Genomic DNA, 111,104 nt, shown 5'->3' with positions numbered 1-111,104 from the left:
TAGACGGCGCCGCCGAGCCCGCCGCCGCCGACCATGCCGGCGATGACGACCATGGACAGGCCCAGCATGATGACCTGGTTGACGCCCGCCATGATGGTGGGCAGGGCCAGCGGGAGCTGGACGCGGAAGAGGGTGTCACGGGGGGTGGTGCCGAAGGCCTCGGCGGCCTCGACGAGTTCGCCGTCGACCTGGCGGATGCCGAGCTCGGTCATCCGGACGCCCGGCGGCAGCGAGAAGATGATCGTGGCGATGATGCCGGGGACCACGCCCACGCCGAAGAAGATGATGCCGGGGATCAGGTAGACCATGGCGGGCATGGTCTGCATGAAGTCCAGGACGGGCCGCAGGGCGGCGCTGACCCGGTCGGAGCGGGAGGCCCAGACGCCGAGCGGCAGGGCGAAGACGAGGGTGACGAGGGTCGCGACGAGGACCAGCGACAGCGTCGACATGGCCTCGTCCCACAGGGCCACCGAGCCCACGAGGGCGAACCCGGCGAAGGCCAGCAGGGCCGCGAGCAGTCCGCGCAGCCACCAGGCGGCGACCGCGAGGATGCCCGCGAAGAGCAGCGGGGCCGGGGCGGACAGCACCGCGTCGATGCCGTCGTAGAGGCCGGTCACGACCGTGCTGATGGCGTCGAAGAGCCAGGACAGGTGGCGCTGGAGGAAGTCGACGGCGCTGTCGGCCCAGTCGCCGAGGTGCAGGCGGGGCATCAGGCGGCCACCTCCGCGCACGCGCAGGCCATCGGGGGCCGCTGTTCGTCACCGATGAAGGCGACGAGCCGGTCCTTGGGGACGGAGCCGACGACGGCCCCGTCCGCGTCGGTGACGGACACCGGGTGCGGGACGCGGGCGCTGACCGCGCACAGGTCGGCGAGCGGGGTGTCCGCGCTGACGGTGGGACACGCACAGCCGTCGGCGTCCTCGGGGACCTCGTCCATGACGGCGTCGGCGGTGAGCACGCGCGAGCGGTCCACGTCCTGGACGAAGGAGGCGACGTAGTCGTCGGCGGGGCGGGTGAGGATGTCCTCGGCGCTGCCCTGCTGGACGATGCGGCCGTCGCGCATGACGGCGATGGAGTCGCCGAGGCGCATGGCCTCGTTGAGGTCGTGGGTGATGAAGACGATGGTCTTCTTCAGGGTCCGCTGGAGTTCCAGGAGCTGGTCCTGCATGTCACGGCGGATCAGCGGGTCGAGGGCGCTGAAGGACTCGTCCATCAGGAGCAGGTCGGCGTCGGTGGCGAGGGCGCGGGCGAGGCCCACGCGCTGCTGCATGCCGCCGGACAGCTCGTCGGGCCAGGACTTCTCCCAGCCGCCGAGCCCGCACAGCGCCAGCGCCTCGGCGGCGCGCCGTTCGCGCTCGGCCCGGGGGACGCCCTGGACCTCCAGGCCGTAGGCGGCGTTCGCCAGGACGTCGCGGTGCGGGAAGAGCGCGAAGTGCTGGAAGACCATGGATATCTTGGTGGAGCGTACGTGGCGCATCTCACGCGCACCGAGTGCGGTGAGGTCCTCACCGTCGAAGAGGATGCGTCCCGCCGTGGGTTCCAGGAGGCCGTTGAGCATCCGCAGGAGGGTGGACTTGCCGGAACCCGACAGCCCCATGACGACGAAGATCTCGCCGGCCTCGACGCGGAAGGACGCGTCGATCACGGCGGCCGTCGTGCCCTCGGCACGCAGCTCGTCGCGGTCGGCGCCGCGTTCGAGGTCCCGGACGGCTGCCTTCAGCCGGTCGGGTCGTCTTCCGAACACCTTGTAGACGTGTTCGGCCTGGAGCGTGGACACATGTACCTCGCGGGTCGTACGGGGTCCGGGGCACCGCTGGCGGCGGTGGCCGGGGAGCGGGGCGGGATCGGCCCGCATGATCCACGCCTCCCGCCCCAAGGGCCGGAAGGCGTGGTTCCGCTCCAGCCGCGCGTTTGCCCGGTCTTCACCGGGGCAAACGGCGACGTGACCCGGATCACCGTGCGCGGCGTGCGGAGGCGGCTGCCGCGGTGGGGGCGGAATCGTCCAGCATCGAGGCCCGCAGGTGGGCGAGCAGCCGGGTCAGCAGCCGGGAGACCTGCATCTGGGAGATGCCGAGGGCGGCGCCGATCTGGGCCTGGGTCAGCTCCTCGCCGAAGCGCATCCGCAGCATGCTGCGCTCGCGCTCGCTGAGCTGCTCCAGCAGCGGGGCGAGGGTCTGGATGTCCTCGACCAGCTCCATGGCCGGCTCCTCCTCGCCCATGACGTCGGCGAGGGTGTGGCCTTCGGCGGGGCCGTCGCCGTGCTCGCTCTGCGGGGCGTCCAGCGAGCCGCTGGTGTGGCCGTTGGCGGCGACGAGGCCCTCGATGACCTCTTCCTGGGTGAGGTCGAGATGGGCGGCGAGGTCGGCGACGGTCGGCGAGCGGTCGAGCCGTACGGTCAGCTCCTCCTTCGCCTTGGCAATGTCTATGCGCAGCTCCTGGAGCCGGCGCGGAACGCGGACGGCCCAGGTGGTGTCGCGGAAGTGGCGCTTGATCTCGCCTGTGATGTACGGCATGGCGAGCGTGGAGAACTCGTTCTCACGGGCCGGGTCGAACCGGTCGATGGCCTTGATGAGGCCGATCGTGCCCACCTGGACGATGTCCTCGATGTCGCCGTTCTCACCCCGGCTGCGGAAGCGGCGCACGGCGTACTGGACGAGTGAGGCGTTCATCTCAATGAGCGTGTTGCGGACGTACTGGTACTCGGGAGTGCCCTCGGAGAGTTCGCGCAGGCGCTTGAAGAACGCCTTCGACAGCTCGCGGGCATCCGCCGGAGCCATCTCGCGGGGCTCCTCGATACGGGGGAGCCCGGCGATGTCGGCGATGTGAGCGGCACGCGGGCCGGGGACGGCGGGCGCCGGGACACGGGCGTCCATGACGTCCGTGACGGCGGTGCGGGCTGAAGTGGGTACCGGCATGGGTTCGCTCCCTGGGCTGGTCGGCTTGCGGCGCGGGGACCTTCGACTGGGTAGATGCTGGCCCTCTTTCGCTCGTACGTCAAGAATTACCGGAAACTGATTTCGCGTCTTGCGTCACGTGAATCATGTGACGCATCATGAACACATGGGGAGCATGACGCGTCGACAAAACTGGACATTCCTTACAAATCACGCCCGAGTTCTGGTGACCATCGCCCGGGACCCGGCGGCGCGGTTGCGGGATGTCGCCGTGGCGTGCGCGCTCACCGAGCGCACCGTGCAGACGATCGTGACGGACCTGGAGTCCGACGGTTACCTCCAACGGGTGCGGGACGGCCGGCGCAACCGGTACGAGATCTCGGCGAACGCGGTGTTCAAGCACCCCGCGGAAGCCGGCGTCCAGGTGGCCGGCCTGCTCGCCCTGCTCACCGGAGTCCCCGCGGCGGACCCCGGTCCCGATGACCCCGATGACGTGGACGAGGACGACGCCGACCCCGACGGGGCCCCGGAACCGGGGGCGCGGCACAGACCGGACGCGTCCGCCGCCCCGGGGCACGAGCGCACCGCGCCCCCGGCCGCCCTTCTGACGCCCGACCGCACCCCGCACGCGGGCGCGACCTCCGGAGCTAGCTGACGAGGAAGCCGGCCGCCTGCGGGTGGCGGTCGAAGGTGAGCCGGTCCCAGGTGGGGAAGGCCAGGTCCGTGACGGCGACCGGCCGGCCGGAGGCGTCGTGCAGGAGGCGGCGAACGGACAGACCGCAGGAGGGGGCCGGGGCCGCGGGATGGCTCGTCCGGGTCATCGTGATGGTCTCGGAGGTCCGGCCCCGCACGGCGGCCCGCTCCAGCCAGTGGTGCAGCGGCCGCAGGTCCTCGTCATGGACGGCGGCCGTCCGGTCGAGGTAGGGCGCCAGCTCCGGGGTCCGGGCGGCGGTGCGCGGGCAGAAGTACGTGACGGCCTGCCGGCGGGTCTCGCCACCCGGGCCGAGGAGGCGGTGGTGGTGGACCAGGGTGCGCGTGCCGCCGCTCATGCCGAGCAGCGCGGCCAGTGAGGGCGGCACCGTCACGACGGCGAGCCGGTTCACGGTGGTCCCGGCCGGGGTGCGGCGCGCCGTCGGCGCGCCCGGTGCCGGTCCGGCCCCGGCGGCGCCGCTCCCGGCGACCCGGGTGCCGCGGCGGCCGGTGACGATCAGTCCGTCCGCGCGCAGCTGCTGGAGGGCGGCGCGGACGGTCTGGCGGTTGACCCCGTAACGGACGGCCAAGGTGCGTTCGGACGGCAGCCGGCCGCCGGGGCCGAGGGGGGCGCGGTCGAGATCGTCCCGCAACGCTGCGGCGATCCGCTGGTACTTGGGCATGGCGGCCGGGCCGCCGCCCCGCGAAGGGGAGGGCATGGCTTCTCCTCTGACGGGTGGTCAAGAACTGCGCGGTCTGCCCGGACAACCTAACATTGGTCTATACCTTTCGGTACGGCGGTTCCGCGGCCCGGATCACCTTGGCCGGATCCCGTCCCCGGCCTGTGCCCGGAGCGGATTGGGCAGCGGCAGGTACCGGGCGGCGGCGCCGTCCGCCCGGGTCCAGCGCAGCAGCAGGTTCGTCTTGGCCGGGAGGGCGGGGGCGGTCAGCAGGTCCGCGATCTCCGGCAGGCCGTACGCGGTGTCGTAGCGCAGCAGCTCCGCGCGGACCGCCGGCCAGAGCGCCTCGGCGTGCTCCGGATGGTGATCGGCCAGCGTCGCCGCCACCTCCGCCAGGTGGTTGACGACCAGGCAGTACACGAGCCGCTGCCAGCCCTCCTCGCGCGGCACGTCATCCGGGAGCTTCACGCCCTCGGCGTCGCGGAAGAGGGCCTGCACCGGCATGCCCCCCTCGTCCACCGCGACCAGGCAGTTCTGGAGGTGGGCCTCCAGCACGATGCCGTGCCGGGCGAACACGTCCAGGACCGGCGGCACGACGTGGCGCAGGTACGCCCGCCACCAGCCGGCCGGGTCCGCCGCGGCCGCGAGGGGGCTGCCGGGGAAGCTCTCGGCGAGCGCGGCCGCCAGCAGCGGGGTCGCCCCCTCGGCCACCCGGGTGCGCAGGCCGTCGCGGACCAGGACGGCGAGTTCCTCGAAGGCGAAGGCGGCGGTGCGGTAGCCGCGGTCGCACAGCCAGACCGCGCCGGAACCCGTCCGGCGGCGCAGGTCGGCGAAGGCCTCCTCGACGGCCGCGTCCGTACGGCGCAGCTTCAGCAGGTCGTGGCGCCACAGCCGGCGGATGTCGTTGGTGATCCGCACGTCGAGGCTGAACTTGGCGAACAGGTCGGCGCCGGCGCCGGGCACGTGCACGGTCCGGATCGAGGCGGTGGGCCACACCGGCAGCCGGGTCGGCCCCAGGTGCAGCAGCCGCCCGTCGGCGAGGGCCTCCCGTAGGGCGGACCGTCCCGCGAGCAGTTCGAGCTGCCAGGGGTGGGCGGGCAGCGCCCGGTACCCGGCGGGCGGGCGGGGGCCGTCGAGCATCCCGGTCAGCGCGTCGAGCGCGTCGGCGGCGGCCCGGCCACCCTCCTCGGCCACCTGGTCCTCGCGCAGCCCGAGGACGGCGAGCGGGAAGCGGGCGTACGCCTCCGGGGCGTACGGGAGCCAGCTCGCGGCGGGCGCACCACCGCGGGCCTTGGGCGCGGGATGGTACGGATGCCCGGTGACCAGGGCCTGTTCGGAGCGCAGGTACGGATCCCGCGGCGGTTCGGCGGTGGCGCGCGCGGCCAGCAGCACGGCCACGGTGTGCCGGCTGTCGGCGATCTCGCCGGGCAGCTCGTCGTTGCCGACCCCGGTGTAGCGGAGCAGTTCGTCGGAGGTCAGTTTGACCAGTTCCGCGTGGCTGAGCGGATGCCAGCCCCGCGCCGTGCGCAGGTCCGCTCCCGTGGGCCGGTGCCCGCCGCGCACCCGCAGCAGCCGGCCGCTGCCGCGCAGCCGGTGGACGCCGTCCCCCTCGGCGTCGGCCACCTCCCGCAGCAGGCAGTTAAGGAGCGGGGCGGCCGCGCGGGCGTCGGCGGCGGAGGTGAGGTCCACTGGTTCCATTCGGTCCATCCGGAGCGCCGGAGGTCCGCGGAGGGGACCACCGGCCGTGATCTTCAGTATCCGCGATGATGACAGGACCGAAAACTGAAGCGACCTGAAAGGAACGGGACCCTGGACCGCAGCACGCACGTTCCCGACCCCGGCGCGGGCCCCGCGCCCGGCCCCGCCTTCGGCTCCGCCCCCGGGGGCCCGGCCGCCACCGCCGCCGAGGAGGCCGTCGCCGCCGCGCTGGCCGGCGTACGGCCCGGGCTCGGGTCCGCGTACGAGGCCTCGCTGGACGGGGCGCGGACCGCCGTGCTGAGCCGGCTGTGGCGGGGCCTGGCCTTCGAGCCGCTGCCGTGGGTGGTGCGCCGGGAGCACGGGCCGGACTCGCTGACCCTGGTGCTGGCCGGGGGCCGGCGGCTGGAGGGGCCGCCGGTGGATCCCTACGCCACCGGCGCCCGGGTCACCTCGCTGCGGCTGGACGGGCGCGCCTACCGGCAGGCCGCGCGGCTGGTGGCGGCGCTGCGGGTGCCGCACGGGGACGCGTTCGCCGCCGAGCTGGACGACAGCACCGCTTCCCTGGCCCTGTCCCGGGCCGGACAGCCGACGGGCCGCCGGGAGGAGCCGCGGACCGGCTGGGAGTGGGAGCAGCGGGTGGTCGACGGCCACCCCTACCACCCCAACTGCCGTTCGCGTCCCGGGTTCTCGGTCGCCGAGCAGCTGGCCTACGCGCCGGAGCACCGGCCGCTGGTCGGGCTCGGGCTGGTCCCCGTACCGGCGCGGGAGTGCCTGGTCGCCGGGGAGTGGCCGGAGCACCTGCGCGAGGGGGACCGGATCCTGGTGCCGGTGCACCCGTGGCAGGCGGAGCACGTGCTGAAGGGTGAGGGGGTACGGCCCGACGCGTTCGCGGCGCATCCGCTGATGGCGCTGCGCACGCTCGCCCCGGCGGCGGGCGGTCCCCATGTGAAGACGGCGCTGAGCACCCGGCTGACCTCGTCCGTACGGGACATCTCCCGGTACTCGGTGGAGACGGCCGCCGTCGTCTCCGCGTTCGCGCACGCGCTGACCGAGCGGCTCGACGGGCGGCTGCACATCACCCGGACCCTGGGCGCGGCCACCGCGTACGGCCCGGACCTGGCGGCGGTGCTGCGCGAGGCCCCCGAGGCGTACGCGCGGCCCGGCGAGCGGGTGGTGCCGGTGGCGGCGCTGGCGGGCACCGCGCCGGCCCGGTCGGCCGCCTGGCAGGCCGCGTTCGCCCGGCTGGCGCTGTCGGTGTGCCTGACGCTGCTCGACCTCGGGGTGGCGCTGGAGGCACACGGCCAGAACCTCCTGGTGGTCCTGGCCCCGGACGGCGCCCCGCTGCGGCTGGTCTACCGGGACCTCGCCGACATCCGGATCAGCCCGGCCCGGCTCGCCCGGCACGGGCTGGCGGTGCCCCCGCTGGCGGGGCGGCTGGTCACCGACGACGTCACCGTGCTGCGGCGCAAGCTCTTCGGCTCTCTGGCGGCCGGGGCGCTCGCCGCCACGGCGGGTTCGTCGGCGGTGTTCGGGGAGGCGCTGGCCGCCGGGCTGGACGGCATGGCGCCGACCGCCGACTCCGGGCTGCTGCGCAGCGGGCCGCTGCCGGCGAAGGCGCTGACCCTGATGCGGCTGAGCCCGGGGACGCCCGGCGACCAGTGGGCGGAGCTGCCGTCCCCGCTGACCGGCGGCTGACGGGAGGGCCGCCGGGGACGGAACGGGTGCGGAACAGGCGCCTCCGGGTCCGGGCCGGGGGTGAGGGCGGCGGCCGGGCGGGCTACTGTTCAGGGGCATGACAGAGACCTCGCGCCTGAGTGCCGTACGGGCCTCCTACGACGCCGTCGCCGCCGACTACGCCCGGCTGCTGACGGGGGCCCTGGAGGCCGAACCCCTGGACCGGGCCATGCTGGGCGCCTTCGCGGAGTGCGTACGGGCCGCCGGTGGCGGCGCGGTCGCCGACCTCGGCTGCGGTCCGGGCCGGATCACGGCGTACCTGGACGGTCTCGGCATCCGGGCCTTCGGCGTCGACCTGTCCCCCGCGATGGTGGCCGTGGCCCGGCGCAGCTATCCGGGGCTGCGCTTCGAGGTGGGCCGGATGGCCTCGCTGGACGTGGCCGACGGGGTGCTGGGCGGGGTCGTCGCCTGGTACTCCACGGTGCACACACCGCCCGGGGAACTGGAGGGCGTCTTCGCGGAGTTCGCCCGGGTGCTGGCGCCGGGCGGGTACGCGCTGGTCGCCTTCAAGGCCGGGGACGGGCGGCGCGTCCTGGAGCACGCCTACGGCCATCCCGTCGACCTCGACGTGTACGAGGCCCCGCCCGCGCTCGTCGCCGGCCTGCTGGCCGGGGCGGGCCTGGTGGAGACGGGCCGACTGGTGCGCCGGCCGGGCGAGGACGAGAAGGGCCCGCAGGGGTTCCTGCTGGCGCGCAAGCCGCCGACGGGGTGAGGGCGGCGGGGCCGGCGGGCTTCGGGGGGCTGGGGAGCTTCGAGGGGTTGGGGGGCATCGGGGGGCGCGCGTAATCTGTTTGGCTGACAAACGGGGCCCGGCGGGCCCGCCTTCGCCGCGATCGGGCCCGGCAGTGGCAGGAAGGGGGGATGCACCTCCCACGCCGCCGGGTCCTCGCCGGTACCGCGGCCGCCGTCCTGGCCTCCGTCGGAGCCGGCCCCCGGCCGCCGCGGACCGCCCCGGACTTCGCGGCGCTCGCCCGCGCGACGGACGGGCGGGTGGTCCTGCCCGGCGACGGGGACTACGCCGAGGCCCGGCAGCTGTTCCAGCCCCGCTACGACACCGTCGCCCCGGCCGCCGTGGCCTACCCGGCGCACGCCGGGGACGTGGCCGTCTGCCTGGACTTCGCCCGCCGCACGGGCACGCCGGTGGTGCCGCGCGGCGGCGGCCACAGCTACGCGGGGTGGTCCACGGTGGCCGCCGGGCTGGTGGTCGACACCGGGGCGATGGCGGCGGTGACGGTCGAGGGGGACGAGGTACGGGTCGGCGCCGGGGCCCGGCTCGCCGACGTGCACGGGGTCCTGGCCGCGCGCGGTCTCGGCGTCCCCGCCGGGCTGTGCCCCTCCGTCGGCATCGCGGGCCTCACCCTCGGCGGTGGCCTCGGCCTCTCCACGCGGGCTTACGGTGCCACCTGCGACCGCCTCTCGGGCGCGCGGGCCGTGACCCCGGACGGGGTGGTGCGCGAGCCCGGACCCGACCGGGACGCCGAGCTGTACTGGGCGCTGCGCGGGGGTGGCGGCGGCAACTTCGGGGTGGTCACCGAGCTCCGGCTGCGCACCCATCCGGTGGGTGACGCCGCCTTCGCCGAACTGCACTGGGCGCAGGCCGACTCCCCGGCGGTGCTGCGCGGCTGGCAGCGCTGGCTGGGCGGGCTGGCGGACCCGTTCTGGAGCCAGGTCGAGTTCACGGTGGAGTCCGGGGGCGAGGGCGGCCCGGCCCCGGTCGTGCCCGCCGTCCGGGTCGTGTGCCTGGACGGGCGGACGGAGCTGGAGCGGGAACTGTCGCGGCTCACGGGCCTCGTGGGCCGGGAGGCGCGGGACAGCTGGACCGTCGTACGGAGCTACGGCGACACCGTGCGCGCCATGGCGGGCTGTCTCGACCGCACCCCCGGCCAGTGCCGGCTCCCGGGCCTGCTGCCCGGCCGGGATCCGCGGGGCCGCCTGGGCCGGGACTGCTACGCCGCCCGCTCCGACTTCTGGGGCGCGGACGGGCTGCCGGAAGCGGCGGCCGGGGCCGTCCTGGAGGCGGTCCGGCGCTACGCGCGGGAGGCTCCGCGCGGGGGTGTCGGGGTGGTCCAGTTCGACGGGGTGTGCGGGGGCGCCCTGAACCGGGTGCCCGCCGCCCGGACCGCGTTCGTCCACCGGGACAGCGCCTTCCTGGCCCAGTACCTCGTCTCCTGGCCGTCGTCCGCGCCGGGTCCCGAGGTGGCCCGGCACCGGGCCTGGCTCGACGGGCTCTGGCGGGACCTGCGCCCCTGGGCGGCCGGCGGCGCCTACCAGAACTACGCCGACCCGGCTCTCGCCGGCTGGCGCGCGGCCTACTACGGCGCCAACCTCCCCCGGCTGGAGGCGGTCCGGCGGACGTACGACCCGGGCCGGCTGTTCCGTTTCCCGCAGGCCGTCTGAGCCGTCCGGCCCCCTACACCACAGGAGCGATGCATGCGACGTACGTTGACGGTGGCGGCGGCCGTGGCCGCCGCGACCCTGCTGTTGCCCGGCGGGCCGCTGCCCGTCACGGAGCCGGGCGGGGCGCAGGCGGCGCCGGGCCGTTGGACCGCGCGGGAGGCCACCGCCTTCTGGACCCCGGACCGGATGGCGGCGGCCCTTCCGGTCCCCGCCCCCGCCCTGGCCGTCTCGGCGACGGCCCCCTCGGCGGCCTCCCCGACGGGGCCCGGCCCGGCGGCGGCCGGTGCCCCGGGAGCCGCCCCCGCGCCGGCCGCTCCCGCGCCCGCCGGACCGTCGACGGTCCGGCCGGTGGCGGCCGTGCCCTCACCGAAGGGCCCCGCACCCGGCGTTGACGTACCCGCCGTTCCGGGGACGGCGACGGGGACCGGGACCGGGACGGGCGCCACCACCGGCCCCGCGCCGGCGGCCGACGCCCCGGCGCCCCCCGCTCCGGCCCCTCCCGCCCCGGAACCGGCGAAGGAACCTGCGCCGGAACCGTCGGCCGACCCGACGCCGGACCCGGCCGGGACGCCCCCCACCCGCGCGCCCGCCGCCGTACCCGGCACGAGCGGAGTCGGCCGGGACTTCGACGGGATCCCGGTCGTCGGGCGGATGTACGCCATGAAGGGCTCCGGCTCCTACTTCTGCACGGCCAGCGTGGTCTCCTCCCCCGGCGGCAACATCGTCCTCAGCGCCGGGCACTGCCTGCTCGGGTCGGACACCCGCCAGGTGGCCTTCGTACCGCGGTACACCCGCGCGAACCCGCGGCCGTACGGGATGTTCCCGGTGCTGCGCGACTCCGACGGGCACTCCGCGGTGTGGATCGACCAGCGGTACAAGGCCCAGGGCGCCGAGCGGGCGGCCACCCTGGACGTGGCCTTCGCGGTCGTCGGCCCGAACGCCGACGGCCTCCGGGTGGAGGAGGCGGTCGGCGGCAACCGGCTCGTGACGGGAGCCGCGTACGCCCACTCCGGGGTGACCCTGATCGGCCACCCGGCGTCGGCGCCCCGGCCCCGCGTGTGCGTCAACCGGACGACGAAGTTCACCAGCACCGACCCGGACAGCCCAGGCTCGTTCCTGCGCATCGACTGCACCGGCTTCCCGGGCGGGACCAGCGGCGGCCCCTTCATCGCCCACTACGACGAGGGCTCCCGGACGGGGGAGGTGATCGGGGTGATCGGCGGCTGGAAGACCGGCGGCCCGACGGCCGACACCTCCTACAGCCCCTACTTCGGCGCCGAGGTCAGGAAGCTGTACCAGGAGGCGGTTGCCGGGGCAGAGCAGTGGTGAGCACCCGCTCCCACCGGGTGCGGCGCGGGTTGCCGACCGTGCGCGGGGTGGCCGGCACCTCGTCGGCGGTCAGCGGGTCGGCCGGGGCCAGCTCCAGCTGACGGCGCAGGTCGGCGAGGGCCGCGTGCACGGGCGCCAGGATGACCTCGGCGCGCGGGTGGATGTGCGCGAGGGCGTGCGCGGTGGTCTCGATCGTCTCGGCGGCGTCCTCGGCGGCGGTCCGGCTCCACCCGCCGGGCTCGCCGCCGCCCCAGGGGACGACGGCGTCGTAGAGGTCGCAGGCGGCATCGGCCGCGGCGTCGGCCCGTTCACCGACACCCGGCGCCGCGATGGTCGGCAGCAGCTCCATGCCGGGTCAACGAGCGGAGCCCGCCGGAGGAACGAAAGCGCTTAGGGTGGGGGGATCATGAGCCTCAAAGCCCGTACCCCGGCCAAGGAGAAGCGCGGGAAGCGACGCGGGCGCGAGCCCGGTGCGCCCGCGTCCGAGCGGTTCGCCGTCGTCCTGCGGACGCCCGCCGGCCCGGGTGAGGCCCTGTTCGCGCGGGCGCCCAGGCGCTGGCAGCGGGCGCTGCCGTACACCGTCGTCGCCGTCTTCGTGATGTCGCTGCTGCCAGTGACCATCGCCGTCCTGACCAACGACTACGCGGCGGGCGGCGGCTGGGCCGGCGCGCTGGGCGTGGCGCAGACGGTGCCGCTGCTGCTGGCGGTGACCCGGCCGGTGCCCGCCTGGGGCATGGTGCTGGCGGCCGACACGGTGGGGGCGTTGCTGCTGCTGGACGCCGACCGGCTGGGCGGGCATTCCTGGCCGTGGCCGCCGATGGTGATCGTCGGGTACCTGGTGCTGATGATCTGCCTCGGGCTGCGCGAGCCGGTGCGGACCCTGATCGGGGTGTGGCTGGCCACGGGCGCGGCCGGGGTGGTGCTGGGCTTCTTCCAGCCCGCCGGGGTGACCAATACCGTCGCGCTGCTCTTCGTCCTGAGCGGCGCGGTCCTGGCCCTGACGGGCGCGCTGCGGCAGCTGGGCGACGCCCGGCAGCGGATCGCGGAGCAGGAGAGCATCAGCGAGGCGGAGCGGTCGCGGCGCACCCTGCTGGAGGAACGGGCCCGGATCGCGCGGGAGTTGCACGACGTGGTGGCCCACCACATGTCGGTGATCACCGTGCAGGCCGATTCGGCGCCGTACCGGCTGCCGGGCATGGAGGAGCCCGTACGGGAGGAGTTCGCGGCGATCGCGGCCGCCGCGCGCGAGTCGCTGGGCGAGATGCGGCGGCTGCTGACGGTGCTGCGCGGCGACGGGACGAACGGCGGGGACGGCGCGGGCGGCGAGCGGGCCCCGCAGCCGGGGATCGACCGGATCCAGCAGCTGGTGGAGGCGACCGTACGGGCCGGGCAGCCGGTGGAGTTGTCGCTGGCGCTGGGCGCGGGCGAGGAGGTGCCGCCGGCGGTGGACCTGTCGGCGTACCGGATCGTGCAGGAGGCCCTCGCGAACGTGGTTCGGCACGCCCCGGGGGCGCGGACCCGGGTCTCGGTGACGCGGTCCGAGGGGACCGGCGACGTACTGCTCCTGGTGGTCAACGGCCCGGCGCCGGACGCCGTGGTGCCGCTGGAGGCCTCGGGCACGGGCCACGGGCTGGTGGGCATGCGCGAACGCGTACGGTTGACCGGGGGGAGCCTGGACACCGGCCCGCTGCCCGATGGCGGCTTCCGCGTCGCCGCGCGGCTGCCCCTGACCGACGCCGACCGCGACGCCGACAAGGATTCCCGTTGACCATCCGTGTGATCATCGTCGACGACCAGGCCATGGTGCGCGCGGGGTTCGCCGCGCTGCTCTCGGCGCAGGCCGACATCGACGTGGTGGGCGAGGCTCCCGACGGCCGGGAGGGGGTGCGGGTGTCGCGCACCCTGCACCCCGACGTGGTGCTGATGGACGTACGGATGCCCGAGCTGGACGGGCTCTCGGCGGCGCGCGAACTGCTCGACCCGCCGCCGGGGGTGGTGCACCGGCCGAAGGTGCTGATGCTGACGACCTTCGACATCGACGACTACGTGTACGAGGCGCTGCGCGCGGGCGCGTCCGGGTTCCTGCTCAAGGACGCCCCGCCGGCCGACCTGATCGCGGCGGTCCGGATCGTCGCCTCGGGCGAGGCACTGCTGGCCCCGTCGGTGACCCGGCGCCTGATCGCGGACTTCGTCCGGCAGCGCCCGGCCCCGCGCAAGGACCCGGCGCTGCGCCTGAACGGCCTGACCCCCCGGGAGACGGAGGTCCTGGAACTGATCGCCCGGGGCCTGTCGAACCAGGAGATCGCCGCCCATCTGGTGCTGGCGGAACAGACGGTGAAGACCCACATCGGCCGCGTCCTCGGCAAACTCGACCTGCGCGACCGCGCCCAGGCCGTCATCTTCGCCTACGAGGCCGGCCTGGTCCGCCCGGGCGACACGGGCTGAACCCTCCGGCCGTCCGCCGCGCGGCCACGACAGCGGGCGGCTTCTCGGGTCTCCCGGCCGAGCGCGTCTCCTCCACCCCCTACCGGGGTATGACCTCGGACTTGGCTCCCCGGTGCGACGTGCGCGCGGGTGCCGGCTTCTTACCTTCCTCCTCGTCACGAGGAGAGGAGAAGGGGCATGCGCCGCTTCGCAAGGACGTTGGCCGCGGTCGTGCTCGCGGGGGGTGTGGTCGGGGGGACCGCCGGATGGGCTTCCGGGGACGCGCAGCGGGCCGTGACCGGGCCGCCGCCCGGGAGTGCCGCCTGGCGGGCCGATGCCGTGGACGGGCGGGCGCTGCCCGATCCGGCCGACTCCACGCCGCGCGAGGTGGCCCGGTTCTTCGCCGGGCTGGACGAAGGGGCCCGGCGGGAGCTCGTCCGCAGGCATCCGTCCGTCGTGGGCGGCCTGGACGGCGCTCCCGTGGCCCTGCGGTACGAGGCCAACCGGCTGGCGGTGCTCGCCACCGGGGAGGCACGGTTCGCCTCCCTCGCCTCTCCGGGGCGGCGGATCCTGGCGTTCGACCCGCGCGGGCGGGGGCAGGTCGTCGAGGTGTTCGGGGATCTGGAGCACGCGGAGCACGTCTCGGTGATCGTGCCCGGGTCCGACAACGACGCCGCCTCCTACGACGCCCCGCGCGCGCCCGGCACCGGGCCGGCCGGGATGGCCAGGGCCCTGTGGGCGGCCGCGGGCGAGGGTACGGCCGTCATCGCCTGGACGGGATACACGACGCCGGTCGGGGTCGGCCTGGACGCGGCGGACGGCCGGCTCGCCGAGGCGGGGGCGGTGCGCCTCGCCCGGTTCGCGGCCGGGCTCGACGCCGTCGGGGTGCCCGATCCGGCGCTGTTCTGCCACAGCTACGGCTCGGTGGTGTGCGGGATCGCGGCCCGGCGGACGGACGCCGCCGACATCGTGGTGTTCGGGTCGCCCGGGATGCGGGCGGACAGCGTCGCGGGGCTCGGTACGGGGGCCCGGGTCTGGGCGGGCCGGGGGCCTTCGGACTGGATCGCCAACGTCCCGAACGTCGAGTTCGCGGGGCTCGGACACGGCGCCGACCCCACCTCCGCCGCCTTCGGCGCCCGCCCGGTCCCCGCCGCCGACGTGCGCGGCCACACCGGCTACTTCGCCGCCGGCACCCGGTCACTGGCGGCCTTCGCCGCGATCGCGAAGGGAGAGGCCCGATGAGCGTCCTGGACCTGGCGCGGGAGAGCGCCGTACGCATCGACCGCGAGACCCCCGTCCACCGTGACCGGGCGATCGACGGGCTGCGCGCCGTCGCCCTGCTGGCGGTGCCGACCGGGCACTGGCTGCTCGGCGGGTTCACCCTCGGCCCGGAGGGCGCTCTGCACAACGCCAGTCCGCTGTCCGCCTTCGGCGCGCTGGCTCCGGCGAGCTGGGTGCTCCAGATGCTCGGCATCTTCTTCCTGGTCGGCGGTTACGCCTCGGTGCTCTCCTTCCACCGCCGCACCGGCTCGACCGGGGCCTGGCTCAAGGGACGGATGGTGCGGCTGGGGCGGCCGGTGCTCGGGGTGACGGCGGTGTGGGCGCTGGCGGCTCCGGTGCTGTACGTGGCCGGGGTGCCGGAGACCACCCTGCGGACCGGGGCGACGCTGGTGGTCCAGCCGCTGTGGTTCGTCGGGGTGTACGCGGCGGTGACGGCGCTGACCCCGTACTGCGTGCGGGCCGCCCGGCGGCTCGGCGGGTGGGCGGTGGCGCCGCTGCTGGCCTCCGTCGCGGTGGTGGACTTCCTGCGGTACGGGCCGCTGTCGGACGCGGTGCCGTCCTGGCTGTCGGTGCTGAACGTGCTGCCGGGCTGGATGTTCGCGTACCAGCTCGGCGTGGCCTGGGGCGAGCGGCGGATCGGGCGGCGCGGGGCGTGGCTGCTGCTGGTGGGCGGGGGCGCGCTGTTCGCGGCGCTGCTGGTGGTGTTCCACTACCCGGCGTCGATGGTCGGAGTGCCCGGCGCGGCGCGCACCAACTCGCACCCGCCGTCGCTGCTGGTGCTGGCGCTGGCCTCGGCCCAGTCGGGTGCGGCGATGCTGCTGCGGGACCGGCTGGCGCGGCTGCTGGCGCGGCCGGCGCTGTGGGCGCCGGTGGTGGTGGTCAACCTGAGCGCGATGACCGTGCTGTGCTGGCACCAGAGCGCGATGCTGGCGGCGGCCGTGCCCGCTTCGTTCGCGGGGCCGGTGGCCGGGCTGACGACGGCGCCCGTCACCGTGGGGTGGCTGGTGGCGCGGATGGCGTGGATGCCGGTGTTCGCGCTGCTGCTGGTCGCCCTCGCCCGCTACGCCCGCCGGTTCGAGGCTCCGGCGCGGGAGGGCCGGGGGGCTCCGGCGCTGCGGCGGACCGTGGCGGGGCTGCTGGCGGCGGGGTTCGCGGTGTTCGCGCTGGGGCTGGCGTAGGCCCCCACGCGCGGAGGGCGCCGCCCCCGAGTGGGGAGCGGCGCCCTCGTCGTACCGTACGGGCCCGCCCGGATCAGGCGATGGAGGCCGCCACGATCGCCGCGACGGCGAGGTTGCAGGAGGCCGTGACCCACACGGCGGGGTGCGGCTCGGGGTCGACCACTATGGCGCCGAGCTTGCCCGGGGTCACCAGGTCCAGCACCAGGAAGGCGACGGCCATCAGGACCAGGCCCAGCACGCCGAAGGCGGCGGTGGACAGCAGTCCCTTGCCGAAGTCGTCGTACGTCGTCCAGATCGAGGTGAAGACGATGCCGCCGATGCCGAGGAGCGCGGAGCTGAGCAGGAGGGCCGCGTTGCGGTTGCGCTCCTCCCAGATCTGCTTCGGGAGCTTCCCGGGCGTCAGCACGTCCACCAGGACGATGCCGAGGATCAGCAGAACGAGACCGAGGGCGCCGTATGCGCTCGTACGGCCGAGTCCGTTGACGATGTCGCTCATGGAGAAGAGGCCTGCCTGGGCGTGGTGGGGATGGGAAGGTGTGCCGAGCACGTGCGGTGGGGAGGCCGAATCTATCGCACGGCCCGGCCGCCGACCATGGGCAGGTCAGGACAGGGCAAAGGCCGGGCCCGCGCGGGACGGTGAGGCCGGGCGTGGACGCCGGTCCACCGCCCACCACTACGCCGGGCTCGCCGCCTTGTGCAGCCCCCGCCCGGCGGTATTGGTCTGCCCAGGTCCGTCCCGCCGGGGCGGGGATGGTGAACTTCCTTTGGCGGTCCCGGAGTTCCGCAGCCGTGTGGAGTTCCGGAAGCGGTTCCTTGACCTGGAGCCCGGTTGAGGTTCTAGCGTGGGGCCCATGGACATGGAAGTCACCGCCTGGCATTCGCTGCACAGCGCGATCAACGCCCAGCAGGACCGGCGCCCCCTCTCGCGGGCGAGCCTGCGCCGGATCGCCTCCTTCGCCCGCCCGCACCGGCGCGGGCTGACGCTCTTTCTGCTCCTCAGCGTGGTGGGCGCGCTCTTGGCGGTGGCCACCCCGCTGCTGGCCAGCCGGATCGTGGACGCGATCGTCCGGGGCGGCGACGACGGGCAGGTGACCCGGCTGGCGCTGCTGATCGCGGTGATCGCGCTCGCCGAGGCGGGGCTCGGTCTGCTGACGCGCAAGCTGTCCGCGACCCTCGGTGAGGGGCTGATCCTCGACCTGCGGACCGCGGTCTTCGACCACGTGCAGCGGATGCCGGTGGCCTTCTTCACCCGGACCCGGACGGGCGCGCTCGTCAGCCGTCTCAACAACGACGTGATCGGGGCGCAGCGGGCCTTCAGCAACACCCTGTCCGGGGTGGTCTCCAACACCGTGACGCTGCTGCTGACGCTGGGGGTGATGCTGAGCATCTCCTGGCAGATCACCCTGCTGGCCCTGGTGCTGCTGCCGGTGTTCGTGCTGCCGGCCCGCCGGATGGGCGCCCGGATGGCGGCGATGCAGCGGGAGGCGTCGGCGCTGAACGCCGCGATGGGCACCCAGATGACGGAACGGTTCTCCGCTCCCGGCGCCACCCTGGTCAAGCTGTTCGGGCGGCCCGCCGACGAGTCGGCCGAGTTCGCGGCGCGCGCGGCCCGGGTGCGGGACATCGGGATCCGTACGGCGATGGCCCAGTCGGCCTTCATCACCGCCCTCACCCTGGTCTCCGCGCTGGCCCTGGCGCTGGTCTACGGCCTGGGCGGCCACTTCGCCCTGCGCGGGACGCTCCAGGCCGGCGCGGTCGTCGCGCTCGCCCTGCTGCTGACCCGGCTGTACGCCCCGCTGACCGCGCTCGCGGGGGCCCGCGTCGAGGTGATGAGCGCGATGGTCAGCTTCGAGCGGGTCTTCGAGATCCTCGACCTGGAGCCGCTGATCGCCCAGAAGCCGGACGCCCGCCGGGTGCCCGAGGGGCCGGTGGCGGTGGAGTTCGACGGGGTGTCCTTCGGCTACCCGTCCGCCGACAAGGTCTCGCTGGCTTCGCTGGAGGAGGTCGCGACCCTCGACGCCCGGGGTGGCGCGCAGGTGCTGCACGAGGTGTCCTTCCGGGCCGAGCCGGGCCAGATGATCGCGCTGGTCGGCTCCTCCGGCGCCGGAAAGTCGACCATCGCCCAGCTGCTGCCCCGGCTGTACGACGCCGACGCGGGCGCGGTGCGCCTCGGCGGGATCGACGTACGCGACCTCACGGCCGACTCGATCCGCGAGACCCTCGGCATGGTCACCCAGGACGGCCACCTCTTCCACGAGTCGGTACGGGCCAACCTGCTGCTGGCCCGGCCGGACGCGGGCGAGGACGAGATCTGGGACGCGCTGCGCCGCGCCCGCCTCGACGGGCTCGTCGCCGCGCTGCCCGACGGGCTGGACACGGTGGTCGGCGAGCGCGGCTACCGGCTCTCGGGCGGCGAACGCCAGCGCCTGACCATCGCCCGGCTGCTGCTGGCCCGGCAGCGGGTGGTGATCCTCGACGAGGCCACCGCCCACCTGGACTCCACGTCCGAAGCCGCGGTGCAGGAGGCCCTGGCCGAGGCGCTGGCGGGCCGGACCGCCGTGGTGATCGCGCACCGGCTCTCGACGGTCCGGGCCGCCGATCAGATCCTGGTCGTCGAGGAGGGCCGGATCGTGGAACGGGGTACGCACGAGGAGCTGCTGGCGGCGGGCGGCCGCTACGAGGACCTGTACCGGACCCAGTTCGCCGCGCACGACACGCGAACCCCCGACGCCGTCGCGGGCGGCGCGGCCACGGGAGCATGATGCCGAAGGGCCCGGCGCCCCGGCGGGGCGCCGGGCCGGCGGATCCCGTCCGGTGGCCGCCGTTTGACCTTCGAGTGGGATGAGAGCCGATCATCGGCTCCATGGACGACACCCCCGAACTGATGGGCATCAGCGCCTTCGGCCGTCTCACCGGCCTCGCGCCGAGCGCCCTGCGCTTCTACGACGACTGCCGCGTACTGCTCCCCGCCCACGTCGACCCGGTCACCGGGTACCGGTATTACGCCGAGCCCCAGCGGGCCCGCGCCACGCTGCTGCGCGGGCTGCGCGAGACGGGGCTGGCCCTGCCCGACGTGGTCGCCGTCCTGGACGGGCCGCCCGAGCGGGCCCGGAGGGTGCTGGAGCGGCACCGCCTGGCGGTGCGGGAGTCGGGGCGGGCCGCCGACGCGGCGGTGCGCGCCGTCCTGGACACCCTCCCGGCGGCCCCCGGCCACACCGAGGTCACCCTCGGCGGTCCGGAGCTGGCGAGCGCCGTCCGGCAGGTGGCGCCGGCGGCCGGGCGGGATCCGGACGACCCCGTACTGGGCTGCGTGCTGGTGGAGTTCGACGAGGACGAGGTCCGCTTCGTGGCCACCGACCGCTACCGGCTCTCGGTGCGCACCCTGCGCCCCACCGCCGTGACCGGACCGCCCGGGCGGCTGCTGGTCGAGGCCCGGTCCCTGGCCGGGCTGGTGGTGTGGGCGGCCCGGGCGGACCGGGTGACGCTGACGGCGGGAGCGCCCGGCGCCCCCTTGGCCGTCAGCCACCCCGGCGGCACGCGCGAACTGCCGGTGACCGACGGCTCCTACCCCGCCTACCGGGACGTGCTCTCCGCGCTGGAGGCACCGCCGGTCCCCGCCCACCGGGTCATCGTGGACCGGCTCGCGCTCCTCGCCGTCCTCGACGCGCACGGGGAGGAGCCCGCCGTGGCCCTGGAGCCCGGCCCCGACCGGCTGCGGGTGGCCGGCATCGAGCTGCCGGCCGTGTGCGGGGTGTCCACACCGGTCCGGATCGGCTTCGACCCGGTGGTGCTGGGCAGCGCGCTGGAGGCCGGCGTGGGCCCGGACGTCCTGCTGGACCTCCCGTCCTGCCCGCGCCCCGCCCTCGTCCGCTCCGCCGACCAGGGCAGCTTCACCACCCTGGTCATGCCGGTCGCCCTGCCGGACGGCGCTCGGGACTGACGCCGTCCGTCCGGGTGGGGGCGGCCACGGCGGGCCCGGCCGCGGCCCCGCGCGTCCGGGACCTTCAGGGCGCGAGGACGTCGAGTTCCTCCAGCGCGCCCAGGGCGATCTGCCGGGTCAGGGCCTCGGCCGCGACGGCGTCCCCTTCCCGGACGGCCTCGGCGACCCGTATGTGGAGGGTGACGGCGGCCGGGTCCGGGTCGGGGAACATCACGGAGTGCTCGGTGCGGCCGGTGAGCACCTCGGCGACGACGTCGCCCAGCCGGGCGAACATCTCGTTGCCGGAGGCGTTCAGCACGACGCGGTGGAAGGCGACGTCGTGGTGGAGGTAGCCCGCCAGCTGGTGGCCGCGCGAGGTGCGGACCATGCCGAGGGCCGCTTCGGTGAGCTGCGCGCACTGCTCGGGGGTGGCCCGGGTGGCCGCGAGCCCGGCCGCGACGGGTTCGACCGCCGAGCGCAGGACGGTCAGGGAGCGCAGCTGCCGGGGCCGGTCGGGGCCGGCGAGGCGCCAGCGGATGACGCGCGGGTCGTAGACGTTCCACTCGTCGGCGGGGCGGACGGTGACGCCGACCCGGCGGCGGGATTCGACGAGCTGCATCGACTCCAGGACCCGGACCACCTCGCGGACCACGGTACGGGAGGCGTCGAAGCGGACGGCGATCTCGTCGGTGCGCAGCACGCTGCCGGGCGGGTACTCCCCCGCCGTGACGGCGAGGCCGAGGGTGTCCAGTACCTGGGTGTGGAGTCCTGGGCCCGGACTGCCTTCGGTGGTCATGGCGTAAGCGTACGGTGACGCCCCGGCGAACCAATGGTGTGATGTTTTACCGTCAACCTCTTGAATAAGTACTACTTAATGAGGTTCAGTGGGGGCCGCCCCGGGCTCCCCTGCCGGGTCGATGTCAACGAGGACAGCGAGGTACGACGTGAGCTCCCAGCGCGTCATTGTGGTGATGGGCGTGGCCGGCACGGGCAAGACGACCGTGGGCCGGCTGCTCGCGGAGGCCCTGGCCCTCCCCTACGCGGAGGGCGACGCCTTCCACCCGGCGGCGAACGTGGCGAAGATGTCGGCCGGCATTCCGCTGGACGACGCCGACCGCGGGCCCTGGCTGGACGCCATCGGCGCGTGGATCCGCGACCGGGCGGAGCGGGGCGGCGGCGTGGTCGCCGCCTCCAGCCTCAAGCGCGCGTACCGCGACCGGCTGCGCGCCGCGGCCCCCGGGACCGTGTTCGTCCACCTCACCGGGGACCGGGCGCTGATCGGGGAGCGGATGGCGGGGCGCACCGGCCACTTCATGCCCGCCACCCTGCTGGACTCGCAGTTCGCCACCCTCGAACCGCTCGGCGCCGACGAGGCCGGTGTCGCCGTACCCGTCGCCGGCGCCCCCGAGGAGATCACCGAACGGGCACTGGCCGCGCTCCGCGGCCTCTGACGGCCCGCCCGCCCCCCTTCCCCCACCCCTCCGCACAGTCAGGAACCCCACCGTGACCGGTCTCAGCGTCGAGACACTGGCAGCGGCCGCCCCCGGACCCATCACCTCGGCCGGTAACGCCCAGTTGGGCATCGCCGTCCTCTTGGGCATCGCCGTCATCGTCCTGCTCATCACCCGGCTGAAGATGCACGCCTTCCTGGCCCTGACCGTCGGTTCGCTGGCGCTCGGATCCTTCGCGGGCGCCCCGCTGAACAAGACGATCGCCAGCTTCACGGCCGGCCTCGGGGCCACGGTCGCGGGCGTCGGCGTCCTGATCGCCCTCGGCGCGATCCTCGGGAAGCTGCTGGCCGACTCCGGCGGCGCGGACGAGATCGTGGACACGATTCTGGCCCGCGCCAAGGGCCGGGCCATGCCCTGGGCCATGGTGCTGATCGCCTCCGTGATCGGACTGCCGCTCTTCTTCGAGGTCGGCATCGTGCTGCTGATCCCGGTGGTGCTGCTGGTCGCCAAGCGGGGCGGTTACTCGCTCATGCGCGTCGGCATCCCGGCACTGGCCGGCCTGTCGGTGATGCACGGGATGATCCCGCCACACCCCGGCCCGCTGGTCGCCATCGACGCCCTGCACGCCAACCTGGGGGTCACGCTCGCGCTCGGCGTCGTCGTCGCGATCCCGACCGTGATCATCGCCGGGCCGCTCTTCTCCCGTTACGCGGCCCGCTGGGTGGACATACCGGCGCCTGAGCGGATGATCCCGCAGCGTCCGTCGGCGGAGCTGGAGCGCCGCCCCCGCTTCGGGGCGACCGTCTTCACCGTGCTGCTGCCGGTGGCCCTGATGCTGGTCAAGGCCCTCGTCGACATCGTCGTCGACGACCCCGCCAGCGGGGTGCAGAAGGTCACCGACGTCATCGGCTCGCCGCTGATCGCCCTGCTGACGGCCGTGCTCGTGGGCATGGTCACCCTCGGCCGGGCCGCCGGGTTCACCCGGGAGCGGCTGTCGTCCACGGTGGAGAAGTCCCTCGCCCCGATCGCCGGCATCCTGCTGATCGTGGGAGCGGGCGGCGGCTTCAAGCAGACCCTCATCGACGCGGGCGTCGGCCAGATGATCCTGGACCTCTCGAAGAGCTGGTCCATCCCTGCCCTGCTGCTGGCCTGGCTGATCGCGGTGGCGATCCGGCTGGCCACGGGCTCGGCGACGGTCGCCACCATCTCGGCGGCCGGTCTGGTAGCCCCGCTCGCGGCGGGCATGTCCACGACGGAGACCGCGCTGCTGGTGCTGGCGATCGGCGCCGGTTCGCTCTTCTTCAGCCACGTCAACGACGCCGGGTTCTGGCTGGTCAAGGAGTACTTCGGGATGAGCGTCGGCCAGACCCTGAAGACCTGGTCGGTGATGGAGACCCTCATCTCGGTGACGGGCCTCGGCTGCGTGCTGCTCCTGTCACTCGTCCTGTGACACCCCCGTGCACCCCGTCGAGCTGGGCGGCGGCGAGCGCGAAGCCGTCCGCGGCCCGGGCACAGCGCTCCGCGACGGCGGCGACCTCGGCGCGGAAGGCGTCGGCCTGCGGGCCCCGCCAGTCCAGCGCGGCGGCGCCCGCCCGCAGCCGGCGGGCGTGGGAGCGCAGGGCCGCGCAGTGGCTGCGCAGGCCGTCGGAGGGTCCGGGCGGGGGCAGCCGCGGGGTGTCGCTCACGGGTGGCTCCAGGAGTCCGGGGCCGACGGGCGGCCGGTGTCGTCGCCGAGCGGGAGCAGCCGGCTGCCGGTGACCCGCCCGGCGACGGCGAGCGCATCGGCGTCGACGGCGCGGGCGGCTGCCGCCGAAGCCAGTACCCGCACCCGGGTGCGGGGGTCGGCGGGGGTCCGGGCGCCGGCCGGGGCGCCGGCCGGGGCGCCGGCCGGGGCGCCGACGGCGAACAGGTGGGTGACCGTATAGACGGCCGTGAACTCCCGGTCGGCGGCCAGGTCCACTGCGGTGCCGGCGCCCCTGCCGTGGCCGACCAGGACGAGTGCGCAGCCGGAGGGGACCACCGCGCGCAGGGCCCGGGCCACGTCCCGGGCCCGCGGCGCGTCCCCGTCGGCGAGCTGGACCACGTACCGGGTCGTGTTCCCGGGGCCCGTCAGCCGCTGGACCAGCGGGGTGTCGGCCGCGCCGGGCCGTGCCGCGTTGCGCAGGTACCCGGCGAGGGTGCCGGTGGTGTCGAGTGGGCCTGGCCGTCCGGGCGCCGGGCCGGGCTCCCCGTCCGGGCGGGGCCCCCGGGAGAGGAAGGCGCGCAGCGCGGCGCCGAGGCCGAGGAGCGGCTCCGGGGTCCGCGCGCGGCCGGTGGCGACCTGCCAGCCCGCGTGGTCGTTGAACGGGTTCTCGTCGGTCAGGGCCTGCCAGGCCAGGATGTCGGCGAAGGCCGGCGCCAGCAGGGTGAAGGCGTGCGCCGGGCCCCGCTCGCGCAGCATGCTCCGGAAGGCGCGGGCCGCCTCGTCCTGCCGGCCCTCCGCGACCGCCGCCAGGACGGCGGCGCAGTAGGGGTCGGCGAGCAGATCGGGCCGGTCCGCGCCGGCGACGCGGATCCGCGCCTTCAACCCGCAGACGGCGGTGGTCACCGCGAGGCTCTCCCGGCCGGCCAGGATCCCGGCGAACCACCCCGCCCGGGCCACGCCCCGCCCGCGCGGGGCCCAGCCGAGGCCCGCCGGGTCGGTGAGCGTGCGCAGCAGGGTCCGCCAGGCCCGGCGCCGGCGGCCGCCGCGCCCGACGAGGGCGGCGACGGGCAGGCGGGCGCCGAGGGCGATCCCCGAGGCGTACCGGGCGGCTTCGCCCACGGCGTCGGCGGCCTCGGCCAGCTCCCGGCACAGGGCGTCGAGCGCGTCGACGTCCGGGTCGGTGGCCGGCACGGTCACGGCGTCGGACATGGGCTCCTCGCGGGGGTGCGGAAGGGCTGCGGCCGGTGGGACCGTCCACGGGCCACGGCCCGGCCGGGCGTCCGCGTACGGCGACTTCGGCATCACCGTACGACGGCCCCTGCGGGCGCGCGCTCCGACTGCGCTACGGGAGTGGGTCGAGGCCCGTGAGCAGGGCGGCGGTGTCCAGGCCGGTGGCCAGGTAGTCGGTGAAGAGCAGGTTGTGCAGGGCCCAGCGCGAGCGCCTGCTCCGGATGAGGCCGACGGCCTCGGCGGCGGCCGCACCCCGGCCGACGAGGCACTGGGCGACGACGAGGCCGGAGCGGTTGTAGCCGTGGAAGCAGCGCACCAACGTCTTTCGGCCGGACTCCAGGGCTTGTGCGGCGGCCTCGGCGAGCTCGCGGACGGTGCCGAGCTGGGCGGCCGTGAGGGGGCCGTCGGGCATCTCGCCGACGAGGTGCTCGGCGGCCGGGCCGGGGCCGTGTCCGGGCCGGGTGTAGAGGCTGATGACGAGGTCGAACTCGTCGGTGACGACGGCGGGGCGCAGTTCTCCGGCGGCGACCGCCCAGACGTGGCCGCCCATCCAGAGGCCGGGGGTGATCTCGTCCCAGGGACTGGTGGGGACGGGCGCGTCGGGGTTCTTCCCGCGGGGCTTCGTCATCGTTCCGGGATCGTACAACGGGCTTTCAGGCGACGGGGGTTGCGGCGAAGACGGCCTCACGGAAGGCGGTGCGCAGCGGGGCGGCGGCGGGGTCGGGGGCGGACGCGGACGCGGGGTCGGGGGCGGTCGTGATGCCCGGCAGGAGGGCCGCCCAGAGGTCGTGCCGGGGTGAGATCCACAGGGCCGGACCGGTGGGGGCCGGGGGGTGGTGGGTCCAGACGCCAGCGGGGGCCGGGTGCCAGAGCAACCCCCGGGCGGGGGTGAGTTCGCCGGTGCGGATGCGCAGGGATTCCGCCGTCCAGGACCGGCTGATGGGGTGGTCGGCGGCCGAGAGCAGGTGGCGCGGGAAGCGGACCAGGTCGGCCAAGGGCGCGTAGAGGGTGCCGTCGGCGAAGCGGGTGCGGGTCATGCCGAGCGGGCGCCAGATCCGGGCGGCGGCGAACTCGGCCAGCGGGGTGCCGGTCAGGTGTTCGGCGAGCCGGGTGAGGGCGGCGAGGGCGGGCGGGCCGTCGCCGCGCGTGAGCAGGTGGTGGGCGGTGGCGCCGCCGGGGAGTCCCGCCGCGGCGGCTTCCCCGTAGGCGGTGAGCGGGGTGTGGAGGGCGAGTTCCCCCTCGGCGACGAGGTGGCCGAGGACGGGCCAGAGCGCGAGCACCGCCGTGAGGCCGCCGACGTCGAGGGGGGTGTCGCGGTCGCCGGGCGAGCCCGTGTGGACGGCGTCCGCCGACCCCGCCGCCCAGACGGCGTCCGGGTCGGCGGAGCGGACGAGGGCCTCGATGGCGCCCTCCGGCAAGCGGTACGGGGTCATGCCCGGCACGCTACGTCGCCCCGCGCGGCCTCCCGGGCGCGTCGCGGCCCTGTCGCGGGCCGCCACCCGAATGCCGGGGGCGGGTGACGCGGGGGCCGGCGGATGGTCGGCCCTGGCCGGGGCGGTCGGTCACCCGCCCGGAGTTGACCAGGGGCTTGCCATAGCCGTGGCGCGTGACGAAGCGGGCGTCGAGCCCGCCGTCCGTGATCCTGGGGAGTCGCTTTCGCGCCACGGGGCTGCGGCCGCGTCCGGGCGCCGGCTGGCCCTTCCGGGCGCGGCGCGCCAGCCTGGGGACATGACCGATCCCGCCTCCGGCGCCGCCGTGCCCCCGCCCGACGCAGGCAGCTCCAGGCCGTCCGGCGGCACGGACGGGCCGCCGCCGGGGGCCGGTGGGCGGCCTCCCGGGGCCGGTGCGCCGCCGCCGGGAGCCGGTGGGCCGCCGCCCGGGGCCGCCAGTCCCCCACCGCCCGGCGGTGGTGCGTCGCCGGGCGGGGCCGGTGCGCCGCCATCCGGAGCGAGTGTGCCGTCGCCGGGGGCGGGTGCGCCGTCGCGGGGGGCCGGTGCGCGGTCGCCGGGGGCCGGTGCGTCGCCACCGGGAGCTGGGCCGCATTCCGGGGCCGCCGGCACGCCACCGCCTGATGCCGGTACACCACACCGCGGAACCGGTGCGCCGCCACCCGGAGCCGGTGGGCCGCATTCCGGGGCCGCCGGCACGCCACCGCCCGAGGCCGGCACGCCACCGCCCGGGGCAGGTGTGCCGCCACCGGGAGCCGGTAGGACGCCGTCCGGGGCCGCCGGTCCCCCAGCGCCCGGGGTCGGTCCCCCGCCGCCCGGCGCGGATCTCGCGCCCGGGGTTCCGTTGCGGTCCGCGCGGGGGCGGTGGATCGTGCTCGCCACCGTGCTCGGGTCGACCATGGCGCTGCTGGACTCGACCGTCGTCAACGTGGCGCTCCCGCGCATCGGGCGGGATCTCGGTGCCGACCTGGCGGTGCTCCAGTGGACCGTCAACGCCTACCTGCTGACCCTGGCCGGCCTGATCCTCGTCGGCGGGGCCCTCGGCGACCGGTTCGGGCGCCGCCGGATCTTCGTGCTCGGGGTGCTGTGGTTCGCGGCCGGCTCGCTGCTGTGCGGGCTCGCGCCGACCGAGGGCGTGCTCATCGCCGCCCGCGCCCTCCAGGGCGTCGGCGGAGCGCTGCTCACGCCCGGCTCGCTGGCGCTGATCCAGGCCTCGATCCACGCCGAGGACCGGGCCCGCGCGGTCGGCCTGTGGTCCGGGTTCGGCGGAGTGGGCGCCGCCGTCGGGCCGTTCCTGGGCGGCTGGCTGGTGGACGGGCCGGGCTGGCGGTGGGTGTTCCTGATCAACGTGCCGGTGGCCGCGGTGTGCGTGCCGGTCGCGCTGAGACACGTACCGGAATCTCGGGATCCGCACGCGCACGGGCGGTTCGACGTGCTCGGGGCCGTGCTCGGCGCCGCCTCCCTCGCCCTGGTCACCTACGCCCTGATCGAGGCCAGGACCGGGTCGTGGCTGGTCGTGGCCGCCGCGGTCGGCGGGATCGTGCTGGGCGGCGCGTTCGTCCACGTCGAGCGGCGGCGGCCGGATCCGATGGTGCCGCCGGACATCTTCTCCTCCCGGCTGTTCACGGCCGTCAACCTGGTCACCCTCTGCGTGTACGCGGCCTTCGGCGGGTTCTTCTTCCTCGTCGTGCTCCAGCTCCAGGTGGTGGCCGGGTACTCGGCGCTGGGGGCGGGCGCCGCGCTGCTGCCGACCACCGTGCTGATGCTGCTGCTGTCGGCCCGTTCGGCGGCGCTCGGGGAGCGGATCGGGCCGCGCATCCCGCTCACGGTGGGCCCGCTGCTCTGCGCGGCCGGGATGCTGCTGATGCTGCGCGTGGGCCCGGCGGCCTCGTACGTACGGGACGTGCTGCCGGCCCTGGTCGTGATGGGCGCCGGGATGGTCACCCTGGTGGCTCCGCTGACCGCGACCGTCCTGTCCTCGGTGGACCCCGGCCGGGCGGGCCTGGCCAGCGGCATCAACAACGCGGCCGCCCGCGCCGCCGGTCTCCTCGCGGTGGCGGCGCTGCCGCTGCTGGCCGGGATGGGCCCGGACGCCTACCTGTCGGCCGATGCCTTCGACGCCGCTTTCGGGCGGGCCATGCCCTGGTGCGCGGGAGTGCTGGTGGTGGGGGCGGCGCTGGCCTGGGCGACCGTACGCTCCCCCGCGCCCGGCGAGCCCCATCCGCACCAGCAGTGCCGTACCCAGTGCGGGGTCACGGCGCCGTCCCTGGAACCCCCGGCCACGGCCGACGGGTGAGACGGCTCCGGTTCCGGAAGGCCCTCGCGTGTGCTGGAGCACGGCCGCGGACCTGACGGCGGGCACGGTGGTGTCGGCCGTCGGGGTGGTGTGCCTGGCCCGGGTGCGGCGGGCCCGGGACCTGCCCGTCGCCGCGCTGCCGCTGCTGCTGGGCGCGCACCAGCTGATCGAGGCCGCCGTCCGGCACACGGGCGGCGGCTGCGGTCCGGCGACCACGGCCTGGGCGGTGATCGCCCTGCCGCTGCTGCCCGTGTGGGTGCCGCTCGGCGTGCTGCTCGCCGCCGGGCCGGGGGCCGGGCGGCGGTTGTGGGGGACGGCCGTCGTGGGTCTGGCCACCGCCGCCGTGCTCGCGGCCTGCCTCGCGACCCGGCCGGTGACCGCCGAGGTCCGGGGGCGGCTGGTGGGTTACGGGGTGGACGTGCCGTACGCGCCGCTGGTCGTGGCGGGCTACCTGTACGCCACACTCGGCGCCCTGCTGCTCGGCCGTGACCGCCGGCTGCGGCTGCTGGGCGCCGTACTGACCGTGGGGGCGCTCCTCTGCGCGGCGCTGTGGCGGCTGGCGTTCGCCTCGACGTGGTGCGCCTTCGCCGCGGTGGCCTCGGTGCTGGTGCTGGGCTGGGTGCGGCGGCCGGTGGATCCGCCCGGCGGCGGCTACTGGTTCCGGCCGCCCAGCACGAAGAGCAGGTACACGAAGAAGGCGAAGAGGTGGCCGACGAACAGGTAGGCGACCAGCCGGATGACCAGCCCGCGCGGGAACCGCGACTCGACGCGTCCCAGCAGCCCCTTGGCGTCGTCCGCGGGCACCTCCACGGTGGCTGCGGTCGCCGCTTCGGCGGCGGGTCCAGGCGCGGCCTCGGCGGGGGAGGTCTCGGCTCCGGCTCCGGCGGCGACGGCCGTTTCGGTCTCGGCGGCGGCCCCGGTGGCGGTCTTCTCGGCTGCGGTCGTCTCGGCTGCGGTCTTCTCGGACGTGGTGGACATGTTCTCCCCCTGGGTCATGGGTACGGTTCCTCGACTGTCTCGGCTGTCAGGGCCGCGGCGCGGCGGAGCCGCCGAGGCACAGCCCGGCGAGGCTGCTCTGCAGCAGGGTGTGGACGAACAGCAGCTCGGCTCCGCCGTGTCCCGGCGCTCCGATCCGGTGCGGGGTCAGCGAGTCGAAGTGCGCGCTGTCCCCCGGCTCCAGCAGGTACGCGGTCTCCCCCAGGCGCAGCCGCAGCTGCCCGCCGAGCACGTACAGCCACTCCTCTCCGGGATGTACGCGGACCAGTTCGCCCTGGCCGCTCCCCTGCGGGACGTGCACGCGCAGCGCCTGCATCCCCCGCCCGGGGGCCCCGGCCTGCCAGTACGTCCAGCCGTCGGCCTCGCGGGCCCCGGCGCCCCCGGCCCGTACGATGGGGTCGGCGACGGCCTGGGTCTCGCCGAGCAGCTCCGAGACGGTGGTGCCGTAGGTGCGGGCCAGTCCCAGGAGCAGCGGCAGCGAGGGCTGGCGGCGGCCGGTCTCCAGTCGGGACAGGTGGGCGGGTGACAGCCTGGCCCGGGCGGCGGCGGCCTCCAGGGTGAGGCCGGCGCGGCGGCGCAGCTCGCGCAGTTGCGGGGCGACGGCGGGCAGCTGGTCGGCGATACCCTCGTCGGGGCCGTCCGGCCCGTCGGCACTGGGGTTCATACCCCGATTGAGCCAGAATCTTGCCCGAGCGGCAATTTTCTTGCCTCTGAGGCAAAATCACCCGGCGTCCGGGTTGCCCCGGCCCCGTTCGCCGCCCGCGAACCCGCCCTGTTCCAGCACCGCCTGCACGGTGTCGGCTTCCCCGGCGTTCTTGTCCGGGCGGTACCGCAGGACGCGGGCGAAGCGCAGGGCGACCCCGGCCGGGTAGCGCGGGGAGCGCTGGAGGCCGTCGTAGGCGATCTCGACGACCAGTTCGGGCCGGACCCGGACCGTGAAGCCGTCGTCGTGTTCGGCGAGTTCGCCCAGCCGCTCGGTCTGCCAGCGCAGCATCTCGTCGGTGAGCCCCTTGAAGGTCTTGCCGAGCATCGCGAACGTGCCGTCGGCGGCCCGCGCCCCGAGGTGCAGGTTCGAGAGCAGGCCGGTGCGGCGGCCGTGGCCCCGTTCGGCGGCCAGCACCACCAGGTCGAGGGTGTGCACCGGCTTGACCTTGAGCCAGCGCTTGCCGCGCCGGCCCGCCGCGTAGGGCGAGTCGAGGGCCTTGACCAGGACCCCCTCGTGGCCCCGGGCCAGCGACTCGGCCAGGAACTCGTCGGCGGCGGCCCCCTGGGCGGCCGGATCCTCCACCGCCAGCCGGCGGACCCGGGCCTCCTCCGGGACGAGCCCGGCCAGGGCCTCGTACCGTTCGCGGACCGGCAGGTCGAGCAGGACCCGGTCGCCGAGGGCCAGCAAGTCGAAGAAGTGCGCGCTCACCGGCAGGGTGCGCCGGGCGGCTGCCACGTCGATGCGGGAGCCGACGCGGGAGGCGATCTCCTGGAAGGGCACCGGGCGGCCGTCGGCGCCGTGTCCGATGACCTCGCCGTCGAGGATGAACCGGTCCCCCGGCAGGCTCCGGGCGAGTTCGGCGACCTCGGGCAGCCGGTCGGTGATCTCGTCCAGCGACCGGGTGTACACGCGGACGTCGTCGTCCGCCCGGTGGACCTGGACGCGGATCCCGTCGAGCTTCTCCTCCACGGCGCACGGCCCCAGCGCGGTGAGGGCGTCGGCCACGGACCGGGCGGTTCCGGCGAGCATCGGCTGTACGGGCCGGCCGACGCGCAGGGTCACCCCGCGCAGCGCGGCGGCGCCCTCGGCGAGTACGGCCGTCGCCACCCGGGGCAGCGAGCCGTCCAGCATCACGGCCCGGCGCAGCTCGGCGGCGGGCACTCCGGCGGCCTGGGCGACCCCGTCCAGGGCCACCGCGTCGAGGGCGCCCTGGCGCACCTCGCCGGAGAGCAGGCTGCGCAGGAAGCGCTGTTCCTCGGCGGTGGCGGCGCCCAGCAGGACGTCGACGATGCGGTCGCGGGCCGCGCGGGCCCCGGGGCCCGCGACGGCGGCCAGTTCGGTCACCGCCTCGTCGACGGCCCGGACGGTCAGGGAGGGTTGCGCCGCCGGGGGCGCGTCCCGGCCCAGGGTGCGCCAGCCGACGCCGGGGCGCCCCTGCGGGAGGCGTCCGGAGAGGTAGGCGATGACCAGCCCCGCCTCGTCGGCGGGGGCGGCGGCGAACAGCTCCGCGAGCAGGGCGGTCTTGCGTGAGCGGGCGGTGGTCCCGGCGACTTCCCGGGACACGCGCGCGACCTCGGCCAGCAGCATGCCGCCCATCCTCCCGCCGTGCGGGCCCGCGCGCAGGTCGGCGCGGGCCGGGCGTACCGCGGGCGCGGTACGCCGGGCGGGAAGGAGTACGCCTGGAGAAGGGGGGAGGCTCCACCTGGGGGATCCCGCGTACGGCGATCACCGGCCGTAAGGTTCCCGGTATGAAGCCACGACTGCCCCGGCGGCGCCGCGACCGCCTGCTCGCCGGCGCCGCCGCCCTCGCGGTCCTGGCCGGGGCCGGAACCTGGACGGCGGCCGCCGCGTCCGGGGACGCCCCGGCCGTGCACCGCGAGGACCGGGTCCTGAACCTGCCGGGCCCGGATGCCGCCACGACCGGGATCGACACCTCCTTCTTCACCGCCGGGGACGCCGGCTCGCGCCGTCCGGCGGTGCTCCTCGGGCACGGTTTCGGCGGCAGCAAGGACGACGTCCGGGCGCAGGCCGAGCGGCTGGCCCGCGACGGGTACGCCGTCATGACCTGGTCGGCGCGCGGCTTCGGCCGCTCCGGCGGGAAGATCGGCCTGAACGACCCCGAGCACGAGGTCAAGGACGTCTCCGCGCTGATCGACTGGCTGGCCCGCCGGCCCGAGGTGCGCCTCGACGCGGACGGCGATCCCCGCGTGGGCGTCGCCGGAGCCTCGTACGGGGGCGCGATCTCACTGCTGGCCGCCGGGTACGACCGGCGGGTGGACGCCATCGCCCCGCAGATCACGTACTGGAACCTGGCCGACGCCCTCTTCCCGCAGGGTGTCTTCAAGAAGCTGTGGGCCGGGATCTTCTTCACCACCGGCGCCGCGGGCGGCCTCCAGACGGCCCCCGCGCCGGTGCCCTCGGCGGCCCCGACGCCGGGCCGGGCGGGGCCGCAGGCCGCCGGCTGCGGGCGGTTCGAGGACGAACTGTGCGCCATGTACGAGCGGGTCGCGGTCGCCGGGAAGCCCGACGCGGAGGCCCGCGCGCTCCTGGAGCGGCGCAGCCCCTCGGCCGTGGGCGACCGGATCAAGGTGCCCACCCTGATCGTGCAGGGCCAGGACGACTCCCTCTTCCCGCTGGACCAGGCCGACGCCATGGCCGGGGCCATCGCGGCGAACGGTGCTCCCGTCTCCGTGGACTGGGCGGCCGGCGGGCACGACGGCGGCATGCGCGAGTCCGGCCGCGTCGAGCAGCGGGTGACGGCCTGGTTCGACCGCTACCTGAAGGGGGACGAGGGCGCCGACACCGGCCCGGCCTTCCGGGTCTCGCGCTCCGGCGGCCTCGACTCCACCGACGGCCTGGTCAAGCTGCGCGGGGCGAGCGGCGACCGCTACCCCGGCCTGACCTCCTCCCCGCGCGCGATCGCGCTGAGCGGACGGGAGCAGACCTTCGCCAATCCGGCGGGCGGCGCCCCGCCCGCGCTGTCCTCGCTGCCCGGCATCGGCGGGCAGTTCGCCTCGCTGGGAGCCGGGCTGTCGCTGGACTTCCCCGGGCAGAACGCCCGCTTCGAATCGCAGCCGCTGACCGAGGAGGTACGGGTCACCGGGACCCCGACCCTCACCCTGGACGTGAGGTCGACGGCTGCCGACGGGGCGGCCGTCCTGTTCGGCAAGGTGTACGACGTGGGGCCCGACGGCCGCCAGCAGGTGCTGCCGAGCCAGCTCGTCGCGCCGGTACGGGTGGAGGACGCCGGGCAGGGCCGCACGGTGCGGCTGCGGCTTCCGGCGATCGACCACTCCGTCCAGGCCGGACACCGGCTGCGGGTGATCCTCGCCGCGACCGACCTCGGTTACGCCTCCCCCGCCGCGCCCGCCGCCTACACCGTCTCGGTCCGGGGGCCGCTGGACGTGCCCGTCGCGGACGGGGTCCGCACGGCCGCGGCCGGCCTGCCCGGCTGGGTGTGGTGGCTGCCGCTGGGGGCGCTGGCGCTGGCCGGGGGGCTGCTCGGGGTCCGGCCCGCCGGCCGGGGTCGCGGGGCGGTGCGGCCGGGCGCAGCGCAGCCCGAACCCGCGCTGGCCGACGTACCACTGGACATCACCGGGCTGACGAAGCGGTACGCGAAGGCGCAGGACCGCTACGCCGTGCGGGACCTGTCCTTCCGCGTGGAGAAGGGCCAGGTGCTCGGTCTGCTCGGGCCGAACGGGGCCGGGAAGACCACCACCCTGCGCATGCTCATGGGGCTGATCACGCCGGACGCCGGGGAGATCCGCGTCTTCGGGCATCCGATCCGGCCGGGCGCTCCCGTGCTGTCGCGGGTGGGGGCGTTCGTGGAGGGCGCCGGGTTCCTGCCGCATCTGACGGGCCGCGCCAATCTGGAGCTGTACTGGCAGGCCACCGGCCGGCCCGCCGAGGACGCGCACCTGGCCGAGGCCCTGGAGATCGCCGGGCTCGGCGACGCCCTGGAGCGGGCGGTGCGCACCTACTCGCAGGGCATGCGGCAGCGGCTCGCCATCGCGCAGGCCATGCTGGGCCTGCCCGACCTGCTGATCCTCGACGAGCCGACCAACGGTCTGGACCCGCCGCAGATCCGCGAGATGCGCGAGGTGATGATCCGTTACGCGGCGGCCGGGCGAACGGTCATCGTCTCCAGCCACCTGCTGTCGGAGGTGGAGCAGTCCTGCACCCACCTGGTGGTCATGGACCGCGGGCGGCTGGTGCGGGCGGGTGAGGTCGCCGAGATCACCGGCGGCGGGGACACCCTGCTGGTCGCCCTGGAGGGCCCGGTGTACGGGATGACCGTCGAGAAGGTCGCCGCCCTGGAGGGCGTGGCCTCGGCGGTGGCCGGGGACGGCGGGATCCTCGTACGCCTCGACGGCGCGACGCCCGCCACGCTGATCGCCGAACTCGTACGGCTGGACGTGCCGGTGTCGGCGGTGGGACCCCACCGCCGGCTGGAGGACGCGTTCCTCACCCTGATCGGAGGTACGGCATGAGCGCCGACCAGGAGACCGCGGTGGCGGCCTCGACCGCAGCGGCAACGGCCTCGGCCGCACCCGGCGGTGAGACGGCGCCGGGTGGTGAGACCGCGCCCGGCTACCGGGCGGGGCGGACGCTGCCGCTGCGCGTGGAGGCGCTGCGGCAGTGGCGCAGGCGGCGGACGCTGGTGATGGGCGGGGTGCTGGCCGCACTGCCCTTCGTCATGATCATCGCTTTCGCGGTGGGCGGCGGGCCTGACAACGGGCCCGGCGGGGGCGGCAACGGCCGGATCAGCCTGATCGACTCGGCGACGGCCTCGGGCGCGAACTTCGCCGTGACCTGCCTGTTCGTGTCGGCCGGGTTCCTTCTGGTGGTGCCGGTGGCGCTGTTCTGCGGGGACACCGTGGCCTCGGAGGCCGGCTGGTCCTCGCTGCGCTACCTGCTGGCCTCGCCGGTGCCACGGGCGCGGCTGCTGTGGAGCAAGCTGGTGGTGGCGCTGGGCTTCAGCCTCGCCGCGATCGTGCTGCTGCCGGCCGTCGCGCTGGCGGCGGGGACGGCCGCGTACGGGTGGGGGCCGCTGAAGCTGCCGACCGGCGGGGTGCTCCCGGCCGGGGACGCCCTGCCGCGCCTGGCGCTGGCCGTCGCCTTCGTCTTCGTATCGCAGCTGGTCACGGCGGGGCTGGCGTTCTGGCTCTCGACGCGGACGGACGCGCCGCTGGGCGCGGTCGGTGGCGCGGTCGGGCTGACCATCGTGGGGAACGTGCTCGACGCGGTGACGGCCCTGGGGTCGTGGCGCGAGTTCCTGCCCGCGCACTGGCAGTTCGCGTGGGCGGACGCCTTGCAGCCGCAGCTGGAGTGGGGCGGGATGATCAAGGGCACGGTGGTGTCGGTGTCGTACGCGGTGGTGCTGTTCGCGCTCGCCTTCCGCGGGTTCGCCCGCAAGGACATCGTGTCGTGAGGGGGGAGGGCGCCGAGGGCCCGCTCGGCGCCCATCCCGCCTCGGGGTGCGGCGCCGGTTACGCCGGGATGCCCGTCGCGGCGTCGATCTCGGCCAGCAGCTCCGGCTCCAGCGGGCGGTCGGCCACCGCCGCGTTGGTCCGTACCTGCTCGGCGGAGGTGGCGCCGGCGATGACGGAGGCACAGCCGGGCTGCGCGGAGAGCCAGCCGACGGCGAGTTCCAGGAGGGTGCGCCCGTACTTCTCCGCGAGGGCGGCGAGGGCCTCCACCGTGTCCAGGCGCTCCTCGGTCAGGTAGGAGTCGCGCCCTTCGAGGCGGGAGCCCGCCGGTACGGGGGCACCCCGGCGGATCTTGCCGGTGAGGAGGCCGTTGGCCAGCGGGAAGTACGGCAGGACGCCGACGCCGTAGTGCACGGCGGCGGGGACGAGTTCCCGCTCGGCGGAGCGCTGGAGCAGCGACCACTCGTTCTGCGCCGAGACGAAGGGGACCGCGCCGGTCTCCCGGGCCACGTGGGCGGCTTCGGCGAGCTGCCAGCCGCTCAGGTTGGAGTGGCCGATGTAGCGGACCTTCCCCTCGGTGACGAGTTCGGTGAGCGCAGCGAGGGTTTCGGCGATGGGCGTGGCGGGGTCGGGGCTGTGCAGCTGGAAGAGGTCGATGTGGTCGGTCTCCAGGCGGCGCAGGGACTCCTCGACAGCCCGCCGGATGTACGCCCGGCCGCCCCTGGCTCCGGCGGCGGGCCCGTACCCCATGTCGACGCCGTCGTAACCGAACTTGGTCGCCAGCACCACCTGGTCCCGGCGGCCCTTGAGGGCCTGGCCGAGGTGGCTTTCGGAACCGCCCGCGCCGCCGTAGATGTCGGCGGTGTCGAGGAGGGTGATGCCCGCGTCGAGGGCCGCGTCGACCACGGCGCGGGTGGCCGCGGCGTCGAGGCGGCCGCCGAAGTTGTTGCAGCCGAGGCCGACGGCGGAGACCTGCAGACCTGAACTGCCCAGCGGGTGATAGCGCATGCGTTCTTCCTCCACGCTCGTCCGTTACATGATCACTCCATCGGGGGGAGTCTAGGGGGCAGGGGACGGGTATCCCGGCACCTCACAGATCCAGGGTGACGACCGTGGGGTGGCCGAGGTCGGGCCGGTCGCGCAGCGGCAGGGTGGTGCCGGGGCGCTCCAGTTCGAGCAGGACGATCTCGTTGTGGCCGGCGCGCCAGAGGGGGGCGGGTGCGTACAGGGTGCGCTGGGGGCCGCGCGGGGTGTCGTAGTGGCCGAGGAGGAATCCGTTCAGCCAGACGAGGCCGGTCCCCCAGCCGGAGACGTCGATGAAACCGTCGGCGGGGGTGAGGTCGGTGGTGTGGGTGAAGCGGTGGAAGGCGGGGGTGAGGGCGGGCGGCCGGTCCGCCGTCCAGGCGAGGGCGGTGAGGGGCGTGAGGTCGGCGAGGGGCAGCGGCCGGATCTCCCATCCGAAGAGGTGCTGGTGGCCGTGGCGCACCGCGCGCCAGATGCCCTTGCGGTCGTCGAGCAACGGCCCGTAGTTCACCCGCCCCTGGGCCCGGACGAGCAGGTCGAGCACCATGCCGTCCTCGCCGACGGCCAGGTCGAGCCCCTCGTCGGGGGCGTTGCGGTCGAGGACGCCGAGGGGGCATCCGCCGGCGAAGACGTACGCCCGGTCGCCGAGCCCGTCGATCCGCAGGGGCATCGCGGGGCGCGGGCCCGTGAGGGTGGTGCGGTAGTGGATCAGCCCGTGCGTCTGGCCGAGCTTCTCCATGGACTCGGGCGCGGGGCGCAGGTGGGGCGGGCCGCCGAGGAGGCCGAGCGCGGGCAGCAGGGGCGTACTGCCCGCCGGGGTCGCCTCGGCGGGGGCCATCCGGGGGCGCGGGCCGGGCAGCGGGTCCGGCGGGAGGGGCACGTACCGGCCGATGACCTCGCGGAAGGCATGGAACTTGGGGGTGAGTTCGCCGGCCTCGCCGATCGGGGCGTCGTAGTCGTAGCTGGTGACGGTGGGCTGGTAGCCGGGGTCGCAGGGGCGGGAGCCGGTGTGGTTGGCTCCGGCCCAGAAGCCGAAGTTGGTGCCGCCGTGGGCCATGTAGAGGTTGACGGAGGCTCCGGTGGCCAGGAGTTCGTCCAGCGCGGTGGCGGCGTCCCCGACGGAGCGCACGTGGTGGTCCTCGCCCCAGTGGTCGAACCAGCCGATCCAGAACTCCATCGCGGTGAGCGGGCCGGTCCGCTGGTAGCGGCGCAGGGCGGCGAGCCGTTCGGCGGGGCGCGCGCCGAAGGTGGCGGTGGCGAGGCGGCCGGGGACGGTGCCGCCCTGGAGCATCGCGTCCTCGGGACCGTCGGCGGTGAAGAGCAGGCAGTCGACCCCGCGTTCGACCAGGGCCCGTTCGATGTGGGCGCGGTAGGGGCGGTCGTTGCCGTAGGACCCGTACTCGTTCTCGATCTGTACGGCGACCACCGGGCCGCCCCGGCTCGCGAGGTGGGGCAGCAGTTCCGGGACGACGAGGTCGAACCAGCCGTCGGCCTCGGCCTGGAAGCGGGGGTCGGAGCAGCGCAGGCGCAGGCCGTCGACGGCGAGGAGGCGTGCGGGCAGGCCGCCGAAGTCCCATTCGGCGCAGATGTACGGCCCTGGGCGGACGATGGCGTCGAGGCCGAGGTCCTGCGCGGTGCGCAGGAAGCGGCCGACGTCGCGCCAGCCGGTGAAGTCGCCCTTGCCGGGGGCCGTCTCGTGGAAGTTCCACGGGACGTAGGTGTCCACGGTGTTCGCGCCCAGGGCGCGGAGCCGCCGGAGCCGGTCCTCCCAGAGGTCGGGGTGGACCCGGAAGTAGTGCAGGGCGCCCGAGACGATGCGGTGGGGGTGGCCCGCGCGGCGGAATCCGTCCTGGTCGTACGTGAGCATGAGCTGACTCCCGGGGAGGGTCGGTCGAGCCGCCGTGAGGTGCCGGACGCCGCCGAATATATGAACGGGCCGTCCGAGCCGTCAATGACCGGTTGAACGCAATCGATCGAATCGATCGTCCGGGCTGTTTATGATGGGCGGCGATCGACCGGTGGCCGGCTGAGCGGCTGAGACCGGCTGACCGACTCCAGGGGGCGACGTGCGACCACATGTGGACCAGCGGCAGGCGCGGGTGCTCGCGCTCGTGCGGGAGCGGGGCAGTGTGCGGGTGGCGGAGCTGGCCGTGGAACTGGGCATCTCCCCGGTGACGCTGCGGCGGGACGTCGAGGCGATGGCGGCCCGGGGGGAGATCCACCGGATGCACGGGGTGATCAGCCGGGTGGCGGAGCCGCTCCCGGGGCGGGGCGCGGCCACCGGGCCGGCCGTCGGCGCGGGCGCGGGTCTGGTGGTCGGCATGGTGGTGCCGACCACCGAGTACTACTACGCCGACGTGGTGCGGGGCGCCCGCGAGGTGGTCGAGGCGCGGGGCGCACGGCTGACCGTGGGCCTGACCCGGTACCTGCCGGGCGAGGACCGGACGCAGGCCGGGCGGCTGCTGTCGACCGGCGCCGACGGGCTGCTGCTGACCCCGAACTGGGAGTCCGGGGCGGCGGCCCCCGGGGAGGGCGCCTGGACGGCGGAGCTGCCGGTGCCGGTGGTGCTGGTGGAACGGTGGGCTCCGCCGGGGCATCCGGGGGCGGCGCTGGACCGGGTGGTGTCGGACCACGCGCACGGGGCGGCGGGGGCGGTGCAGCACCTGGCGCGGCGGGGACACCGGCGGATCGCGCTGGCCAGCCAGGAGACGCCGACCTCGGCGCGGCTGCGGGCCGGGTACGAGGCGGCCGTGGCCGCGCTCGGGCTGGAGCCGGCGCCCGCGTGGCCGCCGGTGGAGACGGCCGCGCGGACGGGTACGGATCCGGCGGACCCGCAGGCGGGCGCGGGCGCGCTGTCGGTGGCCGATCGCTTCGCGCGGACCCTGGACTACCTGTACCGGGCCGTGACGGAGGGCGGCGTGACCGCCGCCCTGATCCACAGCGACACGGACGCCATCATGCTGATTCCCCGGCTACAGGCGCTGGGCGTGCGGGTGCCGGAGGACCTGGCCGTGATCACGTACGACGACGAGGTGGCCGGGCTGGCCGACGTACCGCTGTCGGCGGTGGCGCCGGCCAAGCGTGAGGTGGGCGCGCGAGCGGCGGCCCTGCTGCTGGACCGGCTGGCGGGGGACGAGAGCCCGAGGCAGCATCTGGAACTGCTCCCCCGCCTGAGCGTGCGGTCATGACGGTCGGCCGCGAACTGATCGTTTCGATCATTTCGCGCGTTCGCTCTTGACGCTCGGTGGGCCGGCACAAAAGATGGGCCTCCTTCCGCCACCGCACCCGGTCGTCCGTAGGAGCCGAATGATGTCGCGCAGCTTCCGCACGCCCCGTTTCGCCCTCACCGCTTCCGCGTCGCTCGCCTCGCTGGTCTCGCTCGCCCTGCTCGCGACGGGGTGCGGCGGGAAGGGCGGAGGGGAGGCGGCCGGGGCCCCGGCGCCGTCGCAGCCGGTCACCCTCACGTACTGGTCGTCCTCGGCGGGGGCGCAGCAGACGGTGGACGCGTTCAACAGGACGCACCCGAAGGTCCAGGTGCGGTTCTCGGCGGTGCCGGGCGGCCCGGACGGGGCGGCCAAGCTGGCGAACGCGGTCAAGGGCGGCAACGCGCCCGACGTCGCCACGATGGACTACTCCGCCCTCCCCGAGTTCGCGAGCGGCGGCAACCTGGAGGACCTGAGCGCGGTCGCCGGCGGGCTCGTCTCCGAGAAGTTCCCGGAGGCGGTCCAGTCACTGGTGAAGCTGGGCGGCCGGACCTGGGCGGTGCCCTTCGACGTCACTCCGCTCGAACTCTTCTACCGCAAGGACATCTTCGAGAAGCACGGGGTGGCCGTGCCGAGGACGTGGGAGGAGTACAAGGCCGCCGGAGAGAAGATCAAGCGGGCGGATCCATCGGTCCGGATCACCAACTTCGGCGGCGGTGACCCGGCGTTGCTGGCCGGACTGGCGTGGCAGGCGGGCGCCAGGTGGTACGGGACCGAGGGCGACGGATGGAAGGTCGCCATCGACGGTCCGGCGTCGCGGAAGGTCGCCGCCTACTGGAACGGGCTGATGGCCTCGGGCGTCGCTTCGAAGACGCCGCTGTGGGGCGAGGGCGAGGCGAAGGAGCGCGGCTCGGGGCAGGTCGCGACGGTGATCGGCGCGGCGTGGACGGCCGGCACCCTGGTGGCGAACTACCCCGACCTCAAGGGCAAGTGGGGCATCGCCCCGCTGCCGACCTGGGACGGCAAGCCCGCCACCGGTATGTACGGCGGCACCTCGTATGTCGTGCCGAAGGGCAGCAAGCGGACGAAGGCGGCGGCGGAGTTCATCCGGTGGGTCACCACGGATCCGGAGGCGGTCAAGGCCCGGCTGAGCTCTCTGAAGGCGCCGAGCAGCGCCCTGCCCGCCAACCCGGCGATGCGGGCGGAGGCCGCGAAACTCTTCGACGCCTCGTACTTCGCGGGGCAGGACCCGTATGCCCTCGCGGACCGGGCTGCGGGGACGGTCCTGCCGGGCTGGACGTGGGGGCCGGTGCAGCTCCAGGTCAACGCGGCACAGAACGCGACCGGCGCCGACCTGGCCGCGTCCCTCCCGGCGGGTCAGTCGGCCGCCGAAAAGGCCATCCAGTCCCGCGGCCTCACCCTGGCCCGCTGATGCGCCCCCACCCGGCACGCCCAATCCCTGAGGCCAACGCCCCCGCCCACCCCGCCCCACGCTCCGGCACCGCCCCACACACCGCTCCCCACCGAGAACCCCCGCCCACTCCCAGGCGGGGCCCGGCACCCGGCCCCGGCGCGGCGCCCGATCCCGTCCCGGCGCCCGGTCCCGACACGGGATCCCCGACCGGCACGGAGGCCCGGTCCCACACGGCGGCTCGGTCCGACGCCGGGTTCGGCGCCGAGTCCCCGGCCGACACGGAGGCCTCCTCCGGCCCGAAGGCCGGGTCCGACGCGACGGCCCGAGCGCGCCCCGGCTCGCCAGTCGGGGCCCGAGGCGTCGTGGCGGCCGGGTCCCGGACGGGCAGGGCCGCCGGGTGGTTCATGGCCCCGTTCTTCCTGCTGTTCGCCCTCGTCACCGTCGCCCCCATCGGCTACGCCGGCTACCTCAGCCTCTTCCACGACGAGCAGTCCGGCCTCGGTTTCGGCGGCAGCCGCAGGGTCTTCCACGGCCTCGGGAACTACGCCTCCGCGCTTACCGACCCCCTCTTCCTCGCCTCCTTCCGCAACATCGCCGTCTATTGCGTCCTCTACGTCCCCCTCATGGTCGGCGGCGCTCTCCTCCTCGCCCTCCTCCTCGATTCCGCTCTCGCCCGCGCCCGCCGTTTCTTCCAGATCGCCTTCTACCTGCCGCACGCCGTCCCCGGCCTGATCTCCGCCTTGCTGTGGCTCTACCTCTACACACCAGGCCTCAGCCCGGTCCTCTCCGCGCTCGATTCCGCCGGCCTGTCCTGGAACTTCTTCGGCCGCGACGAGGCCCTCCTGTCGGTGGTCAACATCTCGGCCTGGCAGTGGCTCGGCTACAACATGATCATCTTCTTCGCGGGCCTCCAGGCCGTCCCCCGCGAAACCCTCGAAGCGGCCGCCCTCGACGGCGCCGGCGCGCTCCGCACCGCCTTCCAGGTCAAGGTGCCCGCCATCCGGCCCACCCTCGTACTGACCGTCCTGTTCACCTGTGTCGGTGCCGTCCAGCTCTTCGACGCCCCGCAGCTGCTCCAGCTGCGCGCGACCGGGATGGGCGAGTCCTGGTCCCCGACCATGTACATCTTCAGCGCCGCGTTCAAGGCGCACGACTACGGGCTCGCCGCCGCGAGCGCCCTGCTCCTCGCCCTGGTGGCGGGCGCCGCGTCCTACGTCGTCACCGCCCTCGGCAACCGCTGGAGGTCCGCATGACCACCGCCACCGATCCCCGCACCGGACAAGGCACGGCACGCACCACCACCACCACGCGCGCGGCCGCGCCCCGCACCCGCGCCCTCCTCTCCCGCACCGCCGTCAACGCCGCGCTCGTCCTCGTGGCCGCGTACACCCTGCTGCCCCTCGCCTGGCTGGTGCTCGCCGCCACCAAGAGCCGCCGCGACCTGTTCGCCACCGCCCCCTACTCCCCCGGCGCGTTCCACCTCCTCGACAACCTCGCCGAGCTCTTCACCTATGGCGACGGCATCTTCGGACGCTGGCTCGGCAACAGCCTCCTCTATACCGTCGTCGGCTCGACCGCCTCCGCACTCATCAGCGTGGCCTGCGGGTATGCCTTCCACGCGTACGAGTTCCGGCACAAGGAGGCGCTCTTCGCCGTCGTCCTCGCCGGAGTCCTCGTCCCCGCCACCGTGCTCCAGCTCCCGCTGTACCTGATGGCTTCCGCCGCCGGCGCCGTGAACACCTACGCCGCATACCTGGTGCCCGCCCTCGTCAGCCCCTTCGGCGTCTACCTGGCCCGGGTCTTCGCCGAGGGGTACGTGCCCGAGGAGGTACTGGCCGCCGCGCGGGTCGACGGTGCGGGTGAACTCCGCGTCTTCACACACGTGTCGTTCCCCATGCTGTGGCCGGGCTTTGTGACGATCTTCCTGTTCACCTTCACGGCCATCTGGAACAACTTCTACGGCGCGCTGACCATGCTGAACGACGAACGGCTCTACCCCGTGAGTCTGGGCCTGTTCATGTGGAACCGCAGCGTCTACCAGCAGCCGGAGCTCTACCCCCTGGTGATCACCGGTTCGCTCGTCTCCGTCGTCCCGCTGGTACTGGCCTTCCTCGGCCTCCAGCGCTTCTGGCGCTCGGGTCTCACCGCAGGAGCCGTCAAGTGACCCACCCCGCCCCGGACCTCAACCACCGGCCGGCCACCCTGCTGGCCATGAGTCCCGGCACCCGGGACGCCGTCCTCGGCCAACGGATCCTGCCCGCCCTCCTGCGCGTCGCCGACCTGGACCCCCGCCTGCTGCTCACCGCCTTCGACGACCGGGACGACACGGAACTCGACGGCGTGCTGGCCCGCGCGGAAGTCCTGCTCACCGGCTGGGGCTGTCCGGCGCTGGACGAGGAGGCGCTGCACCGCATGCCCCGGCTGCGGGCCGTCGTGCATGCCGCCGGAAGCGTCAAACACCATGTGACGGCGGCCTGCTGGAAGCGCGGCCTGCTGGTCTCCAGCGCCGCCGCCGCCAACGCGCTGCCGGTCGCCGAGTACACCCTCGGCGCCATCCTGTTCGCCAACAAACGCGTGCTGGAGTCCGCGCACGCCTACCGCGCCACGCGGGGCCCCGTCGACCTGCTCCGCCGCTACCCGGAGATCGGCAACTACCGGCGGACCGTGGGCCTGGTCGGCGCCTCCCTGATCGGACGGCGGGTACTGGAGCTGCTGCGCCCCTTCGACCTGCGCGTCCTCGTCAACGATCCGTACGCCGACCCCGCCGAGGTGACCGCCCTCGACGGGGAGCCGTGCTCCCTCGACGAACTGCTGCGCCGCAGCGATGTGGTGAGCCTGCACGCTCCCGCCCTTCCTCAGACCCGCCACCTCCTCGACGCGTCCCGGCTGGCCCTGATGCACGACGGAGCCACGCTGATCAACACGGCGCGCGGCTCGCTCGTCGACACGGCGGCCCTGACGGAGGAACTGGTCGCCGGGCGGCTGCACGCCGTACTCGACCACACCGAACCCGAGGTACTGCCGGCCTCCTCCCCTCTGTTCGACCTGCCGAACGTCCTGCTCACCCCCCACGTCGCGGGGTCCCTGGGCGGTGAGCTGGACCGCCTGGCGGCGACCGCCGTCGAGGAACTGGAGCGGTACGCGCGGGGCCTCCCCTTCCGCCACCCCGTGGACCCGGACCGCCTGTCCTACTCCGCCTGACGCCCACCCCCCGCCAACCCCTCCAGCCGCTCCAGCCGCTCCAGCCGCTCCAAATACTCCCGCCCTCGCGCGAGCTGTCCGGCCAGCCCGGCGGCCTGCGGATACCAGCGCTTCTCGTACTCCCAGCACAGCCACCCGCCCCGCGGCGCCTGCGCCACCGCCTCGGCGAGCGGTAGCACTCCGGCCCCGAGCCCGAGCGGGGTGAGGTCCCGCGCGGACGCCACGTCCTTCACCTGGAGGTAGCCGAGATGCTCTCCCAGCCGCCGTCTGGTCACGTCGGGCGGCTCGGCGCCCAACCAGCTGTGCAGCACGTCCCACAGCGCGCCCGCACCCGGATGCCCGACCCCGTCCAGCACCCGGGCGACGGCTGCTCCGGTCCGGTGGGAGTCGTGGGTCTCCAGCAGGATGCGCACCCCGTGCCCGGCGGCGAACGGCGCCGCCTCGCGCAGCCGGCGGACCGCGCGGGCGTCGGCCTCGGGCGCCGGCGGATCACCTCCCCCGGGGAAGACCCGGACGAACGGGGCTTCGAGGTCGACGGCGAGCCGGACCAGGGCCCGCAGCTCCTCCAGGATCGGCCCGTCCTCACCGGGCCCCGCCACCCGCGCGTAGCCCGCCACCGCGAGGACGCCCACCCCGGCGCCGCTGACCTCCCTCAGCCCCGCCACCCGTTCCCCGTACGGGCTGCCGGGGTGCAGCGGTTCCTCGGGGTGCGCCCGCAGTTCGAGACCGTCGTATCCGTGCTCGGCGGCCAGGGCCGCGCTGCGGGCGAGCGGGGTGCCCGGCAGTCCGAGCGTGGAGAAGGCGTACCTCATGGTCTCCTCCGTCCGGCCGCTGGCGGGGCCGTGGAGCCGCGCACCATGAGCTCGGTGGGCAGGGTGGTGATGCCGCCCGGGGGCAGGGCCCGGCGCCCGGTCACCAGGTGTGCCGCGAGCACGCCGGCTTCGCGAAGCGGCACCCGTACGGTGGTCAGGGCGGGAGCGGTGTCCACGGCGAACGGCAGGTCGTCGAAACCGGCGACGGAGACGTCCCCGGGGATCCGCATGCCCGCTTCCCGCAGCGCGGCCGCCGCACCGGTGGCCACGGTGTCGTTGGCCGCGGCGACGGCGGTGAAGGGTCTTCCCCGGCGCAGCAGTTCGCGGGTGGCGTCATATCCGGCGGTGCGCTCGAACCCGGCGTGGACGGTGAGCGCGGCGCAGGTGTCGGACGCCTCGGGTCCGTGGCGGCGCAGGGCGGCCCGGTGACCCGCGAGCCGCTCCCGGGTGGTGCTCAGTCCCGGCGGGCCGGCCAGGTAGGCGATGTGGCGGTGGCCGAGTGTCAGGAGGTGCTCGGCGAGGCGGAAGGCCCCTCCGTGGTCGTCGAACACGACCGTGGCGACGGGGGGTCCGTCGCGCACGGGCAGCGGGGGCCGTCCGCACAGGACCACGGGTGCTCCGGTGGCCGCTATGCGGGAGATCCGGGCGGTGAGCGCGGTGGTGTGGTCCGGTTCCTCGACGGCGCCGCCGGTCAGCACCACGCCGCCGGCCCGCTGTCCTTCCAGCAGCCCGAGGTAGGCGAGTTCGGCGGCGGGGGCTCCGCCGGTGTTGCAGACCACGGCCAGCCTGCGCGCCTCGGTGGGGCCGGTGGGGTCGAGCGCGCTCTGCAGGGAGCCGGCGAGGATGCCGAAGTAACTGTCGGCGACGTCGTGGACGAGGACGCCGACGAGATCGGAGGTGGCGGCGGCCAGTGCGCGGGCGGGGCCGTTGGCGATGTATCCGAGCTCCTCGACCGCGCGTTCCACTCGGGTGCGGGTGCCGCCCGCGACCGGGTATCCGCCGTTGAGTACGCGCGAGACCGTGGCGGGCGACACTCCCGCGTGTGCCGCGACCTCGGCCAGGGTGACTGCCATCTCGAACCCCCTCTTCCCGGGCCCTGTTGCCGGTCCCGGTCATCGTCTCATCCGTGCGTGGATCTCCATTCTCCTCGCTCAGGAAAGCGCTTTCTATCCCTCGAACGGGTGTTGTGCGGGCGGGAGTCGCCGACCTAATCTGATGGACAGTAAGCGCTTTCTATCGAAGAGGACAGGCGACCGGACGGAAGGACGTGGACACCGTGGAGCGCAGGACGATCAAGATCGCGATGAACGGCGTGACCGGGCGCATGGGGTACCGCCAGCATCTGGTCCGCTCGCTGCTGGCCCTGCGCGAGCAGGGCGGCCTGGACCTCGGCGACGGGACGGTGCTGTGGCCCGAACCGGTACTGGTCGGACGGCGGGAGGATGCCCTGCGGGCCATCGCCGAGCGCCACGGCCTGGAGCATGTCAGCACCGACCTGGCGGCCGTACTGGCCGACCCGGATGTGGAGATCTACTTCGACGCCCAGGTGACCTCCGCCCGGGAGACGGCCGTCCGCCAGGCCCTTGCGGCCGGGAAACACGTCTACTGCGAGAAACCGACGGCTCTGACCTTCGAGTCGGCGCGGGAGCTGGCCCGGCTGGCGGCGGCCTCCGGGGTCAAGCACGGCGTGGTGCAGGACAAACTGTTCCTGCCGGGCCTGCTCAAGCTGCGGCGGCTGATCGAGGGCGGGTTCTTCGGCGAGATCCTGTCCGTGCGCGGTGAGTTCGGCTACTGGGTCTTCGAGGGCGACTGGCAGCCGGCCCAGCGCCCGTCATGGAACTACCGGGAGCAGGACGGCGGGGGCATCGTCGCCGACATGTTCCCGCACTGGGAGTACCTGCTGCACGAACTGTTCGGCCGGGTGCGCACGGTGCAGGCGCTCACCCGGACGCACATCGGCCGCCGCTGGGACGAGGAGGGCAAGCCCTACGAAGCCACGGCGGATGACGCCGCCTACGGCATCTTCGAGCTGGAGGGCGGAGCGGTCGCCCAGATCAACTCCTCGTGGGCCGTGCGGGTGCACCGTGACGAGCTGGTGGAGTTCCAGGTGGACGGGACGCACGGTTCGGCGGTGGCGGGGCTGCGCGGCTGCCGGATCCAGCACCGTGCGGCGACCCCGAAACCGGTGTGGAATCCGGACCTGGCGCAGACCGAGCCGTTCCGGGCGCAGTGGCAGAAGGTGCCTGACAACAGCCCCGCCGACAACGGCTTCAAGGTCCAGTGGGAGCTGTTCCTGCGCCATGTCGTACGGGACGAACCCTGGCGGTGGGACCTGCTCGCGGGTGCGCGGGGAGTACAGCTGGCACAGCTCGGACTGCGCTCCTCGGCCGAGGGCCGCAGGCTGCCGGTGCCGGAAGTGACACTGTGAACGGGATCCGGCTCCCCTCGGAGGACGGCGGTTTCCGCCTGCACCGCCCCTCGGCCGACCCACTCGGCCCCCTCAGCTGCGGGCCGGCCCGCAGCCGCACCTTCTACTCGGCCGCCCATGTGGCCGCCGCACCCTCCTCCGCTGCCGGCGCGGGTGGTCCGGTGGTCGACTGGGAGGCCACCCTTTCCTTCCGTCACCACCTCTGGGCGCTGGGGCTCGGGGTCGCGGAGGCGATGGACACCGCCCAGCGGGGCATGGGGCTGGACTGGCCCGTGGCGGCGGAGCTGATCCGCCGCTCGTCCGCCGAGGCCCGGGCGGTGGGCGGCCGGATCGTCTGCGGCGCCGGCACCGACCAGCTTCCACCGGACCGCGCGCCTTCCCTGGCGGAGGTCACCGCCGCCTACGAGGAGCAGCTGGCCTTCGTCGAGTCCTGCGGCGCGGGGGCCGTCCTGATGGCGTCCCGGGCCCTGGCGGCGACGGCCCGCGCACCCGAGGACTACCTGGAGGTGTACGGCGGGCTCCTGCGGCAGAGCGCGCGGCCGGTCGTACTGCACTGGCTGGGGCCGATGTTCGATCCGGCGCTGGCCGGCTACTGGGGGCACGACGACCTCGACGACGCCGCCGACCTCGTCCTGAAGCTCATCGGCGACCACCCGGGAAAGGTGGACGGCATCAAGATCTCCCTGTTGGACGCGAACCAGGAGACCGCGCTCAGACGAAGGCTCCCGGCGGGTGTCCGCTGCTACACGGGGGACGACCACCACTATCCGCAGCTGATCGCCGGAGACGGGGAGCTGGCCAGCGACGCCCTGCTGGGCGTCTTCGACCCGATCGCACCGCTCGCCGCACGCGCGGCGCGGGCTCTGGACGCGGGCGATCCCGCCGGGTTCCGGGAACTGCTCGATCCGACGGTGGCGTTGGCCCGGCACCTGTTCGCCCCGCCGACGCGGCACTACAAGACCGGCATCGTGCTGCTGGCCTGGCTGGCGGGGTACCAGGAGCACTTCACCCTGCTGGGCGGCCTGGAGTCGGCCCGGTCGCTGCCCCACCTGGCGACCGCGTACGAACGGGCCGACCTGCTGGGCCTGTTCCCCGATCCGGAGCTCGCCGCCGACCGGATGCGCCGGCTCCTCACGGCGTACGGAGCGGCCTCGTGAACGGGCCGGCGGCGCCGGCGCGGCTGAGCCTCAACCAGGAGACGGTCCGGCAGTGGTCGCTGCCCGAGCTCGTGGCCGGGTGCACCGCCGCCGGGGTGGGCACGGTGGGCTTGTGGCGGGATCCGGTGCACCGGTTCGGAGTCCGGAAGACGGCCAAGCTGGTCGCGGACGCCGGGCTGCGTGTCAGCTCCCTGTGCCGTGGCGGGTTCTTCACGGCCGCCGACCCCACCGGGCGGGCGGCGGCCGTCGAGGACAACCGGCGAGCCGTCGAGGAAGCGGCCGTACTGGGGGCGGACGTGCTGGTCCTGGTCTCCGGCGGTCTGGCGCCGGGTGAACGCGACCTCGCCGAGGCGCGGCGCAGAATCACCGGTGTGCTGGGCGAGCTGGCGCCCTGGGCGGCGGCGCACGGCGTACGGCTGGGGATCGAGCCGCTGCATCCGATGTTCGCCGCGGACCGCTGCGTGGTCTCCACCCTGGGCCAGGCCCTGGACATCGCCGAGCAGTTCCCCGCGCACCAGGTGGGTGTGGTGGCCGACTCCTACCACCTGTGGTGGGACGAGCGGCTGGAGGCGGACCTGCGGCGGGCGGGCGAGGGCGGGCGGATCGTGTCCGTGCAGGTCGCCGACTGGGTGACTCCGCTGCCCGAGGGCGTGCTGCTGGGCCGCGGGCAGCTGGGGGACGGCTGCGTCGACCTGCGGGCCTTCCGCGAGACGGCCGACGCGGCGGGTTACCGGGGGCCGGTGGAGGTGGAGATCTTCGCTCCGGCGCTCTGGGCCCGGAACGGCGGGGAGGTCCTGCGGGAGGTGATCGACCGCTACCGCGAGCACGTCGAGTGAGGAAGCCGGCGACCGGGCCGACGGGGTCGGCTGGGCCGACAGGGACCAGACCAGATAAGGAGCATGCGATGACAGAAGCGTGGAGTCGGCGCGCCTTCCTCTCCGCTGCCGGCGGAGGCGCCTTTCTGCTGGGCACGCCCGCGGCCCGGGCGGCGGCCCGGCCCGTCGAAGGGGAGTACGCGGCCCTGCGTGCCGTCTGGCGGGGCCTGGTCCTGGGGGGTGGGTTCTCCGCCACCGCCGAGCCGTTCCGTTCGCGGCTGGCCGAGCTCGGCGAGCAGACCCGGGCCTGGGTCGCGGCGATGGCCCCGGCACCCGGTTCGCTCTGGCCCGGCCTCGGCTTCGCCACGGATCCGGAGCAGCTGATGCAGAGCTACTACCGGCTGCGGACGATGACGGAGGCCTACGTCCGGCCGGGTACCGGACTCACCGGTGACGGCGCCCTGCTGTCGGCTTTGCTGACCGGCCTCGACCACCTGCACGCGCAGGCCTACCACGCGGGCCAGGTCCGGTACGGCAACTGGTTCTGCTGGCAGATCGGCGTCCCGCAGGCCCTGCTGGACGTGTGCGTCCTGCTGTACCAGGAGGTGCCGGCGGCCCGTCTCGCCGACTACTGCGCCGCCGTGGACCACTTCGTACCGGACTCCGCGGTGGCGACGTACGGCGGGACCAGCACGGGGGCGAACCGGGTCGACCTGTGCCGGGTGCTGGCGCTGCGCGGGGTGGTCGGCGCGGACCCCGCGAAGCTCGCCCTGGCCCGGGACGCGCTCGCGCCGGTCTTCCCGTACGTGACCGCCGGGGACGGGCTCTACCGCGACGGGTCGTTCGTCCAGCACACCTGGGTGCCCTACACCGGGACCTACGGCGCGGTGCTGCTGGCCGGTCTGGGCCTGCTGTTCGCACTGCTGAAGGGGACGGCGTGGGAGGTCACCGATCCCGGGGCGCAGATCGTCTTCGACGCGGTGGAGCGGGCGTGGGCGCCCTTCCTGTTCAACGGGCTGGTGATGGACTGCGTGTCCGGGCGGGCGGTCAGCCGGGGCATCGCCGTCTCGGACGCCCTCCAGGTGCAGCAGGACGACCACACCCGGGGACACGCCGTCCTGGCCGGGATCCTGCTGCTCGCCGAGGGGGCGAGCGCGGCCGAACGGGCCCGCTGGCGAGGGCTGGTGAAGGGGTGGGCGGCGCGGGACTACTACAGCCGTCCCCTGGCGGACCGCAGTCTCGGCCTGGCCGCGCTCGCTCGGCTGGCCGAGCTGGACGCCGACGCCTCGGTCGCCGCGCTGCCCGAGCCGGTCGGCCACCGGCTGTTTCCCGCGATGGACCGGGCCGCGCACCGCAGACCGGGGTGGGCGGCGTCCCTCTCCCTGGCGTCCCGGCGCATCGCCCATTACGAGACGGGCAACGGCGAGAACCTGCGCGGCTGGCACACCGGCAGCGGAATGCTCTCCTGGTGGGGTGCCTCGTACGGCAACGGCCAGTACGCGGACGCCTTCTGGCCCACGGTCGACCCGTACCGGCTGCCGGGCACCACCGTGGTCCGCAAGGTGCTGGCCGACGGCGCGGGCGGTGACTGGGGGGCCGCCCGGCCCGACGCCGCCTGGGTCGGGGGGAGCACGGACGGGGAGTTCGCGTCGGTGGGCCAGCATCTGCGGGGCATGGGCAGCACCCTCCAGGCGCGGAAGTCCTGGTTCTTCCTGGCCGACACGGTGGTCTGTCTGGGCGCCGGGATCCTTGCCTCGGATGGCGCCGTGGTCGAGTCGGTCGTCGACAACCGCAATCTGGGCCCGTCCGGCACCCACGCCCTGACCGTCAACGGTGCCGTGCAGCCGACAGCGCTGGGCTGGTCCCGGAGCATCCCCGCGCCCGGCTGGGCGCATCTGGCGGGGTTCGGCGGCTACGTGCTGCACGGGCCGGGCACGGTCGGGGTCCTGCGCGAGGCGCGCACCGGCCGCTGGAGCGAGGTGAACCGGTCCAGCTCCACGACCGCGCTGACCCGGCGTTACCTCACCCTCTGGTATGACCACGGCACGGATCCGGCGGGGGCCACGTACGCGTACCAGATGCTCCCCGGGGCCGGCGCGGCGCAGACGGAGGCGCGGGCGGCCACGCCGGGGTGGTTGTCCGTCCTCGCCAACGGGGAAGCGGCCCAGGGGGTGTCGGTGGCCTCCCTCGGGTTCACCGGCGTCAACTTCTGGCAGCCGGGAGCGGCCGGCCCTCTGGAGGCGAGCGCCGGGTGCTCGGTCACGGTGCGGGCGAGAGCCGACGGCACGGCGGTGCTGTGCGTGGCGGACCCGGCGCGGACGGCGACGGCGCTGACCGTGACCTGGAACCGGCCCGTCGCGGCGGTCCTGTCCCGGCCGGCGAGCCTGGTCTCCGCGGCGACGGGGGCGCGGCTGCGGCTGGACTTCGGTGACCTCACCGCGACCGCCGGGGCGGGCCAGGAGGTGGTGGTCCGGCTGGGGTGAGCCGAGGGGTGAGCCGGCGGCGGGGGGCGCCTCGGGGCGGGCGTCGAGGTGGTTCCGAAGTAAGGGGTGAGCATGACATAGCGTGCCCGTATGGATCAGGAGCACATATCCGGCGGAGCCGAGGGTGCGGGCAGGCGGCGTTTCCTCGCCCTCGCGACGGGCGCGGCCACGGCCGCCGGGCTGGGCGCGGTCGCGGGCTGCGGGGCGGGCGAGGGCGACGGTGACGGCACGCCGCAGCGGTCCGGGGCCGGTGAGCGCTCCGAGCCGGGCGGCACGCCGTCGGCGTCCGGGCCGCCGGCCGGCTTCGACGTCCGGGCGGAGAACGCCCGGCCCGGGAACGCCGACTGGCGTGTGACCAAGGCCGGTCCGGCCCGCGCCATCGAGGGGTTCGCGGACCGGGTGAGCGTCCTGCCGGGCGAGGCCTTCGGCCTGCACGTGTCGACCACCGCTCCGCGTTTCACCGTCTCCGCCTACCGGATGGGCTGGTACGGCGGGGCGCGGGCCCGGCTGGTGTGGCGTTCGGAGTCGTTGCCGGGGGTCAGCCAGCCCGGGCACACGGTGGACTCCGGGACCAGGATGGTCCGTACGAGGTGGCCGCGTACCGCCTCCGTCGACACCAAGGGCTGGCCGGAGGGCTGCTACCTGCTGCGGCTCGACGCGCAGGGGGGCGAGGGCCAGCGGTTCGTCCCGGTCACCGTCCGCTCGGCGGCGACGGCCGGACGCACGGTGGCCGTCAACGCGGTGGCGACCTGGCAGGCGTACAACCGCTGGGGCGGTTACGGCAGTTACGACGGGCCGAGCGGCGGTTACGCGTCGCGCTCGCTCGCGGTGACCTTCGACCGGCCCTACGAGTACGACGACGGGGCCGGCCTGTTCCTCGTGTACGAGGCACCGCTGATCGCGCTGGCCGAGCGGCTCGGGATACCCCTGGCCTACGCGACGACCACCGATGTGGCGCGGGAGAAGCGGCTGCTGGAGGGAGCGGCGGCAGTGCTCTCCCTCGGCCACGACGAGTACTGGTCGCCGGAGCAGCGCGAGCACATCACGGCAGCCAGGGACGCGGGCACCAACCTCGCGGTGCTGGGCGCGAACTGCTGCTTCCGCCGCATCCGGCTGGAGGCCTCCGACCTCGGGCCGGACCGCACGGTGGTCTGCTACAAGTCCTCCTACGCCCAGGACCCCGGCTTCGCACGGGGCCACCCGGCCACGGTCGACTTCCGCTCGGCGCCCGGCGCCGACCCGGAGAGTGCGCTGCTCGGCGTGATCTACGACGGCTACCCGGTGGACGCCCCGTACGTGGTGACGAACCCGGGACACTGGCTGTTCGCGGGGACGGGCGCGCGGGCCGGCGACAGCTTCGCGCACCTGGTCGGCGTGGAGTACGACAAGGTCGACACCGGTTTCCCGACGCCCCGCCCGATCGAGATCCTGGCCCATTCACCGGTGGTCTGCGAGGGCCGGCCCAGTCATCAGGACTCGGCGTACTACACCGTGCCGAGCGGGGCGGGGGTCTTCGCGACCGGCACGATGCGCTGGGTCGAGGCCCTCGACGCGGCCGGCGACGGGCACGGCGGCGCCGGCCACGGCCTGGACGCGCGGGCCGGGGCGCTGACGAGGCGGGTGACGGAGAACCTGCTGCGGGTCTTCTCGGCGGGCCCGGCCGGCCGGACGCACCCGGCACGCGACAACGTCGGGGAGGTCTACGGGACACGGTGACGAAGATGGCGACATATCGGTGGCCTTCCCCTGACGGGCTGTTTAGGATCACCTGCACGGCATCGCGTGCCGGTCACCGGCCGGGTGAGGCATGGAGGTGCCGTGACGTGCCTTGCGGAGGCATCCACTCATGTCGATCCAGCTGAATCACACGATCATCCACTGCCGTGACAACCGGGAGTCCGCCGCCTTCCTCGCGGAGATCCTCGGCCTCGAAGCCGGCCCCGCGTGGGGTCCCTTCGTCCCGGTGACCACCGCCAATGGGGTCACCCTGGACTTCGCCACCAGCCCGGACGGAACCATCGCGGCGCAGCACTACGCGTTCCTCGTCTCGGAGGCCGAGTTCGACGCCGCCTTCGAGAAGATCCGGTCGGCGGGCATCCCGTACTTCGCCGACCCGCACGGCAAGCTGCCGGGCGAGATCAACCACAACGACGGCGGCCGCGGGGTGTACTTCCCGGACCCGAACGGGCACGGGATGGAGCTCCTCACCCGCCCGTACGGCGGCTAACGGGGCACTCCCGGGGAGCCGGGGCCGCCCGGAACGGCTGCCCCGGCTCCCGGTCGCGGGTCGATCGGGGTGAGGATTCCGAGCCGGTCCTCGACGGCCTGCGCCGCGGCCAGGCGCAGGTCCTCGCGGAACGCCCGCCCGACGATCTGCACCCCGGTCGGCAGCCCGTCGGCGGCCCGTCGGCGGCCTCGCGGGCTGAACGCGGAGCCTAAGCCCGACCCCACCGGCGCGGGGGACGTCAGGGCAAGTAGACGATGCTGGGAGCGCCCGTGGTGGGGTGGACGCCGACGTGCGTACGGACGCCGTAGACGCGGGCCAGCAGTTCCTCCGTCAGCACCTCGCCCGGCGCTCCCGCCGCGACGATCCGGCCGGCCTCCAGCACGTACAGCCGGTCGCAGAAGGACGCCGCGAGGTTGAGGTCGTGCAGGACCAGCAGGCTCGTCGCGGGGAGCCGGCGCACCAGGCCGAGCACCTCCAGCTGGAAGCGGATGTCGAGGTGGTTCGTCGGCTCGTCCAGTGCGAGCAGGCCCGGTTCCTGGGCGAGCGCCCGGGCTACGAGCGCGCGCTGGCGTTCGCCGCCGGAGAGCTCCTCGAAACGGCGCCCGGCGAAGGCGGACGCGCCGACGGTCTCCAGCGCCGCGTCGACGCGCAGCGCGTCCTGCGGCCCGTCCTGCTCCCAGAACCGCTTGTGCGGGCTGCGGCCCATGGCGACGACCTCACGGACCGTCAGCCCGAGGGTGTCGGCCGCGTCCTGCGGGACCGCCGCCACCCTCCGGGCGCGCGCCTTGACACCGAGCGTGCCCGCGTCGGTGCCGTCGAGCAGCACCCGTCCGCCGGAGGGCCGGAGGGTGCCGTAGACGCACCGCAGCAGTGTGGTCTTGCCGCTGCCGTTCGGCCCGACCAGTCCGACGGTCTCACCGGGGCGGGCGGTGAGGTCGACGCCGTGCAGCAGGGTCTGCCCGTCGGTCTCGTAACGCACGGCCTCCACGGCGAGTTCCACCGGCCGCCCGACGGTCTCCATGGGCCCCGTCATCCGGCCACTCCTTCGCTCCGGCCGGACCTGCGCAGCATCCACAGGAAGAACGGTCCGCCCACCAGCGCGGTGACCACGCCGACGGGTATCTCCTCGGGCGCCGCGGCCGTACGGGCGACCAGGTCGGCCAGGGTCAGGAACACCGCCCCGCCGAGCGCGGCGACGGGCAGCAACGCCCGGTGCCCGGCGCCGACCACCATCCGGGCGGCGTGCGGGACCATCAGCCCGACGAAGCCGATCGCTCCGCTGTAGGCCACCAGCACCCCGATGACGAGGGAGGTGAGGACGAAGACGGCCGCCCGGAACCGGCCGGTGTCGAGCCCGAGGGTCCGCGCGCCCTCCTCCCCCGCGAGCAGCAGGTCGAGCGGCCGGGCCAGGGCGACGAGGACCGCGGTGCCGACGAGCAGCGCGGCGACGGGCAGCGCGAGTTCGTCCCTGCGGGCCCCGCCGAGGCCGCCCAGCGTCCAGAAGAGCACGGAGCGGATCTGGTCGGGGCGCGCGGACAGCACGAGCACCAGGCTGGTCAGGGCGGACAGGACGTACTGCACGGCGACTCCGGCCAGGATCAGCCGGCCGGTGGTCATCGTGCCGCCGCGCCGGGCCGTCGCGTAGACGGCGACGAGCGCGGCCATGGACCCGGCGAACGCGGCGAGCGGCACCCCGGGCCCGCCCGCGAACCCGGCGGCGCCGGCGCCCGCGGCGCTGCCGAAGACGATGACGAGTACGGCGCCCGCCGAGGCGCCCGAGGAGGCGCCGAGCAGGAAGGGATCGGCCAGCCGGTTGCGGACGAGGGCCTGGAGCACGGCGCCCGCGACGGCGAGTCCGGCGCCGACGACCGTCCCGAGGACCACCCTCGGCATGCGGACGTCCCACACGATGGAGGCGAAGGCCCCGCCGCGCGCTCCGGGTCCGGCGAGCACGAGGTCGAGGACCCTGCCGGGACCGATGCGTACGGGGCCCAGCGCGAGCCCCGCCACCGCGGACGCGCCGAGCAGAACGGCGAGCAGGACGAGGACGGCGGCGGTCCGGCGCCGCTTCACGGGGCGTCGGGGTGCAGCTGGCGGCCCAGGGACTCGACGGCGTCGGCGACGCGTACGCCGAGGACGGCGGAGGACAGCGGCAGCACGACGAACCGGCGGTCCCGGATGGCGGGAACCCCCGCCAGCGCCGGGTCGTTCACCAGGCGTTGCTTCTTGGACTCGACGGTGGTGCCGCCGTAGTCGTAGATGAGGACCACCTCGGGCTTGCGCTCGATGACCTTCTCCCACGACACGTCGCCGAAGGTGTCCTTGAGGTCGGCGAAGACGTTCGTCCCCCCGGCCAGGGAGACGATCTCGTTGCCTATGCCGCCACCTCCCGAGGTGAAGGCGGAGCCCTCGCCGGAGTCGTAGACGAAGACGGACGGCTTCGGTCCGTCCTTCACCCGTGCGGTCACGGCGTCGACGCGGCGCTGCTCGTCGGCGATGAGCGCCGCGCCGCGTTCGGGCACGCCGAAGGTGCGGGCGACTTCGGTGATCTCGGTCTTCAGCTGGGCGAGGCCGACGGGCCCCTCGGTGCAGTACTCCACGCTCAGGCGGGAGTCGATGCCGGACTTCGCCAGTCCTTCGCGGTCGCGGCCCTGCGCCTTGTCGAAGGCGCTGGCGTAGCCGCCGTACACGAAGTCGGGGCCGGCGGAGAGGAGGACCTCCCTGGAGGGGTACTCCTTGGCCAGCACCTTGGTCTTGTCGTAGGCGGCCCGGTAGGCGGGGAGCACGGAGTCGTCGAGGTAGGCCGTGCCCGCGATCCGGTCCTGGAGCCCGAGGGCGAGCATGATCTCGGTGGCGTGCTGGTTCATGGTGACGGCCCGCCCCGGCGGGGCCTGATAGGTGCTGGTGACACCGCAGTTGGTGACGGTGTACGGGAACCCGAGCGCGGCCTTCGCGCCGGAGTCGGGCCGGTCCGCCCCGGCGGGTCCGCCGCAGGCGGCGAGCGGTAGCAGGCAGGCGAAGGCGGCAGAGGAGCGCAGGGCGGCGCGGGAAGAACGCGACATGGGAAGGCCTCTCCGGGGGATCCTCGTCCCCGGTCGAAGTGAAGAGGCGGCGCGTCAGTGTCTGACTCCCGGGATCCCGCGGACGGGATTCCGGTCACAGTGGCGGGACCGCACCGGATTCGCACCGGTTTCCTGTCCTGCGCCGCCCGGACAACCCGGCCAAGTCTGCCAGAGGCCGCCTTTCACCCGTAACGCCGGTCGCTCCCCCGATCGCACCGGGCCCGAATACGCCGGAGGCCCGGACCGGGTTCCGCAGGGCAAGGGCGGCAGGGCTCGAAGGCGCGACGATCCACCGTTTTCGCGGCCGCAAGTTACCTCGCCGTATGTAGTGACTTGTTTCGCGGTCGCCGTTAGAACTTGTTCTCACTCCATCGAGAGTGAGGAAGGTCACATGCGTGACAAAAGCCTGCACAGCAAGGTTTCCAAGGGCGTTTCGCGTCGTGGATTCATCGCTGGAACCGGTTCCATTCTTGGAGCCATGGCCCTCGCGGTCAACACGACACCGGCCCAGGCGAAAACCGTCGTCGGTACCGCCGCCGCGAACGCTCCGATCGACTCCGGGGCCCACGTCCCGGCGCTCGTGATCGGCACCGGCTACGGCGGCTCGGTCGCCGCGCTGCGGCTCGCCCAGGCCGGGGTCGACGTCCACATGATCGAGATGGGCATGGCCTGGGACACCCCCGGCAGCGACGGCAAGATCTTCGCCAACACCACCAAGCCCGACTACCGTTCGTACTGGCTGCGCACCCGGACGAAGGCCCCGCTCAGCAACTTCCTCGGCTTCCCCATCGACAAGGACGTGCCCCGGTACACGGGCATCCTCGATGCCGAGGAGATGGGCGGGATCATCGTCTACCAGGGCCGCGGGGTCGGCGGCGGCTCGCTCGTCAACGGCGGCATGGCGGTGACGCCCAGGCGGCAGAACTTCCCGGCCATCCTGCCCTCGGTGGACGCCGACGAGATGTACTCGACCTACTACCCGCGCGCCAACGCCGGGCTCGGCGTGGGTCTCGTCGACCCCAACTGGTTCGAGACGGTGGACTGCTACCAGTTCGCCCGGGTCGGCCGCAAGCACGCCCAGCGCTCCGGCTTCCCCTTCGTCTTCGTCCCGGACGTCTACGACTGGGACTACATGAAGCAGGAGGTCGCCGGGACCGTCCCCAAGTCCGCGATCGACGGCGAGATCCTCTACGGCAACAACGCCGGCAAGAAATCGCTCCAGAAGACCTACCTCGCCGCCGCGAAGGCGACCGGCAAGGTCGCCATCTCGCCCCTGCACCGGGTCACCACCGTCTCCCCCTCGGGCGGTGGCGGCTACGCGGTCGTCATGGAGCAGCTCGACACCACGGGGGCGGTCGTCGCCACCAAGACGGTCACCGCCGACAAGGTGTTCTTCGCGGCGGGCAGCGTGGGCACCAGCAAGCTCCTGGTCGCGCTGAAGGCCACCGGCGCGCTGCCCAACCTGAACGACGAGGTCGGCAAGGGCTGGGGCGACAACGGCAACGTCATGTGCGGCCGCGCGAACCACCTCTGGGACCCCACCGGCAAGGTGCAGGCCTCCATCCCCTGCGGCGGCATCGACAACTGGGACGCGGGCGGGGCCTTCGCCGAGGTGGCACCGCTGCCGACCGGGATCGAGACGTACGCCTCCTTCTACCTCTCGATCACGAAGAACCCCAACCGGGCCCGGTTCAGCTGGAACGCCGCCACCGGGAAGGTCGAGCTGGACTGGCAGACGGCCTGGAAGCAGCCGTCCATCGACATGGCGAAGACCATCTTCGACAAGATCAACGCGAAGGAGGGGACGATCTACCGGTCCGACCTGTTCGGAGTCAACAAGGTCTGGGGCGACCACCTCACGTACCACCCGCTCGGCGGCGCGGTACTGAACAAGGCCACCGACAACTACGGCCGCCTGCGCGGCTACACCGGCCTGTACGTGATCGACGGAGCGCTGATCCCCGGCAACACCAGCGTCAATCCGTTCGTGACGATCACGGCCCTCGCCGAGCGCAACATCGAGAAGATCATCGCCACGGACCTCTGAGCGGGACGGGGCCCCGGGGCCGGACGGAGGGCGACGATCCCCCGTCCGGCCCCGGGCCGTGTCAGCCGCCCGGCAGCACACAGACGCTGTCGAGGCCCAGGACGTGGTTGAGCCGGCCGAAGGCGAGCCAGGAGCCGATGCTCATGCTCAGCTCCACGATCTCCAGCTGGCTGTAGTGCGCGGTCATCCGCTCCCAGAACTCCTCGTCCAGGTGGTGGTGGTCGAGGGCGTAGCGCTCGGCGTACTCCGCCGCCAGCCGGGTGCGGTCGTCGAAGGCGTCGGTGGTGCGCCACTGCGTCACGGCGTCGGCGAAGTCCTCCTCGACCTTCTCGCCGTCCCGGTCGGTGCGCCAGTCGAGGCAGAAGACGCAGCCGTTGATCTGCGCGATGCGCAGCCGGGCGGCCTCGAACTCGCGCAGGCCCAGGGTGGTGTGGGCGTAGACCGACAGGGAGAAGTTGGCGGCGGCCATGCCGATGCCGGGGACCATGTCGCCCCAGACGTATTCGATCGGGTGCTGCCCTTCGGGGACGTCGATCCTCATGACTGCTTCCTTCCGAGTTTGCCGACTGCGGGTCGCAGCGGGACGTCGAGCGCGTCGTAGAGCCCTGGCTCCGCCTCGACCAGCCAGTCGATGGCGCCGACCAGCCGGCCGACGGCGGTGGCGTTGCCCCCGGCCGAGCGGTTGTCGTCCTCGTCGGTGCACTCGACGGTGACCTCGATGCGCGGGCGGCCCTCGATGACGACGCGGTGGGCGCCGGTCCCGTCGGGCGGCGTGGGCCAGTCGGGGGCGCAGGAGGGGTGGATGCGGGTGACGTGTTCGATGACGATGCGGGGTTCGCCCTGGACGATGCCCTGCACTTCGAAGCGGATGGCGCCCTGCGTGCCGGCTTCGAAGGTGCCCATGGTGCGGGTGGTGACGGTGGTGTCGAGGGCGCGGCGCTCCGAGGTCTCGCGTATCTCGTCGAGTTCCACGCCGAGGGCGCGGGCCATCATGCGGACCTGCCCGCCCCAGACCATGGTGGGGATGGACGGCATGAGCATCATCGGCTCGTCGTCCATGGGCTGTCCCATGCCGACCAGGTAGCGGACGGAGTCCGGCTGGTCGTACGTGGAGTAGTCGAAGATCTCCTGGCAGCGGATCACGTCCACCCGGGTGCCGAGGCCGCTGAGCAGCAGCGGGAGCACGTCGTTGCCCCAGCCGGGGTCGACGCCGGAGGCGAAGAGGGAGCCGCCGCCCCGCTCGACGGCCGCGAGCACCGGGTCCCGGAACTCCGGCGGGGCGTTGCGGTGGTCGTAGAGGGGGTAGAGGGCGGGGCTGACGACGGCCGCCCCGGCGGCCATCGCCCGGGTGATGTCGGCGAGGGCGTCGTCGGGGCGGACGTCGCCGGACGCCGCGTAGACGACGGCGGCGGGGCGGGTGGCCAGTACCGCTTCGCTGTCGTCGGTGGCCGCCACCCCCAACGGGTGGTCGAGTCCGGCGAGTTCGCCCGCGTCGCGGCCGACCTTTCCGGGGTTGTGGACGATCACTGCCGCGAGTTCGAGCGCCGGGTGGGCGTCGACGGCGCGGATCGCCGCGCGGCCGACGTTGCCCGTGCCCCAGACCACCGTGGGAATCATGCGCGGAGGGTAGCGAGGGGGCGCGAAGGTGCCCAGGGCCGTGGAGGAGGAATTTCGGACGCCCGGGCGGCCGCGCGGAACCCGAGGTGAACGCCCCCTTGACCCGGCTGGTCCAGACCAATAGTTTCCGCTTCACGAGCACCACTCCCCCGCGTCCGCAAAGGAAGCCCATGCGCCGCAGCATGCTCGGCGGGCTCGCCGCCCGGCTCACCCACGTCGACTACGCCTTCGGCGCCGACGGCGGGTGCTGCACGGGGAACGTGCCGGGCGAGACCGACGCCTGGGCCGAATACGTACGCCCACTCGACGCGGCGGACTCCGTCGAGGGGGTGGCCGACACGGCGGAGCAGCCGCCGACGGGCAATCTCAACCAGCTGCGGAAGCTCAAGGCCAGGCACCCCGGGGCGGCCCTGGGCGGGGCGATGTCCTGGTCGCTGGACGGCGACACCCCCGAGGGCGGGCCGACGGCCGCCGTCGGCCGGGGCCTGCACGGCCGCTGACCGGCGCCGAGCACCAGGCGGCGGGGCCGCCCCTTCGACCGGCGCCGCCGGGCCGCGGAAGACCGCTCCGGCCCGGCGGCGCCTCCACGTACCCCGTTCCGGCGGCTCGGGGGGTCACGGATCCGGCCGGACCGTGGCCGCCAGGGCGGCGGTGGCGGCGAAGGGCGGGATGTGACCGGTGCCCCCGCGGCCGGAGACCGAGAGCGAGGCCGCCGCCACCCCGTGCGCGACGGCCTCCGCGAGCGTGTCGCCCAGTGCGAGCCGGGCGGTGGTGGTGCCGGTGAAGCAGTCCCCGGCTCCGGTCGCGTCGACGGGCGCCGGGTTGGGCGGGACGGGCCAGGAGCCGGCGCCGGCGCCGTCGTCCAGGAGCAGCCGGCCCGCCCCGCTGGTGACGGCGACCGTACGGGCCCCGAGCGCCCGGTAGCGGGCCACGGCCGTCCTCGGGTCGTCGGTGTCCACCAGGGCGAGCGCGTCGTCGGGGCAGGAGGTCTTCAGCAGGCCGGTCAACGGGGAGATCCGGGCCAGCAGATCGCGTGCCGCGCTCCGGCCGGTCAGCCGGGGCCGGTGGTTGGGGTCGTACGTGACGTGCCCGCCGGCCGCGTGGACCGTGTGCGCGGCGTCCAGTACGGCCTCCCGCGCGGTCGGCGAGAGCGCGCCGGTGATCCCGCTGGTGATGAGGGACTTCGCGCCGGTCAGCAGCTCCCGCCAGGCCTCGGTGTGGGTGGTCGAGAGGGTGGAGCCGGCGCTGTGGGCGCGCCAGTAGACGAACTCCCGCCCGCCGTCGGTGTCGGCGCTGAGCAGGTAGGCGCCGTTGGGCCGGGGGGCGCGGTGGACGTGGGAGACGTCCACGCCCAGTTCGACGGCCCGGCGCAGCAGGGGCACGCTCAGCTCGTCGTCGCCGACGACCGCGAGGAGCGCGGTGCGGGCCCCGGCCGCCGCGGCGGCGGCCGCGGCGTTGAGGGCGTCGCCGGAGTAGGAGATCCGCGCGCCGGTGCCGTCGGTGGCCGCGCGCAGGGCGGTGTCGGCATGGATCTCGACCAGGACCTCGCCGAGTACCAGGACGTCGTAACCGCGGGGGCCGGCGGAGGCGGTGGTGCCCGCCACGGTCAGCGCACCCCGCTGCCGGGGGCCCGGCAGGCCGCGCAGCAGGCTACGGCCGGCTCCGCGAAGACGGCGGCCAGCGCGGCCGGGTCGGCGGGCAGCCCGCTGCCGATGCCGACGGCGCCCGCCCCCGCGTCCAGCCAGGCACGCACCTCGCCGGGCCGGATGCCGCCGGTCGGCACGAGCAGGGCGTCGGGGAGCACCGCCTTGAGGGAGCGGATGAAGTCCGGGCCGCCCACGTGGGCGGGGAAGACCTTCGCGGCGCCGCCGGCGCGGACGGCGGCGGCGATCTCGGCCGGGGTGAACCCGCCCTCCAGGAACACCGCCCCGCGCCGCAGGGCGACCGCGCGGACCTCGGGGGCGGGGTACGGGGACACCAGGAAGGCGGCGCCGGCGTCGAGGGCCGCTTCGGCGTGGGCGGTGGTGGTGACGGTGCCCACGCCGATCAGGGCGGGGCGGCCGTGCGCGTCGGCGAATGCGGCGGAGCGGGCGACGGCGCCGGTCCAGCCGGGGGTCGTGGTGGTGAGCTCGACGGCGCGGCAGCCGGCGGCGAGCAGGTCGGCGGTGGCGCGGACGGCCTCGTCGGCTCCGGTGGTGCGCAGGACCGGCAGCAGGCGCTGGGCGGTGATGACCGCGTACGGATGGCAGGACCAGGACAAGGGACCCTCCGATGCGTTCCGCGTAGTGGAACGGGGTATCGTGTGCCGGAACTCGGTGGTCCAGACCTTACCCATGCGGGGAGACGGCGTGTCAACGGAGCGGGTCGACGGAGGCGGGACGGCGCGGCCCACGGGCCGGGGCGGGCGCACCTCGGCGGCCGGGTCGGCGCTGGAGAAGTCCCTGCGCGTCCTGGAGGCGGTCGCGGCGCCCGGCGGCCCGCACCGGCTGACGGACATCACGACGGCGGCGGCGGTACCGAAGTCGAGCACCTTCCGGATCCTGGCGGCGCTGGCCGAGCAGGGCTTCGTACGGGCGCAGGGCGAGGGCCGCTACGGGGTCGGGCCCCGGCTGCGCGGGCTGTCGGCGCTGGTCGGCGCGGCGGAGCCGGCCGGCGTCGACGAGATCCTGGACGGGCTGCGGCGTGAGACGGGGCAGACGGTCCACCTGGCCCTGCTCACCGGGGAGAGCATCACCTACGTCCGCAAGCTGGAAGCCGACCGGCCCTTCCGGACGGCTTCGCGCGTCGGCACGCGGATGCCGCTGCACACGACGGCGATCGGCAAGAGCGTCCTCGCGCTCCTGCCGCCCGAGGAGGTCCGCGCGCTGACCGCCGCCTCCGGCCTGCCGCGCCGCACCCCGAACACGCTGACCACCCCGGTGGAGCTGGCGGCGGAACTGGAGGCGGTCCGGGCGCGGGGGTTCGCCGTGGACGACGAGGAGAACGAGGCCGCCATCCGGTGCGCCGGGGTGGCGGTCCCCGGCCCCGACGGCCGCCCCGTCGGCGGGGTTTCCGTCACCACCGTCACCTTCCTGGTCTCCCGCGCGGAGGTGGAGGCCTACGCGCCCGCCCTGCGGGCGGCCGCGCGGGCGCTCGCGCCGCTGCTCTGAGCACGGCCCGTGACCCGTACGGACCAGCCGCCCCAGCGCCCCGGCCGGACCGGTCGGAAAATATTTCTGTGGATAACCGTTATCAGGCCCCCACTCGACGGTCTCCCAGTCATTGGGCATCATCGACCGCCGGTACGGACAGGGACTTTCACATGAGTACACAGCACACGGCAGCGCTGGTGGCAGCGGCCCGTGCGGGCGACCCCCGCGCGCAGGACGAGCTCGTCAGCACTCATCTGCCGCTCGTCTACAACATCGTCGGCCGGGCCCTGAACGGGTCCTGCGACGTGGACGACGTGGTCCAGGACACGATGCTGCGGGCGCTGGACGGACTGGGCGGCCTGCGGGCGGACGAGAGCTTCCGGTCTTGGCTGGTCGCGATCACGATGAACCGGATACGGGCGCACTGGCAGGCCCGCAGCAGCGGTCCGGGCGAGAGCGCGCTGGAGGAGGCCGGGGACGTCGCCGACCCCGGCGCCGACTTCGCCGACCTGACCGTCGCGCGCCTCCAGCTGTCCGGGCAGCGCCGCGAGACCGCCCGTGCCACGCGCTGGCTGGAGCCCGACGACCGGGCGCTGCTGTCGCTGTGGTGGCTGGAGTGCGCGGGCGAGGTGACCCGGGCCGAGATGGCCGGGGCGCTGGAGCTGACCCCGCCGCACACGGCGGTACGGGTGCAGCGGATGAAGGCCCAGCTGGAGTCGGCCCGGGTCGTGGAGCGGGCGCTGGAGGCGCGGCCGCCGTGCGAGGGGCTGCGGGCGATGACGGGCACCTGGGACGGGCGGCCCTCCGCGCTGTGGCGCAAGCGGATAGCCCGGCACGCCCGTGAGTGCCTGCGCTGCTCCGGGCTGTGGGACGGACTGGTCCCGGCGGAGGGGCTGCTGGCCGGTCTGGCGCTGGTCCCGGTGACGGCGGCGCTGCTGGCGGGCGTACGGGCGGCCACGGCGGCCGGGTTCGCCCCCGCCGGGGCGGCGTATGCCGGGGCGCAGAGCGCGCTCAGCTACTCGGGGGCGGAGTCCGCTGGCGCCGCGACCCAGGCGGCGCCGGTGGTGTCCGGGCCCGGCCGGGCCGCGCGCCGCAAGGCGGGGGACACCGGCGGCGCGGGCGATCCGGCGGCCCCCGGGCGCGGGGCGCAGCGCAAGCGGCGGCAGAACCGGCGCCGGGCGATCGGCGGCGCCGTGGTCGCGGCGTGCGTCGCCGGCGGCGGCCTCGTCTACCTGGGCTCGCTCCCCGGCAAACACGGCGCCGAGGCGGGCGGCGGCGCACCGGCCGCCCCGGTGGCGGCGCTCTCCGCCCCCGACACCGCTTCGGCCCTGCCCTCCGGCTCGCCCTCGGCGTCGGCCTCGCCGTCCGCTTCCGCCTCACCGTCCCCGTCGGCCTCGGCTTCGGCGTCCCCGTCGCCCGCCACCAGTTCGGCGAAGGCGCCGGCGCCCGCCCCGTCGAAGAGCGCTCCGCCGCGTCCCGCCCCGCCGGCTCCCGCGCCCGCCCCGGCGGGCGTGGCCGGTCAGGTCATCGCACTGGTCAACTCGGAGCGGGCGGCGGCCGGCTGCGGCCCGCTGAAGGAGGACGCGCAACTGCGGTCGGCGGCCCAGGGGCATTCCGACGACATGGCGCAGCGGGACTACTTCTCGCACACCGACCCCGACGGCGCCGACCCCGGGCAGCGGACGACGGCCGCCGGGTACCGCTGGTCGACGTACGGGGAGAACATCGCGCGGGGCCAGCAGACGGCGGCGGACGTGATGGACTCGTGGATGAAGAGCCCGGGCCACCGGGCGAACATACTGAACTGCTCCTTCAAGGACATCGGCGTGGGCGTCCACCCGGGCTCGGGCGGCCCCTGGTGGACGCAGAACTTCGGCGCCCGCTGACCAAGCCGTCCACGGCACGGTCCGCCCCGCCCCCCCTTTGACTCAGAATCCGGGCAAGATAGGTCCTGGAGCCGAATCGGCAGATCAAAGGGGGCCCGGGTGGTGGGACGAAGGACCAGGACGGAGCTGCGCCCGCATCAGCGGGAGGCCGTCGACGCCGTCGTGCGGGCGCTGGAGCTGCCAGTCGACGGCCGGCTGCCGGCCCGGGGCCTGCGGACGCAGGTGATCATGGCGACCGGGTCGGGCAAGTCCCTGGTCGCCGTACGCTCCGCCGACGAGCTGCGGGCGGGCCGGGTGCTCGTCCTGGTGCCCTCCCTCGACCTGCTCGTGCAGACCGTGGCCGCCTGGCGCGGCGGGGGCCGCAGCGGCCGGGCCGTCGCGGTGTGCTCGCTGCGCGGCGAGGACGCGGGAGTGCCGACCACCACCGATCCGGGCGAACTGGCCCGCTGGGGCGCCCGGCCGGTGGAGCGGGTGACGGTGTTCGCCACGTACGCCTCCCTCGGTCTGGGCACGATCGAGCGGGCGCACCTGGCGGGGCTGCCGCCCTGGGACCTGGTGGTGGTCGACGAGGCCCACCGCACCTCGGGGCGGATCGGCAAGCCCTGGGCGGTGGTGCACGACAACGCCCGGATCCCCTCCGCCCGCCGGCTGTACATGACGGCCACGCCCCGGGTGTGGCGGGACGGCGAGGACACGGAGGGGGAGCCGGAGGCCGGGGCAGAGGCGGAGGCGGAGGCCGGGTACGCGGAGGCCGCCGACGCGCCCCGCGCCCGCGGGGAGCTGGTGGCGTCCATGGAGGACGACCCGGAGGGGCCGTTCGGCGCCCGCTGCTACACGCTGCCGCTGTCGGAGGCCATCGACCGGGGCATCTGCGCCCCGTACCGGGTGGTGTGCGTGGACGTCAGCGATCCGGGTTTCCAGGCGGAGGTGCTGCTCGGCGCCGACGGGCGTTCGGACCGGGTGCGCGGGATGCGGCTGGCCGCGCTCCAGGCGGCGCTGGTGAAGGCGGCGGCCGACCAGGGTTTCCGGCGGACGCTGGTCTTCCACCACCTCACCAGGGAGGCCGAGGCGTTCGCGGCGGGACTGCCCGCGGTCGCGGCCCGGCTGCGGACCGCGAACCGCTCCCCGCAGCCGGCCTACCCCCGTACGGTGTGGGCGGACTGGCTGTGCGGGCAGCACACGGCGGCCCACCGGCGGCGCGTCCTGGAGGCGTTCGCCGCCGACCGGATCGCGGAGAAGGCCTTCCTCGGCAGTGTCCGGGTGCTCGGCGAGGGGGTGGACACCAAGGAGTGCGACTCCGTCTTCTGGGCGGACGTACGCGGTTCCATGCCGGACCTGGTGCAGGCGGTGGGCCGGGCGCTGCGGATCCGGCCCGGCGAGGGCAAGGTCGCCTCGCTGGTGGTGCCGGTGCTGCTGGGGCCGGGCGAGACCCCCGAGTCGATGCTGACCTCACGGGCGTACGGGGACCTCGCGCGGCTCCTGGAGGCGCTGAGGGCGCACGACTCACGGCTGGTGGAGGCCCTGGCCCAGCCGCAGGCGCCGGGCCGCCCGGCGTCGGCGGCCGGTACGGGCGCCCCGGGCGCGGGCCCCGGGCCGGGGGCGCGGGCCCTGCTGAGCTTCTCCACGCCCCGGGATCCGGCGCTGCTGGCGGCCTTCATCCGGCTGCGGGTGCTCAACCCTGAGCACAGGCAGTGGCGGCGCGGGGCCGAGGCGGCCCGGATCTACGCCGCGACGGCCGGGGACCTGCGGGTGCCGTTCGCCTACCGGGTTCCGGCGTCCGGCGGAGACTGGCCGGCGGCGCTGGCGGGGTTCCCGCTCGGCCAGTGGATCGCGGACGCGCGGCGGACGTACCGCCGGGGCGCGCTGGGCCGCGAGCGGATGCGGGAGCTGGACGAACTGGGCATGGTGTGGAGCCACTTCGACGTGGCCTTCGAGGAGGGCCTGGCGGCGGCCCGGGCCTGGGCGGCCGCCCACGGGCACCTGCTGCCGCCGGTGGAGGCCACCTGGCACGGGGCGCCCGTCGGGGTGTGGATGAAGAACAACCGGGCCGCCGCCCGCCGGGAGGGGCCGGGGACGCTGCCCGAGGAGCGCCGGGACGCCCTGGACGCGATCGACCCGTCCTGGTGTCCGGCCTGGGACATCGGCTGGCAGCGGGCCTTCCACCTGGCCCGGGTGCACCTGGACGCGGGCGGGCGGCTGCCGGCCGGGCCGGGCCGGCTCGTGGTGCAGGGCGAGGACCTGGGCGGCTGGGCGCGGGCCCAGCGGCTGGGGTGGGACCGGCTGGCGTGGGCCCAGCGCTGGCTGCTGGAGCACGTGCTGGGGCTGGAGCCGGCGCGGGAGGAGGAGCGGCCGCCGCCGCGCCGGAGCCATGCCGACGCCTGGGCGGGGCACCTGGAGGCGGCCCGGCTGTTCCACGCCCGGGAGGGGCACCTGCGGGTCCCCCGCCCGCATGTGGAGCGGGTGGGGGACCGGGAGCTGCGGCTCGGGGCGTGGATCGCCAACCAGCGGTCCCGGGCGGCGCGGTTGCCCCCGGAGCGGGTGGCCGCGCTGACGGACCTCGGGATGCGCTGGCCGGCGTCCGGCTGAGGTCGCGCGCCGGTCAGTGGTGGAAGCCGGACCGGGCCGGGGTGGCGGGGGCCGTCTGCGGGTGGGCGCGCAGGTGCTCGACGGCCCGGCGCAGGTCGGTGACGAGCAGGGCGATCTGGTCGCGGGTCACCCCGTGGCGGATCAGGACGCGCTGGACGACGGTGTCCTGACGGTCGGCCGGCAGCGGGTACGAGGGCACCTGCCAGCCGCGCATCCGCAGCCGGTCGGAGAGGTCGTAGAGGCTGAAGCCGGCTCCGTCCGGGTCGGCGAGGGTGTAGGAGACGGCGGGCAGCGCGCCCTGGCCGTCGTAGAGCAGGGTGAAGGCGCCCATGTCGGCGATCTGCCGGGCCAGGTACTGGGCGGTCTCGGCGCAGGCCTGCTGGACGTGCCGGTAACCGGTGCGGCCCAGGCGCAGGAAGAGGTAGTACTGGGCGATGACCTCGCCGCCGGGGCGGGAGAAGTTGAGGGCGAAGGTCGGCATGTCGCCGCCGAGGTAGTCCACGTCGAAGACGAGGTCGGCGGGGAGCAGGTCGGCGGTGCGCCAGACGATCCAGCCGACGCCGAGCGGGGCGAGCCCGTACTTGTGGCCGGAGGTGTTGACGGAGGCCACGCGCGGCAGCCGGAAGTCCCAGACCACGTCGGGGTGGAGGAACGGGGCGACGAACCCGCCGCTGGCGGCGTCCACGTGGACGGGGACGTCCCAGCCGTGTGCGGCCTGGATCCGGTCGAGCTCCTCGGCGATCGCGGCGACGGGTTCATAGTCGCAGGTGTAGGTGACGCCGAGGATGGCGACGACGCCGATGGTGTTCTCGTCGACGTGGGCGGCGAGCTGGTGGGGGCGCAGCCCGGTGGCGCCGGGCTCCAGGGGGACCTGGCGCAGTTCGACGTCGAAGTACCGGGCGAACTTCTCCCAGCAGATCTGGACCGGCCCGCACACCAGGTTGGGGCGGTCGGCCGGTTTGCCCTCGGCCCGGCGGCGGGCCCGCCACCGCCATTTGAGGGCGAGGCCGCCGAGCATGGCGGCCTCGCTGGAGCCGGTGGTGGAGCAGCCGGTGCCGGAGGTGCCGGGCGGGGCGTTCCACAGGTCGGCCAGGATGTTGACGCAGCGGGCCTCGATCTCGGCGGTCTGCGGGTACTCGTCCTTGTCGATCATGTTCTTGTCGAGGCACTCGTTCATCAGGCGGTGTACGCCGTCGTCCGACCAGGTGGTGCAGAAGGTGGCCAGGTTCTGGGCGGCGTTGCCGTCGAGGAGCAGCTCGTTGTGGAGGAGCGAGTAGACGACGTCGGAGGGCGCGGGGTCGTCGGGCATCCGGTACTTGGGGAGGATCTGGCCGCTGAGGGCGGACGCGAACACGTCCGTCGCGGCGTCCCGGGTGCCGGCGTCCTTCGTCTCATGGAGAGCCATATCCGGACTATAGGGCGGATATCGCCACGGACTCGGCTCCGGCGCTCCTCTAGCGGGGGCCACACCTTCCGGCCGACTCCGCGATGTGATCCCGTCCATAGCGGCGCCGCTCGGCCGCAAAAATTACTGTCCAGTAGGATTTCACCCGTAGATCTTCCCGCCCTGAGCACCGGAGCCGCTCGCGACGGGAAGATCATTTCATTGGTTGTACATACAACTTATCCAGCGTTGTCCGGATAGCGGTCAACTGCCCCCGGGACCCTGGTAGTTCTTCGGCCATGAACAAGATCACCCGCCGGCAGGCCTTGGGCACCGCCGCCGGCGCTCTCACCGTCCTCGGCATCGCGGGCGCCACCGCGCACGCCGCCGCCACCGACTCGCGCGTCGCGGCCACCACCCCGGCCGGCACGCTCGACGAGGTGTACCAGGGCCGCCGCATACAGATCACCCCCGCCTCGGGCGGCGGCCACCACGGCGGTCACCACTCCCCCGGCCTGCCCACCGTACGCATAGACGGCCGCGAGCTGCACGTGATGCAGAACGCGGACGGCACCTGGATCAGCGTGGTCAACCACTACGAGACCTTCGCCGATCCCGCCTCCCTGGCCCGGGCCGCCGTGCGCGAGCTCCAGGGCGCGCAGCTCGCCCCGATGCAGATGGGAGGCACGGCATGACCGTCCGCAAGAACCAGGCCGCGCTCACGCCCGAGGAGAAGCGGGCGTTCACGAACGCACTGCTCGAACTGAAGCGCACCGGCCGCTACGACCGGTTCGTGACCACCCACAACGGGTTCATCATGAGCGACACCGACTCCGGCGACCGCGTCGGCCACCGCTCCCCCTCCTTCCTCCCCTGGCACCGGCGGTTTCTGCTGGAGTTCGAGGCGGCTCTGCAGGCGGTGGACGCGAGCGTTTCGATCCCGTACTGGGACTGGACCGCCGACCGCACCACCCGCTCCTCCCTGTGGGCCGCCGACTTCCTCGGCGGCACCGGCCGGGCCCGCGACGGGCAGGTCATGGACGGCGCGTTCGCGTACGCGACGGGCAAGTGGGAGATAACCGTACGCGTCGACGGCCGCACCTACCTGCGGCGCGCGCTCGGCGAGGGCGTCGCCCAGCTGCCGACCAGGGCCGAGGTGGACGCCGTCCTGGCGATGCCGGTCTACGACACGGCCCCCTGGAACAGCGCCTCGAACGGCTTCCGCAACCACCTGGAGGGCTGGCGCGGCGCCAATCTGCACAACCGGGTCCACGTGTGGGTCGGCGGCCAGATGGGCACCGGCGTCTCGCCCAACGACCCGGTGTTCTGGATGCACCACGCGTTCATCGACAAGCTGTGGTCCGACTGGCAGGCGAAGCACCCGCAGTCGACGTACCTGCCGGCCGCCGGCACCCCGAACGTGGTCGACCTGCGCGACACCATGCGGCCGTGGAACGACGTGACCCCGGCCGACATGCTGGACCACCGCGCGTTCTACACGTTCGACACCGAGCCGGTCGCCGCCGCCAGCCAGCGGTAGTGCAGTTCGGGGCGTCCGACCTGGCCGTACCGGGGGGTGCGGTCCGCCCGGCCGGTGTCCACCAGGTGCTCCAGGTACCGGCGGGCGGTGATCCGCGAGATCCCGGCCGCCCCGGCCGTCCCCGCGGCGGTCAGCCCGTCGGGCGCCGCCCGCAGCAGCGCCGCGACCCGGTCCAGGGTCGCGGCGCTGAGCCCCTTGGGCAGCTCGGCCGGAGCGGGCGCGCGCAGGGAGGCGAGGGCCCGGTCCACGTCGTCCTGACCGGCCGCCTCGCCCTCCGTCGCCCGGAACTCGGCGTAGCGCAGCAGCCGTTCGCGCAGGGTCGGGAACGCGAACGGCTTCAGTACGTACTGCACGACGCCCAGCGACACGCTCTCGCGGACCACCGCAAGGTCCCGGGCCGAGGTCACCGCGATCACGTCCACCGGGTGCCCGGCCGCCCGCAGGCCGCGCGCGAAGCGCAGCCCGTGGCCGTCGGGGAGGGTGAGGTCGAGCAGCAGCAGGTCGACGGGGGTCCGTTCCAGCACCCGGGCGGCCTCGGCCAGGGAGTGGACGACGGCCACGGCGGTGAAGCCGGGCACCCGGCCCACGTACAGGGCGTGGGCGGCGGCGGCCACCGGGTCGTCCTCGATCACCAGCACCCGCACCTCGGGCGCGCTCACGAGGTGCCGTCCGCGCGGCGCTGAGCGGGGATGCGGGGCGACCCGCCCGGGGGGCCGGCGGCCGGATCCGCTCCGGCCGCGTCCGCGTCCCGCCGGATGGCGCGAGGTCCTTCCGGCGACTGCGCCAGGGGCAAAGTGACGGTGAACTCCGCGCCGCCCTCCGGCCCGACGGCCGCCTCGACGCGGCCGCCGTGGCGGTGGGCCACCTGACGGACAAGTGCCAGGCCCAGGCCCCGCCCCTCGCCCTTCCCGGACCAGCCCCGCCGGAACACGTCCACCCCCTGGGGCAGCCCGGGGCCGTTGTCCGCGACCCGCAGCAGCAACGCGCCGGCGTCGCCCCGTACGGTGACGGCGATCCGCCCGCCCGGCACGCCGGTCAGGGCGTCCACGGCGTTGTCGATGAGGTTGCCGAGCACCGTGACCAGGTCCCGGGCCGACGGGGCCCCCGGCCCGGTGTCGACCGGTCCGCTCTCGGGGGTGACGGCGAGCTCGACGCCCCGCTCGTGCGCCTGCGCGGCCTTGCCGAGGAGCAGGGCGACCAGCACCGGTTCGCCGACGGAGGTGACGACCTCGTCCGTCAGGGCCTGGGCCAGCTCCAGTTCGGCGGTGGCGAACTCCACCGCCTCCTCGCTGCGGCCCAGTTCGATGAGGGAGACCACCGTGTGCAGCCGGTTGGCGGCCTCGTGGGCCTGGGAGCGCAGTGCCTGCGTGAAGCCCCGCTCGTGGTCCAGTTCGCCGGTCAGCGCCTGGAGATCCGTGTGATCGCGCAGGGTGACCACGGTGCCCCGGCGGCCACCGCCCGCCACCGGAGAGCTGTTGACGACGAGCACCCGCTCGGCGGTCAGGTGCACCTCGTCGACCCGGGGCCGGTCGGCGAGCAGCGCCCCGGTGAGCGGCGCGGGGAGGCCGAGGCCGGTGACGCCGGTGCCGGTGACCTCGCCGCGCAGGCCGAGGAGTTCGCGGCCCGCGTCGTTGATGAGGGTGATCCTGCGGTGGCCGTCGAGCATCAGCAGTCCCTCCCGTACCCCGTGCAGGGCTGCTTGATGGTAGTCGTACATCCGGCTCAGCTCGGCGGCGTTCATGCCGTGCGTATGGCGGCGCAGCCGGGCATTGACCACGTACGTGCCCGCGCCGCCCAGCGCCAGGGCCCCGGCCGCCACCCAGGCGAGGGCGCTCAGCTGGGCCGCGAGGCGGTCGCTGACGACGCGGACGGTGATCCCCGCGCTGACCAGGCCGACGATCCGGCCCTGCTCGTCCGCGAGCGGGGTGACCACGCGGATGGAGGGGCCGAGGGTGCCGGTGTAGGTCTCGCTGAAGGTCTCGCCGCGCAGCGCGCGGGCGGTGTTGCCGAGGAAGCGCTCGCCGATGCGGCGCGGGTCGGGGTGGGTCCAGCGCCGCCCGTCGGGGGCCATGATCGTCACGAAGTCCACGCCGGAGTCGACCCTGACCCGCTCGGCGAACGGCTGGAGCGCCGCCGACGGGCCGTCACCGCCCGTTCCCGCCGCGCGTACGGCCGCGCGCACGGACGGGGAGTCGGCGACGGACCGCGCCACGGCCCCGGCCTGGCGCCGGGCGGCGTCCTCGGCCTGGCCCCGGGCGGCCACGTACGCGAAGACCGCGCATCCGGCGACGACTACGGCGACGACGAGCACCTGCATGGCGAAGAGCTGGCCGGCCAGGCTCCGGGGCGGTCGGGGGAAGCGGAACATGGCGCTCAGTGTGCACCGGGCGGTGAACTCAATGAACGGAAGCGTGACCGGGGTCACAGAGCGGGTGATGGTCTGCGGGAACACATTCCCCACCAGGAGGCGACGTGGCCGCCAGGCGCGACAAGACCCACTATCTCTACATCGCGGTCATCGCCGCGGTGCTGCTCGGCATCGCCGTCGGCTTCGCCGCACCCGGCGTGGCCGTGGAGCTCAAGCCGTTGGGCACCGGCTTCGTGAACCTCATCAAGATGATGATCTCCCCCGTGATCTTCTGCACGATCGTGCTGGGGATCGGATCCGTCCGCAAGGCCGCGAAGGTGGGCGCGGTGGGCGGGCTGGCGCTGGGCTATTTCATGGTCATGTCCACGGTCGCGCTGGCGATCGGGCTGGTGGTGGGGAACCTGCTGGAGCCCGGCAGCGGGCTGCACCTGACGGAGGCGGTCCGGCACGCCGGTGAGGCGCAGGCCAAGGCGGGCGGGGCCGAGAGCACGCCGGAGTTCCTGCTCGGGATCATCCCGACGACGCTGGTGTCGGCCTTCACCGGGGGCGAAGTGCTCCAGACGCTGCTGGTGGCGCTGCTGGTCGGGTTCGCGCTCCAGGCGATGGGCGGTGCGGGAGAACCGGTGCTGCGCGGCATCGGGCACGTACAGAAGCTGGTGTTCCGGATGCTCGCGATGATCATGTGGGCGGCGCCGGTGGGCGCCTTCGGGGCGATGGCGGCGGTGGTCGGGGCAACCGGCATGGACGCGCTGAAGTCCCTGGCGGTCATCATGATCGGCTTCTACACCACTTGTCTGCTCTTCGTCTTCGTGGTGCTGGGCACGCTGCTGCGGGTCTGTACGGGGGTCAGCGTGTTCGCGCTGCTGCGCTACCTGGGGCGGGAGTTCCTGCTGATCCTGTCGACCTCCTCCTCGGAGTCGGCGCTGCCGCGGCTGATCGCCAAGATGGAGCACCTCGGGGTGTCCCGCCCGGTGACCGGCATCACCGTGCCGACCGGGTACTCCTTCAACCTGGACGGGACCGCGATCTACCTGACCATGTCCTCGCTGTTCATCGCGGAGGCCATGGGCAAGCCGCTCGCGCTCGGCGAGCAGATCTCGCTGCTGCTGTTCATGGTGGTGGCCTCGAAGGGCGCGGCCGGGGTCACCGGCGCGGGCCTCGCCACGCTGGCCGGCGGGCTCCAGTCGCACCGGCCCGAACTCGTGGACGGGGTGGGCCTGATCGTGGGCGTCGACCGGTTCATGAGCGAGGCGCGGGCGATGACGAACTTCGCGGGCAACGCGGTCGCCACGGTCCTGATCGGTACGTGGACCAAGGAGTTCGACCGGGAGCGGGCGGCGGAGGTCCTCGCGGGCCGGCTGCCGTTCGACGAGACGACGCTGATCGACGACGGCCACGGGGCCGAGCCGTCCGGCACGCCCCCGACGCCGCCCGCCCCGGCGGCCGGCACCGAGGCCGGCATCGCTCCGGCGGCCGGCACCAAGGACGGGGTCCCGGCTTAGCCGGCGCCCCGGCGGAACACCGGCCGGGCAGGGCTCGCCCCCACGGTGCCCCGCCCGGCCGGGGGCCCCACCTCCTCGCCCCGCCCCGGCAACCGGGCAGACGGCGGGAAGGGGGAAGCAGGGAGGGGGCAAGTCCGGCGAAGTGCGCGGAACCCGCAACTCCCCTTACTGGCCGCGCGTTTTCGGCCATGTGGCCGATCATCCGGCTGCGCCAAAAGGTACTTCCCACGGGGGCGACCCTTCTGACATCTTGCGTCCACCACTCGTTTCGTACGGCCCGGTAGGTGCCCACCGCACCCCCGCGCCCATCGGAGGACGCATTGATACCCCACATATCCAGCCGCCCCCGACGCAGCCTGGTGCTGGCGGCCGCCCTCGGCGCCGCCCTCACTTTCGGAGCCCCCGCCGCGCTCGCCGGCACCGCTCCCGTCTCCCCGAACGGCTCCGCCCCGGCTTCCGCTCCGGCGGCCGCCCCCAAGGCCTCGGCCCCGGCATCCCAGAGTGCGACCTGGGCCGCCGGCACCCGCGCCTACCTCGTGATCAGCGCCCCGGGCGACAGCTCGGCGATCCGCTCGGCGATCACCGCCAACGGCGGCACGGTCTTCTCCTCCTTCGACGCGATCGGCGTGACCGTCGCCCACTCGGCCTCCGCCACCTTCGCCACGGCGATGCGCGGAGTCAGCGGTGTGCAGCAGGTCGGCGCCACCCGTACCTCGGACGTCCCGGCCGACGCCTACAACCCGGCGCTGCCGGCCAACCCGGCGCAGTCCTCGACGGCCGCCGGAGAGCCGGTCCGCGCGGACATGAGCCAGATCAAGGCCGACCAGGCATGGGCCGTCAACCCCGGCTCCGCCTCGGTGAAGGTCGGCATCCTGGACACCGGTGTGGACGACCAGCACCAGGACCTGGCCCCGAACTTCAACGCGGCCGACTCGGTCTCCTGCGCCTACGGCAAGCCCGACACCCGGGCCGGCGCCTGGCGTGACGTGGACACCCACGGCACCCACGTCGCGGGCACCATCGCGGCGGCCAAGAACGGCAAGGGCGTCGTCGGCGTGGCCCCCGGGGTGAAGATCTCCGCGGTCCGCGTCGCCGAGCCGGGCAACTCGTTCTTCTTCGCCGAGAACACCATCTGCGGGTTCGTGTGGGCCGGTGACCACGGCTTCAAGGTCACCAACAACAGCTACTACACCGACCCGTGGCAGTTCAACTGCCCGGACAACATCGACCAGGCCGCCATCATCGAGGGCGTCAAGCGCGCCCAGGAGTACGCGGAGGGCAAGGGCTCGCTCCAGGTCGCCGCGGCGGGCAACGAGAACTACGACCTCGCCCACAAGACGACCGACTCCGCGAGCCCCAACGACTCGACCCCGGTCACCCGCACCATCACCAACGCCTGCCTGGACATCCCGACCGAACTCCCGGGCGTGGTCACGGTCGCGGCGAACGGCACCGGCGTCACCAAGACCTCGTTCTCCAACTTCGGCCAGGGCGTCATCGACATCGCCGCGCCGGGCAGCGACGTCTACTCGACGCTGCCGGGCGGCAAGTACGGCACCAAGAGCGGCACCTCGATGGCCACCCCGCACGTGGTGGGCGTCGCGGCGCTGATCGCCAGCGCCAACCCGGGCTTCACCCCGGCGCAGATCCGCGCCCAGCTGGCCGCCCAGGCCAACGACATCGCCTGCCCGGCCGACGGCCGCTGCACCGGTACGAGCGCCAACAACTCCTTCTTCGGAGAGGGCCAGGCCGACGCCCTGAAGGCGGTCGGCGCCACCCCGCCGGCGGGCAAGTACTTCGAGAACACCACGGACGTCGCCATCGGTGACAACACCACCGTGGAGAGCCCGATCACCGTCAGCGGTGTGACCGGCAACGCCCCCGCCACCCTCAAGGTGGGCGTGAACATCGCCCACACCTACATCGGTGACCTCAAGGTCGACCTGGTCGCCCCCGACGGCACCGTGTACACGGTCCACAACCGGGCCGGCGGCAGCACCGACAACATCAACCAGACGTACACCGTCAACGCCTCCTCCGAGGTCGCGAACGGCACCTGGAAGCTGCGCGTGAACGACAACGCGGGCGGCGACACCGGCAAGATCGACTCCTGGAACCTCACCTTCTAGGCACGACCGGCACGGCCGGCACGGCGGGGCCATCGGGGAGCGCAGGACCGCTCCCCGGTGGCCCCTTCCGCTTGGCTGGCGCCGCTAGCGGGTGCGCAGGACGCAGTCCCCGCACAGGCCGCCGCCCGGGGCCCGGTAGTAGAGGCAGCAACTACGGCGTACGAAGGCCACCCCGAGCCCCTCCTCGTGGACGAAGGCGCCGGTGCCGGCCAGGGCCCCGCCGTCGGCGAGCAGCGCTCCCGCGAGCTCCACGGCCTTCTCGCCGGGGACCCGGTCGAGCAGCACCCGCAGCGCCCCGACGAGCCCGGAAGCGGCGTTGCCGCGCAGCACCTTCGCGGAGACGCCGTACCGCTCGCGCAGCGCGGAGTCCAGTACGGCCAGGTTTCCGAGCACGCTCGCGCTGAGGTCCCCGGCCGGCCGGGCCACCGGCGCCGGCAGCCACAGTTCCAGCGAGCCGGCCGCGGGCAGCCGCCACCCCACCCGCGCCGGGTCGAGGTCGGGCACCTGCCCGGCGAGGGCGGCGCAGCCGAGTCCGAGGGACCACAGCCGGGAGGCGATCCCGAACTGGGCGGTCGAGGCCGCCACGCGCCCCGGGCCCGTGCCGATCCGCCGCCCGACCTCGGCGACGTAGGGCCCGAGGCGCTCCGCGTACAGCGCGTCGAGCGTGCGGAATCCGGGGCCGGGCGGTGCCTCGCCGTACGCGACGGTGAAGAAGGGGCCCACGGCGGCCAGTCGCCGCAGTACGTCGTCCATGCACGGATGATCTCAGCCGAGGGCCGGGGCCGGGGCGCCGGGGAGCGGGGGGGCGGTCCCGAAGCCGGACCTGCCGGGCGCCGGCCGGGGGCCCGGCGGCCCGGCTACGCGCGCACCCCGTCGGCCGGCCGGCCCGCCGCCAGGCCCCGCGCCCCGCTCGCCCGGCGGGCCGCCGGGCCCATCGCGTACGAGGCGGCCAGCAGGACGGCGCCGAGCAGCAGCCAGCCGGGGATCCCCCACAGCAGGAGCAGCGCGGTCAGCAGCATCGGGCCCAGGGTGCGGGCCACGGGCACCCCGGTGCCGAAGAAGCCCTGGTACTGGCCCATCCGCTCGGCCGGGGCCAGCGAGAACCCGATCTGCCAGGACCCGGCCGACTGCCGCATCTCGGCGTCGGCCTGGAGCGCCGCCCCGGCCACGAGCAGCGCCGCCGCGGCCCACCCGGCCTCCGGCAGCGCGGCGGCGGCGAACACGGCGCAGGACAGCGCCATCACCAGCCCGGAGGTCCGCAGGGCCCGCCCGGCGCTGTCGAGGCCGGTCACGGACCGGGCCGTGCGCACCTGGAACAGCATCACGGCGAGGGTGTTGAGCACGAACAGCGCCGACACCAGCCAGCCCGGAGCCCGGGTGCGCTCCACGGTCCACAGCGGGATCGCCAGGCTCAGCAGCGGCATCCGCAGCAGCAGGACGGCGTTGAGCAGGGTCACCAGTGCGTACGGGCGGTCGCGCAGCACCGCCAGCCGGGGCTCCCCCGCCGCCCGCCCGGGTCCGGGGGCCACGGCGGGCAGGCCCAGCAACAGGGCCGCGCAGACCAGGAAGCCGGCCGCGTCCAGGGCGAAGACGACGAGGTACGCCGTCTCGGTGCCGGCGGCGAGGGCCAGTCCGCCGAGGGCCGCGCCGAGGGCCAGTCCGGCGTTGAGGACGGACTGGAGGCGGGCCAGCAGCCCGGTCCGCTCCGCCGGGGCGACGAGCCCGGCGAGCAGCGCCTGCCGGGCGGCCGCGAGGCCGCACTGGGAGACCGCGTAGACCACGACGGCGCACAGGAAGCCCCCGAAGGACCGGACGAACAGGAACGAGGCCACCGATCCGGCGGTGGCCAGCGCCAGCAGCACCGAGATGCCGCGCGGCCCGCGCCGGTCGGCCAGGGCCCCCAGCGGGACCCCGGCGACCGAGCCGACGGCCCAGGCGAGGGTCAGGCCGAGGCCGATCCGGGCGGGCGAGAGGCCCACGACGCCGGTGAAGTAGAGGGCGGAGCACACGTAGTAGGCGCCGTCGCCGACGGAGTTGCTCAACTGGGCGGCGGCCAGGCGGCGCGGCGCGCCGGGCGCGGGCAGGAACCGTATCGTCACCGCCCCATTGGATCAGCCGGGCGGCCCGTCCCGGCGGTCCAATCGGGGGTGCGCGGGACGGGCCATTTCGCCGGTCGGCGGGGCCGCCGCCGGGGTGGCGGCGCCGCGCGCGGGTCCCCGTACCGGACCCGGGTGGCGCAACCCGCCCCGGGACGTGGTCCGACCGCCCCGGGGACGCTCCGCCGACGACCGCCCGCGCGAGCTCCGGGCCGGGTGTCGGCGCGGGCGGGCCACCGGCCGGTCCGGGGGCGGACCTTTCGCTGCCCGGATCCGGCCCTCATGGCATCCTCGCAGGTCAGAGGGGTGAGCCAGTGTCTCACGCAAGCCGGGGCAGCCGTCTGGCGGGACCGCTTCGCACGGTTGAACGGATGTCTGCGGATCGGGATTACGGGCGTTTTGTCCCGGGGATCCAAGTCCTCGGAAAACGATGCCGCGCCATTGCCGAATTGGGGGTTCATGAGAGGACTTAGAGGGGCTACATTGAGCCACTCGCGTTCACCTGACAGCCCGTTGCCTTTCACCCGTGTTTTGCGCGGGGGGTGACGTCAGGAGCGCAGACTGTGCAACCACCCCACCGCCCAGAAGGACCGAAGGCTCCGTGCCCGTACCCGTACTCCTCGCCGGCCGCTCCGTGCGGCTGGAGCCCCTCGCCCCCCACCACACCGAGGCCCTGGCCGTGGCCGGTGCCGAGGATCGTACGACTTACGCCTTCACTCCCGTGCCGCACGGGCTGCAGGCGTCCCACGAGTACATCGACCGCGCCCTGTCCGATCAGGCAGCAGGTCGATCGCTCGCGTTCGCCGTGGTCAGAGCCACTGACGGGCGGGTCGTCGGTTCGACCCGGTTCCTGGATCTCGACTACTGGCAGGGTCCGCTGGTCTGGCCGGCGGTCCCCGGGGTCCCCTTCGGTGATCCGGCGACCGCGATCCCCGATGCCGCCGAGATCGGGAACACCTGGCTGTCGCCGGGCGCCCAGGGCACCGGGATCAACACCGAGGCCAAGCTGCTCATGCTCCGCCACGCCTTCGAGACCTGGGGCGTGCGCCGCATCTCCCTGCGCGCGGACGCCCGCAACGGACGCTCGCGGGCGGCCATGGAACGCCTCGGCTTCACCTGCGAAGGGGTGCGCCGGGCCCACTCGCGGGGGCTGGACGGCGCGGTGCGCAGTACGGCCTTCTACTCGGTGCTCGACGAGGAGTGGCCCACCGTCCGCTCCCTGATCGAACTGCGGCTGTCCGGGGCCCAGCCCCGCAAGCGCCGGCGCAAGACGCTGATCCCGGCGTAACGGTCCTGCGGGCCCCCGCCGGCCCGTCCCCCTCGGCCCTCCCCCGTCCCGTCCCCGGCGCTCAGCCGAGGAAGGCCGGGGCGAGGGCCGAGGGCATGAGAGGGGCGGGGGCGCCGCCGCCGTCGGCGAGCAGGGAGTACAGGTCGGCGCCGAAGTCGCCGGGCAGCGAGTAGACGACGGTCCGGTCGTCGGTCCACACCACCTGGTCGTCGACGCTGCGCTCCTCGGCTAGCGGGGTCTCCGCCATCGTGGCCAGGTCGAGCACGTAGAGCCGCCACGGCGCGTCGGCCGGCAGACCGGGCACCCGCTTCTTGAAGACCAGGCGGGTGCCGTCCGGGGACAGCGACGGGCATTCCAGGTTCTCGCGCAGGGTGGTCACCGTACGGGCGGTGAGGTCGCCGCGGATCAGGTAGGTGCGGCCGCCGGTCGCGAGCGTCGCGTAGAAGGTCTTCTCGTCGGCGGCGAAGGTCACGCCCCAGAAGTTCACATCGGCGTTGTGGTAGGTCTCGCCGTCCTTGCGGATGGTGAAGTCCTCCAGCGAGGCGTCGTACGTCCCCGTGCGCAGGTCCAGCAGCGAGGTGCGGGTGGAGAAGTTCGTGCCGGCGTACGAGTCCCCGCCGACGAACACGGTCCAGGCGACGAGGTGGCCGCCGGGCGAGACGCGGGCGCGGGTGGGGATGCCGGCCAGGGGGCGGCTGGCGGTCTCCTTGAGGTGGGAGTCGAGGACCACGGCCCGGTAGCCGTCCTGTACGGCGCCCTGCTGCGACTGGAGGCAGATCCCGGTGCCCCCGGCCGCGTGGAAGCGCAGGCATTTCACCCCGGACGCGGTACGGGGACCCCCGGGCGCGGCCGCGGGGACGGTGGCGAGCTCGTCGCGGTACGGGCCCCAGGCCATGTTGCGGAAGACGATGCGCCGGCCGCCGTCGGCGGGGGCCAGGGTGACCGGGCCGTGCGCGACGGCCGGACCGCCCGCGCGGGGCTGGTCCTTCTCCTCGGCCCGCGAGGAGGCCCGGACGAAGGCGAGCGCCCCGACCACGGTGAGCAGGACGACGGCCGCGACCAGGATCAGGATCCGCCGCCGCGGGGTCAGCGCGGGCTCCGGCCCCCCGGGCGCGGTCGCGGGCGGGGTCGTCGTGGGAGGAGTGGTGGACATCGGGGCCTTTCGCGGGGCGGTGGAGCGGCGGGGGTCAGGCGTCGGCCGGGCGGAGCCGGGCGCAGCAGGCGACGGCCGCGGCGAGCAGTACGGCGGCCACGGCGAGGGCGGGCCGGGCGCCCCACACGGTCCAGGCGGCGCCAAAACCGAGGGAGGCCGCGAACCGGGCGAGCGCCTGGCCGGTCTGGACGAGGGCGAGCCCGCCGCCCCGGTGTTCCTCGGGGACGGCGCCGGCGGCCTCCGCCATGAGCACCCCGTCGGTGGCGGCGTAGAAGCCGCCGTGCAGCAGGAGCACCGCGTACGGCAGGGCGGGGTGCGTGCCGCCGGCCAGGAGGAGTCCGTAGACGAGGAGCAGCGCGAGGTGGCCGCCGAGGAAGACGCGGCGGCGGCCGACGCGGTCGGCGAGCCGGCCCAGCGGCAGGGCGAGCAGGAAGAAGGCGGTGGCCGTGCCCAGGGGCAGCAGGGCGAACCAGCGGTCGGCGATCCCGGTGGCCCGCTGGAGCAGCAGGAAGACGAATGCGTCGCTGACGGTGCACAGGCCCAGGAGCAGGGCGCTGAGGCTGATCCGGCGCAGGTCGCGGCGGCGCAGCAGACCGAGGGAGCCGCGCAGGGAGACGGGTCCGGCGGCGGGCGCGGGCACGGCGCGCCGGCCGGGTACGAAGAGCACCAGCACGAGGACGCCGAGCGCGGCGACGCAGGCGCTGACGGTGAAGACGGCGTCGTAGCCGTCGGCGGCTCCGCGCAGGATGAGGAAGGCCAGGATGGGCCCGATCAGCGCCCCGGCGGTGTCCATGGCCCGGTGCACGCCGAAGGCCCGGCCGCGTTCCCCGGGGGCGGCGGCCAGCGAGATCAGCGCGTCGCGCGGGGCGGTGCGCAGGCCCTTGCCGGTGCGGTCGAGGGCGAGGACGGCCCCGATGGCGGGCAGGGTGTGCGCGAGCAGCAGGAGCGGTTTGCACAGGGCGGAGAGCCCGTAGCCGAGTCCGGCGAGGGCCTTGTGGCGGCCGAAGCGGTCGCCGAGGTGGCCTCCGGCGAGCCGGACGAGGGCGCTGACGCCGTTGTAGACGCCGTCGAGCAGGCCGAAGCCGAGCGGGGAGAGGCCGAGCCCGGCGACGAGGTAGAGCGGGAGCACGGCGGTGACCATCTCGGAGGAGACGTCGGTGATCAGGCTGACCGTGCCGAGGGCGAGCACCGTGGGGGCGAGGGCGGCGCGCCGCCCCGGGCGGGTGCCCGGGGCGACGGCCGGTGTCTCGGGCGCCACGGCGGGCGCGGGGTTACCGCGACTGTCCGCGACGTACATGGTCAGGAAGCCCAGATCCCGGTGATGTCCTTGGCGGTGGCGGCGTTCCCGGCGTGGGTGGTCAGCCCGGCCAGGTCCTCCAGCGTCCGCAGCACGTCGTAGTGGTTGTAGGTGGTGCTCGACGTGGAGCCGGGGGTGACGGGCTGGCCGTAGAGGACGGTGGGGATCTTGTTGCCGGCCAGGCGGTTGTCCTCGTCGAAGGTGACGACGAGCAGGCTGTTGTGGGTCTTGGCCCAGTCTGCGTAGGCCTTGAGGTTGTTCTTGAGCCAGGTGTCGCCGGTGCCGACGGAGCAGTCGTGCATGTCGCTGCAGAGGTTCGGGACGACGAAGGACACCTTGGGCAGGGTGGTGAAGTCCGTCGGGAACTGCTGCATCGTCTTCGCCGAGCTGGTGGGCACGTTGGAGAAGGCGAACCAGGGGTTGTGCTTGCGGGCGTAGTCGCCGCTGGAGCAGGTGGTGGAGCCCTGGCTGGGGAGGGTCTCGTTGTAGCTGCCCCAGCTCTTGCCGGCGGCTATCAGCTCGGAGGCCAGGTTCGGCGCGGAGCTGAAGCCGGGCGTGTAGCAGCTGTCGCTCGTGACTCCCTGGTTGGAGCCCGAGAAGAGCTGGAGGTAGTTGGGCTGGCTGGGGTGGGTGATGCCGTAGGAGTTGGAGAGGCTGGCTCCGCCGGCCTTGAGGGAGTTGATGTAGGGGGCGCTGGAGCTGCCTATGACCTGGTTGTAGGCGTGGTTCTCGAAGACCACGACGAGCACGTGGTCGGGCGAGGGCAGGCCCGCGGCGTGCGCGGGCTGGGCGGCGCCGATGCCCGCCCAGGCGGCGGTGGCGGCGGCGGTGGCGGCGAAGGCGGTGGCCAGGGCGGTCTTACGACAAGACCATGAAGTGCTCATGCCAAACACGGGGCATTCCTCCGGGCAGGGGGGATCTGGGGGTGGCGGCGCGGACGCACCATACCCAGGGGCATGTGCATGGGCCAGAGATGTCCGGCGAACGGCACGGGAACTCCGCCTGCCCTTCAGGTGATGGGCAATGCCATCCCCCCGGGAAAGCCAAGAGACGGAAAAATAGGGAACCCGGACGCACTATCGTTCATCATTCGAACGGAAGCAGTCCACCCCCCGACGGGGCAGCAACAGCCGGAGAGCCACCTCACATGTCGTACGAACCCGACGGGCAGTACCAGCCGCCGTACCGGCCGGAAGGGCAGTACCCGCAGCAACCCCCGTACGGTCAGCAGCAGGGCCGACAGCAGGGTCAGCCGCAGTACTCGCCCCAGGACCGGCCGCAACAGCCGTACGGCCAGCCGCAGCAGGGGCAGCCGCAGCAGGGCCGGCCGGCGTACGGCCCGCCCGGCGGATACGGGCAGCAGCCCCCGCAGGGCCGCCCCCCGTACGGGCAGGACCAGTACGGGCAGGACCAGTACGGGCAGCCGGGGGCCTTCGACTCGCCCACCCGCCAGCAGCCCCCGTACGAGCGCCCGGACTACCAGCAGCCGCGCCACCAGCAGCAGCCGCCCCCGTACGACCGCTCGGAACCGCCCTACGGGCACGAGGAGGAACCGCCGCGCCGCAAGTCCAAGGCCAAGCGGTGGATCATCGCGGGCGTCTCGGTGCTGGCCCTCGCGGGTATCGCCGCGGGCGCGATGAGCTACTTCGAAATACCGCCGTTCACCGACAAGGGCAAGGCCGTCTCCTTCGGCGACACCCCGGGCGCCGGCGACAAGGGCGGCGCGGCCAAGCCCCCGCCGAACTCGAAGATGTCGATGCCCACGGGCCCGAAGACCGAGTTCAAGAACGCCTCGACCCTGAGCGACGGCACGCAGATCGGCGTCGCCACCATCACCGGCAAGAAGTCGGGCTTCACGGGCAAGGTCTGGGTCTGGGCGCCCAAGGAGTACAACGACCCGAAGTACGCCAAGAGCGGCTTCCCGGTCATGATCGCCCTGCCCGGCGGCGCCGGCTACCCGATGAACTACTGGATGGGCACCGACCTCGGCCTGCAGACCAGCGTCAGCAAGTGGTACGCGGAGGGCAAGGGCAAGCCCTTCATCCTCGCCATGCCCGTGCTGAACCCGGGTCCCGACGACAAGGGCGTCTACTGGGACGCCTCCGACATCCCGGGGCAGCCCAAGATGGGCACCTGGCTGACGGACGACATCCCGGACCTGATGCGGGAGAACTTCCGCACCATCAAGTCCCGTGACGGCTGGGCCTACATGGGCTCCTCCACCGGCGGCTTCGCGAGCCTGAAGGCCGTCCTGAAGTACCCGGAGAAGTTCAAGGCCGCTATCTGCTCCGGCCCCGACATCGTGCCCGACTCCTCCCTCTGGAAGGGCCACGACAAGGAGAAGGCCGAGAACAACCCGGAGCTGCTCGCCAAGCAGCTCATCGACAAGAAGGGCCCCGACGTCTACCTGGCCTTCCAGGTCGGCGACAACGAGAGCAACAAGAAGACCCTGCCGGACGTCCAGAAGTTCATCGCCACCTACACCAAGGGCCCCATCCACACCAGCCTGAGGGTGATTCCCGGCGGCCAGCACAACGCCAAGACGTACGTGCCGAACATGGGCCTCGGCCCGATGGAGTTCATCAGCAAGGTCATGGAAGGCCCCGTGGAGTAGCCCTCACCGCTCCCGGGATCCGGGACCCCGCCCCCCTACGGGGTGAGCACGGCCCCGCCGTCGGGTTCCACGCCCCGTACCGCTTCCGGCTCCGGCCCGCCGAACACCTTCGGCGGGCCGCTGCCGTTCCAGGGCTCCCAGCCGGGATCCCCCGACACGGCGAACGCCACCCAGGCCGCGTGCATCTCGTCCGCGAGCGCCTGCGGGGCGTCCGGCCCGGCCAGCCAGGAGGACTCGGGCACGCCGAGGGTGTCGAAGACGAAGCCCAGCTCCAGGGCGTGGCAGGCGCCGAGGCCCGGTACGCCGCTGGGCCAGGCGAACTCGTACAGGTGGCTGGGGCCCGGCCGGGCGGGGGACGCGATCCGGCGCAGCGGGTCGCGCAGCAGCCGGTCGGTGAGCAGCGCCCCGGCCAGGTCGGCCGCTCCGGTCCCGGGCAGGGCGGCGGCGCGCAGCGCCCGTACGGCGGCCCGGTCCTTGCCGCTGCGGGCCCGGCCCAGCGCCACGGCCAGCGGGCCCAGCCGGTCCAGCAGCCGCGAGGCGCCGGTCGGGGCGAGCCAGAGCCGGTGTTCCTGGGCGGTCCAGCCGAGCAGCAGCGGCACGTCCGAGGCGGCGGCCGCCTCCAGTGGGTCGCCGGGCAGCGTGGCCGGGTCGGTGACCAGCCCGAAGGCGGGGCCGCCGAACACCGGGGAGGAGCGGCGCAGCACGGCTCGCTGCGCGGCGAGCAGGGCGGGCAGCCCGGCCGCCTCGAAGGCGGCGGCGGTGGCGGGCACCTTGAGCAGCGCGGCCATCCGGCGGACCATGGCGCGGACCTTGTCGCGGGGCAGCGCCTCGGGGGCGCCGCTCTGCAGGACGGCCCGGCCGAAGAGGCCCCGGGCGCGGGGCGCGGCGAGCAGGGCGCCGGTGCTGATGGCGCCGGCGGACTCGCCGAAGACGGTGACGCGGCCGGGGTCCCCGCCGAAGGCGGCGATGTTGTCCCGGACCCAGGCGAGGGCGGCGATCTGGTCGAGGAGGCCGCGGTTGGCGGGGGCGTCGGGGAAGAGGCCGTAGCCGAGGACGCCGAGCCGGAAGTTGACCGAGACGAGGACGACCCCGTCGCGGGCGAAGGCGGAGCCGTCGTAGACGGGCACGGCGGAGGAGCCGCGGGTGTGGGCGCCGCCGTGCAGCCACACCATCACCGGCAGCCGGGCCCCGCGCCCCAGGTCCGGCGTCCACACGTTGACGGTGAGGCAGTCCTCGCCGGGGATCTCCGGGTCGGGCAGCAGGGCCGCGAAGGGCTCCGGGTAGGCCACCTTGGGGGCGGTGGGCCCGAACGCGCCCGCGTCGCGTACGCCGTCCCAGGCGGCCGGGGGCGCGGGGGCCGCGAAGGCCAGGGCGCCGACCGGCGGGGCGGCGTAGGGGACGCCCCGGAAGACGGCGGTGCCGTCGGCCTGGCGGCGGCCCTCCACCGTGCCGTGTCCGGTGACGACCCGGGGCCGCCCGCCGTCCGCCGCGCTCATCCGTGTCCTCCTCGTGCCGCTTCTGCCCTGCGGGGCACGTTCGCACAGGCGTGCCGGGGGTGACAAGGCGTGACCCGGCGCGGGGCGCCCCTGGTTGGACCGGCCATGCGAGTCCTTCCGATTCCCCGCGCGCCGCGCGCCCTGTCCGTCCTGCTGCTGGCCGTGGCCGGCGTGTCGGTGGCCGCGGCCCCGGCGCCGGCCGACGGCACCGATTTCCAGTACGTCGGCCAGGACGACCAGGTCCACGCCCTGACCGCCCCGAAAGGCTGCCTCGCGGCGGAGGGCGGTGGTACCCGGGCGGTCACCAACCGCACCCACGGCACCGCGACGCTCTACCGCGAACCGGGCTGCGCCGGAGCCGTGGTGGCGGTCCTGCCGCCCGGAACGGTCACCCAGGTGCGGCCGTATTTCGCCTCCGCGCGCTTTTAGGGGTCCGGTCAGGCGAACGGACCGTGACCCCATGGGCCCCACCCGCGTTGTAGGCCATGTCAAACGCCACAGAGCCTGTGGCACCCCACATCGTTTCACGAGGAGAACTTGATGTCGCGTATCGCGAAGGCGTTCGTCATGACCGCTGTTGCCGGTAGCGCCCTGGCCGCCGGTGCCGGTCTGGCGGCTGCCGATGCCGGAGCGGAAGGTGCGGCCGTCGGCTCCCCCGGTGTCCTGTCGGGCAACCTCCTCCAGGTTCCGGTCCACGTCCCGGTCAACGTCTGCGGCAACACCGTCAACGTGATCGGCCTGCTGAACCCGGCCTTCGGCAACACCTGCGTGAACGCCTCGGGTGGCGAGCACGGCCACCACACCGAGGGCTACGGCGGCTGATCACCGGCTTGACCCACCGCGAAGGGCCCCCGCCGTACGGCGGGGGCCCTTTCGTGCGTCATCCCACGCGCCCCGCTCAGGCGTAGCGGTAGAGGCCCCGGTGGTCCGCCATCTCACGCGGGGACACGCCCCAGGGGGGCATCGGCTCGTCGCGGGCGATCACCCGGCCGCGCTGGAGGTCGCCCACCGGCGGCGGGGCGGCCGGCAGGTAGCCGGAGTCGGGGTGGCGCTGCTGCCAGCGGTCCCAGACGAGGTCCACGAAGGCGTGGTGCAGCCAGAAGACCGGGTCGTTGGGGGCCGTACCGCCGGTCATGTGGCCGCCGATCCACTGGTGGACCTTGTTGTGGTTGCGCCAGCGCTCGCTCTTGGGCGCGGCCCAGCCCTCCAGCTTGTTGCGGAAACCGCCCCGGGAGGAGGTCGAGTCCCAGGGATGGCTGTCGTACAGGGGGTCGTCGATCGCCCAGGTGAGTTCGGCGGGCGTGGGCAGCGAGATGGGGTTCCCGGGGCGGCCGAGGTTGCGGGTGAGGAAGCGGGCCTCGGAGACGCCGACGGTGACCGTCCAGTTGCCGCGCGCGTAGGCGAAGGGCCCGGTCATCACCTGGTGGTCGCCCTCCCGGCCGGTGCCGCCGAGGAAGTCGTCGGCCCACAGGGAGGAGACGGGGCTGTTGTCGGTGGTCCAGTCCCAGTAGGGGATGGACACGCCCGGGTCGAGGGCCCGCAGCTCCTTCTCGAACTCCAGCAGGTAGCGCCGGTGCCAGGGGAAGAACGACGGCGACATGTGCCCCACGCGCAGCTTCCGGTCCCGGTCGGGGACGAAGTACTTGTCGTGGGTGCGCACGAACGCGTCGTACGTGCCGTTGCGCTTGAGTTCCAGCACGGCGGCCGTGAACCGCTTCTTCTGCGCGCTGGTCAGGTCCTTCTGGTTCTGCCGGGTGTACACGGCGGGCTCCTCCCGAGACGTCCGTCAGTCAGCCGTGGTGCGGGGCCCCGAGGGCCAGCGCGGTGGTGCCGAGTTCGTCGACGGCGGCGCGGGCGAGCTCCAGCGGGGTCTCGTACGACTGGAAGTGGTTGATCCCGCTGAGGTAGCTGCCGTCCGCGCGGCGCATGACGTGCAGCGGCCGGCCGTCGATGCGGACCGCCGCCGAGGCCGGGTCGACGCTGATGTGCCGGCCCCGGTACGTCTCCTCGGTGAGCGGCGCCGGGGTGAGCGTCTGCCGGGGGCGGCGGGCCCTGAGCACCGGGGCCAGGATCGCGGCGGTCGCGCCCGAGACGGCCGCGGTGAAGGCGGTACGCAGGACCGTGCGGCGGGTGAGTGGTCCGGCGGCGGCTGCGGCTGCTGCGGTCATGCGGTCTCCCTCGCTCGGCGGTGCGCGCTACGGGGACTAACGCGGCGTGGCGTGCGAGGTCACCTCCCGGGGCGGCCCGGCTTCGGGCGCGGGCCCCGGGAGGCGGCCGGAGAGGGGTGCGGAGGGGCTCTCCCTGGGCCCCGTCGGCGTTCCACCGCTCGGCTGGGCCCCGGGGTTACGCGGTGGGGGCCGGGAGTTCGGCGAAGTCCGCCACCAGGCCGCGGTGGTGGCCGGCCGTGCCCAGGGCGAGGGAGTCGGCCTTGGCGCGCTTGAGGTAGAGGTGGGCGGGGTGTTCCCAGGTCATGCCGATGCCGCCGTGCAGCTGGACGCACTCCTCGGCGGCGCGGACCGCGACCCCGGAGCAGTAGGCCTGGGCCACGGCGACCGTGAGCGGGGCGTCGGGGGACGCCGTCGCGAGGGCGTCGGCGGCGCCCCGGGCCGCCGCGCGGGCGGAGGCCACGTCGAGCCAGAGCCGGGCGAGGCGGTGCTTGAGGGCCTGGAAGGAGCCGATGGGCCGGTTGAACTGGTGGCGGCCACGGACGTGCGCGACGGTCTCGGTGAGGCACCACTCGGCGATCCCGAGCTGTTCCGAGGCCAGCAGCCCGGCGCCGGACAGCAGCGCCCCGGCGACGGCCGCCCGCGCGGTCGCCGGGTCCGCGAGGCGGGTACCGGGGGCCGCGTCGAGGGTGACGGTGGCGAGCGGACGGGTGAGGTCGAGCGGGACGGCAGCGGTGAGGGTGGCGCCGGCGGCGGGGACGGCGTGCAGTCCGGTGTCGGCCAGGACCAGCAGGACGTCGGCGGCCACCGCGTCGGCGACGGAGGTGACGGCGCCGGTCAGGATGCCGCCGCCGGAGTCGTGCGGCGCCTTCGGCAGCGGCGCGCCCGGGGCCTGGGTGAGCGGCAGGGCGGGGACGCAGACGCTCCGCCCGGCGGCGATCTCCCGCAGCAGCCCGGCGGCCTCGGGGGTGTCGCAGCCGAGCAGGATCTCCGTGGCGAGGACCGAGCTCGTCAGGTACGGGACGGGGGCGACGGCCCGGCCGAGCTCCTCCAGCACCACGGCGGCCTCCCGGTGGCTCGCGCCCGCCCCGCCGAGCTTCTCGGGGACCAGCAGCCCGGCGGCGCCGATCCCGGAGGCGAGGGTGCGCCACAGGTCCGGGTCGTGGGGGCGGCCGGTCTCCGCCCGGGCGAGGACCCGCTCCGGGGCGCAGCGGTCCGCGAGCAGGGACCGTACCGCCGCGCGGAGTTCCTCCTCGGTGTCGGAGTAGAGCAGGTCGAGCGGGGCGTGCGTACCGGTCATCGGGCGAGGTCCTTCCAGGCGGTGTCCTTGTCGTCGCGCGGCTCGGCGGGCAGGCCGAGGACGCGTTCGGCGACGATGTTGAGGAGGACCTCGCTGGTGCCGCCCTCGATGCTGTTGCCCTTGGCGCGCAGGTAGCGGTATCCGGCGTCGCGTCCGGTGAAGTCGACGATCTCGGGGCGGCGCATCGTCCAGTCCTCGTACAGCAGGCCCTGCTCGCCGAGGAGTTCCACCTCCAGGCCGCTGATCTCCTGGTTGAGGCGGGCGAAGGTGAGCTTCATGCCGCTGCCCTCGGGGCCTGGCTGGCCCGCGACGAGCTGCTGGCGCAGCCGCTCGGCGGTGAGCCGGGCGACCTCGGCCTCGACCCAGAGGTCGAGCAGCCGCTGGTGGAGGGTGTGGGTGCGCAGTCCCGGCCGGTCCCGCCAGGCCGCGGCGACGGGGGCGATCATGCCGCCCTCGCGGGGGACGCGCATGCCGCCGATGGAGACGCGTTCGTTCATCAGGGTGGTGCGGGCGACGGCCCAGCCCTGGCCGACGGCGCCCAGGCGGTGGGCGTCGGGGATCCGTACCCCGGTGAGGAAGACCTCGTTGAACTCGGCCTCGCCGGTGATCTGGCGCAGCGGGCGGACCTCGACGCCGGGGGCGCGCATGTCGCACAGGAAGTAGGTGATGCCCTGGTGCTTGGGCAGGTTCGGGTCGGTGCGGGCGATGAGGATGCCCCAGCGGGCGGTGTGGGCGCTGGAGGTCCACACCTTCTGCCCGTCGACGACCCACTCCCCGGCTGCCTCGTCGAGGACGGCGCGGGTGGCGAGCGCGGCGAGGTCGGAGCCGGCGCAGGGTTCGCTGAAGAGCTGGCACCAGACCTCCTCCCCCACCCACAGCGGGCGCAGGAAGCGGCGTTTCTGCTCGTCGGTGCCGTACGCGAGGATCGTGGGCGCGGCCATGCCGAGGCCGATGCCGATGCGGCGCGGGTCGTTGTCGGGGGCTCCGGCGGCCTCCAGGGCGGCGTCGACGAGGAGCTGGAGGGAGCGGGGGGCGCCGAGGCCGCCGAGGCCCTCGGGGTAGTGGACCCAGGCGAGTCCGGCGTCGAAGCGGGCGCGCAGGAAGTCGGCGCGGGGGGTGGTGGCGGGCGGGTGCGCGGCGAGCAGGTCCCGGACGCGGGCGGCGAGCTCCTCGGCGGTGGTGGTCATCGGGCGGCTCCGTGCGGCGCGGGCGCGGCGGGCAGGGAGGGTACGACGACCAGCCGGCCGGTGGTGGTTCCGTCGGCGAGGCGCTGGACGGCGTCGGCGGCCCCGGCGAGCGGGACGCGTTCGCTGACCAGGGGGCTGATCAGGCCCTCGGTGGCGAGGCGGGTGAGTTCCGCGTGGCAGGCGAGGAGGGAGCCGGGGTCCTTGGTGGCGTACAGGCCCCAGTGCAGGCCGAGGATGGCGTAGTTCTTGATCAGGGCGTGGTTGAGGGCGGGGGTGGGGACGGTGCCGCCGGCGAAGCCGACGATCACGATCCGGCCCTCGAAGGCCACGCATTTGGCGGAGGCGGTGTAGGCGTCGCCGCCGACCGGGTCGTAGACGACGTCGGCGCCGCGTCCGGCGGTGAACTCCTTGACGCGGGCGACGATGTCCTCGGCGGTGCGGTCGATGACGAGGTCGCAGCCGAGTTCCTCGGCGGCGCGCACCTTGGCCTTGCCGCCGACGACGCCGATGACGGTGGCTCCGGCGGCCTTGCCGAGCTGGACGGCGGCGCTGCCGACGCCGCCCGCCGCGGCGTGGACGAGCAGGGTCTCACCGGCCTGGAGCCGGGCCCGCCGGTGCAGGCCGAACCAGCCGGTCTGGTAGCCGATGTGCAGGGCGGCGGCCTGGGCGTCGTCGAGGGCGTCCGGGGCCGGGAGGAGGGCGCGCGCGGGGGCGGTGACGTACTCGGCGAAGCCGCCGTGGGGCAGGCTGGGGGTGGCGATGACCCGCCGGCCGTCCTCGGTCTCGCCGCAGATCTCGACGCCGGGGGTGAAGGGCAGGGGCGGCCGGATCTGGTACTGGCCGCGGACGAGGAGCGCGTCGGGGAAGTTGACGTTCGCCGCGAGCACGCGGAGTCTCACCTCGCCCTCGCCGGGCACCGGTTCGGGTACCTCCTCCAGGCGCATCGCCTCGCGGGGCTCACCGGTCGTATGTACTCGCCATGCCTGCATCCGGGGCCTCCAGCCGCCGTCGAGGAACCACGCTCGGCGGCATACTAAGCGGTCGCTTGACGGGATGGGAACCCCTCGGTCCGCTCATTGCCCGCGTCGGGTGCCGGGAGGCGACGGGGCGGCCGCTTCCCGCGACCGGGTGAACGAACGTCAGGTGAACGGTGATGGAGCCGTCCCGTCACGGCCATGGCGATCTGAGCGCCCGCGCGCTATCGATGCCCCATGACGGACAACGCCCGGCCCCCTGCCCCGCGCGGCCTGCCCGCGCCCCCGCCGCTCGGCGCCGCCGCGCTGCCCCCCGGTACGTACGCGGGGCAGGTGGTCCTGGTGACCGGCGGCGGCACCGGGCTGGGACGGGCCATCGCGGCCGAGTTCGCCCGGCTCGGCGCCGGCGTGGTGATCGCCGGCCGCCGCGCGGAGCAGCTGGAGGCCGCGCGCCGGGAACTGGCGGCCGTCCCCGGCGCGGGCCGGGTGGCGGCCGCAGTTTGCGACATCCGGGACCCGGAGCGGGTGGCGGAGGTGTACGACGCCGCCGAGGCGGCGCTCGGGCCGGCGGACGTCCTGGTCAACAACGCCGCCGCCAACTTCCCCTGCCCGGCCGAGGACCTGTCCCCCAACGCCTGGCGGGCGGTGGTCGACACCACGCTGACCGGGACCTGGTTCATGACGCGGGAGTTCGCCCGCCGCCACCTCGCAGCGGGCACCCCCGGCTCGATCGTGAACGTCGGCGCCTCCTACGCCTGGACCGGCGGGCCCGGGTTCGCGCACAGCGCCGCCGCCAAGGCCGGGGTGAAGAACCTGGTGGAGACGCTCGCCGTCGAGTGGGGGCCGTACGGCATCCAGATCAACGGCCTCGTCCCCGGGCTGGTCCCGCACGGGGACATGACGGCGGACATCCGCGGCGGCCTGGACCGCTCGGCCCCCGGGGACAAGGACGCCCGGCAGCCCGCGCTGCGCGTGGGGGCGCCCCGCGAACTGGGCTGGGCCGCCACCTTCCTGGCCTCGCCGTACGCGCGCTTCGTCACCGGCCACACCCTGGTCGTGGACGGGGCCAACTGGCAGCGGCGGTCCCTGGTCCAGCCCGCGGTGGTCCCGGTCCGCGAGCAGCTGGGGCGCGGTCCGTTCACCGGGTGAGCCGGGCCCCGCCGAGGCCGACGGCGTTGTCAGTGGGGGGTGTCAGGATCGGACCATGACTCTCGCCGACATGACCTTCGAGCGGTGGCGATCGCTCGACACCGCCGCCGCCCGCCGCTTCGCCGAGGAGGCCGCCGCCCGGGTGGGCGGCCGGGTGCTCGCGGTCGGGACCGGCGAACACCTCGGCGGCCCCTTCCCCCGGGTGCGGATCGAGCGGGAGGGCCAGGAGTTCGCGCTCATACCCGGGGGGCGGCTGCGGCTCGGTTTCGATCCGGAGGCGTGGCGGCCGACGCCCGCGCAGGAGGCCGACTACGCGGAGAGCCGCGCCGAGGGCTTCGCCACCGCCCCGGACCTGCGGAGCCACCTCGCCGGTGAGCTGAGCCCGGTGCGGACCGTGGAACTGGCCACCGTCCTGATGGCGGTACGGGACGAGGCCCTGCCGGAGCCGCCGGAGGAGATGGCGGCCGCGCTGGCGGCGCGCGGGCTGCGGATGCCGCGCGCCGACGAGTGGGAGCACGCCTGCGGGGCCGGCGCCGGCACCCTCTTCCGCTGGGGCGACACGTGCCCGCTCGACGAGCCCGCGTACGGGGACGGCGGGATCCGCGACGAGCCGAACGCGTTCGGACTGCGCATCGCCTACGACAGCTACGCGGCGGAACTGAGCGACGACCGCGGGGCCGTCCACGGCGGGGACGGCGGCGAAGCCGTCTGCGGGGGATACGGAACGCTGCTGGGCTGGCTGCCGCTGGCCACCGCGCACCGCAACGCGGGGATGGCGGAGTTCGCGTACGGCCCGGACGCGACGTACGCCTGGGACAGCTTCAGCGTCCGGCCCGTGCTCACGCTCCCCTGAAGCGCGGGGGGCGCCGGGCGGCCTGGGCGCCGTAGCCCTCGCGGGAGTCCTCCGAGGTCAGGGTGAGGGCGGCCGTCATGGCGACCCGGTCCAGGGCGGCGGGCAGGGCGGCGTCGGCGTAGGCGTCGATGCCGCGTTTGATGCCCTGGACGGCGAGCGGGGCGTTGGCCGCGATCTCCGCGGTCAGCTCGCGGGCGGTCTCCTCCAGCGCGCCCGGGGGGACCACCAGCTGGACCAGGCCGCGGCGTTCGGCCGTCGCGGCGTCGATGCGGCGGCCGGTGAGGGCGAGGTACTTGGCCCAGCCCGCGCCGGCCTCCCGGGCGATCCGCAGATCGCCCCCGGCGTCCACCGCGACGCCGAGCCGGGCCTCGGGCAGGGCGAAGACGGCGTCCTCGGCGGCGACGCGGAGGTCGGCCATGAGGGCGAGTTCGAAGCCGAAGCCGAGGCAGTAGCCCTGGACGGCGGCGACCACCGGCTGGGGGAGGCGGGCGAGGACCGCGAAGCGTTCGTGGACCCAGCGGATGCCCTCGTAGTAGTTCCGGGTCCGCTCGGCGGGCGAGTCCCCGGTGATGGCGCCGCCGGGGGCGGTGACGTCGATGCCCGCGCAGAAGGCCCGGCCCTCCGCGCGCAGCAGTACGGCGCGCACCGCCGGGTCGAAGCGGATCCGGTCGGCGAGCAGGCCCAGCTGGCGGGTGGACTCCCAGCTCCAGGCGTTGAGCCGGTCCGGCCGGCAGAGGGTGAGGAGCGCGATGCCGTCCTCGACCTCCAGCCGGACCCGCTCCGCGCCCTCGTCGATCTCCGTGGAGACGGTGTCGATCATGTTGCGCCGCACACCCCCGGCCCGCCCGACTCATCTGATGGAGCATCAGATTACGGCGGTGCGGGTCAGCGGGGGAAGACCTCGAACGCCACCGCCGGCCGACCGTCGAAACGGGGGGCGACCCGCTCGGCGTTACCGGTCAGGAAGGCCCGTACGTACTCTTCGGGGTCCTGCTTGGTGAGCACCTCGATGTACGCCTTGTGCGCCATCAGGGACCTGACGGAGCGTTCCAGTCCGGGGCCGGCGTCGGCCGCGTGGGTGGGGGTGGCGGTGCCGGCCACCGCGACCCAGCGCACGCCGTCCCAGGGCTCCAGGCCCTGCTCGGAGATCAGCTCGGGGAAGATCCAGCGGTTGCCCGCGTCTCCCGCGGCGTCCAGGGTGGCCCGGCCGACGGCCTGGTGGTCGGGGGTGTTCCAGTTTCCCCCGCCGCCGGGGCCGCCCCAGGTCTCCCGGTGGTTGAGGGTGATCACCAGTTCGGGGCGATGCCGCCGGATGGCCGCCGCGATGTCCCGGCGCAGGCCGAGGCCGTACTCGACGACCCCGTCGCGGTGGTCGAGGAACTCCACTGTGGAAACCCCGACGACGGCCGCGCTCGCCCGCTGCTCGGCCTCGCGCAGCGGGGCGCACGCGGCCGGGTCGATGGTGTCGATCCCCGCCTCGCCGCGAGTGGCCAGGACGTAGACGACCTCGCGACCGCCGTCCGTCCAGTCGGCGATGGCCGCGGCGCAGCCGTACTCCAGGTCATCGGGGTGCGCCACCACCGCGAGGGCCCGCTGCCAGTCGGTGGGCATGGGCCGCAAGGGCCCCTCCTGCTCGCTTCGTTCACTCATACGCCGCACCCTAGGCCGTCCCTTCCGGATCCGCCCCTCCTGACGGGTGGTGCCACAGCCGGGGCGACGGAAGGATGAGGTCCGGCGGGGTGGTGCCCCGGTCACGCTTCGTGCCGCGGGCGCACGGTGAGCGGGGCAGGGGGACGACGAGGGACGATGACGAGGCGGGGGCCCATGCGTAGCTACGCCAGTGTGATGGTCGCCTATCTGCTGCTGGCCACCGTCTGGTGCGCTCCGGGGCCGGTCGGACTCGTCGTGGGGTTCGCGTTCTGGTGGCACGGGGAGCGATGGGCCTGGATTCCGCTGACCATGGGAGTGGTCTGCACGGCCGCCATCCCCTTCATGGCCCGCGCAGCCGCGCGGAACCAGTTCCCCCGCGTCACCCGTGCCGACAGGGCGAAGAAGCAGCCGGACATACCGTACGGAGACGAGAGCTTCGTGCTGTGGGCGCCGCCGTCCCCTGAGGGGAATCCCGGAGCACGGCGGGCGCGGGCGGACGTCCTGGAGGCCTCGCTCGTGCGGTACTCCCCGCGGGGGGAGGCGACGTACACGAGCTACCCCGGCAGCTACACCCCCAACGAGTTCACGCCGCTGATCAGGCTCAAGCTGTGGGTGCGCGGCGCCGGGGAGACCGGTGCGTCCGGCGGCGGGTTCGAGGTGACGGGCGAGTGGCGCGTGCCGTCCCTGTGCCTGTCGGCGGTCACGGCGGGCCGCCTGGCCGTCCTCGTCGATTCGGAAACCGGCGCCGACGACCGCGCCGGTCCGCCCTGTTCGGCCGATCCGCGCACGCCGCGCAAGGTCACCCCCCTGTGGCCGCGCAGCGCCCTGCTCGCGGGCACGAGGACCAGCCGGATCATCGACCTCGAAGGCCGCCTGACCGAGGTGACCCGGCGCCCCGGCCGCCTGCTGCGCCAGATGCGGATCTCCGAGGATGCCGGAGGCGTCGAGATGGTCGGTGACACCATCGACCTCCGGCGCCTGGACGCGGCCACGGCCGCGCGCTACGCCGCCGTGGCAGAACAGGACCGGGCCCTTCCCGAGGACCGGGCACCGGTGACCGAGCCGGGCGAGGAGGCCCGGTGGATCGTGGACGGCCTGCCGGGCCGGCCCGCGGCGTTCGGCTCCGTCGGCCGACGGTGGTCGCGCCGCGGTGGCGTTCTCGTACGCGCCAGGTTCCTGCACATGAGCTCTACCCACACCTTCCAGGACCACGGGCCGGTCCTCGACACGGTGCTGCGCGTCCATCCCCCGACGGCACGCCCCCGTTCGACGCCGCCCGGCGCCTGACGGTGCCGCTGGACTACCTCGCCGTCCTGCACCGCACCACGGAGGTCGTCCTCTACGCCGCCCCGAACGGCAGGTCGTACGTGATCGACTGGGCCCGTACGCACCTCCTCGCCGGCACCGCGGAAGCCAAGGTCATCACCCCGGACCGCCGGGAACTGCCCGTGACGGGGCGCCCCGATGTCATCTGGGCCCTGATGAACCTGCTGGCAGCCCACGGCCTCTCGAACCCGACCCCGGTCCTGGACCTCGGCGAGCGCCGGATGAGCGAGGTGGCCGGGAGGTCGATGGCGGCGGTGCGGGGCGCGGGGCCGGAGACCCTCGCGGATACGCCGTAAGGCCCGTCGGCGCCGGATTCGTGTCGTGTCGATGAGTTCGTGGGCCTGCGCCGGTCTACCTCTCGACGGAGACGACCGACTCACCGGAGGAAGCCATGGGCCTGATCCACATCGAGATGTTCGCGACCCTCGACCTCGTCGGGCAGGCGCCCGGCGGCCCGGACGAGGACCCGGCGGGGTTCCCGTTCGGCGGCTGGCAGGCGCCCCTGGTCGACGAGGTCGGCGGGAAGCAGATCGCCGCCGCGTACGAGGGCACGGACGCCCTCCTGCTCGGCCGGCGGACGTACGACATCTTCGCCGCCTACTGGCCCCGCCAGAAGGGCGGTGGCGAGGACGGTGAGATCGCCACGCTCTTCAACGCCGTCCCGAAGTACGTGGCCTCGCGCGGCGAGCCCGACCTGTCGTGGGCCGGATCCACGCAGCTCGGCCCGGACCTCGCCGCCGCGGTGCGCGAGATCCGCGAACGGCACGAGAACGTGAAGGTCGTCGGCAGTCTGAACCTGGTGCAGAGCCTCCTGCGCGAGAAGCTCTTCGACCGTCTCGACCTCTGGGTGCACCCGATCCTGCTCGGTGTGGGCAAGAAGGTGTTCGACAGCGGCACGGTACCCACCAGCCTCACCCTCCTCGAACCTCCGGCGGCAGGGCCGAAGGGCACCGTCCACCTGCGCTACGGGCTCGCCGCCGGTGCGCCCGCGACGGGGGACATGGGCGCACCCGACCGTGGCGTCGGGAACGGCGCCTGAGCGGTTCGGCCACCCCGCCGCGAACCCCGCGGCACCGCCCGGGGCGCCGAGGCCGACGGGGGGCCGCGGGGGTGGTCAGAGTTCGACCACCGAGCGGAGGACCTCCCCGTGTTCCATGCGGGTGAACGCGGCTTCGACGCCGTCGAGGGGGATGGTTTCCGAGACGAAGGCGTCGAGGTCCAGGCGGCCTTGCAGGTACAGGTCGATCAGCAGCGGGAAGTCCCGTTCGGGCAGGCAGTCGCCGTACCAGGAGGACTTCAGCGCGCCGCCGCGGCCGAAGACGTCCAGCAGGGGGAGTTCGAGCTTCATCTCCGGTGTCGGCACGCCGACCAGCACCACCGTGCCCGCCAGGTCGCGCGCGTAGAAGGCCTGGCGGTACGTCTCGGGGCGGCCCACCGCCTCGATGACGACATCGGCGCCGTTGCCGTCGGTCAGGGCCTGGATCGCCTTCACCACGTCCTCGGTGCGGCCGTTGACGGTGTGGGTGGCGCCGAGCCCGCGCGCCCACTCCAGCTTCCGGTCGTCCAGGTCCACCGCGATGATCTTCGAGGCGCCCGCCAGCCGCGCGCCCGCGACCGCCGCGTTGCCCACTCCCCCGCAGCCGATGACGGCCACCGAGTCCCCGCGCCCGACGTTGCCGGTGTTCAGGGCGGCGCCGAGGCCGGCCATGACCCCGCAGCCCAGGAGTCCGGCGGCGGCCGGGGAGGCGGCCGGGTCGACCTTGGTGCACTGCCCGGCCGCGACCAGGGTCTTCTCCGCGAAGGCTCCGATGCCGAGGGCCGTGGAGAGCGGAGTGCCGTCCTCCAGGGTCATGGGCTGGGTGGCGTTGTGCGTGGCGAAGCAGTACCAGGGGCGGCCCCGCTTGCAGGCCCGGCAGGTGCCGCACACCGCGCGCCAGTTGAGGACCACGAAGTCCCCGGGGGCGACGGAGGTGACGTCCGGGCCGACGGACTCGACGATTCCGGCCGCCTCGTGGCCCAGGAGGAAGGGGAACTCGTCGTTGATACCGCCCTCGCGGTAGTGCAGGTCGGTGTGACAGACCCCGCAGGCCTGGACCTTGACCAGGGCTTCGCCGGGCCCCGGGTCGGGCACGAGGATCGTGGTCGTCTCCACCGGTGCGCCCTTGCTCCGCGCGATGACCCCTCGTACGCGATGCGTCACGTCGTACCCCGTTCTGTCCGTTCGGATCGGTCTGGATCATCGAACGTACACGGGCGCCGACCGGTCCGGGAGCCGCGTCACGCTTCCGTGCCCGGCGCGGCCAGTTCCGGCGGTACGGCGGCCCGCAGCGCGGCGGCGAAGGCGGCCACGGCGGGGTGCGTCCCGGCCCCGCCCCGGAAGGCGATCTTCGTACGCCGCTCCATGCGCAGCCGGGTCAGGACGACGGCCGGATCCGCCGGAGCGTCCACGCCGAGCTGCGGTACGACGGCCACACCCTGGCCGGCCGCGACCAGCGCGAGGACCGTGGCGAACTCGTCGACCTGGTGGCGGACCCGCGGGGTGAAGCCGGCGGCCTGGCAGGCCCGCACGGTCATGGCGTGGCAGAGCGTGCCGGGGGTGGCGGTGATCCAGGGCGCGTCCCGGTGCACGCGCAGCACGGCGTCCTGCCCGGGACCGGCGGCGGGAGCGGCGGCGTTGTCGGCGGAACCGGTGTAGGCCTGATCTGCCTGATCGGTCACCGGAGCCGCCAGGTACATCGCCTCCCCGTACAGCGGCCGCGTGGCCAGTCCCGGTTCCGGCGGCGTGGGGACGAAGTCGTACTCGTGCACCAGCGCCACGTCCAGGTCCCCGGCCCGCAGCGCGTGCGCGACCGCCGCCGGGTCGGTCTCGCTGATCATCGGCTCCAGCCCCGGGTGGCGGCGGGCCAGCCGCACCAGGGCCGCCGGCACGATGGCGCGGGTGGCGGTGGGGAAGGACCCGATCCGCAGAGCTCCGGCCAGTCCGCTGCGGGCCTCGGCGAGGTCGGCGTCGGCCCGCTCCAGGCGCTCCAGGACCGCGTCGGCGTGCCGGACGAGGTTCTGGGCGGCCGGGGTGAGCCGGACCCGCCGCCCGGTCCGTTCCAGCAGCGGCAGGCCGGCCTCCCGCTCCAGGACGGTCAGCTGCTGGGAGACGGCGGAGGGGCTGAAGGCCAGCGCCTCGGCCACGGCGGCGATGGTGCCGCGGCGGGCGAGTTCACGCAGGAGCCGCAGGCGGCGTACGTCGAGCATCGGATCAGCTTACGGTTCGGGTAAGAAAAGCGAACTGGATTCGACGCTCGGGGTGGGTGAAGCTCGTCCCATGAGATCGGAAACGGACACCGGCATGGACACACCCGCGACCACGACGGCCGCCGGCCTGACACTCGACGGGATCCACGTCCCGCTCGTCACCCCCTTCGACCGGAGCGGGAGCGTCGCCGCCGACGCCCTGGAGGCGCTCGCGCACGAGGTGCTCGACGCGGGCGCGGCCGGGATCGCGGCCCTCGGCACCACCGCCGAGGTGGCCACGCTGGACGAGGCGGAGCGCGACCTGGTCACCGAGGTCTGCGCGCGGGTGAGCAGGGAGCGCGGCGCCCTGCTCATGGTGGGCGCCGGGGCCAGCGGGACGCGGGCGAGCGAGGCGGCGCTGGCCCGGCTGGCGCGGTGGCCACGGGTGGGGGCGGCGCTGGTGACGGTGCCGGCGTTCGTACGGCCCTCGGCGGCCGGGGTGCTGGCGCACTTCACGCGGCTGGCCGAGGTGAGCCCCGTACCGCTGGTCGTCTACCACATCCCGTACCGCACCGGACAGCCGCTGGACGCGGCCGCGCTGCGGGCGATCGGGTCCCTGCCGGGGGTGGCCGGGGTGAAGTACGCGGCGGGCGGGATCGACCAGGACACCGTCGCCCTGCTGGGCGACCTCCCGGAGGCCTTCTCCGTACTGGCCGGGGACGACGCGTACGTGTCACCGCTGCTCGCGCTCGGCGCGTCGGGCGGGATCCTGGCCTCGGCGCACCTGGCGACGGAGCGCTTCGTGGAGCTCGCGGCGGCCTGGCGGGCCGGTGACGTCCCGCGCGCCCGGGCGCTGGGCCACGCGCTGGCCCGCGTCTCGGCGGCGGCCTTCGCGGAGCCCAACCCGACGGTGGTCAAGGCGGTGCTGCACGCCCAGGGCCGGATCCCGACCCCGGACGTACGCCTGCCCCTGCTGCCGGCGTCGTCGGAAGCGGTGGAGGTCACACTCAAGGAGCTGGCCGGAATTTGAGGCGGACGACGCCGGAAAGAGCCCGCAATGGGCGATTCGCCACCATCGCGCCGGTCGCCCCAATCGAGCGCATCGGGCGGCTAATTGACCGTATTGCGCGATCACCCGCCACGGGCCCGCAAACCGTGATGTGAGTCACCCCCGTCCGGTCAACATCAATTTCGACGCAGCGCCGATTCCCTTTTCCAGGAAAGGGAATCGGCGCTTTTCCGTTGAACCATTCAAGGTCATTTACCGGACCCTGACGGAGAAGTCGATCTCCCCGCCGAATTCGCGTCTTGTTCCGGCGCCGCGCATTCGCCTACGGTCACCCTCATTCCCGGCGGCCCCGTGCCGAATCCGGCTCTCGCCGGGGCTCTCCCGTCCCCCCACGTGAGGAAATGCGCCATGTCCGCAAAGGGCAAGCACCGCAGGCCGAAGCAGCACCCCCTCGCCCGTCGGCTGGCCTTCGCCGGCACCGGCGGGGCGGCGCTCGCCCTTCCGCTGATCAGCGCGACCACGGCCGGTGCGGCCGTCGCCCAGCCCACCGCCCAGGCCGCGATCCAGCCGGCGCTGAAGCCGGCCGCCGAAAAGGCGGCCGTGGCCCGCACCTATTCCGTGGTCGGCGGCGACACCCTTTCGAAGATCGCGGCCGAGCATTCCGTGACCGGTGGCTGGCAGGCCCTCTACGCCGCCAACCGCACCGTCATCGGCGCGAATCCGTCGGTCATCCAGCCCGGTCTCACGCTGAGCCTCGGCGCCGCGGCGAAGACCGCCGCCGCCAAGGCCACGACGGCCTCCGCGATACCCGCCGCGGCGACGACGTACGCGAACAACCTCGACGGCTGGATCCGCCAGTCCCTCGACGTGATGGCCCGGCACGGAATTCCCGGCAGCTACAACGGAATTCACCGCAACGTGATGCGCGAGTCCTCCGGCAACCCGCTCGCCATCAACAACTGGGACTCCAACGCCGCGGCCGGCATCCCCTCGAAGGGGCTGCTTCAGGTCATCGACCCGACCTTCCGCGCCTACCACGTGCCGGGCACGCCGATGGACTCCTACGACCCGGTCGCCAACATCACCGCGGCCTGCAACTACGCGGCGGCCCGCTACGGTTCCATCGACAACGTCAACGGCGCGTACTGACGGGCCGTCCCCTCAGAGCCAGCCCTGCCGACGGGCCGCGCGGACGGCTTCCATCCGGTTGCGCGTCCCGGTCTTGCCGATGGCAGCCGAGAGGTAGTTCCGTACGGTCGACTCCGACAGGTGCACCCGCGCCGCGATGTCGGCGACGGTCGCCCCGTCGGCGGCGGCGTTGAGGACGTCGGTCTCGCGCGGGGTCAGCGGATTGGGCCCCGCGCCGAGGGCGGCGGCCGCCAGCGCGGGGTCGATGACGGTCTCGCCGGCCAGCACCCGCCGTACGGCGGCGGCCAGTTCCTCCACCGGTCCGTCCTTCACCAGGAACCCGGCGGCCCCCGCCTCCATCGCCCGCCGCAGGTACCCGGGCCGGCCGAAGGTGGTCAGGATCAGCACCCGGCAGTCCGGCAGCCGGGTGCGCAGGTCGGCGGCGGCGTCGAGGCCGCTGCGGCCCGGGAGTTCGATGTCGAGGAGGGCCACGTCGGGTCGGGCGTCGAGCGCGGCGGGCACGATCTCGTCCCCCGCGGCGACCTGTGCCACGACCTCGATGTCCTCCTCCAGTCCGAGCAGCAGGGCGAGCGCGCCGCGCATCATGCCCTGGTCCTCGGCCAGCAGGACCCTGATCATCGCTTCTCCCCGTCCTCGTCGCCCGTCGGTTCCACCGGCAGCTCGGCGCTCACCCGGAAGCCGCCGCCCGGGGCGGGACCGCCGGCGAGGGTGCCGCCCGCCGCGGCGAGCCGTTCGCGCAGGCCGGTGAGCCCGCTGCCCGGCGGAGCCGAGCCTACGCCGTGCCCGTCGTCGGTGATCACCAGCCGGGCCCGGCCGTCCGCGCCGCTCAGCTCGATCTCGCAGCCGGCCGCGCCGCTGTGCCGGATGACGTTGGTGGTGGCCTCGCGGACCACCCAGCCCAGCAGGGCGGCCGTCTGCGCCGGCAGCGGGGGCCCGGAGCGGCGTACGAAGGGCTCGATGCCGGCGGCGGTGAGCGCGCTGCGGGCCCGGTCCAGCTCCGCTTCCAGGCTCGCGGCGCGGTAGCCGGTGACGGCCTCCCGGATCTCGGTGAGGGCCTGGCGGCCCACCGACTCGATGTCGCGTACCTGCTCCAGGGCCGCGTCCATGTCGCGCGGGGCGATCCGGCGGGCGGCCTCCGACTTCACGACGATCACCGACAGGGTGTGTCCGAGGAGGTCGTGCAGGTCCCGGGAGAAACGCAGCCGTTCCTCGTCCACGGCGGCCCGGGCCAGTTCCTGGCGGGTGTCGCGCAGCTCCTTGACCGTTCCGGACAGGGCCAGCAGGGCGGCGGTGACCATGCCGGACAGGAAGGTCCCGTAGGCGATGCCGATGGCGCCCAGACCCTGCTGCCGACCGGCGACGACCCCGGCCACGGTGGTCACCAGGATCATCACCTGCCCGAGCCGGCGGCCCCGCAGGACGGCGCCGGTGGCGAGCCCGAGCAGGGGAAAGAACAGCAGCCAGGTGCCGCCGTAGGCCAGGGCGAGGGCGCAGGTGACCAGGCCCAGCGCCGCGAGGCACCAGCGCGTGACGGGGGCCTCCCGCGTCTCGCGGTGGAAGGCCCGGAACACCAGGGTGACGTACAGGGAGTTGAAGACGAGCAGGCCGAAGGCACCGATCCAGGGGCTGGGGGTCTTGCCCTGGACGATGTTGGAGACGGCTCCCATGCCCAGCAGCAGCCAGGGCAGCAGGGTCAGGGCGTTGCGCGGCAGCATCGTCCCGGGCAGGTGCCCGGGGTCCTCCTCGCCCTCGCGCCCCGCCGCCCCGCAGGCCGCTGTCCGGCCGGCCCTTGCGCCGGTGCCCGTGTCGCCCGTGTCGCCCGTGTCTGCGTCTCGCCGTTCGCGCTTCATGACTCCCACCGTAGGAAGCGGGGCGGGCGCGGCGGCAGATCCGCTTGTACGAAACGCGGGAGTACGAATGTCACGGGGCGGCCGGCGGGCGGGGTGCTGCGGCGGCCGGGGAGCGGACACCGGTACGGGTACCGGCGCGGGCGCGGAGCAGGGTGCGCACGGGCGCGGTGACGCTGTAGCCGGTGTCGCGGCGCAGGGCGGCGGAGCCCGCCCGTTCCACGCCGGCCAGCTGGTGGGCCATCAGCTCGGTCATGGCGGCGACCACCGGGCGCAGGCCCGGCGCGACCAGGTCCTGGATGCCGTCGGCGGCGGCCAGGGCGGTGCGCGCGCCGGCATTCGGCGGCGAGCAGGGCGCGTACGCCCGGGGTGTCGCGGGCCGCTTCCAGGTCGGCGCGGGTCACACCGTGCTCGTCGAGACGGGAGCGCGGGATGCACAGCCGGCCTTCGGCGAGGTCGCCGCACAGGTCGGCGAGGAAGTCGACGCGCTGGGCGGCGTCCACGAACAGCCGCCAGCCGGCGGCCTGTTCGGCGTCGGGGCCACCCTGGTACTGGAGGCCGGTGAAGACCAGGACCCCGGGCCAGGCGTAGGCGTCGAGATAGGCCTGGAAGTCCTCCTCGGCGGCGAAGCCGTCGAAGGCCGCTTCGGCGGTGGCCGCGCCGTCCAGGAAGCGGGTGATCCAGTGCGCGGGCAGTTCCCGGGCGCGTACGGCGTGGGCGTAGGCGCGCAGGAGCGGATCGGGATCGTGGCCGGACTCCAGGGCCAGGGCGGTACGGGCGGCGAGGGCGGTTGTCGCGGCGGGCCGCTCGGCCGCCGGGCCGCCCTCGGCGACGTCGTCGACCCGGTTCATGAAGGCGAGGCCGGCCGTGAGCCAGGGCACCAGCTCCGGCGCGGCGAGCAGGCGCAGGGTGAGGTAGGGGGCGGGTTCACGGCGCAGGACCCGGCGGGCGGCGTGCGTGTAGTCCTCCCGGAGGCGGGGGGCGGTGATTCCCGCCCGGGTGAGGGTGGTGCGCCAGGTGGGCATGGTGGCGTGCTCCTTGGAACCGTGGTGGTCCCGCGTACAGGGGACGTGGTCCATCATCCACGGGCCGACGACGACGCGGCGCGAGGAGAGCACTGCGGTGCGGAGAGATCGTGGGCGGAACGGTCGAGCAGGGCGGGCCGGGCGGCGGTCGTGGTGGCGGCCGGGCCCGGCGGGCGCACCTCCGTGAGGGCGGCCTCGCGATGGAGCGCGAGGTCGCGGGCGCGCCACACCGGGCCCGGCGCCGTCGGCCTCAGCAGCGGCGCCGGTCCGCCGTCACCGTGCCCTGCTCGGTGGTCACCGTACGGTCGTAGCAGCCGTGCCCCGGCTCCGCCCCGTACAGGCGGTAGCGGGCGGTGGTGGCGGCGATCGCGTGCCGCTGCTCGCGCGGGACGTTCGCCGTGTACGAGGCGTCGCCCGTGTAGCCGTCGTCGAGCCGGGTGCGCCCGGTCTCGCGGCCGCCGCGCAGGGTGACGGTGTCGGCCCGGTCGCCGAGGGAGAGGACCGTGCGCAGCCGGTCCCCGGCACCGAGGGTGGTGGCGCCGTCCATCGTGTACGTGCGGTGCGTGCGGGTGGTCGTGGCGCCCCGGGTGACGCTCTCCTCGTCGTTCCACTCGGCGGTGAGGGCGTCGCGGTCCTCGCCCTCGGTCCAGCGGTGCGCGGAGGTCGCGCGGACGTCCCGGGTGACGGTGGTGGTGACGCGGCCGTGGGAGGTGTCGAGGTGTCCGGCGACGGTGAGGCGGTGGGCGCCGTCGGTGTCGAGGCGGTGTTCGGCGCCGGGGGCGGGGGCCGGGGTCCAGCGCGTATGGCCGGTCGGGGCCGTCTCCTCGTGCCGGGTCAGGGCGCCGGTGACGACCTCGCGGCCGTGGTCCTGCCAGAGCAGCAGGTTGGCCGGGGCGCTCCAGCCGCTCTGCCCGGCGGGCACCCCGGCGACGGACACCTCGATCCGGTGCGGGCGGCCGTCGTTGAGGAGGGCGGCGTAGGGCGTGAGGTCGTAGCGGACGGGCTGGACGTCGAAGGCGCGGGGGCCGGGGACGACGTACCAGAGGAAGGGGTTGGACCAGCCGCCGGTCCAGACGGTGGGGAAGGGTGCGGCGAGGCCGGCGAGCTGTCCGTCGACGGATATCCGGACCTCGCGGTGCGGGCCGTCGGCGGCCTTGCAGGAGTAGGGGGCGGCGTCGGGGACGGTGAGGTACCAGTACTCCTCGCAGCCTCCGCCGGAGCCGGTGGCGTACACCTCGGCGAGGAGCCGCTCGGTGTTGCGCGCGGTGGTGACGGTGGCGCCGCCCGTGCCGGCGGCGGGCAGCGGGAGGACCTGGTCGGGGGTGTCGGGGGCGGGGGTGCGGCCGTCGGCGGCGTAGAAGGTGAGGGTGACCTTGACGTCGATGACTCCGGTGTAGGTGTCGTCGACGACGTTGCCGATCAGCATCTCGACGGGCTGGGGGCGGCTGAGGGTGTCCCGGTAGGAGGTGACGTCCTTCTCCACGGACCACGCGATGCCGTCGGGCGAGGGTTCGGGGGTGGAGGTGCGCAGGATCTCGACGCCGCCGAGGGTGAGGTTGCCGAGGCGGTCGTACTGGCGTCCCTTGACCTTGCCGTCGAGGCGCAGCACGACCTTGGCCCAGTTGGAGCGGCCGCAGGCGGTGGGCGGGGTGTAGCCGCCCCGGTAGGGGGTGAAGTCCCGGAACTGCGCTTCGGCGAGGGTGACCGCGCAGGAGCGGGTCCGGGGCCGTTCCGGGGGCGGGGCGACGGTGAGGGGGTCGTGCCAGTCGGTGCCGAACTCGGCGGGCGGGGTGGGGCCGGCCGGGGCGGCCGCGGCGGGGGTCGCGAGGGCCGCGGCGGCGAGGGTGAGCGCGCCGAGCAGGCCCATGATCCGGTGTCGTCTCATGGGCCCGCAGTGAAACCGGTCACGGCCCCGCGCCGCCAGGCCCCGTGATGTGCGGGTGGCGTGAAACATACGGCGGGGCCGAGGTGTCAGTGCTCCGGGGCTCAGTCGCGGGAGTTGCCGAAGAGGATGCGGTAGCCGATCAGCAGGACGAGGGAGCCGGCGATGGCGGAGCCCCAGGTGGCGAGGTCGAAGAACTGGGTCTGTATGGGGCGGTCCAGGAACTTCGCGGAGAGCCAGCCGCCGATGAAGGCGCCCGCGACGCCGATGAGGGTGGTGCCGATGAGGCCGCCGGGGTCCCGGCCGGGCAGCAGGACCTTGGCGATGGCGCCGGCCAGCAGACCGAGGATGATCCAGCCGATGATGCCCATGGTCGTTTCGCTCCGCTCGTTGGTCTACGTCTCTCACCTGGGAGGACGCCTGCGCCGGGGAATCGGTTCTCCGGCGGGGGCGGAGCCCGGCCCCGCTCCCCCGGGGCCGGTCAGGCCGGGACGTGACCGGCCGGGAGGGAGGCGGTGTCGGGGCGCTGCGCGGGCGCGGCGGCGGGAGCGGCGGGGGCGGTACGGGTGAGCAGCAGGACCCCGCGTGTGGCGGCGAGGGCTCCGGCGACGGCGAGGGAGACGCCGAGCACCCCGCCCTGGATCCGTTCGCCGAGCAGGACCATGCCGATGGCGGCCGCGGCGAGCGGGTTGGCCAGGTTCACCACGGCGAGCGGGGCGCCGAGGCCGCCCCGGTAGGCGCGCTGTGAGAGCAGCATCCCGCCGACCGCGAACACCACGACGAGCAGGGCCACCGTGACGACCCGGCCGCTGAGCAGGGCCCCGCCCCGGCCGCCCGTCACCGCGACGGTCTGCGTCAGGGCGGACGCGGCGGCGGAGGCGAGCCCGGAGGCGGTGGCGTGGCGCAGGCCGGAGCGGGGGTCCTTGCGGGCGGTGAGCAGGACGATCACGGCGGCGGTGGCGCCGGAGACGGCGAAGGCCTCGGCGAGGGTGAGGGTGTCGTCGGGGGCCGGGCCGGAGGCGGGGAGCAGCAGCAGTCCGAGTCCGGCGACGGTGGCCAGGGTGCCGCGCCACTCGGTGGCGGCGACCCGCCGCCCGGCGCCCCGGGCCCCGAGCGGAACGGCGGCCACCAGGGTCAGCGCGCCGAGCGGCTGGACCAGCGTGAGGGGGCCGTAGCGCAGGGCGGCGGCGTGCAGCAGCGCGGCGGCGGCGTTCAGTCCGGCCGACCACCACCAGGCGCCGTTGCCGAGCAGGGCCGCGGCGGTGCGGGCGACGGCGCGGCGGGCGAGCCGCTCCTGGGCCACGGCGGCGGCGGCGTAGGTCGCGGCGGAGGCGAGGCAGAGCGCCACGGCGAGGGCGGTGGCGTTCACCGTCCCGCTCCGGCGGACACGGCGACGGGAACGGGAACGGGCGCGGGCAGCGCGGCGGCCGCGTCACCAAGCCCGGACCCGGGTCTCGCGGCGCCCCGGTCCGCCAGGGGTCTCGGACCGTCGCCGCCCGGCGCGGCAGCGGCACCCGAGACCCGCCCGCCCCCGCCCCCGCCGACGGCAGAGGCAGCGGCGGTGGCGGGGACGGCGGCCGGCGGTTCGGCCGACGCGGGGGTGCGGGCCGCCCGGGGGCGCGGGACGACCAGGAGGGCGGCGGCCAGCAGCGCGGTGGCCACGAGGGCGTCGAGCCAGTAGTGGTTGGCGGTGCCGACGACCACCAGCAGGGTGATCAGCGGGTGCAGCAGCCACAGGACGCGCCACCGCGAGCGGGTCGCGGCGATCATGCCGAGCGCCAGCATCAGGGCCCAGCCGAAGTGCAGCGAGGGCATCGCGGCGAACTGGTTGGCCATGGTGTCGGCGGCGGGGGCGGCCCGGTAGACGCTGGGGCCGTAGACCTGCCCGGTGTCCACCAGGTGCGCGGCGTCCAGCATCCGCGGGGGCGCGAGCGGGAACGACAGGTGCAGGGCGAGGGCGGCGCCGGTCAGCAGGGCGAGGACCCGGCGGGTCCACAGGTAGTGCCGCGGCCGGCGCAGGTAGAGCCAGATCAGGAACAGCGCGGTGGCCGGGAAGTGCACGGTGGCGTAGTACGTGTTCGCGGTGTGGACGACGGCGTCGGAATGCAGCAGCAGCCGCTGGACGATGCCCTCGCCCGGCAGGTGCAGGGCGCGCTCGGCGTCCCACACGCGGCCCGCGTTGCGGAAGGCCTCTTCGGTGCGGCCCGTCGAGAGCGTCCGGCCCGCCTTGTAGACGGCGAACAGGCCCGCGACGAGCAGCAGCTCGCGTATGAGCCGGCGGCGCGCGTCCGGTGTTCCGGCCGCTCGGCGGCCCGGCGTGGTGTGGGAGGTCATCCCCCGGTCTCACTTCTTTCGGGTGTGGTCGCGGCTCCTCGGCGGCGTGCCGTCGGTCGGGGAACCGCTTCCTATCGACACGCCAGTGTATCGATACATTTGCGTATCGATACGCGGGTGTACCGATACGCTGTCGTAGCCGTACACTCGGAAGCACGGCATGCACCGGACGCACCGGACGCAGCCGCCCAGGAATCCGCGAGGAGAGCCGCCCCTCATGACGTCGACGCCGCAGGTCACCACCGCGCGCCGCTCCAAGATCACGCCGGAGCGTGAGCGGGAGTTCTACGACGCCGTCCTGGAGCAGCTGCGCGAGCACGGGTACGAGGCCCTCACGATGGAGGGCGTCGCCGCCCGCGCCAGCTGTGGCAAGTCCACGCTCTACCGGCAGTGGAAGACCAAGCCCCAGCTGGTGGCCGCGGCCCTGCGCGCGAGCCGCAGCGACCGGTCACTGGCCGACGTCGACACGGGGACCCTGGTCGGCGACCTGCGCGAGGCCGCCCGGATCGCCGCCGGCACCTCCGGGCGCGACACCCGGCTCACCCAGGCGCTCGGGCACGCCGTGCTCAGCGACGAGGAGCTCCAGGGCGCCCTGCGCGAGGCGCT

100 protein-coding genes, 1 pseudogene and 1 riboswitch (2 of these 102 running past the window's edge) are annotated in these 111,104 nt (G+C 74.6%); of the genes and pseudogenes, 49 read left to right on the top strand and 52 right to left on the bottom strand.

The window, feature by feature from the left end; all coding sequences use genetic code 11:
* The 3 genes from ACZ6ZT_RS02220 to ACZ6ZT_RS02210 form a co-directional block, all read right to left on the bottom strand.
* Window positions 1-710 carry the start of an ABC transporter permease/substrate binding protein gene (locus ACZ6ZT_RS02220; RefSeq protein WP_469714703.1) on the bottom strand. 1,081 nt of this gene lie to the left of the window's left edge, so the window shows 710 of its 1,791 coding nt (coding positions 1-710); its start codon is at window positions 708-710; its stop codon lies beyond the left edge, outside the window.
* Window positions 710-1,777 (bottom strand): quaternary amine ABC transporter ATP-binding protein, encoded by a 1,068-nt coding sequence (locus tag ACZ6ZT_RS02215; protein WP_469715018.1) that lies wholly within the window; start codon window positions 1,775-1,777, stop codon window positions 710-712. Before ACZ6ZT_RS02215 ends, ACZ6ZT_RS02220 begins: the two co-directional genes overlap by 1 nt.
* A gap of 175 nt (window positions 1,778-1,952) precedes the next feature.
* On the bottom strand, window positions 1,953-2,873 hold the full coding sequence (locus ACZ6ZT_RS02210; RefSeq protein ID WP_469715016.1) for a SigB/SigF/SigG family RNA polymerase sigma factor: 921 nt from the start codon (window positions 2,871-2,873) through the stop codon (window positions 1,953-1,955).
* Window positions 2,874-3,120: 247 nt separating this feature from the next.
* Between ACZ6ZT_RS02210 and ACZ6ZT_RS02205 the strand changes: the two genes are divergently transcribed.
* Entirely contained in the window at window positions 3,121-3,549 is a 429-nt protein-coding gene (locus ACZ6ZT_RS02205) for a helix-turn-helix transcriptional regulator (protein WP_469714701.1), read from the top strand.
* Here the strand turns inward: ACZ6ZT_RS02205 and ACZ6ZT_RS02200 are convergent.
* Together ACZ6ZT_RS02200 and ACZ6ZT_RS02195 are read right to left on the bottom strand one after the other, a co-directional pair.
* Window positions 3,542-4,303, bottom strand: a complete 762-nt coding sequence (locus tag ACZ6ZT_RS02200) for a GntR family transcriptional regulator (RefSeq protein ID WP_469714700.1) — start codon at window positions 4,301-4,303, stop codon at window positions 3,542-3,544. The two genes, ACZ6ZT_RS02205 and ACZ6ZT_RS02200, sit on opposite strands and share 8 nt — an antisense overlap.
* Window positions 4,304-4,399: 96 nt before the next feature.
* Complete coding sequence (locus ACZ6ZT_RS02195; protein WP_469714698.1) at window positions 4,400-5,971, bottom strand: IucA/IucC family protein; 1,572 nt, start codon at window positions 5,969-5,971, stop codon at window positions 4,400-4,402.
* A 219-nt stretch (window positions 5,972-6,190) separates the two neighbouring features.
* Here ACZ6ZT_RS02195 and ACZ6ZT_RS02190 point away from each other — a divergent pair, with 219 nt between their 5' ends.
* The 4 genes from ACZ6ZT_RS02190 (at window position 6,191) to ACZ6ZT_RS02175 (ending at window position 11,422) form a co-directional block, all read left to right on the top strand.
* Window positions 6,191-7,657 carry an IucA/IucC family protein gene (locus ACZ6ZT_RS02190; protein ID WP_469715015.1) on the top strand — a complete coding sequence of 489 codons (1,467 nt, stop codon included), beginning with the start codon at window positions 6,191-6,193 and terminating at the stop codon, window positions 7,655-7,657.
* A gap of 97 nt (window positions 7,658-7,754) precedes the next feature.
* Complete coding sequence (locus ACZ6ZT_RS02185; protein WP_469714697.1) at window positions 7,755-8,408, top strand: class I SAM-dependent DNA methyltransferase; 654 nt, start codon at window positions 7,755-7,757, stop codon at window positions 8,406-8,408.
* 149 nt (window positions 8,409-8,557) lie between these two features.
* Window positions 8,558-10,093 (top strand): FAD-binding oxidoreductase, encoded by a 1,536-nt coding sequence (locus tag ACZ6ZT_RS02180; protein WP_469714695.1) that lies wholly within the window; start codon window positions 8,558-8,560, stop codon window positions 10,091-10,093.
* A 33-nt stretch (window positions 10,094-10,126) separates the two neighbouring features.
* Window positions 10,127-11,422 (top strand): hypothetical protein, encoded by a 1,296-nt coding sequence (locus ACZ6ZT_RS02175; RefSeq protein WP_469714694.1) that lies wholly within the window; start codon window positions 10,127-10,129, stop codon window positions 11,420-11,422.
* On the opposite strand, the gene ACZ6ZT_RS02170 is transcribed toward ACZ6ZT_RS02175, so the two are convergent.
* Window positions 11,376-11,771: a hypothetical protein gene (locus ACZ6ZT_RS02170; protein WP_469714693.1), complete on the bottom strand. Its 396-nt coding sequence runs from the start codon at window positions 11,769-11,771 to the stop codon at window positions 11,376-11,378. The two genes, ACZ6ZT_RS02175 and ACZ6ZT_RS02170, sit on opposite strands and share 47 nt — an antisense overlap.
* Window positions 11,772-11,828: 57 nt before the next feature.
* Here ACZ6ZT_RS02170 and ACZ6ZT_RS02165 point away from each other — a divergent pair, with 57 nt between their 5' ends.
* The 4 genes from ACZ6ZT_RS02165 (at window position 11,829) to ACZ6ZT_RS02150 (ending at window position 16,305) form a co-directional block, all read left to right on the top strand.
* Window positions 11,829-13,190 (top strand): sensor histidine kinase, encoded by a 1,362-nt coding sequence (locus tag ACZ6ZT_RS02165; RefSeq protein ID WP_469714691.1) that lies wholly within the window; start codon window positions 11,829-11,831, stop codon window positions 13,188-13,190.
* Complete coding sequence (locus ACZ6ZT_RS02160; protein WP_469714689.1) at window positions 13,187-13,867, top strand: response regulator; 681 nt, start codon at window positions 13,187-13,189, stop codon at window positions 13,865-13,867. Before ACZ6ZT_RS02165 ends, ACZ6ZT_RS02160 begins: the two co-directional genes overlap by 4 nt.
* Before the next feature lie 177 nt (window positions 13,868-14,044).
* Window positions 14,045-15,088, top strand: a complete 1,044-nt coding sequence (locus tag ACZ6ZT_RS02155; RefSeq protein WP_469714688.1) for an alpha/beta hydrolase — start codon at window positions 14,045-14,047, stop codon at window positions 15,086-15,088.
* On the top strand, window positions 15,085-16,305 hold the full coding sequence (locus ACZ6ZT_RS02150) for an acyltransferase family protein (protein ID WP_469714687.1): 1,221 nt from the start codon (window positions 15,085-15,087) through the stop codon (window positions 16,303-16,305). The genes ACZ6ZT_RS02155 and ACZ6ZT_RS02150 overlap by 4 nt, the downstream gene beginning before the upstream one ends.
* A 73-nt stretch (window positions 16,306-16,378) precedes the next feature.
* On the opposite strand, the gene ACZ6ZT_RS02145 is transcribed toward ACZ6ZT_RS02150, so the two are convergent.
* A complete protein-coding gene (locus ACZ6ZT_RS02145) occupies window positions 16,379-16,801 on the bottom strand; it encodes a DUF350 domain-containing protein (RefSeq protein WP_073908177.1) in 423 nt (140 codons plus the stop codon).
* Between the two features lie 355 nt (window positions 16,802-17,156).
* Between ACZ6ZT_RS02145 and ACZ6ZT_RS02140 the strand changes: the two genes are divergently transcribed.
* Complete coding sequence (locus ACZ6ZT_RS02140; protein ID WP_469714686.1) at window positions 17,157-19,067, top strand: ABC transporter ATP-binding protein; 1,911 nt, start codon at window positions 17,157-17,159, stop codon at window positions 19,065-19,067.
* 101 nt (window positions 19,068-19,168) lie between these two features.
* On the top strand, window positions 19,169-20,245 hold the full coding sequence (locus ACZ6ZT_RS02135) for a DNA polymerase III subunit beta family protein (protein WP_469714684.1): 1,077 nt from the start codon (window positions 19,169-19,171) through the stop codon (window positions 20,243-20,245).
* Window positions 20,246-20,309: 64 nt separating this feature from the next.
* Here the strand turns inward: ACZ6ZT_RS02135 and ACZ6ZT_RS02130 are convergent, their stop codons facing one another.
* Window positions 20,310-21,020 carry a FadR/GntR family transcriptional regulator gene (locus tag ACZ6ZT_RS02130; protein ID WP_469714683.1) on the bottom strand — a complete coding sequence of 237 codons (711 nt, stop codon included), beginning with the start codon at window positions 21,018-21,020 and terminating at the stop codon, window positions 20,310-20,312.
* A gap of 148 nt (window positions 21,021-21,168) precedes the next feature.
* Here ACZ6ZT_RS02130 and ACZ6ZT_RS02125 point away from each other — a divergent pair, with 148 nt between their 5' ends.
* Together ACZ6ZT_RS02125 and ACZ6ZT_RS02120 are read left to right on the top strand one after the other, a co-directional pair.
* Window positions 21,169-21,675 carry a gluconokinase gene (locus tag ACZ6ZT_RS02125; RefSeq protein WP_469714681.1) on the top strand — a complete coding sequence of 169 codons (507 nt, stop codon included), beginning with the start codon at window positions 21,169-21,171 and terminating at the stop codon, window positions 21,673-21,675.
* 52 nt (window positions 21,676-21,727) lie between these two features.
* A complete protein-coding gene (locus ACZ6ZT_RS02120) occupies window positions 21,728-23,125 on the top strand; it encodes a GntT/GntP/DsdX family permease (protein WP_469714680.1) in 1,398 nt (465 codons plus the stop codon).
* On the opposite strand, the gene ACZ6ZT_RS02115 is transcribed toward ACZ6ZT_RS02120, so the two are convergent.
* The 4 genes from ACZ6ZT_RS02115 to ACZ6ZT_RS02100 all read right to left on the bottom strand — a co-directional run bounded on the left by ACZ6ZT_RS02115 (window position 23,073) and on the right by ACZ6ZT_RS02100 (window position 26,022).
* Window positions 23,073-23,360, bottom strand: a complete 288-nt coding sequence (locus tag ACZ6ZT_RS02115; protein ID WP_469714679.1) for a hypothetical protein — start codon at window positions 23,358-23,360, stop codon at window positions 23,073-23,075. The two genes, ACZ6ZT_RS02120 and ACZ6ZT_RS02115, sit on opposite strands and share 53 nt — an antisense overlap.
* Entirely contained in the window at window positions 23,357-24,568 is a 1,212-nt protein-coding gene (locus ACZ6ZT_RS02110; RefSeq protein WP_469714678.1) for a hypothetical protein, read from the bottom strand. The genes ACZ6ZT_RS02115 and ACZ6ZT_RS02110 overlap by 4 nt, the downstream gene beginning before the upstream one ends.
* A gap of 133 nt (window positions 24,569-24,701) precedes the next feature.
* Window positions 24,702-25,217: a protein-tyrosine phosphatase family protein gene (locus ACZ6ZT_RS02105; protein ID WP_469714676.1), complete on the bottom strand. Its 516-nt coding sequence runs from the start codon at window positions 25,215-25,217 to the stop codon at window positions 24,702-24,704.
* A gap of 25 nt (window positions 25,218-25,242) precedes the next feature.
* Window positions 25,243-26,022 (bottom strand): serine hydrolase domain-containing protein, encoded by a 780-nt coding sequence (locus ACZ6ZT_RS02100; RefSeq protein WP_469714674.1) that lies wholly within the window; start codon window positions 26,020-26,022, stop codon window positions 25,243-25,245.
* Window positions 26,023-26,881: 859 nt separating this feature from the next.
* Between ACZ6ZT_RS02100 and ACZ6ZT_RS02095 the strand changes: the two genes are divergently transcribed.
* Together ACZ6ZT_RS02095 and ACZ6ZT_RS02090 are read left to right on the top strand one after the other, a co-directional pair.
* Window positions 26,882-28,333, top strand: a complete 1,452-nt coding sequence (locus ACZ6ZT_RS02095) for an MFS transporter (protein ID WP_469714672.1) — start codon at window positions 26,882-26,884, stop codon at window positions 28,331-28,333.
* 28 nt (window positions 28,334-28,361) lie between these two features.
* On the top strand, window positions 28,362-29,057 hold the full coding sequence (locus tag ACZ6ZT_RS02090; RefSeq protein ID WP_469714671.1) for a DUF6629 family protein: 696 nt from the start codon (window positions 28,362-28,364) through the stop codon (window positions 29,055-29,057).
* Here the strand turns inward: ACZ6ZT_RS02090 and ACZ6ZT_RS02085 are convergent.
* From ACZ6ZT_RS02085 to ACZ6ZT_RS02075, 3 genes are read right to left on the bottom strand one after another with little or no spacing between them, the layout of a single operon-like run.
* On the bottom strand, window positions 28,985-29,329 hold the full coding sequence (locus ACZ6ZT_RS02085) for a DUF6126 family protein (protein WP_469714669.1): 345 nt from the start codon (window positions 29,327-29,329) through the stop codon (window positions 28,985-28,987). The genes ACZ6ZT_RS02090 and ACZ6ZT_RS02085 overlap by 73 nt on opposite strands.
* Window positions 29,330-29,357: 28 nt before the next feature.
* On the bottom strand, window positions 29,358-29,993 hold the full coding sequence (locus ACZ6ZT_RS02080) for a helix-turn-helix domain-containing protein (RefSeq protein WP_469714667.1): 636 nt from the start codon (window positions 29,991-29,993) through the stop codon (window positions 29,358-29,360).
* 57 nt (window positions 29,994-30,050) lie between these two features.
* Entirely contained in the window at window positions 30,051-31,622 is a 1,572-nt protein-coding gene (locus ACZ6ZT_RS02075) for an ATP-dependent DNA ligase (protein WP_469714665.1), read from the bottom strand.
* A 161-nt stretch (window positions 31,623-31,783) separates the two neighbouring features.
* On the opposite strand from ACZ6ZT_RS02075, the gene ACZ6ZT_RS02070 reads away from it, so the two are divergent.
* Window positions 31,784-34,525, top strand: coding sequence for an alpha/beta fold hydrolase (locus ACZ6ZT_RS02070; protein ID WP_469714663.1), 2,742 nt, complete (start codon window positions 31,784-31,786; stop codon window positions 34,523-34,525).
* A gap of 20 nt (window positions 34,526-34,545) precedes the next feature.
* Window positions 34,546-35,466 (top strand): ABC transporter permease, encoded by a 921-nt coding sequence (locus ACZ6ZT_RS02065; RefSeq protein ID WP_469715013.1) that lies wholly within the window; start codon window positions 34,546-34,548, stop codon window positions 35,464-35,466.
* Window positions 35,467-35,524: 58 nt separating this feature from the next.
* Here ACZ6ZT_RS02065 and ACZ6ZT_RS02060 read toward each other — a convergent pair whose 3' ends face one another.
* Window positions 35,525-36,472 (bottom strand): aldo/keto reductase, encoded by a 948-nt coding sequence (locus ACZ6ZT_RS02060; RefSeq protein WP_469714661.1) that lies wholly within the window; start codon window positions 36,470-36,472, stop codon window positions 35,525-35,527.
* 82 nt (window positions 36,473-36,554) lie between these two features.
* Window positions 36,555-38,354, bottom strand: coding sequence for a glycoside hydrolase family 35 protein (locus tag ACZ6ZT_RS02055; RefSeq protein WP_469714659.1), 1,800 nt, complete (start codon window positions 38,352-38,354; stop codon window positions 36,555-36,557).
* 199 nt (window positions 38,355-38,553) lie between these two features.
* On the opposite strand from ACZ6ZT_RS02055, the gene ACZ6ZT_RS02050 reads away from it, so the two are divergent.
* The 5 genes from ACZ6ZT_RS02050 (at window position 38,554) to ACZ6ZT_RS02030 (ending at window position 44,305) form a co-directional block, all read left to right on the top strand.
* A complete protein-coding gene (locus tag ACZ6ZT_RS02050) occupies window positions 38,554-39,675 on the top strand; it encodes a LacI family DNA-binding transcriptional regulator (RefSeq protein ID WP_469714657.1) in 1,122 nt (373 codons plus the stop codon).
* A gap of 121 nt (window positions 39,676-39,796) precedes the next feature.
* Window positions 39,797-41,122 (top strand): ABC transporter substrate-binding protein, encoded by a 1,326-nt coding sequence (locus ACZ6ZT_RS02045; protein ID WP_469714655.1) that lies wholly within the window; start codon window positions 39,797-39,799, stop codon window positions 41,120-41,122.
* 386 nt (window positions 41,123-41,508) lie between these two features.
* Complete coding sequence (locus ACZ6ZT_RS02040; protein WP_469714653.1) at window positions 41,509-42,357, top strand: carbohydrate ABC transporter permease; 849 nt, start codon at window positions 41,509-41,511, stop codon at window positions 42,355-42,357.
* A complete protein-coding gene (locus ACZ6ZT_RS02035) occupies window positions 42,354-43,268 on the top strand; it encodes a carbohydrate ABC transporter permease (protein ID WP_469714652.1) in 915 nt (304 codons plus the stop codon). Before ACZ6ZT_RS02040 ends, ACZ6ZT_RS02035 begins: the two co-directional genes overlap by 4 nt.
* Before the next feature lie 47 nt (window positions 43,269-43,315).
* Window positions 43,316-44,305, top strand: a complete 990-nt coding sequence (locus ACZ6ZT_RS02030) for a hydroxyacid dehydrogenase (protein WP_469715011.1) — start codon at window positions 43,316-43,318, stop codon at window positions 44,303-44,305.
* On the opposite strand, the gene ACZ6ZT_RS02025 is transcribed toward ACZ6ZT_RS02030, so the two are convergent.
* Both ACZ6ZT_RS02025 and ACZ6ZT_RS02020 read right to left on the bottom strand, forming a co-directional pair.
* Window positions 44,293-45,117 carry a sugar phosphate isomerase/epimerase family protein gene (locus tag ACZ6ZT_RS02025; RefSeq protein WP_469714651.1) on the bottom strand — a complete coding sequence of 275 codons (825 nt, stop codon included), beginning with the start codon at window positions 45,115-45,117 and terminating at the stop codon, window positions 44,293-44,295. The two genes, ACZ6ZT_RS02030 and ACZ6ZT_RS02025, sit on opposite strands and share 13 nt — an antisense overlap.
* Complete coding sequence (locus ACZ6ZT_RS02020; RefSeq protein ID WP_469714650.1) at window positions 45,114-46,190, bottom strand: LacI family DNA-binding transcriptional regulator; 1,077 nt, start codon at window positions 46,188-46,190, stop codon at window positions 45,114-45,116. The genes ACZ6ZT_RS02025 and ACZ6ZT_RS02020 overlap by 4 nt, the downstream gene beginning before the upstream one ends.
* A 230-nt stretch (window positions 46,191-46,420) precedes the next feature.
* On the opposite strand from ACZ6ZT_RS02020, the gene ACZ6ZT_RS02015 reads away from it, so the two are divergent.
* The 6 genes from ACZ6ZT_RS02015 to ACZ6ZT_RS01990 all read left to right on the top strand — a co-directional run bounded on the left by ACZ6ZT_RS02015 (window position 46,421) and on the right by ACZ6ZT_RS01990 (window position 54,227).
* On the top strand, window positions 46,421-47,545 hold the full coding sequence (locus tag ACZ6ZT_RS02015; RefSeq protein ID WP_469715010.1) for a Gfo/Idh/MocA family protein: 1,125 nt from the start codon (window positions 46,421-46,423) through the stop codon (window positions 47,543-47,545).
* A complete protein-coding gene (locus tag ACZ6ZT_RS02010; protein WP_469714649.1) occupies window positions 47,542-48,702 on the top strand; it encodes a dihydrodipicolinate synthase family protein in 1,161 nt (386 codons plus the stop codon). The genes ACZ6ZT_RS02015 and ACZ6ZT_RS02010 overlap by 4 nt, the downstream gene beginning before the upstream one ends.
* On the top strand, window positions 48,699-49,538 hold the full coding sequence (locus ACZ6ZT_RS02005) for a sugar phosphate isomerase/epimerase family protein (protein WP_469714647.1): 840 nt from the start codon (window positions 48,699-48,701) through the stop codon (window positions 49,536-49,538). Before ACZ6ZT_RS02010 ends, ACZ6ZT_RS02005 begins: the two co-directional genes overlap by 4 nt.
* Before the next feature lie 68 nt (window positions 49,539-49,606).
* The gene (locus tag ACZ6ZT_RS02000; RefSeq protein ID WP_469714646.1) at window positions 49,607-52,000 is read left to right on the top strand and encodes a polysaccharide lyase 8 family protein; all 2,394 of its coding nucleotides are present in this window, start codon (window positions 49,607-49,609) and stop codon (window positions 51,998-52,000) included.
* 90 nt (window positions 52,001-52,090) lie between these two features.
* Window positions 52,091-53,716: a N,N-dimethylformamidase beta subunit family domain-containing protein gene (locus ACZ6ZT_RS01995; protein ID WP_469714645.1), complete on the top strand. Its 1,626-nt coding sequence runs from the start codon at window positions 52,091-52,093 to the stop codon at window positions 53,714-53,716.
* A gap of 130 nt (window positions 53,717-53,846) precedes the next feature.
* Window positions 53,847-54,227 carry a VOC family protein gene (locus ACZ6ZT_RS01990; protein WP_469714643.1) on the top strand — a complete coding sequence of 127 codons (381 nt, stop codon included), beginning with the start codon at window positions 53,847-53,849 and terminating at the stop codon, window positions 54,225-54,227.
* Here ACZ6ZT_RS01990 and ACZ6ZT_RS01985 read toward each other — a convergent pair.
* The 4 genes from ACZ6ZT_RS01985 to ACZ6ZT_RS01970 are packed head-to-tail and all read right to left on the bottom strand — an operon-like array spanning window position 54,224 to window position 57,289.
* Window positions 54,224-54,451 carry a hypothetical protein gene (locus tag ACZ6ZT_RS01985; protein WP_469715039.1) on the bottom strand — a complete coding sequence of 76 codons (228 nt, stop codon included), beginning with the start codon at window positions 54,449-54,451 and terminating at the stop codon, window positions 54,224-54,226. The genes ACZ6ZT_RS01990 and ACZ6ZT_RS01985 overlap by 4 nt on opposite strands.
* A gap of 14 nt (window positions 54,452-54,465) precedes the next feature.
* Window positions 54,466-55,248, bottom strand: a complete 783-nt coding sequence (locus ACZ6ZT_RS01980) for an ABC transporter ATP-binding protein (protein ID WP_469715008.1) — start codon at window positions 55,246-55,248, stop codon at window positions 54,466-54,468.
* Between the two features lie 8 nt (window positions 55,249-55,256).
* On the bottom strand, window positions 55,257-56,300 hold the full coding sequence (locus ACZ6ZT_RS01975) for a FecCD family ABC transporter permease (RefSeq protein WP_469714641.1): 1,044 nt from the start codon (window positions 56,298-56,300) through the stop codon (window positions 55,257-55,259).
* The gene (locus ACZ6ZT_RS01970; protein WP_469714639.1) at window positions 56,297-57,289 is read right to left on the bottom strand and encodes an ABC transporter substrate-binding protein; all 993 of its coding nucleotides are present in this window, start codon (window positions 57,287-57,289) and stop codon (window positions 56,297-56,299) included. The genes ACZ6ZT_RS01975 and ACZ6ZT_RS01970 overlap by 4 nt, the downstream gene beginning before the upstream one ends.
* A 35-nt stretch (window positions 57,290-57,324) precedes the next feature.
* Window positions 57,325-57,464, bottom strand: a riboswitch (cobalamin riboswitch).
* 216 nt (window positions 57,465-57,680) lie between these two features.
* Here ACZ6ZT_RS01970 and ACZ6ZT_RS01965 point away from each other — a divergent pair.
* On the top strand, window positions 57,681-59,336 hold the full coding sequence (locus tag ACZ6ZT_RS01965) for a GMC oxidoreductase (protein ID WP_469714637.1): 1,656 nt from the start codon (window positions 57,681-57,683) through the stop codon (window positions 59,334-59,336).
* Between the two features lie 61 nt (window positions 59,337-59,397).
* Here ACZ6ZT_RS01965 and ACZ6ZT_RS01960 read toward each other — a convergent pair whose 3' ends face one another.
* On the bottom strand, window positions 59,398-59,877 hold the full coding sequence (locus ACZ6ZT_RS01960; RefSeq protein WP_469714635.1) for a carboxymuconolactone decarboxylase family protein: 480 nt from the start codon (window positions 59,875-59,877) through the stop codon (window positions 59,398-59,400).
* A complete protein-coding gene (locus ACZ6ZT_RS01955) occupies window positions 59,874-60,953 on the bottom strand; it encodes an NAD(P)H-dependent amine dehydrogenase family protein (RefSeq protein WP_469714633.1) in 1,080 nt (359 codons plus the stop codon). The genes ACZ6ZT_RS01960 and ACZ6ZT_RS01955 overlap by 4 nt, the downstream gene beginning before the upstream one ends.
* A gap of 191 nt (window positions 60,954-61,144) precedes the next feature.
* Between ACZ6ZT_RS01955 and ACZ6ZT_RS01950 the strand changes: the two are divergent.
* Window positions 61,145-61,387: pseudogene (locus ACZ6ZT_RS01950) on the top strand (glycosyl hydrolase); the annotation flags it as partial.
* A 180-nt stretch (window positions 61,388-61,567) separates the two neighbouring features.
* Here ACZ6ZT_RS01950 and ACZ6ZT_RS01945 read toward each other — a convergent pair.
* The gene (locus ACZ6ZT_RS01945; RefSeq protein WP_469714631.1) at window positions 61,568-62,557 is read right to left on the bottom strand and encodes a sugar kinase; all 990 of its coding nucleotides are present in this window, start codon (window positions 62,555-62,557) and stop codon (window positions 61,568-61,570) included.
* Between the two features lie 2 nt (window positions 62,558-62,559).
* Window positions 62,560-63,213: a bifunctional 4-hydroxy-2-oxoglutarate aldolase/2-dehydro-3-deoxy-phosphogluconate aldolase gene (locus tag ACZ6ZT_RS01940; protein ID WP_469714629.1), complete on the bottom strand. Its 654-nt coding sequence runs from the start codon at window positions 63,211-63,213 to the stop codon at window positions 62,560-62,562.
* Between the two features lie 88 nt (window positions 63,214-63,301).
* Here ACZ6ZT_RS01940 and ACZ6ZT_RS01935 point away from each other — a divergent pair, with 88 nt between their 5' ends.
* The 3 genes from ACZ6ZT_RS01935 (at window position 63,302) to ACZ6ZT_RS01925 (ending at window position 68,556) form a co-directional block, all read left to right on the top strand.
* On the top strand, window positions 63,302-64,102 hold the full coding sequence (locus ACZ6ZT_RS01935; RefSeq protein ID WP_469714627.1) for an IclR family transcriptional regulator: 801 nt from the start codon (window positions 63,302-63,304) through the stop codon (window positions 64,100-64,102).
* Window positions 64,103-64,254: 152 nt separating this feature from the next.
* Entirely contained in the window at window positions 64,255-65,970 is a 1,716-nt protein-coding gene (locus tag ACZ6ZT_RS01930; RefSeq protein WP_469714625.1) for a sigma-70 family RNA polymerase sigma factor, read from the top strand.
* Window positions 65,971-66,069: 99 nt separating this feature from the next.
* Window positions 66,070-68,556, top strand: coding sequence for a helicase associated domain-containing protein (locus tag ACZ6ZT_RS01925; RefSeq protein WP_469714624.1), 2,487 nt, complete (start codon window positions 66,070-66,072; stop codon window positions 68,554-68,556).
* Between the two features lie 13 nt (window positions 68,557-68,569).
* On the opposite strand, the gene ACZ6ZT_RS01920 is transcribed toward ACZ6ZT_RS01925, so the two are convergent.
* Entirely contained in the window at window positions 68,570-69,961 is a 1,392-nt protein-coding gene (locus tag ACZ6ZT_RS01920) for a glutamate decarboxylase (protein WP_469714623.1), read from the bottom strand.
* Window positions 69,962-70,239: 278 nt separating this feature from the next.
* Here ACZ6ZT_RS01920 and melC1 point away from each other — a divergent pair, with 278 nt between their 5' ends.
* Complete coding sequence (gene melC1, locus ACZ6ZT_RS01915) at window positions 70,240-70,635, top strand: apotyrosinase chaperone MelC1 (protein WP_469714621.1); 396 nt, start codon at window positions 70,240-70,242, stop codon at window positions 70,633-70,635.
* Entirely contained in the window at window positions 70,632-71,480 is an 849-nt protein-coding gene (gene melC2 / locus ACZ6ZT_RS01910; protein ID WP_469714620.1) for a tyrosinase MelC2, read from the top strand. The genes melC1 and melC2 overlap by 4 nt, the downstream gene beginning before the upstream one ends.
* Here melC2 and ACZ6ZT_RS01905 read toward each other — a convergent pair.
* On the bottom strand, window positions 71,435-72,139 hold the full coding sequence (locus tag ACZ6ZT_RS01905; protein WP_469714618.1) for a response regulator: 705 nt from the start codon (window positions 72,137-72,139) through the stop codon (window positions 71,435-71,437). The two genes, melC2 and ACZ6ZT_RS01905, sit on opposite strands and share 46 nt — an antisense overlap.
* Entirely contained in the window at window positions 72,136-73,848 is a 1,713-nt protein-coding gene (locus tag ACZ6ZT_RS01900; RefSeq protein WP_469714616.1) for a sensor histidine kinase, read from the bottom strand. Before ACZ6ZT_RS01900 ends, ACZ6ZT_RS01905 begins: the two co-directional genes overlap by 4 nt.
* A 104-nt stretch (window positions 73,849-73,952) precedes the next feature.
* On the opposite strand from ACZ6ZT_RS01900, the gene ACZ6ZT_RS01895 reads away from it, so the two are divergent.
* Window positions 73,953-75,350 carry a cation:dicarboxylate symporter family transporter gene (locus ACZ6ZT_RS01895; protein ID WP_469714614.1) on the top strand — a complete coding sequence of 466 codons (1,398 nt, stop codon included), beginning with the start codon at window positions 73,953-73,955 and terminating at the stop codon, window positions 75,348-75,350.
* Between the two features lie 359 nt (window positions 75,351-75,709).
* Window positions 75,710-77,479, top strand: coding sequence for a S8 family peptidase (locus ACZ6ZT_RS01890; protein ID WP_469715006.1), 1,770 nt, complete (start codon window positions 75,710-75,712; stop codon window positions 77,477-77,479).
* Window positions 77,480-77,563: 84 nt separating this feature from the next.
* Here ACZ6ZT_RS01890 and ACZ6ZT_RS01885 read toward each other — a convergent pair whose 3' ends face one another.
* Complete coding sequence (locus ACZ6ZT_RS01885; RefSeq protein ID WP_469714612.1) at window positions 77,564-78,232, bottom strand: (2Fe-2S)-binding protein; 669 nt, start codon at window positions 78,230-78,232, stop codon at window positions 77,564-77,566.
* A 104-nt stretch (window positions 78,233-78,336) separates the two neighbouring features.
* Window positions 78,337-79,578: an MFS transporter gene (locus ACZ6ZT_RS01880; RefSeq protein WP_469714611.1), complete on the bottom strand. Its 1,242-nt coding sequence runs from the start codon at window positions 79,576-79,578 to the stop codon at window positions 78,337-78,339.
* Window positions 79,579-80,176: 598 nt separating this feature from the next.
* Here ACZ6ZT_RS01880 and ACZ6ZT_RS01875 point away from each other — a divergent pair.
* Entirely contained in the window at window positions 80,177-80,863 is a 687-nt protein-coding gene (locus tag ACZ6ZT_RS01875) for a GNAT family N-acetyltransferase (RefSeq protein WP_469714609.1), read from the top strand.
* A 61-nt stretch (window positions 80,864-80,924) separates the two neighbouring features.
* Here ACZ6ZT_RS01875 and ACZ6ZT_RS01870 read toward each other — a convergent pair whose 3' ends face one another.
* The 3 genes from ACZ6ZT_RS01870 to ACZ6ZT_RS01860 all read right to left on the bottom strand — a co-directional run bounded on the left by ACZ6ZT_RS01870 (window position 80,925) and on the right by ACZ6ZT_RS01860 (window position 84,197).
* Window positions 80,925-81,953 (bottom strand): TolB family protein, encoded by a 1,029-nt coding sequence (locus ACZ6ZT_RS01870; protein ID WP_469715005.1) that lies wholly within the window; start codon window positions 81,951-81,953, stop codon window positions 80,925-80,927.
* A 97-nt stretch (window positions 81,954-82,050) separates the two neighbouring features.
* Window positions 82,051-83,313 carry an MFS transporter gene (locus tag ACZ6ZT_RS01865; RefSeq protein WP_469714608.1) on the bottom strand — a complete coding sequence of 421 codons (1,263 nt, stop codon included), beginning with the start codon at window positions 83,311-83,313 and terminating at the stop codon, window positions 82,051-82,053.
* 2 nt (window positions 83,314-83,315) lie between these two features.
* Window positions 83,316-84,197: an alkaline phosphatase family protein gene (locus tag ACZ6ZT_RS01860; RefSeq protein ID WP_469714606.1), complete on the bottom strand. Its 882-nt coding sequence runs from the start codon at window positions 84,195-84,197 to the stop codon at window positions 83,316-83,318.
* Between the two features lie 263 nt (window positions 84,198-84,460).
* Here ACZ6ZT_RS01860 and ACZ6ZT_RS01855 point away from each other — a divergent pair, with 263 nt between their 5' ends.
* Window positions 84,461-85,927 carry an alpha/beta hydrolase gene (locus ACZ6ZT_RS01855; protein WP_469714604.1) on the top strand — a complete coding sequence of 489 codons (1,467 nt, stop codon included), beginning with the start codon at window positions 84,461-84,463 and terminating at the stop codon, window positions 85,925-85,927.
* A 35-nt stretch (window positions 85,928-85,962) separates the two neighbouring features.
* On the opposite strand, the gene ACZ6ZT_RS01850 is transcribed toward ACZ6ZT_RS01855, so the two are convergent.
* Window positions 85,963-87,423 (bottom strand): carboxylesterase/lipase family protein, encoded by a 1,461-nt coding sequence (locus ACZ6ZT_RS01850; protein WP_469714602.1) that lies wholly within the window; start codon window positions 87,421-87,423, stop codon window positions 85,963-85,965.
* 105 nt (window positions 87,424-87,528) lie between these two features.
* Here ACZ6ZT_RS01850 and ACZ6ZT_RS01845 point away from each other — a divergent pair, with 105 nt between their 5' ends.
* Window positions 87,529-87,852: a hypothetical protein gene (locus ACZ6ZT_RS01845; RefSeq protein ID WP_469714600.1), complete on the top strand. Its 324-nt coding sequence runs from the start codon at window positions 87,529-87,531 to the stop codon at window positions 87,850-87,852.
* Window positions 87,853-87,963: 111 nt separating this feature from the next.
* Window positions 87,964-88,245, top strand: a complete 282-nt coding sequence (locus tag ACZ6ZT_RS01840) for a chaplin (protein WP_469714599.1) — start codon at window positions 87,964-87,966, stop codon at window positions 88,243-88,245.
* Between the two features lie 76 nt (window positions 88,246-88,321).
* Here ACZ6ZT_RS01840 and ACZ6ZT_RS01835 read toward each other — a convergent pair whose 3' ends face one another.
* From ACZ6ZT_RS01835 to ACZ6ZT_RS01815, 5 genes are all read right to left on the bottom strand, one after another.
* On the bottom strand, window positions 88,322-89,185 hold the full coding sequence (locus ACZ6ZT_RS01835) for a tyrosinase family protein (RefSeq protein ID WP_469714597.1): 864 nt from the start codon (window positions 89,183-89,185) through the stop codon (window positions 88,322-88,324).
* Between the two features lie 28 nt (window positions 89,186-89,213).
* Window positions 89,214-89,591, bottom strand: a complete 378-nt coding sequence (locus tag ACZ6ZT_RS01830) for a tyrosinase family oxidase copper chaperone (RefSeq protein WP_469714594.1) — start codon at window positions 89,589-89,591, stop codon at window positions 89,214-89,216.
* Window positions 89,592-89,766: 175 nt separating this feature from the next.
* Window positions 89,767-90,888 carry an acyl-CoA dehydrogenase family protein gene (locus ACZ6ZT_RS01825; protein ID WP_469714593.1) on the bottom strand — a complete coding sequence of 374 codons (1,122 nt, stop codon included), beginning with the start codon at window positions 90,886-90,888 and terminating at the stop codon, window positions 89,767-89,769.
* Complete coding sequence (locus ACZ6ZT_RS01820; protein WP_469714591.1) at window positions 90,885-92,075, bottom strand: acyl-CoA dehydrogenase family protein; 1,191 nt, start codon at window positions 92,073-92,075, stop codon at window positions 90,885-90,887. The genes ACZ6ZT_RS01825 and ACZ6ZT_RS01820 overlap by 4 nt, the downstream gene beginning before the upstream one ends.
* The gene (locus ACZ6ZT_RS01815) at window positions 92,072-93,064 is read right to left on the bottom strand and encodes an NADPH:quinone oxidoreductase family protein (RefSeq protein WP_469714590.1); all 993 of its coding nucleotides are present in this window, start codon (window positions 93,062-93,064) and stop codon (window positions 92,072-92,074) included. Before ACZ6ZT_RS01815 ends, ACZ6ZT_RS01820 begins: the two co-directional genes overlap by 4 nt.
* 222 nt (window positions 93,065-93,286) lie before the next feature.
* Here ACZ6ZT_RS01815 and ACZ6ZT_RS01810 point away from each other — a divergent pair, with 222 nt between their 5' ends.
* Together ACZ6ZT_RS01810 and ACZ6ZT_RS01805 are read left to right on the top strand one after the other, a co-directional pair.
* Window positions 93,287-94,198, top strand: coding sequence for an SDR family oxidoreductase (locus ACZ6ZT_RS01810; protein WP_469714588.1), 912 nt, complete (start codon window positions 93,287-93,289; stop codon window positions 94,196-94,198).
* A gap of 55 nt (window positions 94,199-94,253) precedes the next feature.
* The gene (locus ACZ6ZT_RS01805; RefSeq protein ID WP_469714586.1) at window positions 94,254-95,051 is read left to right on the top strand and encodes a hypothetical protein; all 798 of its coding nucleotides are present in this window, start codon (window positions 94,254-94,256) and stop codon (window positions 95,049-95,051) included.
* Here the strand turns inward: ACZ6ZT_RS01805 and ACZ6ZT_RS01800 are convergent.
* Together ACZ6ZT_RS01800 and ACZ6ZT_RS01795 are read right to left on the bottom strand one after the other, a co-directional pair.
* Complete coding sequence (locus ACZ6ZT_RS01800) at window positions 95,038-95,871, bottom strand: enoyl-CoA hydratase/isomerase family protein (protein WP_469714584.1); 834 nt, start codon at window positions 95,869-95,871, stop codon at window positions 95,038-95,040. The genes ACZ6ZT_RS01805 and ACZ6ZT_RS01800 overlap by 14 nt on opposite strands.
* Window positions 95,872-95,936: 65 nt before the next feature.
* Window positions 95,937-96,701, bottom strand: a complete 765-nt coding sequence (locus ACZ6ZT_RS01795; RefSeq protein WP_469714582.1) for a PIG-L deacetylase family protein — start codon at window positions 96,699-96,701, stop codon at window positions 95,937-95,939.
* 174 nt (window positions 96,702-96,875) lie between these two features.
* Here ACZ6ZT_RS01795 and ACZ6ZT_RS01790 point away from each other — a divergent pair, with 174 nt between their 5' ends.
* From ACZ6ZT_RS01790 to ACZ6ZT_RS01780, 3 genes are all read left to right on the top strand, one after another.
* Window positions 96,876-97,988, top strand: coding sequence for a hypothetical protein (locus tag ACZ6ZT_RS01790; protein WP_469714580.1), 1,113 nt, complete (start codon window positions 96,876-96,878; stop codon window positions 97,986-97,988).
* 2 nt (window positions 97,989-97,990) lie between these two features.
* Window positions 97,991-98,323, top strand: coding sequence for a hypothetical protein (locus ACZ6ZT_RS01785; protein ID WP_469714578.1), 333 nt, complete (start codon window positions 97,991-97,993; stop codon window positions 98,321-98,323).
* Between the two features lie 95 nt (window positions 98,324-98,418).
* Window positions 98,419-99,066 (top strand): dihydrofolate reductase family protein, encoded by a 648-nt coding sequence (locus tag ACZ6ZT_RS01780; protein ID WP_469714577.1) that lies wholly within the window; start codon window positions 98,419-98,421, stop codon window positions 99,064-99,066.
* Window positions 99,067-99,141: 75 nt separating this feature from the next.
* Here ACZ6ZT_RS01780 and ACZ6ZT_RS01775 read toward each other — a convergent pair whose 3' ends face one another.
* Together ACZ6ZT_RS01775 and ACZ6ZT_RS01770 are read right to left on the bottom strand one after the other, a co-directional pair.
* Window positions 99,142-100,227 (bottom strand): S-(hydroxymethyl)mycothiol dehydrogenase, encoded by a 1,086-nt coding sequence (locus ACZ6ZT_RS01775; protein WP_469714575.1) that lies wholly within the window; start codon window positions 100,225-100,227, stop codon window positions 99,142-99,144.
* A 77-nt stretch (window positions 100,228-100,304) separates the two neighbouring features.
* Window positions 100,305-101,273, bottom strand: coding sequence for a LysR family transcriptional regulator (locus tag ACZ6ZT_RS01770; protein ID WP_469714573.1), 969 nt, complete (start codon window positions 101,271-101,273; stop codon window positions 100,305-100,307).
* 70 nt (window positions 101,274-101,343) lie between these two features.
* On the opposite strand from ACZ6ZT_RS01770, the gene ACZ6ZT_RS01765 reads away from it, so the two are divergent.
* Both ACZ6ZT_RS01765 and ACZ6ZT_RS01760 read left to right on the top strand, forming a co-directional pair.
* Complete coding sequence (locus tag ACZ6ZT_RS01765; protein ID WP_469714571.1) at window positions 101,344-102,282, top strand: dihydrodipicolinate synthase family protein; 939 nt, start codon at window positions 101,344-101,346, stop codon at window positions 102,280-102,282.
* Between the two features lie 387 nt (window positions 102,283-102,669).
* The gene (locus ACZ6ZT_RS01760; protein WP_469714570.1) at window positions 102,670-103,410 is read left to right on the top strand and encodes a transglycosylase SLT domain-containing protein; all 741 of its coding nucleotides are present in this window, start codon (window positions 102,670-102,672) and stop codon (window positions 103,408-103,410) included.
* 12 nt (window positions 103,411-103,422) lie between these two features.
* Here the strand turns inward: ACZ6ZT_RS01760 and ACZ6ZT_RS01755 are convergent, their stop codons facing one another.
* The 7 genes from ACZ6ZT_RS01755 to ACZ6ZT_RS01725 all read right to left on the bottom strand — a co-directional run bounded on the left by ACZ6ZT_RS01755 (window position 103,423) and on the right by ACZ6ZT_RS01725 (window position 110,498).
* Window positions 103,423-104,028, bottom strand: coding sequence for a response regulator (locus tag ACZ6ZT_RS01755; protein ID WP_469714569.1), 606 nt, complete (start codon window positions 104,026-104,028; stop codon window positions 103,423-103,425).
* Window positions 104,025-105,260: a sensor histidine kinase gene (locus tag ACZ6ZT_RS01750; protein WP_469714568.1), complete on the bottom strand. Its 1,236-nt coding sequence runs from the start codon at window positions 105,258-105,260 to the stop codon at window positions 104,025-104,027. Before ACZ6ZT_RS01750 ends, ACZ6ZT_RS01755 begins: the two co-directional genes overlap by 4 nt.
* Window positions 105,257-106,375, bottom strand: coding sequence for a squalene/phytoene synthase family protein (locus tag ACZ6ZT_RS01745; protein ID WP_469714567.1), 1,119 nt, complete (start codon window positions 106,373-106,375; stop codon window positions 105,257-105,259). The genes ACZ6ZT_RS01750 and ACZ6ZT_RS01745 overlap by 4 nt, the downstream gene beginning before the upstream one ends.
* Window positions 106,376-106,532: 157 nt before the next feature.
* Window positions 106,533-108,167, bottom strand: a complete 1,635-nt coding sequence (locus tag ACZ6ZT_RS01740) for a peptide-N4-asparagine amidase (protein ID WP_469714565.1) — start codon at window positions 108,165-108,167, stop codon at window positions 106,533-106,535.
* Between the two features lie 101 nt (window positions 108,168-108,268).
* Complete coding sequence (locus ACZ6ZT_RS01735) at window positions 108,269-108,535, bottom strand: GlsB/YeaQ/YmgE family stress response membrane protein (protein WP_469714564.1); 267 nt, start codon at window positions 108,533-108,535, stop codon at window positions 108,269-108,271.
* A 110-nt stretch (window positions 108,536-108,645) separates the two neighbouring features.
* On the bottom strand, window positions 108,646-109,533 hold the full coding sequence (locus ACZ6ZT_RS01730) for a hypothetical protein (RefSeq protein ID WP_469714563.1): 888 nt from the start codon (window positions 109,531-109,533) through the stop codon (window positions 108,646-108,648).
* Complete coding sequence (locus ACZ6ZT_RS01725; RefSeq protein ID WP_469714561.1) at window positions 109,530-110,498, bottom strand: phosphatase PAP2 family protein; 969 nt, start codon at window positions 110,496-110,498, stop codon at window positions 109,530-109,532. Before ACZ6ZT_RS01725 ends, ACZ6ZT_RS01730 begins: the two co-directional genes overlap by 4 nt.
* 217 nt (window positions 110,499-110,715) lie before the next feature.
* Between ACZ6ZT_RS01725 and ACZ6ZT_RS01720 the strand changes: the two genes are divergently transcribed.
* Window positions 110,716-111,104, top strand: partial view of a TetR/AcrR family transcriptional regulator gene (locus tag ACZ6ZT_RS01720; RefSeq protein ID WP_469714559.1) — the 5' portion only. 217 nt of this gene lie beyond the right edge of the window; 389 of the gene's 606 nt are visible here — the first part of the coding sequence; the start codon lies at window positions 110,716-110,718; its stop codon lies beyond the right edge, outside the window.

The organism is Streptomyces sp. NPDC102258 (genome assembly GCF_055584685.1).
The sequence above is the reverse complement of the archived record's forward strand: the minus strand, read 5'-3'. Positions and strand labels throughout refer to the sequence as shown.

Excerpts from the sequence above, each read along its gene's own strand:
- ACZ6ZT_RS02210 (WP_469715016.1), bottom strand. The coding sequence starts at position 2,873 with ATGGACGCCCGTGTCCCGGCGCCCGCCGTCCCCGGCCCGCGTGCCGCT.
- ACZ6ZT_RS02200 (WP_469714700.1), bottom strand. The coding sequence starts at position 4,303 with ATGCCCTCCCCTTCGCGGGGCGGCGGCCCGGCCGCCATGCCCAAGTAC.
- ACZ6ZT_RS02195 (WP_469714698.1), bottom strand. The coding sequence starts at position 5,971 with ATGGACCGAATGGAACCAGTGGACCTCACCTCCGCCGCCGACGCCCGC.
- ACZ6ZT_RS02185 (WP_469714697.1), top strand. The coding sequence starts at position 7,755 with ATGACAGAGACCTCGCGCCTGAGTGCCGTACGGGCCTCCTACGACGCC.
- ACZ6ZT_RS02180 (WP_469714695.1), top strand. The coding sequence starts at position 8,558 with ATGCACCTCCCACGCCGCCGGGTCCTCGCCGGTACCGCGGCCGCCGTC.
- ACZ6ZT_RS02175 (WP_469714694.1), top strand. The coding sequence starts at position 10,127 with ATGCGACGTACGTTGACGGTGGCGGCGGCCGTGGCCGCCGCGACCCTG.
- ACZ6ZT_RS02170 (WP_469714693.1), bottom strand. The coding sequence starts at position 11,771 with ATGGAGCTGCTGCCGACCATCGCGGCGCCGGGTGTCGGTGAACGGGCC.
- ACZ6ZT_RS02165 (WP_469714691.1), top strand. The coding sequence starts at position 11,829 with ATGAGCCTCAAAGCCCGTACCCCGGCCAAGGAGAAGCGCGGGAAGCGA.
- ACZ6ZT_RS02155 (WP_469714688.1), top strand. The coding sequence starts at position 14,045 with ATGCGCCGCTTCGCAAGGACGTTGGCCGCGGTCGTGCTCGCGGGGGGT.
- ACZ6ZT_RS02150 (WP_469714687.1), top strand. The coding sequence starts at position 15,085 with ATGAGCGTCCTGGACCTGGCGCGGGAGAGCGCCGTACGCATCGACCGC.
- ACZ6ZT_RS02145 (WP_073908177.1), bottom strand. The coding sequence starts at position 16,801 with ATGAGCGACATCGTCAACGGACTCGGCCGTACGAGCGCATACGGCGCC.
- ACZ6ZT_RS02140 (WP_469714686.1), top strand. The coding sequence starts at position 17,157 with ATGGACATGGAAGTCACCGCCTGGCATTCGCTGCACAGCGCGATCAAC.
- ACZ6ZT_RS02135 (WP_469714684.1), top strand. The coding sequence starts at position 19,169 with ATGGACGACACCCCCGAACTGATGGGCATCAGCGCCTTCGGCCGTCTC.
- ACZ6ZT_RS02130 (WP_469714683.1), bottom strand. The coding sequence starts at position 21,020 with ATGACCACCGAAGGCAGTCCGGGCCCAGGACTCCACACCCAGGTACTG.
- ACZ6ZT_RS02110 (WP_469714678.1), bottom strand. The coding sequence starts at position 24,568 with ATGTCCGACGCCGTGACCGTGCCGGCCACCGACCCGGACGTCGACGCG.
- ACZ6ZT_RS02105 (WP_469714676.1), bottom strand. The coding sequence starts at position 25,217 with ATGACGAAGCCCCGCGGGAAGAACCCCGACGCGCCCGTCCCCACCAGT.
- ACZ6ZT_RS02100 (WP_469714674.1), bottom strand. The coding sequence starts at position 26,022 with ATGACCCCGTACCGCTTGCCGGAGGGCGCCATCGAGGCCCTCGTCCGC.
- ACZ6ZT_RS02085 (WP_469714669.1), bottom strand. The coding sequence starts at position 29,329 with ATGACCCAGGGGGAGAACATGTCCACCACGTCCGAGAAGACCGCAGCC.
- ACZ6ZT_RS02080 (WP_469714667.1), bottom strand. The coding sequence starts at position 29,993 with ATGAACCCCAGTGCCGACGGGCCGGACGGCCCCGACGAGGGTATCGCC.
- ACZ6ZT_RS02075 (WP_469714665.1), bottom strand. The coding sequence starts at position 31,622 with ATGCTGCTGGCCGAGGTCGCGCGCGTGTCCCGGGAAGTCGCCGGGACC.
- ACZ6ZT_RS02070 (WP_469714663.1), top strand. The coding sequence starts at position 31,784 with ATGAAGCCACGACTGCCCCGGCGGCGCCGCGACCGCCTGCTCGCCGGC.
- ACZ6ZT_RS02060 (WP_469714661.1), bottom strand. The coding sequence starts at position 36,472 with ATGCGCTATCACCCGCTGGGCAGTTCAGGTCTGCAGGTCTCCGCCGTC.
- ACZ6ZT_RS02055 (WP_469714659.1), bottom strand. The coding sequence starts at position 38,354 with ATGCTCACGTACGACCAGGACGGATTCCGCCGCGCGGGCCACCCCCAC.
- ACZ6ZT_RS02045 (WP_469714655.1), top strand. The coding sequence starts at position 39,797 with ATGTCGCGCAGCTTCCGCACGCCCCGTTTCGCCCTCACCGCTTCCGCG.
- ACZ6ZT_RS02040 (WP_469714653.1), top strand. The coding sequence starts at position 41,509 with ATGGCCCCGTTCTTCCTGCTGTTCGCCCTCGTCACCGTCGCCCCCATC.
- ACZ6ZT_RS02035 (WP_469714652.1), top strand. The coding sequence starts at position 42,354 with ATGACCACCGCCACCGATCCCCGCACCGGACAAGGCACGGCACGCACC.
- ACZ6ZT_RS02030 (WP_469715011.1), top strand. The coding sequence starts at position 43,316 with ATGAGTCCCGGCACCCGGGACGCCGTCCTCGGCCAACGGATCCTGCCC.
- ACZ6ZT_RS02025 (WP_469714651.1), bottom strand. The coding sequence starts at position 45,117 with ATGAGGTACGCCTTCTCCACGCTCGGACTGCCGGGCACCCCGCTCGCC.
- ACZ6ZT_RS02020 (WP_469714650.1), bottom strand. The coding sequence starts at position 46,190 with ATGGCAGTCACCCTGGCCGAGGTCGCGGCACACGCGGGAGTGTCGCCC.
- ACZ6ZT_RS02015 (WP_469715010.1), top strand. The coding sequence starts at position 46,421 with ATGAACGGCGTGACCGGGCGCATGGGGTACCGCCAGCATCTGGTCCGC.
- ACZ6ZT_RS02000 (WP_469714646.1), top strand. The coding sequence starts at position 49,607 with ATGACAGAAGCGTGGAGTCGGCGCGCCTTCCTCTCCGCTGCCGGCGGA.
- ACZ6ZT_RS01995 (WP_469714645.1), top strand. The coding sequence starts at position 52,091 with ATGGATCAGGAGCACATATCCGGCGGAGCCGAGGGTGCGGGCAGGCGG.
- ACZ6ZT_RS01990 (WP_469714643.1), top strand. The coding sequence starts at position 53,847 with ATGTCGATCCAGCTGAATCACACGATCATCCACTGCCGTGACAACCGG.
- ACZ6ZT_RS01980 (WP_469715008.1), bottom strand. The coding sequence starts at position 55,248 with ATGGAGACCGTCGGGCGGCCGGTGGAACTCGCCGTGGAGGCCGTGCGT.
- ACZ6ZT_RS01970 (WP_469714639.1), bottom strand. The coding sequence starts at position 57,289 with ATGTCGCGTTCTTCCCGCGCCGCCCTGCGCTCCTCTGCCGCCTTCGCC.
- ACZ6ZT_RS01965 (WP_469714637.1), top strand. The coding sequence starts at position 57,681 with ATGCGTGACAAAAGCCTGCACAGCAAGGTTTCCAAGGGCGTTTCGCGT.
- ACZ6ZT_RS01960 (WP_469714635.1), bottom strand. The coding sequence starts at position 59,877 with ATGAGGATCGACGTCCCCGAAGGGCAGCACCCGATCGAATACGTCTGG.
- ACZ6ZT_RS01955 (WP_469714633.1), bottom strand. The coding sequence starts at position 60,953 with ATGATTCCCACGGTGGTCTGGGGCACGGGCAACGTCGGCCGCGCGGCG.
- ACZ6ZT_RS01930 (WP_469714625.1), top strand. The coding sequence starts at position 64,255 with ATGAGTACACAGCACACGGCAGCGCTGGTGGCAGCGGCCCGTGCGGGC.
- ACZ6ZT_RS01920 (WP_469714623.1), bottom strand. The coding sequence starts at position 69,961 with ATGGCTCTCCATGAGACGAAGGACGCCGGCACCCGGGACGCCGCGACG.
- melC1 (WP_469714621.1), top strand. The coding sequence starts at position 70,240 with ATGAACAAGATCACCCGCCGGCAGGCCTTGGGCACCGCCGCCGGCGCT.
- melC2 (WP_469714620.1), top strand. The coding sequence starts at position 70,632 with ATGACCGTCCGCAAGAACCAGGCCGCGCTCACGCCCGAGGAGAAGCGG.
- ACZ6ZT_RS01900 (WP_469714616.1), bottom strand. The coding sequence starts at position 73,848 with ATGTTCCGCTTCCCCCGACCGCCCCGGAGCCTGGCCGGCCAGCTCTTC.
- ACZ6ZT_RS01885 (WP_469714612.1), bottom strand. The coding sequence starts at position 78,232 with ATGGACGACGTACTGCGGCGACTGGCCGCCGTGGGCCCCTTCTTCACC.
- ACZ6ZT_RS01865 (WP_469714608.1), bottom strand. The coding sequence starts at position 83,313 with ATGTACGTCGCGGACAGTCGCGGTAACCCCGCGCCCGCCGTGGCGCCC.
- ACZ6ZT_RS01860 (WP_469714606.1), bottom strand. The coding sequence starts at position 84,197 with ATGAGCACTTCATGGTCTTGTCGTAAGACCGCCCTGGCCACCGCCTTC.
- ACZ6ZT_RS01855 (WP_469714604.1), top strand. The coding sequence starts at position 84,461 with ATGTCGTACGAACCCGACGGGCAGTACCAGCCGCCGTACCGGCCGGAA.
- ACZ6ZT_RS01850 (WP_469714602.1), bottom strand. The coding sequence starts at position 87,423 with ATGAGCGCGGCGGACGGCGGGCGGCCCCGGGTCGTCACCGGACACGGC.
- ACZ6ZT_RS01845 (WP_469714600.1), top strand. The coding sequence starts at position 87,529 with ATGCGAGTCCTTCCGATTCCCCGCGCGCCGCGCGCCCTGTCCGTCCTG.
- ACZ6ZT_RS01840 (WP_469714599.1), top strand. The coding sequence starts at position 87,964 with ATGTCGCGTATCGCGAAGGCGTTCGTCATGACCGCTGTTGCCGGTAGC.
- ACZ6ZT_RS01830 (WP_469714594.1), bottom strand. The coding sequence starts at position 89,591 with ATGACCGCAGCAGCCGCAGCCGCCGCCGGACCACTCACCCGCCGCACG.
- ACZ6ZT_RS01825 (WP_469714593.1), bottom strand. The coding sequence starts at position 90,888 with ATGACCGGTACGCACGCCCCGCTCGACCTGCTCTACTCCGACACCGAG.
- ACZ6ZT_RS01820 (WP_469714591.1), bottom strand. The coding sequence starts at position 92,075 with ATGACCACCACCGCCGAGGAGCTCGCCGCCCGCGTCCGGGACCTGCTC.
- ACZ6ZT_RS01815 (WP_469714590.1), bottom strand. The coding sequence starts at position 93,064 with ATGCAGGCATGGCGAGTACATACGACCGGTGAGCCCCGCGAGGCGATG.
- ACZ6ZT_RS01810 (WP_469714588.1), top strand. The coding sequence starts at position 93,287 with ATGACGGACAACGCCCGGCCCCCTGCCCCGCGCGGCCTGCCCGCGCCC.
- ACZ6ZT_RS01805 (WP_469714586.1), top strand. The coding sequence starts at position 94,254 with ATGACTCTCGCCGACATGACCTTCGAGCGGTGGCGATCGCTCGACACC.
- ACZ6ZT_RS01800 (WP_469714584.1), bottom strand. The coding sequence starts at position 95,871 with ATGATCGACACCGTCTCCACGGAGATCGACGAGGGCGCGGAGCGGGTC.
- ACZ6ZT_RS01795 (WP_469714582.1), bottom strand. The coding sequence starts at position 96,701 with ATGAGTGAACGAAGCGAGCAGGAGGGGCCCTTGCGGCCCATGCCCACC.
- ACZ6ZT_RS01790 (WP_469714580.1), top strand. The coding sequence starts at position 96,876 with ATGCGTAGCTACGCCAGTGTGATGGTCGCCTATCTGCTGCTGGCCACC.
- ACZ6ZT_RS01780 (WP_469714577.1), top strand. The coding sequence starts at position 98,419 with ATGGGCCTGATCCACATCGAGATGTTCGCGACCCTCGACCTCGTCGGG.
- ACZ6ZT_RS01770 (WP_469714573.1), bottom strand. The coding sequence starts at position 101,273 with ATGCTCGACGTACGCCGCCTGCGGCTCCTGCGTGAACTCGCCCGCCGC.
- ACZ6ZT_RS01765 (WP_469714571.1), top strand. The coding sequence starts at position 101,344 with ATGAGATCGGAAACGGACACCGGCATGGACACACCCGCGACCACGACG.
- ACZ6ZT_RS01760 (WP_469714570.1), top strand. The coding sequence starts at position 102,670 with ATGTCCGCAAAGGGCAAGCACCGCAGGCCGAAGCAGCACCCCCTCGCC.
- ACZ6ZT_RS01755 (WP_469714569.1), bottom strand. The coding sequence starts at position 104,028 with ATGATCAGGGTCCTGCTGGCCGAGGACCAGGGCATGATGCGCGGCGCG.
- ACZ6ZT_RS01750 (WP_469714568.1), bottom strand. The coding sequence starts at position 105,260 with ATGAAGCGCGAACGGCGAGACGCAGACACGGGCGACACGGGCGACACG.
- ACZ6ZT_RS01740 (WP_469714565.1), bottom strand. The coding sequence starts at position 108,167 with ATGAGACGACACCGGATCATGGGCCTGCTCGGCGCGCTCACCCTCGCC.
- ACZ6ZT_RS01735 (WP_469714564.1), bottom strand. The coding sequence starts at position 108,535 with ATGGGCATCATCGGCTGGATCATCCTCGGTCTGCTGGCCGGCGCCATC.
- ACZ6ZT_RS01725 (WP_469714561.1), bottom strand. The coding sequence starts at position 110,498 with ATGACCTCCCACACCACGCCGGGCCGCCGAGCGGCCGGAACACCGGAC.